This window comes from Halorubrum gandharaense, assembly GCF_054654575.1.
The window spans coordinates 1576490-1687653 of sequence record NZ_BAAIET010000001.1; the positions used below are offsets into that span (position 1 = coordinate 1576490).

The following is a 111164-nucleotide window of genomic DNA, read 5'->3' on the forward strand; positions in this document are numbered from 1 at the left end:
TCCGCGTGGACCTCCTGTTCGGCCTCCAGTTTGGCAACGTCGTGGAAGACGGCGGCGACGCGGACCACGTCCACGTCGGCGCCCTCATTGCGGGCGATCTCGGCGGCGAGATCGACCACGTTGAGGATGTGGTTGAAGCGGTACTCCGCGGAGTGCCAGGGGTACCACCGCATGCGGCCGCCGTCGTCCTCGCCTTCGACGCTGGCGGCGAGGTAGTCCTTGACGAACCCCTTCATCTCCGCGAACTCCTCGTCGCTCACGTCCCGTTCTTTAATCTCGACGCCCACGACCACCACCCCGACGCGAAATCTCATGCGAAAACTCGTCGTTCATTAGCGTAATCGAGGAGCGTTTCGCTCTTAGTCGTTACGACGGGGTATCTCACGGGAAAAACGCCGCCGTGTGCCCGAGTTTCTCCGTCGAAACCCGCCCGGTTCTCCCGGCGCACGCCGCCGGTGCGGAAACTCCTAAACCGTCGGGAAGGCTCCCTCCCTCCATGACCGAACAGCTTCACCTCGCGGACGACGACCGGTTGGCGTTCGAGGCGACCGTCGAGCGCGCGCTCGACGACCGGGTCGTGCTCGACCGCACCGCCTTCTACCCGACCGGTGGCGGCCAGCCACACGACACGGGAACGCTCGAACTGGCTGCCGACGCCGGCGCCGACCAGGCGGACGGCACCAACCGCGCCGCCCGCTGGCGCGTCACGACCGTCGAGAAGCGCGACACGGTGTACCACACGCTGGAACCGGTCGGCGACGCGCCCGCAACACCCCCCGAGGGAGCCGCGGTCTCCGGCAAGGTCGACGCCGAGCGCCGGCGGAACCACTCGCGGTACCACACCGCCCAGCACCTCCTCTCGGCGGTCCTTCTCGACCTGTTCGACGCCGAGACGACCGGCAACCAGCTGTACGCCGACCACGCGCACCTCGACGCCGCCTCCGACCGCTTTTCGGCCGACGACCTCGACCGGATCGAGCGCCGGCTCAACGAGCTGGTGGCCGAGGACCGCCCCGTCCGGAGTTACACGATGGCCCGCCCAAAGGCGGAGGCGACGCTCGACCCCGAGCGCACCCGGATCGAGCTCCTCCCCGACTCGATCACGGAGCTCCGGATCGTGGAGGTTGGGCCGGCTGTGGGGGCGGACGACGAAGACGCCGACGCCGAGCCCTTCGACCGCACCGCCTGCGCCGGCACACACGTCGACGCCACCGGCGAGATCGGCGAGGTGGTCGTGACGGGGCGCGAGACGAAAGGGAGCGCCGAGGAGCGCGTCAACTTCGTGCTCGCGGACCACGCGGCGGAGTGACGCCGGTGGATGCCGTCTACTGGCGGCCGCCATCGGCGCCACTGTGAGCACGGTACACGCCGCCAGAGCGCGTAGTAGCAGCGCGTCGCTTCGGCTGAGCGTGACTCCGGGCCACCGTCCGCGCACGCCGGCCGGGTGCCAGCGGTGCGCGGTTCCAGCGTGCCCCCGCCGTGACGGCGGCGACCGCCGGCCCTCCCGGCCGGAACCAGCGGGCTTTAGGCCCGCATCCCCGACACACAAACCGAACACACCATGAGCCACGAGGACTTCCCCACCGAGGACCCGGCGGTGGTGACCTGTGGACTGCCGTACGCCAACGGCGACCTCCACATCGGCCATCTCCGGACGTACGTCGGCGGCGACGTGTATCGACGCGCGCTCGAACTGCTGGGCCAGGAGACCGCGTTCGTCTCCGGATCGGACATGCACGGCACGCCGGTCGCCGTCAACGCCGAAAAGGAGGGCGTCTCCCCCGAGGAGTTCGCGCTGGGCTGGCACGAGGAGTACGAGGCGACGTTCCCCAAGTTCAACGTCGAGTTCGACAACTACGGCCACACCGACGACGAGACCAACACCGAGCTGACGCAGGAGCTCGTCCGCGACCTGGAGGACGCCGGCCACGTCTACGAAAAGGAGATCATGGTCGCGTACGACCCCGTCGACGACCAGTTCCTCCCCGACCGCTACGTCGAGGGCACCTGCCCGTACTGCGGCGAACACGCCCGCGGCGACGAGTGCGACGAGGGGTGCCAGCGCCACCTCGAACCCGGCGAGATCGAAGAGCCCGTCTCCGCGATCTCGGGGAACCCCGCGGAGTACCACGAGCGCACCCACAAGTTCTTCGAGGTCTCGGCGTTCGCCGACTACCTGACCGAGTTCCTCGACCGGCTGGAGGGCACCTCCAACGCCCAGAACCAGCCTCGTGAGTGGATCGAGCAGGGCCTGCAGGACTGGTGTATCACCCGCGACATGGACTGGGGGATCGACTATCCAGGGGACGAGACGACGGAGTCGTCTCGGGACGGCGGCGAAGCCGCCGATTCCGAGGACCTCGTCCTCTACGTCTGGGTCGACGCGCCGATCGAGTACATCGCCTCCACCAAGCAGTACTCCGATCGCGTCGGCGCCGACGCCTTCGACTGGGAGGCGGCGTGGGGCGCCGGCGAGCACGCCGGCACCGGCCCGGATGTGGGCGGCGAGGTCGTCCACGTGATCGGTCGCGACATCATCCAGCACCACACGATCTTCTGGCCCGCGATGCTCCGTGCCACCGACCACGTCGAGCCGCGCGCCGTGATGGCGTCCGGCTTCGTCACGCTCGGCGGCAAGGGCTTTTCGACCAGCCGCGACCGCGCGGTGTGGGCCGACGAGTACATCGACGAGGGGTTCCACCCGGATCTGCTGCGCTACTACCTCGCCACCAACGGCGGCTTTCAGCAGGACGTGGACTTCTCGTGGGAGAAGTTCCGCGAGCGCGTCAACAACGAGCTCGTGGGGACGGTCGGCAACTTCCTCTACCGCTCGCTGCTGTTCGCCCACCGCAACTACGAGGGCGCGCCCGATGTCGACGGTGTCAGCGAGGAGGTCGAGGCCCGCATCGACGGCGCCATCGCGGACGTCACCGACGCGGTCAACGACTACTCGGTCCGGGACCTCGGCGACGCGGTGACCCACCTCGCCGGCTTCGGCAACGAGTACATCCAGCGCAACGAGCCGTGGCGGCTGGTCGACGACGACCCCGAGCGCGCCGAGCAGGTGATCTACGACTGTACGGCCATCGCCAAGGCGATCGCCGTGCTGTTCGAGCCGATCGCACCCGAGAAGTGCGAGCGGATCTGGGCGCAGCTCGCCGAGGACGGCTCCGTGCACAACGCGACGGTCGCGGACGCGCAGGTGGCGCCGTCGGGCGCGTTCCCCGAGCCGACCGAGCTGTTCGAGAAGGTCGAGCCCGAGCGCGTCGAGGAGCTGAACGAGAAGCTGGAGGCCCGCGTCGCCGACGCGGAGGGTGACGAGGACGGTGCGGACGCGGACGACGCGGACGAGACGACGACCGACACTGACGACGATTCCGAGATGACCGACGACACCGATTCCGACGTCGAGTTCGAGCCCGTGACTGACGACCGCATCAGCTTCGAGGAGTTCCAGGACCTCGACGTGCGAGTCGGCCGCATCGAGGACGCCGAGGGGATCGACGGCGCCGACAAGCTCGTCGAGCTCACCGTCGACATCGGCGTGGAAACGCGCACCATCGTCGCGGGGCTCAAACAGCTCCACGACGTGGACGAGCTTCCCGGCACGAACGTGGTCGTGCTGGCGAACCTCGAAAAAGCCGAGCTGTTCGGCGTCGAGTCGAACGGGATGGTGCTGGCCGCCGGCGAGGAGGCCGACCTCCTGACGACCCACGGCGACGCGGAGCCCGGCGAGCGCGTCCGGTAGTCGGCGGCCGCCTACTCCACGGTGATCTCGCGGCCGTTGACGACCAGCACGCGGCCGTCGGGCGCCTCGAAGGCGGCCGTCTCGCAGTCACGGACCGTCGCCGGCCACCGCATCAGCTCCGAGATGCGCTGCCAGGCCGTCGTTGTCTCCGCCGATTCGAGCGCGCCGGCGACCGGGTCGCGGGCGCTCACGGGGAGCAGCGGGTGGGTCACCCGGTGATGGCCACACCCCTCACAGGCGAGTCGCATGAGCGCGCCGTGTGAGCGCCCGCACTCGGGGCAGACACCGTTGTCCGCCGGCGCATGGTCGGCGCACGGCTCGAGGTCGACGCGCACGTCGTCACAGCAGTGTGGGCAGAAGCCGTCGTACATCAGCTGGTCGAACTTCTCGGCGCGGGTGGTTCCCCGCTCGAACGCCTCGGCGATGTCGTCGGGGTCGACGCCCGCGGGCGGGTACGACATCGCGACGAGCGATCCATCGGGGATCGTCCCGTGGGTGATGCCGCCGGCGCAGGCGGGACAGTAGGCCACGAGCTTGTACTGGTCGTACACCACCTTCGGCGTCCCGCCACAGCGGTAGCACGCGCCGTCGACCTCGGCGGGTCCGGCCGTCGGATGCGAGGCGAGCAACCCGGTCCGGTTCAGCCGGACCACCTGAATGCCGGATTCGAGCAGCCGGTAGCCGTCCGCCGATTTGTCGAGAAACAGTCCGGTGAGCTTGTCGAGATGATAGCTGAACCGGCCGCTGTCCTCGACGCCGACCGCGGTGCGAAGATCGGTGTACGTCGCCGTCGACGCCAGCGGCCCGCTCTCGACCGTCAGGTCGTACAGCGAGTTGAGGATGGCGAGACGGGTCTCGTTGCCGAGAAACGCAAAGACGTCCGACGGCGTGGCCTCGTCAGTGGCATCCAACACACCGAACCACCATTCGCCGCGGTGCATTAAGCATTGATGTGGCGACATGAACGGCTCCTTTCGGTCGAGTTCGGGCCGCTCGTCCCCCGACCAGCCCTCACAGCGCCGACGCGAGGTCGTCGAGCGCGACGAGGTCGGTCGTGGCTGCCGCCGCGTCGCCGAGGAACTCCTTGAACCCCGAGCCGGTGGCGATACAGACCACGTCGTCGTCGGCGCCGAGGGTGTCGTGGTCCGTGAGTCGTCGGACGCCGGCGAGCGCGGTCGCCGAGGAGGCTTCCACGGTGAGCCCCGCATCGGCCGCGAGTCGGCGTTTGGCGTCGAGGATCGCCTCGTCGTCGACTGCCAGGGCACCGCCGCCCGTCTCGCGAGCCCCCCACAGCGCGCGCGTGCCGCTCGGCGGGTCCGGGTTGGCGATGGAGTAGGCGACGGTGTCGCCCTTCTCGACGCGCTCGACGGCGTCGAGCCCCCGTTCGTCGGCACGGGCGATCGGCGCACAGGCGGCGGCCTGCACGAGGAACAGCCGGGGCATCTCGTCGGGCGCAAGGAGGCCGGCGTCGGCCAGTTCCTGCAGTCCCTTATATGCGCCCGACGCGTGTCCGCCGGAGGAAACAGGGCAAACAACGGCGTCCGGAATCTCGCCGTCGTTGCGGAGACGGAACTCCGCCAGCGTCTCCAGGGCGGTCGTCTTCTGGCCGGCGACCCGACCGGGCGTGTCGGAGTTGATGAAGGGGACGCCCCGCTCGCGACCGACCGCGAGCGCCTCGTGGTAGAGTTGGCCGTAGTCGCCCTCGATCCGCAGGATCCGTGGGCCAAACCGGGAGATGTTGCGGAGTCGCTCCTCGGAGATGTCCGCGGGGACACAGACCACGCAGTCGAGTCCGGCGGCGGTCGCCGCCGCGGCTGTCGACATCGCCATGTTCCCGTGTGAGACCGTGCCGACGGCGTCCGCGCCCGCGGCCGCCGCGAGCGCGACGCCGACCACGCTCCCGCGGTCCTTGAACGACCCCGTCGGATTGCGCCCCTCGTCTTTCACGGTCACCCGGGCGCCGGCGTACTCGTCGAGCGCCGGCGTCCGAACGAGGGGCGTGCCGCCGGGTGCCGTGGCGAACCCGTCCGGCGGGCGTGACACGGGAAGCAGCTCCGGAAACGCCCACATTCGGTCGTCGAGGTCCGTCGGCCACGTCGTGGCGTCGAGCGCGTCGGCATCCGGCTCGAACCAGCGCGGCTCCCCACAGGAGCAGCGTGGTGCCGGCAGCTCCGCGGGTGAGGTGGGGTCGGCTGGAGGCGACACCGACGTGCCGCAGGCGTAACAGGTCAGCGTCTGCATGCGCCCCCGGACGCCCGGCGGCGACTAAGGGCTGCTGGTGGCGGCGAGGGCCGGACGGCGCTCGTCCCGCCTGCTGGACGCGCTCGTGCCGCCAGCCGGTCGTGCTACGACTCGAGTTCGACGCGCACGTAGTCCTCGGTGATCTCCTCGACCTGCTCAGGGGCGACGGCGAGCCCTTCCACGCCGGCGGGCGACATCGCCGCCTCCATGCTCGCGGCCACGCCCGTCTCCGCTTTCAGGCGAGCGTAGCCGTCCTCGATCCCGACGACGTCGCCGACGTGCTCGCCGTGCACGTCGACGACGGCCTTGCCGACCGCGTCCTGACTGAAGTGCTGCATACCCGTCGCTGCGCCCGCCGGCAAAAAGGAAGTTGTGGCCGGACCGCTCCCGAACGGGGATCCACACCCGACTGCGCGACCGAAGCGGCCGACCCACCGGCCGTAACAAATTAACTCGCTTCCGACTCCTTTCCTGCCCCTTTTTGTCCGCGGTGGTTCAAATCGGAGGCATGCGAAACGCCAAGATCGTCTGCACGCTGGGCCCGGCGTCGGACGACCGCGAAACCATCCACGCGCTCGCCGACGCGGGGATGTCGGTCGCCCGACTCAATGCCAGTCACGGGACCACGGAACACCGCGAGAAGGTGATCGAGCGCGTCCGCGCCGTCGACGGCGCGCTCGACGACCCGCTCGCCGTGATGGTCGACCTGAAGGGACCGGAGGTGCGGACGGCCGAGATCGACGAGCCGATCCACCTCGAAGCCGGCTCCGAGGTACTGTTCGTGAAGGGAGACGCCGCTACCCCCGCCGAGGTCGGGCTCACGCACTCGATCGGCGCCGCCGAGCCCGGCGACACGGTCCTGCTGGACGACGGCCGGATCGAGTGTCTCGTCGACCGCGTGCGCGAGGACGGAACCGTCGTCGCCGACGTGATGAGCGGCGGCGAGCTCGGCTCCCGCAAGGGCGTGAACCTGCCGGGCGTCGCCATCGACGTCGACCTGATCACGCCCGGCGACGAGGACGAGTTGGAGCTTGCCGCCCGCACGGGCGCGGACTTCGTCGCGGCCTCCTTCGTCCGGGACGCCGAGGACGTGTACCGGATCGCCGACCGGCTGGAGGAGTACGGCGGCGGCGACATCCCAGTGGTCGCCAAGATCGAACGCGCCGGCGCCGTCGAGAACCTCGACGGGATCGTCGAAGCCGCCGACGGCGTGATGGTCGCACGCGGCGACCTCGGCGTGGAGTGCCCGCTGGAGGACGTGCCCGTGGTGCAAAAGCGGATCATCCGCAAGTGCGTCAACGCGGGCGTTCCCGTCATCACGGCGACGGAGATGCTGGACTCCATGGTCCACTCCCGGCGCCCGACCCGCGCGGAGGCCTCGGACGTGGCAAACGCCGTCCTCGACGGCACGGACGCGGTGATGCTGTCGGGCGAGACCGCCATCGGCGACCATCCGGTCACGGTCGTGGAGACGATGGACCGCATCGTTCGCAAGCTGGAGGCGAGCGACGAGTACGCGGAGACGCGCGAACAGCGCGTGCCGACCGCGAACGACGACTCCCGGACGGAGGCGCTGGCGCGCTCCGCGCGATATCTGGCGCGTGACATCGACGCAGGTGCCGTCGTCGCCGTTTCGGAGTCCGGCTACACCGCCCGCAAGACGGCGATGTTCCGGCCGGGCGTTCCCGTAGTTGCCACGACGCCGAGCGACCGGATTCGCCGTCAGCTCGCGCTCACGTGGGGCGTTCGCCCGGTGTACACCGAGTACGCTCACCACATGGAGGACGTGCTCGACAACGCCGTCGACGCCGCGCTCGATGTCGGGGCGGCCGAGTCGGGAGACACCCTCGTCGTGCTCTCCGGGATGCTCACGGAGCTCGAGGGGACGAACACGACGAACACGCTGAAGGTCCACGTCGCCGCGGAGACGCTCGTCGCCGGCAAGGGCGTCGTCTCGGGACGCCGGGCCGCCCCGGTTCACCGCCTTCCCGACGGCGACCTCTCGGAGCTCCCCGACATCCCTGACGGGACGATCGTCGCGCTCTCCGAGGCGTTCGAGGGGGAGTTCTCCGGCGACCTCGACCGCATCGCGGGCATCGTCGACGCCCGGCCCGGCATGACGGGATATCCCGCCGTCGTCGCCCGCGAACTCGGCGTCCCGATGGTGTCGGGCGCGACGCTCCCCGACGCCGTCGCCGACGGCACCGTCGTCACCGTCGACGGCGAGCGCGGCGTCGTCTACGAGGGCGACGTGACCAAGGCGGCGCGTCAGCGATAGCCGGCAGGGTGGGTGGCCCGACGAGCGGGGTCCACCGTGCTGGCACGCAGCGACGAACCCCGCCAGCCATTTAGCGCCGACCCTCCTTGCTTCATCCATGAGTGGACGCGACGCGGACGACGAGCTCCCGGATGACGGCTCCACTGACGGCCCCACCGACGGCCCCACCGACGGCGCGAGGACGGTCGCCGGCGGCGACGGCGCGACCCCGGACGGCGACGGCGAAAGCGAATGGCGCTTTTCAGTGGACGATGTCGGTCCGGACGGCGTCACCGAGGACACCGCGACGCCCGAGGCGGAGCCGATCGAGCCGGGGTCGATCGAACTCGAGCACGCCGCGCTCGTCGTGCTCGGCGTGGCGATCACGGTCGCCGTGCTCCTGTTCGGCTTCTGATTCGCGGGGGCGGCGGACCACACCTTATTGGCCCCCGCCCCTAACGTGCGGCTATGGACGTGCTCCAGTTGGGCTGGATCGCCGACCCGCAGACGCTCGCGCTGGTGCTGTTGACGGCCGGGCTGCTGCTCTCGATGGCGGAGGCGCTGGCTCCGGGAGCGAACTTCATCGTCGTCGGCATCGCGCTGATCGGCGCCGGGCTCGGTGGACTTCTGTTGTCGGCGTTCGGCGTGCCCTTCGCGGCGCTGACGATCATCATGGCGCTGTTCACGCTCGTGTTCGGCGCCCTCGCCTTCTACGGCTACCACGAGTTCGACCTCTACGGCGGCAAGGGCCAACAACAGACCAGCGACAGTGACTCGCTGAAGGGCAAAACCGGCACCGTCACGGAGACGGTGACGACACAGGGCGGGGAGGTAAAACTCTCCGGCGGCGGGTTCAACCCCTACTACTCCGCCCGCTCGATGGAGGGCGAGATCGACGTCGGCGAGGAGGTGATGGTCGTCGACCCCGGCGGCGGCAACGTCGTAACCGTCGAGTCGATGGGCTACGTGGAAGACGACATCGACCGCGAGCTCGCCGCCGACCGCGCACGCACGGAGCGCGAAGAACGGGACGAGGCGTCGACGGTGGACGACGGCACGGAGGTCGCCGACGAAAACGAGACGGAACCGGAGACCGAACGGGTGGAGTGACTGACCGCCGGCGACCGCCCACTACGCCGCGATCCGACCGGTCAACAGCCGGACGAGATAGCCGACCAGGAAGCCGACGCCGCCGACCACGACGGCGACGACGCCGATCCCGATCGCCGAGGCGACCACGGTCGCGAACACGCCCTCGTCAGCCGTCTCGAACCACGTCCGGCTGTGGCCCATCGCCGCGCCGAAAAGCGGGGCGAACGCGAGCAGCCAACAGCGCACGAGCCCCTCGTTGCGGTAGGCGTACGCGGCCGTAACGGCGATCAGGGCGGCAGTCCCACCGATGTAGACGACCGTTCGCGAGAAGCCGTAGAACACCCGTAGCTCCTCGAGCCGGTCGGCCATGCCGAAGGCGACGGCCGTGATGACGAACAGCACTCCGGCGAGCATCCCCGCGCGCGTCGCGCTCGTCCCGCGTCGGCCGAACAACGCCCTGTCAAGGGGGTCGTCACTCGGCGTCGGAACTGGGTCACCGGTCACGCTCGGGCCGTGTGGCGTCCCACACAAAAGCGTTCGGCCCCGACGACGATGGAGGGGCACTGCGCTCGTACCGTCGGCTCACCGCCGCCGTCGAGAGCACCCTCCCTGCGGCCCCCGGCGTCGACTCTCACTCCGGCTGGCCGACGACACGAAGCGAGTCCGACGTGGACGCCACGCCTCGCCGGCGGCTTCCCGGTTCCGCACCTTTTTACCCGCCGACGGTGGAGAGACCACCAATGCACAACCCGTGGGACGACTGGGACCACGTGCTGAAGGTCGACCCCGACAAGGAGCTGTACGGGGACGACACCTTCGAGGACGTCTGCCGCACCGGAACCGACGCCATCGAGATCGGCGGCACCCTCGACGTCACCGCGGACAAGATGAGCCGCGTCGTCGAGGCGGCCGCCGAGTACGACGTACCCCTCTACCAGGAGCCGTCGAACCCCGGCGTCGTCATCGACTCGCCACACCTCGACGGCTACCTCATCCCGACCGTGTTCAACGCCGGCGACCCCTTCTGGGTCACCGGCGCCCACAAGGAGTGGGTCCGCATCGACGACCTCGACTGGCGGCGCACCCACACCGAGGCGTACATCGTGCTCAACCCCGAGGCGTCCGTCGCCCAGCTCACCGAGGCCGACTGCGACCTCGCCGCCGACGACGTGGCCGCCTACGCGAAGGTCGCCGAGCGCATGTTCGGTCAGGAGATCGTCTACGTCGAGTACTCGGGCACCTTTGGCGACACCGAGACGGTTGCCGCCGCCCGCGACGCCCTCGACGACGCCTGCCTCTTTTACGGCGGCGGCGTCCGCGACTACGACGCCGCCTACGAGATGGGGAAACACAGCGACGTGGTCGTCGTCGGCGACCTCCTCCACGACGACGGCGTCGACGCCGTCCGCGAAACCGTCGAGGGCGTGAAGGACGCCCACGCGGAGTGAAGGAGGGGGAGCGGCCCCTTTTGAGTGGTGCGTGTGGATGGCGGGTTCGACCGTGAGGAGCGCGGCGGCCGGCGCGTTACGGGGGCTTTGAGAGGGTGTCGAGTGTGGAGGTGGCGCTTATAAGCGGGGTCCCCGTGGAGTGGAGCGTTCGAGCCCGCCGCCGAGCCCGCCGGCGATCAGCCCGCCGCCGAGCTCGTTGGCGTGGCACGGACCTATCACTCGAAGGGGTTTGAACTGTCAAACTCATCGGTGCTGTGATCGCCCACCACCACATCCGATCGGGAAGGTTCCTCGTCTGCCCCAACTAGCCTCCGATAGAAGACGACGGAGAAGACGATAAAGAACGTCGTGAACAGCGCGGTTCCAACGATCGATACGCCGGAGCCGAGCAATGCCGGGACAAGGTCCGGCATGGGGGCTGGCTCGCCGGGAGCCGGCGCGGCCGGGAACGCAAACATGATCACGAGCGCGAATAGCCCGCCGAACAGGCCGCCGAACACGAGCGAAAGAATCCCGTAGCCGACGACCGGTTTAATATTGTGTCGCACGACGTGGACGCTTCGTGAGAGTCCATCAACCGGGCCGTTCCCCTCGATGACGATCGCGTGAGCGTAGAAGTGTACGGCGAACAGTGCGATCATGAACGCGAAGCCGAGCAACGCGATGACACCGACGACACCGAGCGTAAGCGGAAGTCCACCACCGGCTGCACCAACGGCGATGATGGCGGCGAACACTCCGATCGAGATGGCAAATCCGAATCCAAACGTCACGGCCGTGATGAACAAGTATGCGACCAATACGGAGACGTAGAACTCTTTGGCGTGATTCCAGAACCGCCCGAGCGAGGTCGGGGTTCCGGAAGCGGCGTCGTTCGCCATTCCGATCGTCCCAGCGTAGAAGACGGGGGTCACGAAGATGAACAACCCCATCACAAGGAATGATCCAACCATCGAGATCATTGGATCGAGCGTCTCTAAGAACAGCTGGGGCGTCTGGAGGACGGCGAAGATCGCCATCGGAACGAACAGTATCGGTTGCTCACGGAGGAGTTTTGGTGCATCTCGGAGGGACTTGATGAGGGCCATGGTGACTGTAGTTCCGAGAATTAGTTATAAAGCGGCGGAATGTTCCAACTCTGAGAATCGGCTCTGTTAGAAACCCGTCTTCAAATACGATATCGGATGAACGACTGTAGACAGAGAGTGAGAACGTGAACTACCCCACCCTACTCGCTCACGGCTGACGCCGTTCGCTCCTTGAGGGTGGGGCATTCTCGCCTCAATTCTGGTAACAGGGTGTGTCCCAAACTAGGATTGAAAAGCGACTTCCACAACGTTTCGGCATTACGTATTTCACTCTTCTGTAGGAAATCGTTGATACAGCCTCCTGCCGCAGGCGCCACGCAGTAGCCGGCCGTCAGAACCGCTGAAGCGTACGGTCTTGCTCCGGCCAGCTCACGACAGCATCGCAAGACAGCTCCCCATCAACAATGTGTCACACAAGAACGCTCTGTGTGGACCGTAGCTGAGTCAAAACGCAGCAAAGAAGCAGAGCTGAAGCACTCACGAAGGGGGCCGATCACAACCGGGCGCCCTCAGAAGGGCCGGCAGACACGACCTCACTCCACGTCGATCCGGTGTCCCCCCTCCTCGTCGCCGTGCTCCTTGGGGAGCGTCACGTGGAGCACGCCGTTGTGGTACGTCGCGGACGCCGCCGCCTCGATGACGGCCGCGGGAGGTTGATGGTCCGCGCGACGGACTCGTGGCGGCGCTCGCGTCGGAGGTACCGGCGGTCGCCGTCACTCTCGCCGACACCCTCGCCGTCGCTCGCCTCGTGTTCGTGCTCGCGGGTCGCCGCGATGGTGAGCACGCCGTCGCGGGCGCGCACCTCGATGTCGTCGCGCTCGTACCCCAGGAGGTCGACCACCACGACGAACTCGTCGTCGTAGTCGGCCACGTCCACGTCGGCGCCGCGGAAGTCGCGGCCCCACGTTCGGTCGCCCACGCCCCACGTTCGGTCGCCGGCGAAGGGGGTGCGGCCGAAGAACTGCTCTATCTCGTCGAAGGGGTTCGAACGATTCATGATCACCTCCTGACAGGCACCGTGAGAGCTTAAGCAGCACTGAAAATCGGTGTAGCGTATCACACAGGGGCCGAGCGCTGGGCCCCGATCCCCCTCAGTTCACGTCGATGCTGTGGCCGTCCGACTTCTCGGGCGACTGCTTCGGGAGCGTCACCGTCAGGACGCCGTTGTCGTATTCCGCCGTGGTCGCCTCCGCGTCGACGGGTGCGGGGAGCGGAATACGTCGGGAGACGGCGCGCTGCCGGCGCTCGCGGCGGTGGTAGTGGGGCTCCTCGCCCTCCTCACCCGCTTCCTCCTCCTCGACCGTCTCGGTGTGGGACGCCGCGATGGTGAGCGCGTCCTCGCGGAGCTCGACGTCGATCTCGTCGCGCTCGAAGCCGGGGAGGTCCGCGGTGACGACGAGCTCGTCGTCCGTCTCGGCGACATCGACGTTCACGTCGTTCGAGACGGCGGGCTCGATGTCGGAGCCGAACTCCTCGAACTCCCGGCCCATGCGCTCGAACAGCTCCTCGATCTCACGGAAGGGGTCGCGTCGTGGCATACAGGCGAGTAGTGGGCGGCGACGACCTTCAAGATTGAGGCCGACCGGTGGAGAAGGCGCCGGTCGCGCCGCTCACTCCAGGACGTGCTGGGTGTCGTAGGAGCCGAGCACCTTCACCCACCCCTTCTCGGCGATCGTCTCGATGTCGTCGACGGCGTCCTGGAGGGGCTGCTCGAAGAGGCCGGCGTCGACGTCGAAGTGGAACAGGTAGTCGCCGAGCCGCTCGCCGCTCGGGCGCGACTCGATCCGCGAGAGGTTGAGGTTGCGGTCGGCGAACGCCTCCAGCAGCTCGAGGAGGAGTCCGGGGTAGTTGTCGTTCGGATAGACGACGAGCGTCGTCTTACCGCCGGCATCGGATCTGGCGGACACGGGTGCGACGACGAGAAAGCGCGTGGCGTTGGAGGTGCGGTCCTGGATGTCCTCGGCGAGGATCGTCAGGTCGTCGCCGGCGTTGTCGGGATGGCCGATGCCGGCCACCCGGGCATCCTCACGGGCGCGCTCGACGCCGCGCGCGGTGGAGGCGACCGCCTCCATGCCGGCGTCGGGGTAGTTGGCCTCCAGCCAGTTGCGACACTGCGCGAGCGCCTGCGAGTGGCTGGCGACGACGTCGAACGACTCCGACTGCGCGAGCAGCGCGTGGCGGATCGGGGTGACGACCTCGGCAGTCACCGACACGTCGTAGTCGGCGAGCGCGTCGAGACTCTCCGTCACGGAGCCCTCGATGCTGTTCTCGATGGGGACCACGCCGCGCTCGAACTCGCCGCTCGCGACGGCGTCGACGATGGCGGTGACCGACTCACGGAACGACACTTCGGCGGCGACGGCCCGGGCGGCGCGGTGCGAGTAGGTGCCGGCGGGACCAAGCGTGACGGCGTTCATCGCACTCCAGTTTCACACGGGCGGGCAAAAGAGTGGCGAGCGTGGCGAGGCTCGCGTTACAGCAGCCCGCGGTCGGCCTGCCGGCGCTGCAGCCACACGAACGAGCCGGTGTCGAACGCGAACGCCACCGTCTCGCCGTCCAACCAGCCCGCGACCGGCCTGCCGGACACCTCGTCGTCGAGGTCGCGACGCCAGCGCTCGCCGGCGCCGTCCCCCTCGTCACCATCGTCCCCCTCGCCCCCCGCGTCTGCCCCGACTGCGACGGCGTCGTTCCTGTCGATGCCGTACGCCTGCGACTCGTCAACCACCACGGGCGGATCGGCCGACACGCCCGCCGACGCCCGCCACAGCGGCTCACCCGAGACGGCGTCGACCACGTGGATCGACCCGCGCTCAACGGCCGCAACCCGGCCGTCGGTCACCGTTGGGGCCGGACCGCTGGCATCGAGGCCGACGGTCCATTCCACAGCACCCGTTCCCGCATCCAGCGCAATGAGGCCGTCTTCGGAGCGGACGAACAGGCGGTCGCCCGCCGGCGTGACCTGGGGTGACGACACGTCGTCGACCGCCCATCGACGACCACCGTCGGGCGCGACCGAGACGACCTGCGAGGAGGTAACGGCGACGACTCCCGTTCCATCCGGAACGGCATTCTGACCGAGCAGAGCGGTCACCGATTCGCCGCCCTCCATCTCGACGACCCACGCGACTGAACCGTCCCGAACCGCCGCAATGCCACCGTCGACGGCGACATACGCCCCCGCAGCATCGGCGGCTATCGGGACGACCTCCTCCGCCGCTTCTTCCTCGTCGGGGAGCGTACTGCCGTCAAGCGTCGATTCGTCGAGCGTCACGCTCCACGCCGGCGTTCCTTCGAACTCCTCTCGCGGCGGGCTCGTTCGGTTCGCGTCCGGCGTGGCCGTCTCCAGCCGACCGGCTTCGGTGAGCGCGTGAACGCGGTCGCCGTCCATGGTTGCGGCCACTCCCCGCGAACGGCCCTCGTGCTCGTGGCTCCACCGAAGCTCACCGTCCCGGCCGATCACGTTGACGACCGTCTCGTCGTCACCGAGCATCCCGCCGGCGTGGACAGCTCGGATCAGATACGCTCCCGGAGTCGCCGTCACCACGTCGCTCACGGGACCGAACGGAGAGCGCCCGGCCTGGGTCGTCCGCCGTACGTCCCCGCCGCCGGGGGCGTATCCGCAGCCGGCGACCGTCGAGACGGCGCCGGTCACGACACCGGCGAGCAACTGACGGCGCTTCACTCGATCTCACCCGCGAGCTCGCGGAGCCGTTCGATCCGGTCGTCGGTGGGCGGGTGTGTTGCGGGGAACACGTCCGTCGAGACGAGCTCCGCGTCGGTGAACGCGCGTCCCTCCAGCGGAGCGACGTACAGCGCCTCCGCCCCGCCGTCGAGCTTTCGGAGGTCGCGATCGGGCACCTCGCTCATTCCGTCGTCCATCGTCCGCAACGCGCTCGCGAGTGCGGTCGGATCGCCGGTGAGCGCGGCGGCTCCGCGGTCGGCGGCGTGCTCACGGTAGCGCGAGAGCACGCGGTGGATCAGCACGCTCGCCGCCCAGAACATCGCGGAGACGGCGAGCGTGACCACGGCGACGACGACCAGCACCACGATCGCCTTGGCGGCGCCGTCGCCGCGGTTGCCACCGCCGCTTCCGCCGCTGCCGAGCGCGCGCGCCATCCCGTACAGCACGTAGGCGGCCGCGACCGCGAGGTAGTAGGTGACCGTCGGCAGCAGCCATGCCACCGTCATCACGGTGGCGTCGTCGTTTTTGAGGTGGGCAATCTCGTGGGCGAGCACGGCGTCCAGCTCGCGGTCGTCGAGTTCGTCGAGCAGTCCGGTCGTGACGACGACTGCCGAGGTCGACCCGCGCGGGCCGTCGACCGCCATCGCGTTCGGCGTCTCGTTTTGCGTCACGGCGACCGTCGGCTTCGGCAGGTCCGCCTGCCGGGCCAGCCGGTCGACGCGCGCGTGAAGGTCCGGGTGCGTCTCGGGGGTCACCCGGTTCGCGCCGATGCTCGCGAGCACCGTTCGGGGGCCGAACCACGCCTGTACGGCGAGCCCGCCGCCGACCACGAGGACGGCGAGCCAGGGCTCGACGTAAACGCGGCCATGGTACGGCCCCGATCCCTGCCACTCCAGTAGGGGGATGAAGACGGTGTTCGTCAGGTAGACGAACGTGTAGAGGAACACGAACGGGAGGGCGACGACCAGCCCGACCGCGAGCAGCGTGCGCCGCCGGAGGCCGGGGTGATCGGGCAGTTCGGAGGGCATCGACCCGCCGTACGAGGCGGGGGAAGAAAGGTGCTACGCGACCGGCGTGCGTTCCACGGCCGTCTCTACGCGACCGGCGTGCGCTCGACGACCGTTCCGTCGGCCGTCGGGTACTGCTCGACGATCTCGCCCTCGTCGAGGTCGCCGTCCTCGACCATCTCCTCCAACAGCCACCACGCCACCTCGACGTGGCTCGACTTGGCGGTGTAGAACTCCTCGGGGACGCCGAGCGCCTCGAAGCGTTCGGGGTCGGCGTACGTCTTGCCGTACACTAAGGTGCCGTCGTCGGTCACCTCGTCGAACTCCCGTTGGAGGTTGTTCGCCATCCGCTTGAGGCGGTTGCGGTGTTGGGCGGCGTCCTTGAACACCGAGGTGCAGAAGTACACCTTCTCGTGGGAGGCCATCTCCTCGAGGATCTCCGATTTCGACCCGTCGACGGCTGACATGTGACCCTCCTGCAGCTCGAAGCCCTCCTCCTGCATCCGGCGGTAGTTGCCGTCGCTCATCTCGAACTCGTTGACGTTACAGAACTCGGCGGCGCCCTCGTCGAGGAAGTCGAGGAACTCCGTCTCCGCGCGAATGCCCGGAATCTCGAAGGCGGGCGTGAGGCCCTCCTCGCGGGCGATGTACAGGATCTCCTCCCACTCGGTACCGTGCATGTCGCCCCAGAGTTCGAGGGGCGGGTGAAAGCGGATCTCGTCGAGGCCGGCCTCCGAGAGCCGGCGCATGTTCTCGCGCCCGCCGGGAATTCCCGTATACAGGTGGGTGTGGTGGTCCTCGCCGAACTCGTCTTTGAGCAGTTCGAGGTAGCGGCACGTCTTCTCCAACGCCTCCTGGGGCTCGCCGCCCGTGATCGACGTGCCGAGCGCGTCCATGCGGTTGGCCTCCTCGATCACGTCGTCGTCGGACTCCACCTTTCGCTCGTTGGCGTACACGTCCGTGACGTTCTTGCGGTTCTCTCCGAGGGGACAGTAGAAGCAGTCCCGCTGGTCACAGTAGCCGTAGACGAACAGCACCATCTTCCCGCCTTTGGCGCACTGTTCACAGCCCTTGGAGATCATCTACCCTCCTCTACCGTCTCGGGCCTCAAAAACCGTCCGAACCGGTCGTCGGGGCGTCAGCGGTTCGCACGCGACCCTCAAGGTCACCGAGCGCGTCCGACCGTCCATGCAGAATGCGGACGACTTCCGACCGGATGCCACTGACTCCCGCCCCGCCGCCGGACCGGGTGACGCCACCGACCACCCCACCACCCGCCGGCGCTTCCTCGCGGCGACAGGAGCGACGGCGCTCGCCGGCTCGCTCGCGGGCTGTGCGGAGCTCGACTTCGTGAGAGGGAGCAGCGCGATGGAGTACACCGCCGAGCACGGTACGGTCGCCGACGCCGCCCTCTCCGAGACGGGCTACGAGCTTCACGAACTGGACGAGGAGGTCGTGACGGAGACATTCACGTTCGCCGGCCGCAACCGGGACGTGTCGGTCACCACGGCCATCGCGGAGTACGACCGCGGCGTGGACCTGTCGTTCGTCGACCAGCGCCTGCAGGCGGCCGTCTTCTCGGTCGTCTCCACGCCGTCGGTCTCCGTCCTCGGCCGACCGTTCAACCCGGTTGCGGAGATGGACACGGACGAGCTCGCGGAGCGCATGCAGGACTCCTACGAGAACGTGCGGAATCTGGAGCGCGACGGCGAGACGACCGTGGAGGTGCTCGGAGAGCCCGTGGAAGTTGCCCGGTTCGTGGGCGAGGCGACGCTGGTGAACGGGAGCGTCTCGGTCGACATCGTGCTCCACGTCTCGGAGCCGACCGCGGCCGGCGACGACCTCGTGGTCTGTGTCGGCGCGTATCCCGCCGCGATCGACGACGAAGCGGCGGTTCGGACGCTTCTTGAGGGCGTCGAGCATCCCGGGGTCTGAGGCGGAGTGACGTAGTCATAGCAGATAGAAATACCCCAACAAGATGACTGAAAGAACTACTATTGGAGATAGCCATATGAGGTTCTCATTAGAAGGGAGAGAATCATATGCGCCGTGGGTGAAAATGTCTCTCGCTGTTAAAATGATCATCGCTAAACCAATAACGGTGAAGAATATTGAAAGTAGATCCGTCATTCCCTCTGTCACATACCCGTAGACAAAGTACATTATAATAGAAACACCCAATCCTATTGTTGATCCATGGTAGAGTAATGGTTTAATCATGGCTATAAAATACAATACTAAGTGACAATAAATATTGCTACATCAGGTATTCGGACCGGCCCTGTCTCGGGGCTTCAGCTCCGCTCGCCGCGCCTCGCGGCCTTTTTTGGTGGAGATTTTTCAAGGAGGGTCGGCAGGGCCGCCTCCGGCGGCCCGCCCGCCGACCCGACGCAGAAAAAGGTCCAGCCGAAAGCCTTTGTAAGGCGGTCGCGTACCGTGGTTCGATGCTGCTCGTCCTCTGTGTCGACCTCGACGACGACCTCGGCCGCAAGACTGGCGCCACGACGCCGGTGATCGGCCGCGAGGCCGTCAAGGAGGCCGCCGTCGCGCTCGCGACGGTCGACCCGGAGGACTCCGACACCAACGTCCTCTTTCAGGGGATCAACACCTACGACGAACTGGCGGCGCAGGGAGAGGCGGTGGAGGTCGCCGCCGTCACCGGCGTCGAGGGGTCGGACGTGAAGGCGAACCGCGCGGTTGGCGAGGAGATCGACCGCGTGCTCGCGGAGCTGTCGACCGGGGAGGAGGTGCGGGCGATCGTGATCACGGACGGCGCCCAAGACGAGTCCGTCCTTCCCGTGATCCGGTCGCGGATGCCGATCGACGGCGCGCGCCGGGTGGTCGTCCGGCAGGCACAGGACCTGGAGTCGATGTACTACACGATCAAGCAGGTGCTGGCGGACCCCGAGACCCGGGGGACGATCCTCGTCCCGCTCGGCATCCTCCTGCTCATCTACCCGATGGTGGTCGTCGCCAACCTCTTCGACGTGGCGGGCGCGGCCGTCCTCGGGATCCTCTCGGGCATGCTGGGGCTCTACTCGCTGTTCCGCGGACTCGGATTGGAGGAGACCGTGGACAGCGGGGCCGCCGCCGCCCGAAATCTGCTGTACGCCGGCCGGGTGACGCTCATCACCTACGTCGTCGCGCTCGCGCTGATCGTCGTCGGCGGGTTTCAGGGCGTGGAGACGGTCGACGCCGTCCGGGAGGTGCACGACGCCGCGATTCCCGTGGCGACCGCGCTGGCGGCATTCGTCCACGGCTTCGTCCAGTGGCTCGCAGTCGCCGGCGTCACCTCCAGTCTCGGCCAGATCACCGACGAGTATCTCGCCGGGCGGTTCCAGTGGCGCTACCTCAACGCGCCCTTTTACGTGGTCGCCATCGCGGTCGTCCTCTACGGCGTTTCCGGATTCTTCCTCCCGGAAGCGCCCGGTGTGACCCCGCTCGACCTCCCCGACTTGGCGCTGGCGCTCGCGGCCGGGACGCTGCTCGGCGTGTTGAGCACGCTGGCGTTCGCCATCGCGGAGTCGCAGGTGCCGACGGCGGAACCGGCTTGACCCTGAAACGAGCCCGAACGGCTCGACCACGACGGACCCCCGATGAACGATGTCAGGAGTGCGTGTAGTACGTGAGCGGATGGGGCGTTTATAAGGGAGACGTTGGTGGATTTGGTTTCTCTTTATAAGTCGTGTTTGAGTGGTGAGTCGTCGATAGCTTGCCGGTGAGGACCGCCGGCAAAGCCCCAGCCGGCTCCGGTCGAGGGGCTCGTTGCGCTCCTCACTCGCTCCGCTCGTTGCGGTGCTTACGTCGCCCGTCTTCCCGGAGCCGGCTGCCCCTTTGAGTCCCACCCCGCACCGCACCCGCACAGCACCTCACGCCTCCCCAGCCTCGTCGTCGCCTGCGGCGACGACTCCCTCGCGCGTCGGCTCGCGCCCAGCAGGCGCTCGCCGGGCGCGCCACCGCACCGCGCGTCTGTTTATAAGCGGGGCGTCACTCCTACTCTCGGTCGTTTATATACCACCTTGCCGGTTCCAAGTTGCAACACCCACTCCCGATCTCACTCGTCGAGCGTTTCGGAGCAGAACGCGAGTTTCGTGACTCGTTTCGGACACGAAAACTGGCCGCCAACGAGCGTCAGGCGTCGCGGTCGGCCAGCAGCTCCGAGGCCGTCACCAGCGACTCCAGCGCCACGTCGTGCTCCGCCAGCAGCTCCGCGGCACCCTCCTCGCGGTCGACGACGACGAGGACGCGGTTCACGACGGCGCCCGCCTCCCGGAGCGCCTCGACGGCGTCGACGGCGGACTGGCCCGTGGTCGCGATGTCCTCGAGTACGACGACCTCCTCGCCGTCCTCCAGCCGGCCCTCGATGCGGTTGCCCGTGCCGTACTCCTTGGCCTGCTTGCGAGCGATGACGTAGGGGCGGCCGAGCCGCTCGGCGGTGACGGCGACCAGCGGGACGGCGCCGAGCGCGACTCCTGCCAGTTTGGCGTCGGTGTCGGCGAGCCGGTCGGCGAAGGCGTCGGCGATGAGCCCGAGACAGTCCGGGTCCGTCTCGAAGAGGTACTTGTCGACGTAGTAGTCGCTCGTGCCGCCGTGTGAGAGCTCGAACTCGCCGTACTGGACCGCGTCCGCCGCCCGGAGCGCGGCGATAAGGCCGGTCGTGTCGGTCATACTTGAGAGGGATGGCGGGCGGCTAATAAGCGGGTCGGAACGGGAACGGTTCGACCGGAAACGGACACTCCGGACGACGCCGGCGTGTTACTCTCCGGCTTCTCGCACGCCGGCTGCACACTCCCGGAGCAGCCCGTCGAGGTTCTCGGGGAGCGTCGGGTGGTACGCCCGGTCGGGGATCTCCCGTACGTCGAGTTCCATCTCGACGGCCATCTGCATCGTCTTCGCGAAGGTGTCGGCGTGGTAGTGGAGCCCCTGCCAGCCGAGCACCGTGCCGTCGTCGGCGTCGACGACGAGCCGCGCCAGCCCGTGGGGGACGTTCTTCGATTTGAACACGCCGTCGGAGTCGGCCGTCCGGGTAGCGACCACGGTGGCGTGGCCCGCCTCGGTCGCCGAGCGCGGCGTGTGGCCCACCCGCGCGAACGGGTAGACGCCGGCGCCCGAGAAGACGACGTGGTGGTGGACGTTGGTGTACGGCTCGACGGCGTCCCCGCGGGCGTGGTTCAGGATGTTGTCGGCCGTCTGGTACCCCTGCTCTTTCGCGACGTGGAGGATCGGCTCCCGACCGTTCACGTCGCCGACGACGAACGTGCGCTCGTCGTTCGGCGGGCGCATCGTCGCGTCGATCCACCCAGGATCCGGCTCGAGGCGGGTGTTCTCCAGTTCGAGCGGGTCGAGGTTCGGCGTTCGGCCGGTGAACTGGAACACCGCCTCGGCCTCGACGGCCGAGCCGTCGTCGAGGTGGAGGCGCACGCCGTCGGCGGTCTCCTCGACCGACTCCTCGTACACCTCCGTGCGAATGTCGATGTCGAACTCCTCGCGGTAGATGTCGAGCAGCTCGTCACCGAACTCGGGGTCGGCCTCGTCCAGCGGGCGCTCGTCGTGTTCGATGACGGTGAGCTCCTCGACGCCGGCCTCCGCGAGGTACGGCGTCATCTCCATGCCGACGTAGCCGAACCCCATCACGACGCCGGAGTCCGGCAGCTCCGTGGCGTGGAGCACGTCCTCGCTGGTGTACACGCGGTCGTCCGCGAGCTCGGCGTAGCCCGGGATCTCGGGCGTGTTCGGCACCGACCCGGTGGCTATGACGACGTAGTCCGCCTCGATCGTCTCGCCGTCGACCTCGACGACGTGGTCGTCGACGAAGCGCGCGGGCTCGTGGATGAACGTCACGTCATCGTCCTCGGCAAGGTCGTGGACCGCCTCGCGGCGGTAGCCGGCCCACTCGCGCGTCCGGTCGTTCTTCTCACCGACGACCTGCTCAAGGTCGAGCTCGTGCGGCTCGCCCGTGAGCCGGCCGTCGTCGCGCCCCTCGAACCGGTGGGCGGCCGCCGACAGCAGCTCCTTCGACGGCATACACCCCTCCAGAATACAGAGCCCGCCGCCCGGGTCGCCGTTGTCCACGAGCGTCAGGTGGTCGATGCGCTTTCCGACGTGGGGAGCCAGCCGCTCGGCGACCGCGGCGCCGGCGCTGCCGTAGGCTCCGATGACGACGACGTGCATATCGGAACGGAGACGCCCCGCCTACTAAGGGTTGCTCACGCCGGCAGGGAGAACGGACGAACGCGGCGGGAGAAAAACGGGTAGCGCCCTACCGCCGGCGCGTCCGCGCGGCCGCAAGCGTCGCGACGACGAGCGCGACCAGGCCGGCGACGATGCCGAAGCCGGGCACCTCAAGCAGACTCGACGTGCGGTCGAACTCGATGACCTCACGCTCGGAGCCCTCCATCGCGACGACGAACGCCGTGTCCGCCGCGGAGACGGTCGGGTCGTCGACGACGTAGGCGGGCTCCTCGCCCGCCGCGTCGATCAGGTCACCGTAGGAGTCGACTTCTTCGGCGGGCACGTCGCTCACCCGAACCTCGGTTTGGTCGGGGTCGTCGATCACGTCGGCGGCCGGTTCGACGACCACGGCACCGCCATCGTCGACGCCCGTGACGGCGACCTCGAGGTAGCCGTCGTCCGCCTGCGGCGCCTCAACGTCGACGTCGTCGCGGTACTCGATCACGTCGACGGCGAGTTCGCCCTCCCGCTCGTGGATGTACGCCTCGCCGGCGGCGATCCCCTGCGAGATCAGCCGCTCGCTGGCCTCGTCCTCGGCGTCACGGACGGGACCGTGCGAGCGGAAGACGAGCCGGTCACCCTCCGCGAGGTCGGCGACGACCTCGCCGTCGTCGTTCACGCCGACTTCGCCGTCGCTCTGGCCGGCGATCACGAAGCTGCCGGTCTGCTCGCCGGCCTGCACCAGCGCGAGGTCGCCCTCGGTGGTGACGCCGGTGATCTCGTTCACCTCGACCTGGACGTGCGTGCGCTCCTCGGCGGCGTGGACCACGAGATGGCCGCGCTCGTTGTCGTAGGTGTACGCCTCCGCGCCGTCGTCGGTCGCGAGGTCGATCCGCGACTCGGCGTGGTTCGTCACCTCCATCGGAGAGCGGTCGACGTCGATCTCGCTCACGTCATCGACGGGTTCGCCGGCGGCGACCGACACACTGGGGAACAGGGTCTCATCCTGTACCGTGTAGTCGGCGATCCCGTCGTCGACGACCTCGAAGCTCGCGTACGTTCCCTCGTACGTGCCGTCGTCGTGTGGCGCGGCGCCGACCGCGATCGCGGGCACCGCGAGCCCGACGGCGACGACGAACACCGCAAGCAAGAGTGTGTGATTCCGCATCGTCGAACCAACGGAGCGGGCGTAAAAGGGGTTTGGGGCCGGGGGGGTGTGGCGTCGGTCGGCGACCGGAAGTGACGGAGCTTACCGGTCGATGTCGTCCGCGCCGTCGATCGTCGCCTCGACCTCCGCAGGTGTGACGACGGCGAGGTCGCCGTCGATCGTCCGTTTGAGCGCGGCGGTCGCCGACGCCCACTCTAGGGCCTCGGCCGGATCGCCGCCGGCGAGCCGTTTCGCGAGGAAGCCAGCGACGAAGGCATCACCCGTGCCGATCGCGTCGTGGGTATCCGCCTCGAAGACGCCCTGCTCGTACACCTCGTCGTCGCGCAGCGCGACCGCCCCCTCCTCGCCACGGGTAACGATCACCGACTCGAAGTCGAACTCGGCGGCGAGCCCGTGGGCGATCTCCACGGCCTCACCCTCGCGACCGAGCACCTCGCGAGCGTCCCGTCGTGGGATGAACAGCACGTCGATGTACGCGAACAGGTCCTCGAAGGCCGCCCGTGCGGTCTCCGGGTCCCACAGCTTCGCGCGGTAGTTGAGGTCGAACGACCGGGTGACGCCCGCGGCGCCCGCGGCGTGGAGCAGGTCGCGGGTCGTCTCGGCGGCCGCCTCAGAGAGCGCCGGCGTGATGCCGGTGGTGTGGAACCGCTCGGCCTCCTCGAAGACGCCAGTCGGCAGCTCCTCCGAGGAGACCGTCGTGATCGCGGCGTTGTCGCGGTCGTAGAGCACGTTCGTGCCGCGCGGATCGCCGCCCTGTTCGAGGTAGTAGGTGCCGAGCCGGGTGTCGTCGGGGTCCGCCCACGAGACGCCCGTCCGGACGCCGTGGCTCCGGAGTTCGCCGACGACCCGCCGGCCGAGCGGGGAGTCCGGGAGCTTCGAGAGCCAGACGGCGTCCGCGCCGAGCCGCGCCGCGCCGACCGCGACGTTGCTCTCCGCGCCGCCCGCCTGCGCGTCGAGCGAGCGCGCCGTCTCCAGCCGCTCGCCCCGCGGCGGGGAGAGCCGGAGCATCGTCTCGCCGAACGTCACGAGGTCCGTCACGGGAGCCACCCCGCAGTGTCCGTGGTCTGCATACATCCCTCCTCACCCGGACGATACAAAAGAGGGGGAGGTTGACGGGCGGAGGCGTCACGTGAACGGAGATAACGGGGGAATCGCGGCATCCGCCGGCGAGGGACGCCGCTCCGTACGAAGGCGGTTAGACGCGTGCCGGATCGGCTTCGGCCTCGACGTCGAAGCCGGCGTCGGCGAACCACTCGAACGTCGCCTCGATGAACCACGGCAGGTCGTCGGGGACGCGGGCGGTGATGAGGTGGTCGTCGACGACGGTCGGCTCGTCGAGGAACGTCGCGCCGGCGTTCTCCACGTCGACCGCGAGGGTCTCGTAGGCTGCGATCTCGCGGTCCTCGATGACGTCCGCGCTGATCAGCAGCTGCGGGCCGTGGCAGATGGCGGCGATCGGCTGTTCGCGCTCGTCGAACGCCGAGACGATCTCGGTCGCCGCCGGCGCCTCGGTCCGGAGCCGCTCCGGCGCGTCGCCGCCGGGGATCACGAGCAGGTCGAACTCCTCGGCGAACCACTCGGGATCCTGCTCATCCAGCGACCGGTCGGCCTCGGCGGTGTAGCCATGCTTGCCCTCGACCGTGCGACCCTCGGGAGTCGCGACCGAGACCTCGAAGCCCGCCTCCTGCAGGCGGTAGTACGGATAGTTGAACTCACTGTCCTCGTATCCGTCGGTGGTGATGATGAGCCCCTTCATGGCTCGGGAGAGAGTATGGAGGCGATTCGTAAAGAAACTTATTCTACTTGTCATTTAGCCACTTGTTGAAACCAAAAGATGTCACTGACGGATATGAGAGTCGATCACAAACCCCTCCTTCGCCGGCGTGTCCCCCACCCCCGCAGAGACGCTGCTACTCGGCGCGCCGGCCGGCGTGACCGGGGTAGTCGCGCTCGAAGCGGTCCTCGATGTCGGCGCGGTCGAACGCGATGACGACGGGGCGGCCGTGCGGGCAGGCGTAGGGGTTCTCGCAGTCGTCGAGCGCCGCCAGCAGGTCGACGACGCTCCCCTCGGTGAGCGAGGTGTTCCCCGTCACGGAGGGGTAGCAGGCGAGGTCGGCCAGTAGCTCGTCGACCACGTCCTCGACCGGCTCGCTCCCGTCGGCGGCGTCGCCGACGAACGCCGAGAGCACGTCCCGGAGGAGTTCGGGGTCAAGCGCGGCGTCAAACACTGCGGGAACCGCCTTCACCACCACCTCGCGCTCGCCCGCGCGCTCCGCGCGAAACCCGAGCTCGCGGAGGTCGTCGACGAACGCCTCGAACAGCGCCGCTTCGCGAGCGGTCAGCTCGACGGTGACGGGAGAAGCGAGCGCCTGCGCGTCGGCGCCGTCGGCGAACGTCCGCTTGAGGCGCTCGTAGTTGACGCGCTCGTCGGCGGCGTGCTGGTCGACCAACACCAGCCCGTCGGGTGCCTCCGCGACGACGTACGTGTCGTGAAGCTGGCCCAGCACCCGAAGCGAGGGCAGCGAGTCGAACGCGCGCTCGGCGTCCGTCGCGTCGCCGCCGAGCGTTCGCTGGCTGGTTGCGGTCGGGGCCCGGGTGGACGGCACGGAGTCCGAGGGTGATCCGGTCGACGGCTCCTCGGTGGGCGACGCGTCGGCCGACGACGAACCAGCGGACGCCGAACCGGTGGACGACCGATCCGCGGCCGGCTGGGAATCCGCCGAGAACGTGCCCGCCGGCTCCTCGGCAGTCACATCGTCCTCGCCACTCTCGCCCTCGTCGCTCCCGTACTCGCTGCGCTCGGCCTCCTCATCATCTGTGGGGGCGAATCCCGATTCCGGAAGCGCGTCGGCCGGGGAGTCGGATTCCGCGTCGTCGGGCTCCGCTCCGCTGTCCGCGTCGGCGGCGTCCACGTCCGACTGCCACTCCCGCGGGGAGGGGCGTTCGGTGCCGGTTCGGGCAGTCGAGTGGCCGGGGAGCTCGCCGTCGTCGTCCTCGCCCGATCCCGACCCCGACTCCTCGGCATTCCCGAATCGGGGAGAATCCGCCGCTGCGCCATCACCCGCATCGCCGCCGAGCCCGCCGACCGTCCACGCGTCCTCGTCGTCGGGGTCCAGCTCCGCGGCGGTGGTCGTGGCAGGCTCTCCGTCGTCCGAATCCCCACCGTCCGATCCCCCGCCGTCCGACCCTCCACCCGCATCCCGGTTCCCGACCCCGGCGCGCTCGTGGGCGGTACCGGCGCCGCCGACCGCCTCGCCGTCGGGTGCCTCGGGGGACACTGCCGTCTCGTCCGGGGCGGAGCGACCGCGGGGCGCCGTCGACCGGATCAGGCCGTGGTCGAGCAGCGCGGCCTCCACGGCGTCCTCGACGGTGGACTTGACCGCGCGCTCCTCGTCGAAGCGCACCTCCAGCTTCCGCGGGTGGACGTTTACGTCCACGCTGCCCGCGGGCACCTCGACGAACAGCACCGCGAAGGGGTAGCGGTCGGGCGCGAGCTGGCCGCCGTAGGCGTCGATGACGGCCTCGCGCAGGACGCTCGCCGTCACGTACCGCTCGTTGACGTACGTCGCGAGGTAGTCGCGACTCGCCCGGGTGGTCTCCGGATGCGAGACGACGCCGTGAACGCGCTCGACGGGGCTGGCCGGGTCCGTCGACCCCCAGGACACGTCGACCATCGACTCCGCGACTTCCCGGCCGTAGACGGCGAGCACCGCCGAGCGCAGGTCGCCGTTCCCCTCGGTGGCGAACGTCTCGCGCCCGTTGTGCTCCAGCGACACCGCCACGTCCGGGTTCGCGAGCGCGTAGCTGGTGACGACCGTGTTCACGTGGTCGAACTCCGTCGTCTCCCGTTTGAGGAACTTCTTGCGTGCGGGGGTGTTGAAAAAGAGGTCGTCGACCTCGACGGTCGTCCCTTCCGGGCAGCCGGCCGGTCGGACTTCCCCCACATCGCCACCGTCGACGGTGATCTCCGCGCCGGCCTCCGCACCCGGCGGGCGCGAGCGAACGGTGAGTCGCGACACCGCGCCGACCGTGTACAGCGCCTCGCCGCGGAAGCCGAGGGTGCCGACGCCCGCGTCGAGGTCCTCGATCGAGCCGATCTTCGAGGTGGCGTGCTCCGCGACCGCCGCCTCCAGCTGCTCCGGCGGGATCCCGACGCCGTCATCACGCACGCGGATCCCCTCGGTGCCGCCGGCGTCGACCGAGACGGAGACGCGCTCGGCGCCCGCGTCGAGGCTGTTCTCGACCAGCTCCTTGACGACCGACGCCGGCCGCTCGACGACCTCTCCGGCCGCGATCCGCTGTATCGTGCGCTCGTCCAGCCGTTCGATCTCCGGCGTCTCCATTGCTGTGAGACGGTGGGCGGAGCGCGCACTTGAACCCGTTGGCGCGGGCGAGCGTCGGTGGACTGTCGGTGAACAGTCGGTCGCTGGGAATTGCTTGTTGGTCGATGTCGGGAGTAGGTGTTGCAGTTCGCCGCTGGCGAGGTAGTATATAAACAGTCGAGAGAGGGGGTGACGCATGCCTTATAAACAGACGTGCGGTGCGGTGGCGCGCCCGGCGAGCGCCCAGCGGGCGCTCGTCGGCGCGCGAGGGAGTCGTCGCCGCAGGCGACGACGAGGTTGGGGAGGCGTGAGGCGCGGTGTTGTGCTGTGCGGGGCGGGACTCAAAGGGGCAGCCAGCTCCGGGAAGACGGCCGACGTAAGCACTCAAAAGGCCGGGTGGTGCCGAGAGGCCTTTTGAGCGCGCAGCGAGGGTCCCGCGAGCCTGCGAGCGGGACGACGGAAGTCGCAGCCCGCGAGCAATGCGAGAGCGACCGGAGGGAGCTCTCGATAGCGAACGGCGAAGCCGTGAGCAGCGAGCCGGACCGCCTTCCGGAACCCTCGACCGGAGCTGGCTGGGGCTTTGCCGGCGGTCCTCACCAGCGTCGCCCCAGCGACTCACCGGCCAAACACTGCTTATAAACGACCGACAACCCCATCGACATCCCACTTATAAACGCCGCACCCACTCACCTGACACACCTACTCCCGGCATCGATCAGCAAGCACTCTGTGTAGGCCGAGTCTGGGTCGGGACCTGTCACCTGATACGGCGTTCAACAGCGCCAAAGCCCTCAAAAGGGCTTCAGAAAAGGCTCAAAAGGCCGTGAAAACGGGCAGCAAAAACCGTCGGCCGCCGGCCCCCTCCCGCCGGCGGAGTGCCGCGGTCGTGACCGCCGGCGGAGTGCCGCGGTCGTGACCGCCGGCGAGCGCCGGCGAGCGCCGAGTACCGAGTTCCGGCGTCGGTCGGCGGAACGCCCCCGGCCTCAGCCGAGGACGTACCGGAGCGCGGGGAAGCGCTCGATGAGCGCCTCGCCGCCGACCTGGAGCCGCTCGATGTAGGCGTCCACGCCGAGGACGCGCCCGGCGCCGAACGCCGCGAGCGTGGCGAACACGACCGCGTAGACGATGGTCGAGTCGAACGCCGCCAGCACGTCACCCTCCCAGCCGCCGAGGTAGAACATCGTCATCTGGGCGGCGCCGCCGAGCGCGGCCAGCCGGACGAACGCCCCGGCGATGAGCGCGACGCCGATCAGCACCTGCGTGACCGGGACGACGGCGTTGACGACCTCCATCAGCGCCGCGCTCCCGGCCATCGCGCCGTAGATGCCCGAGACGGGACTCGCGGCGTCGACGTTCGCGAGGTAGCCCGCCGCGTCGAACGCCTCGCCCGAGACGAACGCGAACTTGCCGAGCCCCGCGAACAGCATCATCCCGCCCATCATCGCCCGGAGCGCGACGATGAACAGCCCCGAAAGCGTGTGGGCTTCACCTTCCAGCGTGATACCGCCGAACGTTCCGCCGAACCGGTTTGGAGTCGTTGTGGACATTGGGTTTCCCTCCAGTTGCACGTATGCGGTGAACGGTGGTATAAGGGGGCGCAGGTTCCACATTACGGAGAATTCGACCCCGGATCGTCTGGATAGTTCAGTCCTTTAAATGGAGGGTGACGGGCGCCGACCCCCTGCTACTCGAACCGGATCTCGAATCGGGCGCCGCCCGCATCACCCGCCGTGACATCGACCTGCCACCCGTGCGCCTCCGCGATCTCGCGGACGATCGAGAGTCCGAATCCCGTTCCGTTCGCCGTGGTGGAGACGCCGGTGTCGAACACCCGCCCCCGGTCCGCTTCGGGAATTCCGCGGCCGTCGTCCTCGACGTAGAACCCCTCGACCGCGGGGCAGTCGCCGATCACGACGGCGATGGAGGGGTCGGCTCCAGCGGCCGTGTCAGGGACGCCGTGTTCCACGGCGTTCCGAAACAGGTTCTCGAACAGCTGGCGGAGTCGACCCGGGTCGGCCTCCACCGACCGGTCGGTGTGGACGCGGAGCGTCGCGCCGTCGGTCTCGACGTGCTCCCAGGCGCTCTCGGCCACCGCACGGAGCGCGACCGGTTCGACGTCGTCGATCGTCTCGCCGGCGAGCGAGAGCGACAGGAGGTCGTCGATCAGCGACTCCATGCGGTCGTGTGCACGCTCGACGGCTTCGAGGTGGGCACCGTCCCCGTCCGCCCGAGCGAGTTCGAGCCGCCCGCGGGCGACCCCGAGCGGGTTTCGGAGGTCGTGACTCACCACATCGGCGAACCGCTCCAGCCGCTGGTTCCGGTCGGCGAGCTCGTCCCGCTGCTGGCGGAGCTCGCGCTCGCGCTCGGCGGCGTCGAGGGCGGTCTCGACGGCGGTCGCGAGGATCCCGGCCAGCGACACCTCCGTCTCGTCGAACGCACCCGGTTCCGTGCCGCCGACGGAGATGGTGCCGTGGTCGCCAAGCGGGAGGATCAGCAGGCTTCGCAGCGGCGTGCCGGCGTCGACGGCGTCGTCCTGTCCGTGAATGTCGTCGTACACGCGGGTCTCTCCGGCCTCGTAGGCCCGCCAGTTGAGGCTGTTCCCCGACGGCATGAACGGCGACCGCTCGGGGAGCAGATCGTCGACGGGGCCGCTCTCCGCCACCGGAACCAGTCCGCCGACGTCCGGATCGTACAGCCGCACCAGCACGATGGAGAAGCCGAGGATCTCCTCCGCGGCCGCGACGGCGCGCTCGGCGACCGACGAGGGAGTTCGCTCCACCAGAAGGTCCCGGGTCGCCCGGTGGAGACGCTCCAGTCGACGCTCGCGCTCTAGCCGCTCCCGGTCCCGCTCGATTCGGTCGAGTGCGGCGGTGAGCGTCCGGGTCAGAATATCCGCCAGCGCGTCGTCCGTGTCGGTGAAGGCGTGCGCCGCCGGCGCGGAGATGATGAAGACGCCGTGCTCCCCGACGGGATGGACGATGACGCTTCCGGCGGGCGTCTCCTCGGTGATCTCGTCGCTCGCCGCCACGTCGTCGAGCCGGATCCGGTCGCCCGTCTCGAACACGTCCCAGACGAGCGCCGCGCGCGACCCCGGCGGCGCGCCGCGCTCGTAGCTCGGCGGCTCGTCGAACGCCTCGCCGACGGAGTCCGCGACGGCACCAGGTGCGATCCGGTCCTCATCCTCCTGTACCAGATGGAGCCCAGTCAGCGGCGCCCCGATCGCCTCGTCCGCGGCCGCCACCGCGATCTCCGCGGTTTCTTGCACGGTCCGCGTCAGCATCAGATCCCTGGAGTACTCCCGGAGGCGGTCGAGCTTCCGGTCACGGGTCACCCGCTCGGTCACGTCCTGGAACTTCGAGAACACGGCGACGGTCTCGCCGTCCTCGGTCAGCGCGCGATTGTGCCACTCACAGACGATACGCTCGCCGTCGTCCCGCCGGACGGCGTTGACCAGCTGCGTCGCGTCCTCCGCGTCGAGCAGCGCCTCGACGGTGTCCTCAACCCGGGGACGTTCGTCCGCCGGGACGAGCTCCGTCCACGACTTCCCACGAAGCTCGTCCTCCGTGTAGCCGAGGATTCGCTCGGCTCGGTCGTTCATCCGCACAACCCGGAACGAGTCGTCCCACTCGATCGCGCCGAGCGGCGACCGCTCGAAAAACAGCAAAAGCCGGTCGCGCTGCCGGGCAAGCTCGCGGCGGGACCGGTGGCTCTCGACGGCCTTCTCGATCCGGTTCGCGAGGAGCGCGTACTTGTCCGCGCCGCCCCCCTTCCGGAGGTAGTCCGTGACGCCGCTGGAGACGGCGTCGCCGGCGACCTCCTCGGACCCTCGCCCGGTGAACAGGATGAACGGGAGGTCGCCGTGTCGCTCCCGAACGACCTCGAGAAACGCGATCCCGTCCATCCCCGGCATCTCGTGGTCCGAGACGACGCAGTCGACCGGCTCGTCCGCGAGGACGTCGAGCCCGTCGGCGGCGCTCGACGCCGCGACGACCGACATCGACGGCTCCTCGCGCTCGAGGAACGCCGATACGAGCGTCGTGACCTCGGGGTCGTCGTCCACGTGGAGCACTCGGACGGGTTCGTTCATGTGGATGGGTATCAACCAGCAGGCAAAACGGTTTGGGTCGGGGATTTTCCGTCAAAAGTGACCGAAAGACGGGCGCGCGGGGAGTCGCTGGCGGGTGCGAGGGGAGTTGGCGGATGCGGAGGAAGTTTCGTGGGTCCGGTTACAACTCGTACAGCGCGCCGTACTTCTCCTCGACGTAGGCGGTGAACGCGTCCGCCGAGAAGTCGTCGCCCGTCGCGCGCTTCACCAGCTCGTTCGTCTCGTACCGGGAGCCGTGCCGGTGGACGTTCTCGGCGAGCCAGTCGTGGAGCGGGTCGAAGTCGCCGTCGGCGATATGGCCGTCGAGGTCGTCGATCTCCGCGTCGGCGGCCTCGTAGAGCTGGGCGGCCATCACGGAGCCGAGCGAGTAGGTGGGGAAGTAGCCGAAGTTGCCGTGGCTCCAGTGGATGTCCTGCAGACAGCCCTCGCTGTCCGTCTCCGGGCGGATGCCGAGATACTCCTCGTACTTGTCGTTCCACGTCTCGGGCACGTCCTCGACGTCGAGCTCGCCGCGCACGAGGTCGCGCTCGATCTCGAATCGAACGATGATGTGAAGATGGTAGGTGAGCTCGTCGGCCTCCACGCGGATCAGGTTGTCCTCGTACACCTGGTTGACAGCCTCGTAGGCGTCCTCGACGGTCGCCGCCTCGGTGCTCGGGAAGTGCTCCTGAAACGTCGGGAGGAACAGCTCCCAGAACGGCCGGCTGCGCCCGACGTGGTTCTCCCACAGCCGCGACTGCGACTCGTGGACCGAGAGGTCACGCGATTCTCCGAGGGGCGTCCCCCACTCCTCCTGCGGGAGCCCGAGGTTGTACTGTGCGTGCCCGTACTCGTGGATGGTGGAGCCGACGGCGCCGAGCGGGTCGGACTCGTCGAACCGGGTGGTCACCCGACAGTCGAACTGGTTGCCGGCGGTGAACGGGTGTGAGGAAACGTCGAGCCGGCCGCGGTCGAAGTCGTAGTCGAGCAGTTCGAGAATCTCTCGGGAGAGCTCCTCCTGCTGGTCTTCGGGGAACGTTCCCTCGAAGGTGTCGACGGCGAGCTCCTCGTCCGACTCGCGGATCGCGTCGATCATGGGGACGAGCGTCTCGCGGAGCTCCTCGAGGATCGCCTCGGCGCGCTCGATGGAGAGGCACGGCTCGTACTCCTCGAAGAGCACCTCGTAGGGGTCGCGGTCGGGGTCGATCCGCTCGGCGTACTCCCGCTTGAGCTCGACGTGTTTCTCCAGATACGGCGCGAACGTCTCGAAGTCGTCCTCGGCTTTCGCCTCCTCCCAGGCGCCGAGCGCCTCCGTGCTCGTCTCGGAGATCTCCTCGACCAGCTCGACGGGGACGGCGTCGGCGCGCTCGTACTCCCGACGGATCTCGCGGACGACGGCGGCCTGCTCGTCCGTGAGATCCGCGTCGGCGAGTTCGTCGAGCAGATCGCCGGTCTCCGCGTCGGTGACCATGTCGTGTTTGATCGACGACAGCGTCGAGAGCTGTTTCGAGCGGGCGGGAGTGCCGCCCTCGGGCATCATCACCTGCTGGTCCCAGCCCAATACGCCCGCGGCGCTACCGACGGTGTTCCAGCGGCGCGCGCGGTCGAGGAGGGCCTCGTACGCGTCCGGCGCGTCCGTTTCGGCGTCTTCCGTGGCTTCCGTTGCCATATCGCACCTGACGCCGCCCGCCTTAAGAAGCCGCCGACCGCGGACGGCGACCGCCGGCGACCGCGCTGGTCGTCGCTCGGGCGACGGACGAACGCGCCCCGAACGCGAGCTATTTCAGCCCGGCGCGGGTACCCCCGTTCAAGATGACCGACGACGACTTCATCGACCTTCGCTCGGACACCGTCACCCAACCCTCGGACGCGATGCGCGACGCCGCGGCGAGCGCCGAGGTGGGCGACGACGTGTACGGCGACGACCCGACCGTCAACGAGCTCGAACGCCGCGCCGCCGAGGCGGTCGGCAAGGAAGCTGCCCTCTACGTCCCCTCCGGCACGATGGGGAACCTGCTCGCGGTCCGCACCCACACCGAGCCCGGCAACGAGCTGCTGCTCGAACGGGAGGCACACATCTACCGCTGGGAGCTCGGCGGCGCCGCCCAGCTCGCGGGCGTCCAGACCCGCACGGTCGACGCCGGCGAGTCCTGCTGTCCGACGCCCGAGCAGGTCCGTGAGGGGCTGGTTGGAGAGGACCTTCACCGACCCGGAACCGGCCTGCTGGCGCTGGAGAACACCCACAACTACCGCGGCGGCGTCGCGGTGCCCAAATCGCGGATCGACGCGGCCGCCGAGGCGGCCCACGAGGCCGGCGTGCCGGTCCACATCGACGGCGCCCGCCTCTTTAATGCGAGCGTCGCGCTCGACACGCCCGCACCCGACCTCGTCGAGCATGCCGACAGCGTGATGTTCTGTCTCTCGAAGGGGCTCGGCGCCCCCGTCGGCTCGATGCTCGCCGGCTCGGAATCGTTCATCGAGTCGGCCCGTCGATCCCGCAAACTGCTGGGCGGGGGGATGCGCCAGGCCGGGATGATCGCCGCCCCCGGCCTCCTCGCGCTGGAGAACGTCGACCGCCTCGCCGACGACCACGCCAACGCCGCGCGCCTCGCCGCGGGGCTCGACGCGCTCGCGGGCGCCAGCGCGCCGGCGCCCGACACGAACATCGTCGTCGTCGACACCGAGGACGCCGGCGTGCCGGCCGGCGACCTCGTGGACGCCTGTGCGGACGCGAACGTCGGCGCCGTCGAGTTCGCGGAGTACACGACCCGCTTTACGACCCACCTCGGCGTGAGCGAGGCGGACGTGGAGACGGCACTCGACCGGATCACGGACGTGCTGGACGAGCCGCGCTAAGGAGTTGGCGGGCCGGCGAGTTGTCGGGTCGTCGAGTTACCGTTTTTCGGCTCCGTTGAAATCCTCAGCAGGTGACAAGTTCCGACCCGGTTGCGGTCTATACAGGGGACATACGTATTGTTCCGTACTCCAGAAAAATCAGATTCTGAGCAACTTCCATTATGCTACACCTATTTACATTAGCAAGTGAACTGCTGGTCAATGCCCTCCAAGATCGAAGACGTTGTCTTCAGTGAACCCGCTGGCGGACTGAACGCGTTCGTAATGTTTGCTGGTTCACTCGCTATGCTGAGTATCTACGTCTACTTCGACATTATACACGATGGCTCCTCCATCAGTTCGCTCATTATGGCGGTCGCATTTGCTCTGTCTGGATTCGCTGAGTCCCTTCCGACAGAACGAAAACGGATGGCAGGAGGATTGCGTCTTACCGCGATTCTCCTGTTACTCGGTCTAATCAGCCTCACTATCTTCGCTCCTGAAGTAATTCTCGGCCCACGGTAGGGGAACTATGCTCAATACGCAAGTCTCATCGACCAGTCGTTCCAAGCAAAAAACACATCTGAAGAATGAGGTTTAAATAGACCCCGTTTTCCGGATTACCGTATCGCCGTTTATCCGTCAGTCTGGAACTCGAATCGGGCGCCGCCGGATTCGCCGGCCATCGCCCGGACACCCCACCCGTGGGCGTCCGCGATATGGCGGCTGATCGCGAGCCCGAGTCCCGTCCCGTCCTCGCTGGTGGTGTAGCCGCTCTCGAACACCCGCTCGGCGTCCTCCCCGGAGAATCCCGCGCCGTCGTCCTCGACGTAGAACCCGGCCGAGCCGTCCGACCGGAACTCCGTGGCGCCGACGGTGACGGTCAGCGGCTCGGGGGTGGCGTCCCGACTCCCCGGCGGCATCGTGTCGCCGTCGCCGGACTCCGTCCGGTTGCTCGTGGAGCCGTGCTCCACGCTGTCGCCGGGCTTCGCCCGGCTGCTCGTCGAACCGTGCTCCACCGAGTTCCGAAAGAGGTTCTCCAGCAGCTCGCGCAGCCGGTTGGGGTCGGCCTCCAGCGTCCGGTCGTGCTCGACGCGGAGCTCGGCGCCCCCCGTGTCGACGCTCGCCCACGCCTCGCGGGCGAGGTCCGCCAGCGAGACGGTCTCCGTGTCCCCCACGACGCGACCCTCCCGGGCCAGCGCGAGCAGGTCGGAGACCAGCTCGTCCATCCGGTCGAGCGCGGCGTCGACGCGGTCGAGGTGTTCGAAGTCCTCCGTTTCGCGGGCGAGGTTGGCGTACCCCTTCGCGACGGACAGGGGGTTCCGGAGGTCGTGGGAGACGATGGAGGAGAACTCGTCGAGCTGCTCGTTCTGCCGGCGGAGCGCCGCCTCCCGCTCGCGCCGTTCCGTCACGTCGGTGTAGATGGCGTACCCCGAGAGGTTCTCCGCCTCCAGCTGGAGCGGAATCACGTGGAGGATGAAGTGGCGGTTGCCGTCGGCCGTGCGGCGGGTTACCTCCCGGCGGACGTTCTCGCCCGCCTGGAGCTTGCGGTTGAGCTCGTCGGCCTCCTCGATCGCCGCCTCGGCGGGCGGGACGATGTAGTCGTCGACGGACTCGCCGACGACCGTCTCGGCGTCGTAGCCGAACACCGTCTCGAACGCGGAGTTCACCCGGCGGACGATGGGGTCGCCGTCGACGTAGTCGTACTCGACGGCGGCGTCCGGGACGTTCTCGAACAGCGCGACCAGCCGGCCGTGTTCCGTCCGGAGTTCCTCGTCGGCACGGAGACGGGCGAGCGTCTCCTCCAGATGGGAGGCGAGCAGTTCGGCCAGTTCGAGGTCGGCGTCGGCGAACGCGTCCGCGTCGGTCGCAACCGCCTGAAACACGGCGTCGCTGCCGACCGGGACGGCGATCGACGCCGAATACTGGTCGTGGTCGAGGTCGGTCAACAGATGGGAGTCGCCGCTGGCCACCGTCTTGCCGGCGACACCCGCTCCCATCCGGACCCGGTTGCAGTCGTCGAGCGTCAACCCCGAGGAGCTGGCGACCGGCTCCACCCACTCCCCGTCGACGACGCCGATGGTGCAGTGGTGAAACGAGAACACCTCCTCGGCGATGCCGATGGCGGTGTGGTACGCCTCCTCCGCCGAGTGCGCGCTCGCCAGCCGCGCGGCGCCCGCGTGGAGCCGCTCGATGCGGGCCGGGTCGGTACGAGGCTCGTCCCGAGTCGGTTCCGACGAACGGCTGTGAAGCCAGCGGATCTGCGCGCCGACCGCACCGGGTTCCGTGGCGACGGCGTCGACGACGGGTGCGGTGGCGACCGGGCCGGCAGGGTCGTCGACCAGTGCGACGACCGGAACGCCGGCGTCGCTGGTTGCGACGCGGTCGACGCCGGCGAGGTCGACGACCACGAGCGCGGCAGCGTCGCCCACGTCCGTTTCCTCGTCGTGTGGGTCGACGAGCATCGCGTGATCGACGTTGAGTACGGTGGCTGGATCCGCCGTGTCGACCATCGAGAACAGCCCGTCGGCCGATCCGCCGGCGGACGCGAGTACGACGGCTGTTCGGTCCGAGTGCACGTTCCCCACGAGTTGGATGTTAGTGGCGGACGGCGAACATAACGATTTCGGTGCGGGAATCAACGGTGGGAGTCGGTCGACGTCCGCGGGAGTGGATCCCGAGAGGACGCCGGCACCTCGCCGACGCACGACGCGCAACCGCCCCGCACGACGCTGGCGCGAACGTGCGAGGACGGCCCGGAACCCTTTTAGACGAATACGGACCACAACGTGGTAATGAGCGATCTCGAAGCGGAGTACCGCCTCGACTACTTTGAGGAGGAGGGGTTCGTCCGGAAGGAGTGCCCCGACTGCGGCGTGCACTTCTGGACGCGCGACGCCGACCGCGAACTGTGTGGCGAGCCGCCGTGTGCGGACTACAGCTTCATCGACGACCCCGGCTTCCCGGAGTCGTACTCCCTCACGGAGATGCGCGAGGAGTTCCTCTCCTTCTTCGAGGAGCACGGCCACACCCGGATCGACCCGTACCCGGTCGCCGCCAACCGCTGGCGCGACGACGTGCTGTTGACGCAGGCGTCGATCTACGACTTCCAGCCGCTCGTCACCTCCGGGGAGACGCCCCCGCCGGCGAACCCTCTCACCATCTCACAGCCCTGCATCCGAATGCAGGACATCGACAACGTCGGCAAGACGGGCCGACACACGATGGCGTTCGAGATGATGGCCCACCACGCGTTCAACACGCGTGAGGACGCCGAGAAGGAGTACGCTTACGAGGGCGAGGTGTACTGGAAGGACGAGACGGTCGAGTACTGCGACAAGCTGTTCGAGAGTCTCGGCGCCGACCTCTCGGAGATCACCTACATCGAGGACCCGTGGGTCGGCGGCGGCAACGCCGGTCCCGCCATCGAGGTCATCTACAAGGGCGCCGAGCTCGCCACGCTCGTCTTCATGTGCATGGAGCAGGACCCCGACGGCGAGTACGAGATGAAGGACGGCAACACGTACTCGTTCATGGACACGTACATCGTCGACACCGGCTACGGGCTGGAGCGATGGACGTGGATGAGCCAGGGGACCGCCACGGTGTACGAGGCGGTGTATCCCGAGGCCATCGACTTCCTAAAGGAAAACGCCGGCATCGAGCACACCGAGGAGGAACGGGAGCTGATCCACCGCGCCGCCAAGCTCTCCGGCCGACTCGACATCGACGACGTGGACGACGTGGAGGCCGCCCGCGGCGACATCGCCGAGAAGCTCGGCGTCGACGTCGAGGAGCTCCGCGAGCTGGTGGAGCCGCTGGAGAGCATCTACGCGGTCGCCGACCACTCGCGCACGCTGGCGTACATGTTCGGCGACGGGATCGTCCCCTCGAACGTCGGCACGGGCTACCTCGCGCGGATGGTGCTCCGCCGCACCAAGCGGCTGGTCGACGACGTGGGGATCGACGCGCCGCTCGACGAGCTCGTCGACATGCAGGCCGAGCGGCTCGGCTACGAGAACCGCGACACGATCCGCGAGATCGTCCGCGTCGAGGAGCGAAAGTACCGCAAGACGCTGGAGCGTGGCCGTCGCAAGGTCGAACAGCTCGCTGACGAGTACGCCGGCACCGACGAGCCGATCCCCGTCGAGACGCTCATCGAGCTGTACGAGTCCCACGGCATCCAGCCGGACATGGTCGAGGAGATCGCCGCCGACCGCGGCGCGACCGTCGACGTCCCCGACGACTTCTACGCGCTCGTCGCGCAGGAACACGAGGAGGGCGGCGAGGACACCGCCGACGTTGTCGACGAGCGGCTCGACGACCTTCCGGAGACGGAGAAGCTCTACTACGACGACCAGGACCGAACGGAGTTCGAGGCCGTCGTCCTCGACGTGCTTGACCGCGGAGAGGCGGGGGAAACGGAGGACGGAACGAAAGGGATGTACGACGTGGTGCTCGACCAGACGATGTTCTACCCCGAGGGTGGGGGCCAGCCCGCCGACCGCGGTCAGCTCACCGCGGGCGAGACGACCGTCGAGGTGACCGACGTGCGGGAGGTCGACGGCGTCGTGCTCCACCGAACCGACGCGGACCCCGGCAAAGGCGAGTTCGTGCGCGGGCAGGTCGACGGCGAGCGCCGCAATCGGCTGATGGCCCACCACACCGCCACGCACCTGATCGGCCACGCGGCCCGCGAGGTGCTCGGCGACCACGTTCGGCAGGCCGGCGCCCAGAAGGGGCTCGACTCCTCCCGGCTCGACGTGCGCCACTTCGAGCGGATCACCCGCGAGGAGGTCAAGGAGATCGAACGCGTCGCCAACGAGCTCGTGCGCGACAACGTCGCCGTTCGTCAGGAGTGGCCCCACCGCCACGAGGCCGAGGCCGAACACGGCTTCGACCTCTATCAGGGCGGCGTGCCGCCGGGCACCAACGTCCGGCTCATTCACGTCGGTGACGCCGACGTGCAGGCGTGTGCCGGCACCCACGTCGAGCGCACCGGCGACATCGGCGCGATCAAGGTGCTGAAGACGGAGCCCGTTCAGGACGGCGTCGAGCGGATCGTCTTCGCCGCCGGTGACGCCGCCGTCGAGTCCACCCAGCGCACGGAGGACGCGCTGTACGACGCCGCCGACGTGCTCGACGTGGACCCGCAGGACGTGCCCGACACCGCCGAGCGCTTCTTCGAGGAGTGGAAGGCGCGAGGCAAGGAGATCGAGGATCTGACCGAACAGCTAGCCGAGGCCCGCGCGTCCGGCGGCGCCGACGCCGAGGAGGTCGACCTCGACGGCATCACCGTCGTCGTCCAGCGGCTCGACGGCGACGCCGACCAGCTCCGCGCGACCGCCAACGCCCACGTCGAGGACGGGAAGGTCGCCGTCATCGGCAGCGGCGCCGGCGACTCCGCCAGCTTCGTCGTCGGCGTCCCCGACGACGTCGGGATCAACGCCGGCCAGGTCGTCTCCGAGCTCGCCGCCCGCGTCGGCGGCGGGGGCGGCGGCCCCCCGGACTTCGCACAGGGCGGCGGCCCGAACGCCGACGCGCTCGACGAGACGCTGGAGGACGCCGTCGACGTGCTGCGACAGGTGCAGGACGTATAAGCGGGGGTTAGAGGCTTTTAAGCGAGTTGAGCGGTGAGCGCGACGGCGAACGCCTTCGACGTCTCCGGCGACTCCTTATAAGCGATTGAGTGAATCGGAGCGACGACGACCACGGAGAACGGCTTCAAAGTCCCTGCCGGCACCTTATAAGTGGTTGGCATCGTTGCGGGAGTGAGCACGACGGCGAACACCTCCCAAAGCCCCAGCCGGCGACGACTCGGGGGTTCCGGAAGACGGTCCGGCTCGCTGCGCTCGCCGGCTGCGACTTCCGTCGTCCCGCTCGCGCTGCTCGCGGGACACTCGCTGCGCGCTTCGCTCACTGCGTTCGCTGCAGTGCTTACTTCGTCCACCGTCGCCCTCGCCGGCTGCCCCTTTGAGTCCCACCCCGCACAGCACCGCATCCGCCCTCACGCCTCCCCAGCCTCGGCCGGCGGCGGCCGCGGGACCGCACCGCCGCGGCCGCCGCCGACCTCCCTCGCGCGCCGGCTTGCGCCCGCTGGGCGCTCGCCGGGCGCGCCACCGCATCGTAGTCTCTTATAAGCGGTCAGCGCTGCCGCTACGCAACTGATAAACGAGAGAAGTCGGGGTGCGGCTTACTTGCCGCGACGGCGGTCGCCGCCGATCGAGGGGCGGGTCTTCTCCGTGCCCTTGCCGCGCTTGCGCTGACCGCGGCCCTTGGTGCCGGCCGAGGTGAGCCCACGGAACGCGCGACCCTTGTGGTCGTCCGAGCAGATCCAGTTGAGGTCGTCGTCGTTCTCGATGGCGGGGTGGTTGGGGTCCACGAGAATGACCTCGTGCCACTTCTGGGAGCCGTCCTCACCGACCCAGTAGGAGTTGAGCACGCGCAGGTTGCGGTACTTCCGCGAGGCGCGCTCCTCCGCGATGCGCTGGATCGACTTGCGGCGCGAGAGCCGGTTGACACCCTGCCGCTTCGACCGGCGACCGGCCTTGTGTCGCTGCTTGCGCGAGCCACCCTTGCGGACGCTCACGCGGGCAACGATGACGCCCTGCTTCGCCTTGTAGCCCAGCTCGCGGGCCTTGTCGAGACGGGTGGGGCGCTCGATGCGCTCGATGGCGCCCTCGTTGCGCCAGTCCTGTTTTCGCTGCCACTGCAGCTCCGCGAGCTTCCCCTCGTCGGGGGACCGCCATGCCTCCTTGATGTGCGAGTAGAAACTTCGTGCCATGGGTTGTGTCCACGGACGTTTGCGATTCAGCCGACGAGCGGCCACATTTCGTCTCGTCCCGGGGCGACCGACGCCGACCCGGCGGCGAGTGCCCGCTGGACGTCCGTACCAGCGAGTTACCCGATTTTCACGGCGGTCGCCCTTAAACGGCTCGTTCCAGCGAGCGCGTGCGAACTGGTCGCAATCGGCATCTCACCACCCTACGCCCACGTCGCGGCGTCGATGATCTCCGCGATCGCGTGGTTCTCGGGCGAACAGCAGATCTCGCCGAGGCGGTCGATGTCGATCCGACCGTCGCTCACGCGGGCGAGCCCGCGCGCCTTCGAGACGGTGTCGCCGTACGACATCGGCTTCTCGGGCTCGCCAAGGGGCGCCTCCACGAACCGCTCGGAGCGCTCGCCGGCGACCTCGACGACGACGCGAGCGGTCCACTCGTCGGGGAACCGCGCTTGCACCGACTCGTCGGTACCCACGTCGACGGCGTCCATGACGCTCTGAAACGCAGGATCCTCGAACAGCGGCGGCGCGTCCAGCCGGCCGGCGCCCCGGAGGAACGGCTCCGCGCCGGCCTCGCCTTCGGTCAACGCGAGCGCGGCGGCGAACGGCCCGGAGAACTGGCAGTCGACGAAGTTCTCGGGGCGACGCTTCGCCGCGATCGGGTCGCCGGTGAGCCGGACGCCGGCCGCGGGGATCCGCACGTCGACGGCGTCGATCTCGTCCGAGTCAAAGGTGTCGCCGTGGTCTTCGACGATATCGAGCAACCCGTCGATCGCGGCGTGGAGGTAGCGACAGCAGGGATACGGCTTGAGTCCGGTCGCCGCGACGGCGTCCGCCTCTAACCGGTCGAGCGCGTCGAAGTTCGGGTCGTCGGTGTAGCTCGCGAGGAAGCCGTACTCGCCCTCGATCGGATCAGCAGCGCCGCGGAAGCCGGCGGCCGCGAGCGCGGTCGCCTCCACTGCCCGGCGAGCGGCGAGCCCGGGGTGGAGCCGCTTGTTCCACGCGCCGTTCTCCAGAAACTGGAGGCTGCCGGCCGCCTGCGAGCCGTTGATCCCGAACGCGTCGACCAGCTCCGCGACGGTGAGTCCGCGGACGACGGCCGCCGCCGCGGTCGCCCCGAACGTGCCGCAGGTGGCGGTGATGTGGAACCCGCGGCCGTAGTGGGCGTCCGGGTTGACGAGCATCCCCATCGTGCAGGCCACGTCGTAGCCGGCCGCGACCGCGTCGAGGAACTCGCCGGTCGAGGCGCCCGTCGACTCCGCGACGGCGAGGGCCGCGGGGATCACGGGCGCCGCGGGATGCAGCGAGGAGGCGAGATGGGTGTCGTCGAAGTCCAGACTGTGTGCGAGCGTCCCGTTCGCGAGCGCGGCGTCCGCCGGCGCGAGCCGCTCGCCGGTCGGGATCACGGTGGCGAGGCCGTCGTCGTCCGCTCCCTCATCGGCAACGGACGAGGCTTCCGTCGTTCCCGCCGCTCCCGCAAGCTCACGAACGCCGCCGAGCACCGCCGGCGTGGACTCGGCACCCCCGGCACCGCCCACGGCGACGGCGAGAAAGTCGAGCAGGTGTTGTGGTAGCTCCGGGCGCTCTCCCGTGGTACAGAGCGCGTGTTCCGCGAGGCGACGAGTGGTCTCTCCCATACCCGCCCTGTCACGGGCACACAAATCAGTGTTGGCGTCGCGGCGAGGTTGGGGTGTGGTCTGCGGGAGGCGGGTGATGGGTGGTGCTCGGACGCGGCGCAGGGCGCTCGCCGAGCGCCTGTTCGGCGTCTCGGAGGGGATTTAAGTAATCCTTGAAGAATACCCGTGTATGCCCAAGATAAGCGTGGAGATCCCCGGCGAGCTGCTGGCGGACCTCGACGAGCACGTCGGCGACGACGGCAAGTACGTCAACCGCAGCGACGCCGTGCGCGCGTCGATCCGGAAAAACCTCGACATCCTCGACGAGATCGACGAGCGTCACGGTCGGCTGGAGGACGACGGGACGGACGGCACGGATGAGTGAAGCGGCCTCAAAGGGCGGAGACGCCGGAGGTACCGCACCCGCTGCGCTCGGTCCCGACGACCCGCTCGCGCGCGCCGAGATCGCCCGAATCGGGCTGGCCGCGCTGTTCGTCACGGCGCTGGTGACCGCGCAGTTGGTCGCCGCGAAGCTGCTGGCGCTCCCGCTGCCGTTCGAGCTGCCGGCGGTCGGCGCCGCCCTCATCCTCCCCGGCGGGGCCGTCGCCTACGCCGTCACGTTCCTCGCGTCCGACTGCTACGCGGAGCTGTTCGGCAAGCGAGCCGCGCAGGTGATGGTGAACGTGGCGTTCGCGATGAACTTCGTGATGCTCGGGCTGCTCGCCTCGGCGCTGTGGGCGCCCGGCGCCGACCCCGAGTTCGCCGACACGTTCGCCGCCGCGCTCTCGCCGACCGCCAACATCGTGGCCGGGAGCCTGCTGGCGTACCTGCTGAGCCAGAACTTCGACGTGGTGGCGTTTCACCGAATTCGCGAGTACACCGACGGAAAGCGGCTGTGGCTCCGGAACGTCGTCTCGACGAGTGTGAGCCAGGCGCTCGACACCATCGTCTTCGTCGGCGTCGCATTCGCGGTCGCGCCCACGGTGTTCGGGATCGGCTTCGCGCTCCCGGCCGGGGAGATCCTCGCGCTGATCGTCGGCCAGTATCTCCTGAAGCTGCTGATCGCCGTGGTCGACACACCCGTCGTCTACCTGATCGTCGGATGGGTGCGGAACGACTGAAAAAGAGGCGGGAGCGGAGGACGTCACCGGCGCACTTTTAAACGGCGCTACCCGTCGTCGCTGTCGCCGCCGCGTTCGCCGTCGTTTTCGTCCTCGTCGTCGACCAGCTCCGCGAAGCCGAACTTCGGCTTGAGGTCGTCGACGACGACCTCGACGGTGTCGCCGGCCTCGGCGCCGGGGACGAACAGCGAGTAGCCCTCCAGATACGCGATGCCGTCGCCCTCGTCACCCTCGTGTTCGATCTCGACGGTGAGGCGGTCGCCCTCCTCGACGGGCGCCGTGATGCGCCCTTTCCCGACGAGGAACACCTCGCTGGAGGCGTCGCGGGAGGCCTCCGGCGACATCGCCCGCACGTACTCGAAGTGCTCGCTCACCTCCTCACGGAAGTCGTGGAGGTCCTCGCCCTGGAACACCTTCACGACGAAGTGGCCGCCGGGCGCGAGGAACTCCTCGGCGACCTCGAACGCCTGCCGCGCGAGGTGGACCGACCGCGCGTGGTCCAGCGAGTACTCGCCCGTCATGTTCGGCGCCATGTCCGAGACGACCACGTCGGCCTTCTCGTCGCCCATTGCCTTTCCGAGGTAGTGCTGGGTGCGCTCGTCGGTCATGTCGCCGCGGAGCGTCTCCACGTCGTGGTCGTCGAGGTCGTCGATCCGCTGGAGGTCGACGCCGATGACGGTGCCCTGCTCGCCGACCTCCTCGGCGGCGACCTGCAGCCACCCGCCGGGAGCGGCTCCGAGGTCGACGACCGTGTCGCCGCGCTCGAACAGCTCCTCCGCCTCATCGATCTGCTGCAGCTTATAGGACGCACGGCTCCGGTAGCCCTGCTGTTTCGCCCGATTGTAGAACTCGTCTTTCCCACCCATTTGGCTGTCGTAGACGCTCCGGCCGTTTATCGGCGTCGCTCGCCGTCGGCCGAGCGGCTGTGAACGCCCCACAGGCGGTCGTCGTCGGCTGCCCCACCATCACCGTCCGGCATCTCCTCGTGAATCTCGAACCCGAGGCCCTCGTAGAACCCCCGGAGGTCCGCGTCGAACTCCGCCGTCACATGGTCGGTTTCGGGGTCAGCCGCCGCCCCGCGGACGGCGGCGGTCACGAGCGCCGACCCGATGCCGCGAGCGCGACGGGCGCGTCTCACCGCGACCGCGTCGATGTGCAGTCGGGGGGGATCGTCGTCGGGTCGCGTTGCGACGAGCGCGCCTGCGACCGCGTCCGGGCGTTCCTCGCGCGTCGCACGCGCGACGAACAGGGTTCCGGCCGCGATCCGGGCTCCGAGGTCCACGCTTCCGAGTTCGAGCATCGCGGCGTCGAGGATGCGGCGAACGTCCAGTTCGTCGTCCGGTGTTGCGGGCTCGACGACCACGCCTGCGGGCGGGTCGGCGGAGGGAAGGGGGTCGTCGCTCACGCGAACTTGTCGAGCTCCGCAAGCAGGTCGTCGACGCTCGGGCGGTCGTCGAGGGTGTCGCCGGCGTGGCGCCACAGCGTCTCGGGCGGACCCCGCAAGTCGACCAGCACCGCCATCGGGTGCCGGCCGAGCAGGTCCACCCGCCGACCGAGCGGGCCGAAGCTGGTCGGCTGGTCGAAGCGCTCGGCGAGCGCGCCGTCGGCGTCCGCCACGACGGGATGCGGGCTCCGCCGGTCGGCGGCCCACCGGTGGGCGCGCTCGCGGGTTTCGGGGAGCACGGAGACGACCATCGCGTTCCGCGCCTCGAACGCCTCGAACCGCTCGGCGACCGCGTCCGCCTGATTCCGGCAGTTGCCACAGAGGTAGTCGCGGTGGAACAGCAGCACGGCGAGGTCGGCGTCGAGCTCCGAGAGAGTCAGCGGGTCGGGGCCGGGCCCCCCGTTCGGCAGGGTGAAGTCGGGGTCGGCGGGCGGCGGCGAGTCCGCCCCCCTCACCGGCCACCACCCTTTATCAGGCGAAGCAGGGTGACGCGCTCGGCGTCCACCTCGCGGTCGCCGGGCACGGGCGAGCCGTCGACCAGCACCGACGCCTCCTGCGGGTGAAAGCCCGCCTCCCGAACCAGCTCCGCGTACGTCGCGTCGTCGGCGACCGAACACGACAGCTCCTCGCCGCCGACCACCTCGACCGTCACGTCCATGCCCGCGATACGGCACTCGGCCGGGTTAATCGCTCGGTCCGCCCGCGGAAGAAGGCGAGCGGGTGAGCGTGGGATCGGGAGCCGACCACCACGACCATCCACCGTGGCGCGCGCGAGAAACGCGCGCGAGGGAGGCGGGAGCGCGCCGGCGAGCGGTGCGGTTCCGCCGGCGTGCTCTCCGCCGAGGCTGGGGAGGACTGAGGCTGCGGTTGCGGGGCTGTGCGGGGTGGGTGGGACTCAAAGGGGCAGCGGCGGGGCCGACTGGCAGGAGGCCCCGAAAGCGAGCGGCGTAGCCGCGAGCCAGCTCCGGGACGACGGGCGACGCAAGCACTCAAAAGGCCGGGCGGTGCTGAAAGGCCTTTTATGCGCGCAGCGAGGGTCCCGCGAGCAGCGAGCCGGACCGTCTTCCGGAACCCTCGACCGGAGCCGGCTGGGGCGTTGGAGGTGTTCGCCGTCGTGCTCACCGCACCAACCGCTTATCAGGAGCCGGCTGGGACGTTGCCGGTCGTGGTCTCCGCGCTCGCCGTCGCATTCTCCACGCCAACCATTTAAAAGGAGCCGACGGCGCCGTCGCGTTCGTCGTACACGCCGCAATCTGCCCAGTACTACGCGTACGCCTCGTACTCCTCGCCGAACAGCACGAAGTAGCCGACTCCCACCATCCCGACCGCGGAGGCGAGCCCGAACGCGAGCGTCGGGCTCCCGGCCACGGAGAGGTCCGTCGCCGGCACCGAGAAGCCGCCGTAGATGAGGCCGCCGAGCGCCGCGCTCGGGATCACGACCGTGTTCCGAACGAGGTAGTACGACCCCGACACCCGGCCGCCCGTATCGCGCTCGGCGGGGCCGACGATCAGCGCCTTATGCGCGGGTAACCCCGCAAAACGGAGCCCGGAGAACGCGAACAGGAGCCCGACCACGAGCGCGTCCGCGGGCGCGTTGATCAACAACACGGGGAAGATCGCGTAGACGAGAAAGCCGAGTCCGACGACGGGTTTGAGCCCGACGGACTCCGCGAGCCGCGCGGCCGGCGGCATCGAGACCAGCGCGACGAGCATCTCGATCGCCAGCAACACGCCGAAGAACACCGCCGGCGAGAGGGTGATGGGACCAACCTCCAGCCCCACGCCGAGGAACTGGACGACGACGATCACGAAGAAGACGTACACCATCCCGTTGGCGAACCGCACGAGGGTGTCGGCGATAAGCAGCGGCCGAAGCTCGGGCGGGAGCGACCGGAGGTCGTCGACGACCTCCTGGGCGCCCTCGAACTGCTTGCCGAGCGTGTCCTCGCTGGCGTCGTAGAGGACGTGCTGGGCGACGGTGGCGACGACGCCGGCGAGCAGCCCGACCGCGAGCACGTACTGGAACCCGACCGTGAAGTCGACGAAGACGTACAGCATGCCGGCGGCGATGAGGGGGCCGAGCAGGAACGCCGAGCGCCGGAACACCTCCGTGCTCGCGAACCCGCGCGCGAGCCGGTGTGGCGGGACGGACTGCTTGACGATGGCGTACGTCGCGCCGAGGCCGAACGACTTCCACGCCTGCGCGAGAAAGAGGCCGACGAAGATCCAGATCCAGGGTTCGAGCACGACGCCCGCCACCGTGATCGTCCCGAGGTTCGGCGCGACCAGCCAGACGGCGAACCCGAGCGAGGAGAGGAGCCCGAACAGCGTGAGCGCGTAGCGCGACCCGATCCGGTCGGAGAGCCGTCCGCCGGGGTACGGGTAGACGGCGCCGATCACGTTGCCCACGGTGCCGAACATGCCGATCACGAAGGCGCTCGCGCCGAGCGCGGACAGATACTCCGGGATGTACCGGTTCGTCATCTGAAAGCCCAGACTGAACGCGAACATCGAGAGCGACAACACCAGCACGTCCCGCTCCAACGAGAGGAACTGGCGGAACGGGTCCAGGAAGTCGACGCCGTCGTCCGCGGCCGGCTCGCCGTCGTTCATGTGCGGATCCTCCGTCGAAACCCCCTTCAACGCACCGGTCATCGAAGGAGCGAGCGACGCGCTGGAAACGGATCGGCATGGGTCACGGTATCGGAACGGTGCGGGTGGGTAGTGAGTTCTTTACTGTGTGTTTTCATATTAGAACATCCACAATACCACAACGGTAATACAATTCTTGTTTAATATTGTCGGCCTATTCTAGGAATATGGAGGAAAGCGTTGCACACTACGTTGCAGAGCACCCCAAAATGGCTGGCGTCCTGTTCACCACGCTGCTGCTGTTGTCGCAGTCAGCGCCCGTCGCGGCGAACGCGATGAAGTCGTGTCCTGGACCGTGAAGTTCTAACGACGCGATAGTTCCTTCAGCGGGACCAGTTCATCACTCCACGTGAGCGTTCCATCGTGAAAAACGGGGAGCAGTTCCGACTGGAGCCATCCCTCCAGCTGTTTGGATGTCACGTCCGATAGCTGTACTTCCGCTGGGACAGTATAGTTCGTCGCATGGCCCGCAATCGCCGGCGCAGTGAGAGTACCGACGCCGTACGGACCGTTCGGATAGCTGTTGATAGCTAGCGACCACGACCCGTCAGTTTCCGACCGGATGCTGGCGACGACCGCCACGCCACTCCGACTCTGACAGATCGTGGTTGCGCCGTCTCCGACGACGATATACTGGTGACCGGTTATCAGCTCCTGCTTGGCGACGTGGAGGGCGATCCGTAAGTTGAAGCCGCCGTTCATCAGTCGAGCGATGATCCGCCCCAACCGGGTCGCCGGCGTGTTCGCAACGTCGGAGAGCGTGACGATCCCGCCACGGGCGCCGAGCGAGACCAGCGACTCTCCCTGCCGATACGACTGGCAGGCATTGAGTAGGAACGCGCTGATTCCCACGTCGAGGCGCTCGCTCGTGAGGTCGAGGAACCCGTCCAGACACTGCATCCCGCGCTCGTCAACGTGGCCGATGTAGTGGAGAAAGTCCACGTCTTCACGGAGCGCACCTCGCATCTCCTCGCGTGTGAGGTCGTGGCGAACAGCAATGTCGAACTGCACCATGTCACGGAGCCCGTAGAGCTCGGCGACGTCACCCTCCTCGCGCATCTGCTCGTCGTTACACACCACGAGCACGGAGATCCGCGACTGGCCGACCGCGTCCGCCCGCAACCGCCGATGATACGCCTCCAGCGTCGTCTTGTTGGCGCCGAGGGGGACACCGTCGCCGACCCAGGCGTGTTCGGTGGTGCTGACGGGGTCCGGCTCGATGAAGTCAGCGTCGTCCGGGGTGAACCCCGTCGACCGACCGCTTCCGGTAGTTCGTGTCCCCGACTCCGCAGGACCGCGGGCGACGAGACCGTCAGCCGCCGGCGCCCGGAAGAACTCCGAGACGTGGTCCGGATCGGACTCGGGTCCGGACTCGGGATCGGGCGTCCCACCTCGCCGATCCGGCGAGCGGATCAACGAGAGTTCGCCGGCAACGAACGGGAGCAGCTCCAGATTCCCCGGATCCGGACGGATGTCGGTCGTGAGGGTCCACTGTGGCAGTTCCGGTTCGATGCGCTCGAACGGAACGTCGAGGTATTCGCCGAGGCGCTCGGCGAGCGGGAGGTTGTAGAGCCGCTCCCAGTCGAGGTCGAGCCCGGTTGTCTCCCGCTCGTGAAGGGTGACCGGGTAGAATCCTTCCGTCCGGGTGATACAGTCGAGGTAGAACGACTGGCGGAGCACGTTCGCCGTCGTCGCCTCGAAATCGGGGCCGAGCGGGTACTCCCACCCGTCCCCCTCGATCCGCGGGTGCTCGCCGGACACCACCTCCGCGGCAAAGTAGTAGGCGAGCGAGACGACCGGGTAGAGGTACTCGAACGCCGGCGGGATCACGATCCGGATGCCGCTGTCGAGCGGCTCGACGCGGTCGGGAACCGAGAACGTCTCACCGGGCTCGATCAGCGGCGGATGGCCGCGGAGGGTGGGAAACGAGCGCTCCGGACTGGTCGTCGACAGCGAGGAGCCGAGCAGGGAGACGGCGTCCATCACCGACGCGGGATCGGTCGGCGTCGTGATCGTGCCGGCGGGCACCTGATGAAGCGACCGAAACCCGAGCGCCACCTCGGTACACCCGTCGAATTCGACGATCGTGGAGCCGCCGGTCGTCCGGACGGAGAACCCCGCCTCGAAGGAGAGGTACAGCTTGGTGGGCGCGGGATCGACGCCGACGTGGTAGTCGCCGGCTCGTAACGCGAAGTCGTCACCGCGCATGCGCATCTCCCCGTCCGCGCCGTGGACGGTGAGCACGGCGTCTCTGGGTATCTCGATCCACCTTGCCGCAACGGTGACGCTGGCATCGACCGGGAAGTAGTGGTCCGTCAGCGGGGCGGGCTCCGGATCGACGGACCGGTCGGTGTACACCTCGAACTGCGCGTTTTCGATGTGGTCGGTGACGACGAGCCCGGCGTCGTCACGGAGCGGAGCGATGTCGATGCTCATTGTGGAAAGCGGTGCGTCTCGTGTGCCCGGAAGCATCCGTCTCGGCGCCCGGCGGCGACCGGCGGCACCAATCCCGACGCCCGCACCGCGTTCGTCGATGAAATGGTTCGCCGATCGCCCCGATAAAGCTTGTGTCGCCGGGGGTGACGGTCCCGACCGAATCGATAAAGGGACCACCCGACGAATCACCGCCAATGATCACGCTGGGAACGGCGGCCGCGGCGCCGGGCGAGACGGACACCGGGCGCCTCGAAGTCGGGGAGACGCGGGACGGCAGTCCCGTGAAGCTCCCCGTGGCCGTCGTCAACGGAGCGGCCGACGGGAAGACGCTGTACGTGCAGGCGGTGAGCGACGGCGACGAGCTCAACGGGCTCGGCGTCGTCAACCGGGTGTATCCCCGGCTCGACCCGGCGGAGCTGTCGGGAACGGTGATCTTCGTCGGCATCGTCAACTACTTCGCGTATCAGGTGGCCGAACACCGGAACCCGATCGACGACCGGAAGATGAACCGGGGGTACCCTGGCGACGCGAGCGGGACGACGAGCGAGCGGATCGCGAACGCGACGTTCGACGTTGCGAGCGACGCGGACCTCATTCTCGACCTCCACCAGGGCTCCACGAGTCGGATGATCAACGAGACGCGAGTGCGGTGCGGCTCCCGGCACCGTCTCCACGGCGACTGCCTTCGGCTGGCGAAGGTGTTCGATTGTGGGCACGTCCTCGACGTGAAGGGGCCCGACGGCCAGCTCGCTCGCGCGGGCCCGGACGAGGGGGTTCCCACGATAGACCCGGAGCTCGGCGGCTGCGTCGGCTGGGACGAGGAGTCGATCCAGTACGGCGTCGAGGGAACGTTCAACGTGCTTCGCCACTACGGCTTCCTCGACGGAAAGGTGGAGCTGACCGAACAGACCCGCGCCCGCGGGTTCGACCAGCACGGGGCGCCCGCCGGCGGGCTCGTCCGATTCGAGCGGGAGCTCGGCGAGCGCGTCGAGACCGGCGACGTGCTATTCCGCGTCGAGAGCGTCTTCGGCGAGATGAAGGGCCGCGTCACGGCCGACTCCGACGGGATCTTCTGGCGCTCCCGCCGGCTTCCGCAGGTCGCTGAGGGCGAGTACGTCTGCTCCGTCGCCACTGACGTGGACAGCTATTGATGGGCGACGCTGACGGCCACGACGACGCCCGCCTGCTCCGCTGTCCCGACTGCAACGAGACGTTCCGCGACCGCTGGCGCTGCACCTGCGGTGCTCCGTTGCGGTTCGCGGAACCCCCGATTCCGGACGGGCCGGCGCCCGACCCCGCGGCGTTCGACGCCCGCGACGGACTGTGGGCGTTCGACGACTTCCTCCCCGTCGGCGACGACCCCGCCGACCGGGTGACGCTCGGCGAGGGACTGACGCCGCTCGTGGATGCCCCCGACTGGAACGCTGCGTTCAAACTGGAGTACGTCTTCCCCACCGGCTCGTTCAAGGACCGTGGTGCGACGACGACGCTCACCCGTGCCCGCGATCTCGGCGTCGAGCGCGTCGTCGAGGACTCCTCGGGCAACGCCGGCGCCGCGATCGCGACCTACGCCGCCCGTGCGGGGATCGACGCCGAGATCTACGTCCCCGCCAATGTCAAGGAGTCGAAGCTGGCGGCGATCCGTCGCGCCGGCGCGGAGCCGGTCCGCATCGAGGGGAGTCGACAGGACGTGACTGACGCGTGTGTTGACGCGCTCAATGATGCCGTACCGAATCAGGACGCCCCCGACGGCCACTCGTCGGACCAAGACGCCCCCGACGGCCACTCGTCGGACCAAGACGCCCCCGACGGCCACTCGTCGGACCAAGACGCCCCCGACGGCCACTCGTCGGGGGCGTGGTACGCCAGCCACGCTTGGAACCCCGCCTTCTTCGAGGGGACGGCGACGTTCGCCTACGAGGTCGCACTCCAGCGCGACTGGGAAGCGCCCGACGCGGTGGTCACCCCGCTCGGCCACGGCACGCTGTTTTTGGGCGCGTACTGGGGATTCCAGCGGCTCAAGCAAGCGGGCTGGATCGACGAGCTCCCCCGACTGTACGGGGCACAGGCGGCCGGCGTCGCGCCCGTCGTCCGCGAACTTCACGGACCCGACGCGGCCGATCCCACAGGACGGGTCAACGACGCTGCGGACGGCATCCAGATCGCGGAGCCGGTGCAGATCGACGCGATCCTGGAGGCGGTTCGGGAGACCGGCGGCGACGCGCTCGCCGTCACCGAGGCCGACGCGGAGCAGGAGCTCGACCGCCTCCATGCCGCCGGCTTCTACACCGAGCCGACCTGTGCGGTGGCGCCCGCGGCGCTCCGCGAGCTCCGCGATCGCGGAGCGATCGACCCGGACGAGGACGTGGTGGTGCCGTTGACGGGTAGCGGGTTGAAGACGTAAGGCGGGTCACCGCTCCGGGTGGGTTGGTGCGTCGAACCCGCCCCTGATAAGCGGTTTCGCCACGTGCCGGCGGGCGCTCGGCGGCACCTCGTACCATCCCTCCGAAAGCTCGCGCTCGATCGGACGGTCGACCTTGCCGGGCGCATCCGTGCCACAGTCGCGACACCGGTAGCCCTGGTCGCGGCCGGCCGACTCCATCGACCGGCCACAGTCGGGACAGGACGGGACGGCGGGCTCCGTGCGGACGAGGTCGTGGACCGCGAACTTCTCCAGTTTGAGCGTTCGATCGCCGTCGTCGCGCACCTCGAACTCTCCACAGACCGTGAGTCGGTCACCCGGACGAAGGGCGCGAACGCGGTCGCGGAATCGGCCGGTGGGCTTGAACGCGACGCCGGTGAGGGACGCGCCGCCATCGGCGTCCGCCGAGTTGGGTTCGTCGGGCGCCGCCAGCCCGACCACGACGTGGCCGCCCTCGCGCGTTTCGGGCGCGCGTGCGACGATCGCAGCCACGCGGTAGCCTGCGCCGTCGCGGAGGTCGCCGATCCGCCCGGGTTCGAGGTGGGCGTCGGTCCCCTGATTGGTGAGGAACGTCGCCGCGCGGTCGACGGGCTCGCTTTCGATGTCGGCCGCAACTCGCCGGCAGGCGTCGGGGTCGTCGCCGCGGATCCCGTGGAGGATCGGGCCGGGGGCGTTCGGGACGCAGACGACGGCGCCAGTCCCCCGGTCGACCGTGTCCCACACGCGGGGATAGCCGGCGTCCGCGGCGTCGAAGACGGTGTCCGCGTCCACCTCACGGGGCGTGCCGCAGCGGTCGAACTCGCGGTAGGAGATGTGCTCGACCGTCCAGTCGTCGAAGGCGGCCGGGGCGCCGACGGCGGCGAGCGCGCCGATACGACCACGGCCCTCGACGTCGGCGGTTGCATCCTCGGGATCCCCACCCGTTCCGAATCCGGCGTGCCGGAATCCGCACTCGTCGGCGAGGGCGGTCGCGTCGTCCAGCGAGAGTCGCTCGCGCATCGCCCGCCGGGCGAAGTCGGCGACTGGCTCGGGGATCGGTGAGGTGGCAGGAGTGAAGGGGTCGCCGCCGGCGTCGCAGTCGGCGACGACGACGCCCGGCGAGGTTCGGGGGTCGTCGACGACGGCGTACTCGCGAATCAGGTCGGCGGCCGTCTCGAAGGCAACCTCTGGGTCGCAGTCGACGTGGAGGGCGACGCTCGCGTTGCCGCGCGTTTTGTGCTTCACGGCCGGGTTGAGCCGGACGAGGATCCGCCGGCGCACGCGGGCGTCGGCCGCGGCTTCGAGCCGCTCGGCGAGCAGTGTCGCGACGTAGGTGGTACAGAGCCCGCCCGTGCGCGAGTCGGTGTCGTCGACGGCGACGATGGTCACGCCCGACGTTACCGGTGCGTGCGGAAGCCGGTTTCGGCGCACAACAGGTATATAACTGTATCCCCGGCGATTCGGCGAGAAACCGCAGGCGGGCGGAGGCATCCGTCCGCACCCCGCCGGCACAACGTATATATGCGGCGAACGGCTTATTATTCGGTATGTCCCGGACTGCGCTGATCGAGAACGTCACCGCGATGCTGGAGGACGCGGGGTTCCTCGTCAGCGACCGGTGTGCGGTCCGGCCCAAGAGCTTCGACGTGGCGGCACGGCGAGGCGAGGACCTGGTGCTGTTGAAGATCCTCGGTAACGTCGACGCGCTCGACGCCGAGACGGGTGCCGAGATGCGCCGGCTCGGCGAGTATCTCGACGCCACGCCGATGGTCGTCGGCCTCCGCACGCGCGACGAGGACCTGAAGCCCAACGTCACCTACTTCAGACACGGCGTCCCCGTCATCAACCCCGACACCGCGATGGACCTGTTCGTCGAGGGGATGCCCCCGCTGATCTACGCGGCGCCCGGCGGACTGTACGTCAGCCTCGACGGCGACCTGCTGGCCGACGAGCGCGAGGAGCGCGGCTGGTCGCTCGGCCGACTCGCCACCGAGCTCGGCGTCTCGCGACGCACCGTCTCGAAGTACGAGGACGGGATGAACGCCTCCATCGAGGTCGCCATCCAGCTTGAGGAGCTGTTCGACCAGCCGTTCTCCAGCCCGGTGAACGTGATGGGCGGCGCCGAGGGGGTGCGCGACGCCGAGCCCACCCCGGATGCGCCCGACGCCGACCCCGACGACGAGCACGTGCTCCACGTGCTCACCAACGCCGGCTTCACCGTCCACCCGACGGCGCGCGCCCCGTTTAAGGCCGTCTCGGAGGACGACGACGGTCCCGATATGCGCGTGCTCACCGGCCACTCCGCGTTCACCCGCGCCGCCGAGAAACGCGCGCGGATCATGTCGTCGATCGGCGAGGTCGCGCACACCCGGTCGGTGTACTTCACGAAGGAGACGGAGAAACGGGAATCCGTCGACGGCACCGCGCTCGTTTCCTGTGAGGAGCTGGCCGACATCACGGACCCGGACACGATCCGGGACCTGATCCGCGACCGCGCCGAGGAGCCGAGCGAGGCGTAGCGCCGTCGCTTCGGAGACGATCGACGGAAAAACGAGGCCCCCCGCGAGCGCGGCGAACCCACCGCCGCCACTGCGAACACCGTCCAAAGTGGTCCCGTCACGAGGGACCACGATCGATGATCGATGTTCGTCCGCAGCCAATGCACACGGCGCAGACCGGAGGGTCGGCGCCGTAGGCGGCGAATGTTTCTAGTGGTATTTAATTTCACACGATCCGGAACGGACGGGGAGATCGTGGTCGGCGAGATGACCCGCACCGACGGCAGCCGGGCGCTTAGGCGTCGCCGTACGTCTCTTCGAGGTACGCGACGATGTCGTCGCTCTCGGACATCCCCTCGACGCCGTGCTCCTCGTCGACGAGGACGGGAACGCCGGTCTGTCCGGAGACCTCCTCGACCTCGGTGCGCTCGGCGTGCGAGCGGGGGACCATGATCGACTCGTACTCCAGCCCGAGCTCGGCGAGCGTGTCGGTGACCTTCGCACAGTACGGGCAGCCCTCCAGTTCGTAGAGCGTCAGGTTCGTCATCGCCAGCACATAGGCCCTCGTTCCATAAAGAAGCCGCCGGTCGATGCACGCCGCGCGCACGGCCGTGGATGCGGTCGCCGGGCGCGAGACCCGCCACAGGAGCGCCCTACCGGTTCGTCGTGCCGACCCGCGCGTCGCCGCCGTCGGGACGGGTGCCGAGCGGCGGCCGGGTGTGGTCGCGGGGGATCCGGTCCGCCCGATAGTCGTGGACGTCCTCGTGACAGTCCGAACACAGCGTGAGCAGGTTCGAGAGGTCGTTAGTGCCGCCGTTCGAGCGCGGCACGACGTGATGGACCTCCAGCGTGCGCGCGGCGGTTCCCTGCACGGACTTACCGGGCGGCCGCCGGCGGGTTCGGCCGTCGCGCGCCCGCCACACGGTCGCGCCGTCCGGGCGGGAGACGAGCCCGGCGGAACACAGCGCACAGCGGAACTTGTCGCGGAGGCGCACCCGGGCGCGTACCTCCCAGTCGGGCTGGCGGGTGCGGTGGCGGTTCGGGCCGGACGCGGAGAGCTTCGAAAACAGCTCGGAGACGGTCAACTGTGGGGGATCCGGAAGCTCCCGGCACTTCCAGGCGCGCACCGACTCCCACCGTTCCATGCGTGGACGTGGCGACGGAGAAGGAAAAGCGGCGTGTCGTGGGTGGCGTCCGCGGCGGCGTCCGGGGCGCCATCCGCGATGGGGGCGTTACAGCACGAAGCCGCCGGTCTGCAGCACGTAGTAGGCGACGAGCAGGACCGCGAGCACCCACTGGCCGGGGTGCACGTCGTCGTTCTCGCCCATCGCAGCCTTGATGATCGGGAACGCGACGATGCCGGCCGCGAGTCCGTCGGCGATGGAGTAGGCCAGCGGCATCACCAGAATGGTGAGCGCGGCCGAAATCGTCCACGCCGGATGGCTCCAGTCGATGTCCGAGACGCCCTGGAACATCATCACGCCGACGACGACGAGCGCGAGGAAGGAGGCGTAGTCGGGGAGGAGCGGGACGAGCGCGACGAACGGGATCGCGAGGAGGAAACAGCCGGCGACGACCAGCGCCGTCAGCCCGGTGCGACCGCCCTCCTCGATGCCGGTCGACGACTCGATGTACGTCGTCACCGTCGAGGTGCCGACCATCGCGCCGAAGGTGGTGCCGACCGCGTCGGCCATCAGCGGCTTGTCCATCTCGGGGAGTTCCCCCTCCTCGTCAAGGAAGTCGCCGAACTGGGAGACGCCGATGAGCGTCCCGGCGGTGTCGAAGAAGTCGACGAAGAAGAACGTGAACACGACGAACGTGAACGTGAGCGGGTCGATGTCCGAGAGGCCGCCGATGAACGCTCCCGCAAGCGGCGTGAAGTCGAACTGAACGGTGGTGACGAGCGTCATCAGCCCGCCGACGAGACCCTGCTCGGCGAACGTCGAGTAGAGTCCCTCGTCGACGACGTTTCCGGGGGCGGTGAGGCCGGCGACCGCGGCCAGCCAGCCGGCGGTCGCCGTCGTGAGGATGCCGATGACGATCGAGCCGGTGACGCCGCGCGCCCAGAGGATCAGCGTGAACAGCACGCCGAGCACGCCCAGCAGGGCGCCCGGCGTCGCGGCCACGTCACCAAGCTCGACGAGGGTTCCCTCGTAGGCGACGATCACCTGCATCTCCTGGAGACCGATGAACAGCAGGAACGCGCCGATACCCGCGCCGACCGCGTACTTCACCGGCTTCGGGAACAGGTTGATGATGTACTCACGAGCGCCGACCGCGGTGAGGAGCATAAAGAGGACCCCCTCCACGAAGACGGCCGCGAGCGCCGTCTGCCACGGGATGCCAAGCGCGATCACGACGGTGAACGCGAAGAAGGCGTTGAGCCCCATCCCGGGCGCCAACCCGAACGGTCGGTTGGCGTACAGCGCCATCACCACCGTCGCAACCGCCGACGCGAGGATCGTCGCGATCGCGATCATCTGGAACACCTGCGTCTGGCTGTAGTCCTCGAGGACGATCGCTTCCGACAGGATCGCCGGGTTCACCACGATGATGTACGCCATCGCGAGGAACGTCGTTACGCCGGCGATCGCTTCCGTCCGCAGGTCGGAGCCGTGCTCGTCGAGGCGGAACCGGTCTGTGAATCCCATTGAACGAGTGTGCATACTTCCGGATCAGATTATAAATGTTGCTGTCCGGAACTAGCAGATACACACAAATGTGAGTATTCACACCGGTCGAAACTCCTTGTCTCCCGCAAAAAGGGGCTCGAACGTGCGTATGTGCGCCGGGAACTACTCGAACGTCTCCAGCGCGCCGACGGGCGCGTCGGTGATCTCGCGGGCGCGGGCCATCCCCTCGTCGCCGACGGCGATCAGCGTGAACACGCCGGTGATGTCCGCGTCGGCCTGCAGGGCGATGTCGAGCAGCAACTCCTGAGTCTCGCCCGATCGGATGAGGTCGTCGACGACGAGCACGGTGTCGCCCTCGTCGATGGCGCGGGCGGGGAGGTAGTAGGTGAGCTCGATGCCGGAGGCGAGCCGCTGGCGGGACTCGATGAACTCCTCGACGGCGGTCTCCTTGGACTTCTTGGCGTACGCGAGCCGGGCGTCGAAGAACGAGGCCATCGCCGCGCCCAGGGTGATGCCGTCGGTCGCCGCCGTCAACACCACGTCCGGCGACTCGAAGTCGAACGTCTCGGCCGCGACGGGGGCGACGAGGTCGAGGAACGACTGGTCGAAGACGACGCCGGAGTTGTCGACGTACCCCTCGTCGTCGAACTCCACGCGAGCGACGAGCTCGTCGGCGAGCGCGTCGCGACCGACGCCCTCGACGACCTCGCTGGCGCGCTCGGTCCCGGGCAGCACGTGGCCGTTGACGTAGCGGTTGAGGTCGCCGGCGGGAAGCCCGGTCACCTCCGAGAGCTCGTCGTACGTTCGGGTCTCCTTCAACATTCGCAGGACGGCGACCGCCTGTAGCTGGAGGGCGGCCTTCTCGGCTCGGTTCATACCGATGTTCGCCCTTACACAACTATGAATACATCGAAACCGGACGTGGCGAGTGGTACGCACGACCATGGTTCGCCACGCGTCCCTCACGGAGGGCCGGCCGAGCGCCGGGCGTCGGGCGCCGGCTACTCGGCGGGCACCGGCTCGAAGAACGGGCCGAGGTCGGTGAGCGTGAGCTCGACGACATCCCGGTCATCGAGCGGGCGGAGGCGGATGGTGAGCCCGCCGGCCTCGACGGCGGCCTCGCGGAGCCCCTCGGCCTCGCCGGTGACGAGGAACGTGGGCACACACACCGCGAACTCCCGGTCGGAGTCCTCGGCGACGACGAGCCGGAAGTCCACGCCACCCTCGCCGGCGGCGTACACGCGGAACGTGTCGATCTCGACCGCGTCCATCCGCTCGCGGAGCTCGTCGAACTCCGACCCCGGGAGCAACACGCCGATCCGGGCGGCGTCCGACACGGGATTCACGTTGCCGGGATGGAGCGCCAGCGCGTCCCAGCCCCGATCGCGGTACTCCTCGACCGTCGCGTCCGTGTCCGACAGGACGTCTTGCCAGCGCTCGTCCAGCGTGTGGTCGCTCATACACCCACTCGGGCGTCCCCGCCTTGTTAAACGTTCGCTCGCGGTTTTGCGGCATTCGCGGCGCTCGCGACCGACGGCTGAGAGACCGGGGCGGTCGACCGCGACCGGCCCTGAAACGGCACCGCGTTTCCGTTCACCGCTCGCGCACGACGACGAACTCCGCGAGGTCCCGGAGGTAGTCGACGGCCGCCTCGCCGGAGGGTTCCGCCTCCTCCAGCGCGGCGAGTGCGAGCTCCGACTGCTCGCGTGCGCGCGCGTCGACTTCTTCCGGCGACAGCGACGTCACCTGTACGACGGAGGGGCGGTCCATCTCGGCGTCCTGGCCGGTGGGCTTGCCGAGGTCGTCGGCGTCGGCCGTGGCGTCCAACACGTCGTCGCGCATCTGGAAGGCGACGCCGACGCGCTCGGCGTACTCGCCGAACAGCTCGACCGCCTCCGGCTCCGCGCCGCCCGCGACCGCGCCGAGCTCGGCGGCCGCCCGGAACAGCGCGCCCGTCTTGCGGCGGGCCAGCTCCATGTACTCCGCCTCGGTGGTCGGGCGCGCGGCGAGCTCCGTCGCCTCGCCCTCGCCGAGTTCGACCATCGCCTCGGCGACGATGCGCATGGCGCGCTCGTCCGAGGAGAACAGCGCGAACGCCTCGCCGAGCAGCCCGTCGCTGGTGATCAGCGCGGGGCCGTAGCCGAATTCCGCCCACGCGGAGGGCGTTCCCCGGCGCACGTCCGACCGGTCGATGATGTCGTCGACGACGAGCGAGGCGTTGTGGACGAACTCGATGCCCGCCCCGAAGTCGACGGCGTCCTCGGGGTCGCCGCCGAACGCCTCACACGCCAGCAGCGTCACGGCGGGCCGCACGCGCTTGCCGCCCGCGAGCACGACGTGTTCCAGCTCCGCGGACAGCTCGTCGGGCTCCACGTCGTCGATGACCGTCTCAAGCCGGTCGTCGACGAGCGCGACCCGGCGCTCCAGATACTCCATTAGCTTATAAAACGGGCCGGTGGCGCAAAGGCCTGACGGAATGAGCGAGACCGAACGAAGTGAGGTCTCGATGAGCGAGCGGCGCAGCCGCGAGCAGCGAGGGCGACCGGAGAGAGACCCCGGATAGCCGAGCGGTGGAACCGCGAGGCTGCGGGGGCGGGGCTGACCGTAGCGAGGGCGACCGAAGGGAGCCCTCGATGAGCGAACGGCGAAGCCGTGCAGGGAAGCCCCGGATTACGACCGGAGGGAGGCCCCGAGAAGCGAGCGGCGAAGCCGCGAGCACCCTTATAAGCGCGCCGCCGAGCGAGCCACCGTCCGTCGAGCCCGCCGGCGCGCACCCCGCGGAGACGCTGCTACTCGACGATCAGCCCGGAATCTCGGCGGGGGCTTATAAGCGGACGGCGCTCGCAGCGGGGCGTTTCCGCTTATAAGCGACCGCGAGAGATCTCACCCGGACGGCAACAAGACCCTTTATCCCTCGCGTTGAACAGCCGATAATGCGCCCGCGGATCGTCTACGACGACGAGTGTGGCTTCTGTATGTGGTTCGTCTCGCTGGCGACGCGACTCGGCGAGTTCGACACCGTCGGCTTCTCCGAGCTCTCGGAGTACCAGAAAGCCCGATTGCCGGACGACTACGAGCGCTCGATGCACCTGCTGACGGATACCGCCGAGTACAGCGGCGGCGCCGCCGCCGAGCAGGTGATCGCTCGGCTCTCGACGCCGACGTGGTGGCTGTTCGCCGCGCTCCGGGAGGTTCCGGGGTACGCCCGGTTCCGCGACTGGCTCTACCGGTTCATCGCGAATCGGCGGCCGATCTGGGGACAGTACGCTTCGCGGGAGTCGGTGGAGTAGTTCAACAGGGCCTGCAACCGCGCTACCCGGCTCACGCCGTCGGGGGCTCGTCGAGCGCTGCCGACGCGTCCCGGAGCGCGGAGCGCGCCGGCGCGCGGTCGCGAACGGGGGCCTCGCCGAGATAGTCGACCAGCGCGTCGTGGACCATCGCGAGCTCCTCGCGGTCGAGGTCGGCGTCGCTCTCGATGGCGCGTACCGCCCGGAGCTGCGGGGGCGTCTCGTCGCCGTCGTCGACCGCCGCCTCGCCGGCGGCCAACAGGGCGACGTGGGCGACCCACGCCTCCTCGCGCGTGGGGTCGAACGTCGGCCGGTCCTCGGATGGAGGGGTCATCGGTCGTTCGTACGCAGGCAGGCTCTTAAAGGTGTGTGTTGGTGTGACACACCCCCGGTATCGACAGTCGTGGAAGATTCCGGCGGGGACGCCGGCGAGCGCGGGGGCGGGGGTCGACCGACGCTGCCCTACTCGAACGCGGCGATGCCGGTGAGGTCCTGGCCCAGAATCAGCGTGTGGATGTCGTGAGTGCCCTCGTAGGTGTACACCGTCTCCATGTTCGCCATGTGGCGCATCGGCGAGTAGTCCGTGGTGATCCCGTTACCGCCGAGGATCTCGCGGGCGACCCGGCTCTGGTCGCGGGCCATCCGCACGTTGTTGCGCTTCCCCATCGAGATGTGCCCGGGCGTGAGGTCGCCGCGCTCCTTCAGCTCGGCCATCCGGTAGGCGAGCAGCTGGCTCGTCGTGATCTGCGTCGCCATCTCCGCGAGCTTCTGCTGTTGGAGCTGGAACCGGGCGATCGGCCCGCCGAACTGGTCGCGGTCGAGCGCGTACTGCCGGGCCTGCTCGAAGGCGTCGCGCGCGGCGCCGACCGCGCCCCAGGCGATGCCGTAGCGCGCCTGCGAGAGACACGACAGCGGCCCCTTCATGCCGCGGACGCCGGGGAGGACGTTCTCCTCGGGAATACGGACGTTCTGGAGGCCGATCTCGCCGGTGATCGACGCGCGCAGCGAGATCTTGTCGTCGATCTTGTTCGTCGTCACGCCGTCGCGGTCGGTCTCCACGAGGAACCCGCGGACGGTGTCGTCGTCCGAACGGTCCTTCGCCCAGACGACGGCCACGTCAGCGATGGGGGAGTTGGTGATCCACGTCTTCGAGCCGTTGAGGACGTACTCGTCGCCCTCCCTCTCGGCGTGGGTCTCCATCGCGGAGGGGTTCGAGCCGTGTTCGGGCTCCGTCAGGCCGAAACAGCCGACGGCCTCACCCATTCCGAGGTCGGGCAGCCACTTCTCCTTCTGTTCGTCGCTGCCGAACGCGTGGATCGGGTACATCACGAGCGCGCCCTGCACGCTCGCCATCGAGCGGAGTCCGGAGTCGCCGGCCTCCAACTCCTGCATCAGAATGCCGTAGGCCGTCTCGGAGACGCCCGGGAGGCCGTAGCCTTCGAGGTTGGGCGCGTAGAAGCCGAGCTCGCCCATCTCGGGGATCAGCTCCGTCGGGAACGTCCCGTTCTCGAAGTGCTCCGCGATGTCCGGCCGGAACTGCTCGTCGACGAACCGCCGGGCGGTGTCGCGGATCAGCGTCTCCTCCTCGGTGAGGTCCCCTTCGAGACCCACGTAGTCGAGCATACCCGAGCGTGGGGGGCGTTCTCGCAAAAGGGGTTCGGGTCAGTCGCCGGCGCCGGGTGAGTCGTCCCCAGCCTCGCTGGACTCCGTGGCGTCGCCGACGCCCGCATCCTCCCCGAACCGCGCGTCGTAGACCGCCCGGGCTTTCGGCACGATCCCTTGGCGGAACGAGAGGAACAGCACGACGAGGAGCGCGCCGAGCGCGGCAGTTCGCCACTGGCCCACCTCGCCGAGCAGCTCGTCGATGAAGACGACGGCGCCGGCGCCAACGACCGGGCCGAGCAGCGTCCGCGACCCGCCCAACACCAACATGACGAGCACGAGCACGTCGACCGCCTGGAAGGCGAACGTCGAGGGGAGCACGTACCCCTCCGCCTGCGCGTACAGCGGCCCGACCGTCCCGACCAGCGCGGCCGCGAGGAATCCGGCGAGCACCTTGGTGCGGACCGCGTCGATGCCGGCGGCCTCCGCGGCGACCGGGTCCTGTCGCACTGCCTCGAACGCGGCTCCCCACCGGGAGGCACGGAGCCAGCTGTATCCCACGAGCGCGGCGAGTAGCACGCCGACGAGCACGTACGCAAACGCCACCCGCTCGCCGAGACCGACCATCTCGGCGACCGGCGCCACCGAGAGCCCGTCGAACGGGAAGCCGGTGGAGCCACCGGTGATCTCACGGGCGCCGACGAAGAACTCCATCGCCGCCAGCTGGAGCGACAGCGTGAGGATCGCCAGGACGATGACGGTCATCCCCCGGCGCGCCGCGACGTAGCTGACGATGGCGCCGATCGTGCCGGCGACGAGCGCGCCGACGGGAAGCGTGGCCCACGCGGAGATCCCGACCGACTGGGCGAGCAGCGCGGTCGTGTACGTCCCCACGCCCGCGAGCGCGCCGAGGAACAGGAATAGCTGGTCGGTGTGGGCGAACGCCACGTTGAGCGCGACGGTGAACGCTGCGAACACCACGAACAGGGTGAAGATCCGGAGCTGGTAGGTGGCGCCGCCGGCGGTCACGAGCAGGGGAAGCGGCAACAGCACTGCTGCCACGGCGGCGATCCGCTTGGCGTCGCTTGCGGGAATCATGAGATCTCCTCCGGTCGGAGAATCAGGACGGCGACGGCGACCCCGAACAGCAGGACGTTGGCGAGGTATGCGCCGACGACGTAGTTGGCGAACGTGATCACGATCCCGAGCCCGAGGCCGGCGAGGACGGTCCCTCGCAGGTCGCGCACGCCGCCGACGATGGCGACGATGATCGCGAAGACGGTGAGCTCGAAGCCGGCGTCGACGGTCACGTCGGAGCTGGCCGCCCGCAGGAGCCCCGCAACCCCCGCCAGCAGCACGCTCACCACGAAGACGAGCGTTCGGATGCGCCGGGGGTTGACCCCACATAACAGCGCCCCCGTCTCGTCGTGGACCACGGTCCGGGTGGCGGTGCCGAGCCGGGTTCGGTTGAGGAAGCCGAACAGCCCGGCGAGCAGCGGAACGGCGACGGCGAACGTCAGCAGCGTCGACCCGCGGATCCCGACGCCGGCGAGGCTCACACCGGGGACGCCGTGTGACAGCGAGTAGGTGAGCGGGGCGTAGATGTACAACACGCCGTCGACGGCGATGGCGAGCCCGAGCGTGACGAAGATGCCGAGCACGACCCGCTCTTCGCCCTCCGACCGGTAGACGCTGGAGAGGAGGGTCCGATCGACGACGAGCCCGAAGGCGACGGCGACGAGGAGGCCGGCGAGTGCGCCCACCGCAACGCTGCCCACGGCGCCCGCGACGCCGACCGCGACGACGACCGCGACGACCGCGAACGTGCCGAGCGCGAGGTTGAGCACGTTCCCGAGCCCGAACACGAGCGTGATGGCGGCGCCGAGCAGGGCGAACGAGAGGCCGCGGGCCACCCCGTCGATCGCGAGTTCGACGCCGGTTGTCGCCACCATCGGTTTGCAGTCGACTCTTTCCGCCGACGGATATGTCTCCTTCGGTACGCCACCATCAGTGCCCACGTTTGTACATCCATGTTCGGAGATGTGCTTCAACGAAAGGAATTTACTCACCGAGCGGGAACTGGGGGTATGCTCGAAGTCGACGGGATCACGCGAACGTACGGCGGCCTGACCGCCGTCGACGACGTCGGGTTCACCGTCGACGCCGGGGAGATCGTCGGCGTTATCGGTCCGAACGGCGCCGGCAAGACCACGCTGTTCGATGCGGTCACTGGCGTCGATACGCCCGACGAGGGGTCGGTCCGGCTCCGCGGCGAGGAGCTGGTCGGCGCCCGCCCTAGTGCGGCCTGCCGCGCCGGCGTCGCCCGAACGTTCCAGTCGGTGCGGACGTTCGACGAGTCGACCGTCCGCGAGAACGTCGTCGCCGGTGCGCTGTTCGGCGGCCAGCGCCGCGACCGCGCGGACGCCGAGGCCGCCGCCGCGGACGCGCTCGACCTCGTCGGACTCGGAGACGACGCCGACCGCCACGCCAGCGACCTCCCCATCGCCGCACGCAAGCGAGTTGAGCTGGCCCGCGCGCTCGCCACCGACCCGGAAGCCCTCCTGCTCGACGAGATCGGCAGCGGCCTCACCCCCGTCGAGATCGACGACCTCACCGACACGATCCGCCGGATCCGCGACGAGCGGGAGATCGCCGTCGTCTGGATCGAACACGTCACCGACGCGCTGTTCCGCGGCGCCGACCGCGTGCTCGTGTTGAACGACGGCGCGCTGATCGCCTCGGGAACGCCCGCGGAGATCCGCGAGAACGACCGTGTCGCCGAGGCGTACCTCGGGGGCGGGGCGGACGTGGAGACGGACTCCGACGCGGAGACGGACGGAGTCGGTGAAGTCGCCGACGGAACCCCGGATCCGGCCGCGACCGACGGCGGGACGGCGGCCTCGCCCACGCAAACGGAGGCGACGGAGCGGTGACGCAGGTCGCCGTCGAGGGCGTCGACGTCGCCTACGACGACCTGCAGGTGCTGTGGGACGTGTCGATGGAGGTCCGCGACGAGGACGACGTGGTCGCGCTGGTGGGGCCGAACGGCGCCGGCAAGTCGACGCTGCTCAAGGCGATCTCGGGGCTGGTGCCGGTTGCCGACGGTCGGATAGAGGTGCTCGGCGCCGACGTGGCGACGCTCACGCCGGACGAGGTGGTGAAACGCGGCTTCGTGCAGGTGCCCGAGGCTCGCCACCTGTTCGACGGCATGACCGTCCGCGAGAACCTGCGGATGGGCGCGTACACCCGAGATGACGACGCGCTCGACACGCTGGAGACGGTGTACGACCTCTTTCCGGTGCTCGCCGAGCGCGTCGACCAGGACGCCGGCACCCTGTCGGGCGGCGAACAGCAGATGCTCGCCATCGGACGGGCGCTGATGGCGGACCCCGAGGTGCTCGCGGTCGACGAGCTCTCCGTCGGGCTCGCGCCACAACTCGCCCGCCGCACCTTCGACGCGGTCGCGGACCTGAGCGACGAGATGACCGTCCTCCTCGTCGAACAGCACGTCGACGAGGCGCTCGCGCTCGCCGACCGCGGCTACGTGCTGGAGAACGGCCGGATCGCCGCCGAGGGCACCGGCGAGGAACTGCTCGCGAGCGACCGCGTGAAGCGCGCCTACCTCGGGTGAGGCGTTACGGGCCGGGTCAGAGACCGAGTCGTCGCCGCAGCTCCTCGAACAGGCCGGGGCCGTCGTCGCCGGGGTGCTCCTCGGGGTCGGGAACGACCCGGTCGTGCGGGTACACGCGGAGCCGCGAGGTACCATCACCGTTTTCGACCGTGATCAGCGAGTCCTCCTTTAAGTTGCCGAGCGCCGCCTCGACGGCGTCGATGTCGGCGTCGACGGCCGCCCGGAGCTCCAGCACCGTCATCCCCTCCTCGCCGCGGTCGACGAGCGCGTCGAGTAGTGCGACCTCCACGTCCGGGCGGTCGCGGAACTCGGGCTTCGCTGCCATGACCGGCACAACGCCCGGATGGGGTTTACGTCTACCGGCGAGCGCGGCTGTGGACGGGGCGACCTCCACCCGAAGTCGAGGGGTAGTGGGTGCTGGTGGCACGCCCCGGCACGGCCTGCCGCGCCGGGGAAGAGTCCGGGTGGACAGTCGTTCGCTTATAAGTGTGGGACGGCGACGGGGCGGCCGGCGAGCCCCCACGACGACGTTTATAAGCGACTGACGAGGAGAGTGGGCCGGTGAAGACGACGGCGAACTCCTCCAAAGCCCCGCCCCGCACCTTATAAGCGGCTGATAGCGTGTGCACGACGGCAAACTCCCCCAAATCCCCGCCTCGCTCCGGTCGAGGGCCTCCGTGCGCTCCTCACTCGCTTCACTCGTTGCGGTGCTACGGTCGGCCGTCTTCCCGGAGCGAGGCGCCCCTTTGAGTCCCGCCCCGCACAGCACCGCACCCGCACCTCACGCCTCCCCAGCCTCGGCAGACGGCCGCCGGCGGGGAACCGCTCCGCCGGCGCCCGCTGCCTCCCTCGCGTGCCGGCGAGCGCCCTATTAAGGGCGCTCGCCGGGCGCGCCACAGCGATGTGGGCAGTCCCACTTGGAGCACCTTCTCCCACCTCTCTCACCCACGTATCGCCCTCGCGTCACCCCCTCCGGCGTGGGGTATATACGCGTCTATCACCTTTCTGCCTGTGTGACTGACCGGACGATCCGCGCCCGTGACCGGCCGGTGTTCGGCGTCGACGTGCAGAGCGGCGACGTTCGTGGGGCCGACCCCACCTACGCGCTCGTCGTGCTCGACCCCGTCGACGACGACGACCCGGATGCGCCCGACGCCGACGGTCCCCTCGCGCGGGTCACGCGCGACGCCGTTTCCCTCCGCAAGCTCCGCCGGCTGATCGACGAGCGCGAGCCACGCTTCATCGCCACCGACAACGCCTACGAGCTGGCCCCCGACAAGAACGCGCTCGTCGGCCTCCTCCGGAGCCTCCCCGACGGCACGCGACTCGTGCAGGTGACCGGCGCCGAGCGCCCCGAACCCCTCTCGCGGGTCGCCTCCCGACACGGCATCCCGTACGGCAAGAAGCCGATGCAGGAGGCGGAGGCCGCCGCCCGGCTCGCCGCCGCCAACGTCGGCCACGAGGTGACCGCCTTCACCGACGAGACCACGGTGAAGGTCTCTCGTGGCCGCTCGACCGGCAAGGGCGGCTGGAGCCAGGACCGCTACACCCGCCGGATCCACGGCAACGTGAAAAAGCGGAGCCGACAGGTGGAGTCGAAGCTTCGCTCGGAGAACCTCGACTACGAGAAGGAGGTGACCGAGAAGTACGGCGGCTACTCCTCGGCCGTATTCACGGTCGAGGCGCGCCCCGAAGACATCCCCGTCTCAAACTCCCGCGCGGGCGACGTGCGCGTCGAGGTCGAACGCGAGCGGCGCGACGGCGTGGAGTACGAGCCCCTCGTAAAACGGCGCGACCGCGTCATCGTCGGCATCGACCCCGGGACGACGACGGCGGTCGCGATTGTCGGCCTCGACGGCACCGTCCATGCCCGCTTCTCCTCGCGGACGGCGGACACCGCCGACGTGACCGAGTGGATCATCGAGCAGGGGAGACCGATCATCGTCGCCGCCGACGTGGAGCCGATGCCCGAAACGGTCGAGAAGTTCCGGCGGTCGTTCGACGCCGCCGCCTGGCGGCCGACCACCGACCTCCCAGTGGACGAGAAGCTCCACCGCACCCGGGAACACCCCTACGAGAACGACCACGAGCGCGACGCGCTCGCCGCCGCGCTGTTCGCCTACGACGACCACGAAGAGCAGTTCGAGCGGATCGCCGCCAAGACGCCGCCCCGGCTGGACCGCGAGGCAGTGATCGCGCGCGTCGTTGCCGGCGACCAGTCCGTGGAGACCGCCGTCGCGGCCCTCCGCGACGACGACGGCGGGGACGACGCTGACGAGGACTCCGAGGAGAACCCCACGGAACCCGAACTCACGGAGGAAGAAGCCGAGATCCGCCGACTCCGCGAGCGCGTCGAGCGGCTGGAGGGCCACACCGAGAGTCTGGAGAACGACCTCGACGAGCGCGACGAGCGGATCGCGGAGCTGGAGGACGAGCTGGAGGAGGCCAAACGCGAGGAGCGGATCGAGGCGCGCACCCGCCGGATCGTCTCCCGTATCGAGCGTGAGCGCGACCGGATCGAACGCGAGCGCGACGACGCCGAGGAGCGCGTCGCCGAACTGGAGCGCAAGGTGGAGACGCTCAAGGAGCTGTGGAAGCTCGACCACTCCAACTTCGCGGACGTGGCCGCCGAGCGCGAGCTCGTCTCCGTGAAGGTGGTCGAGCAGTTCACGCTCGACGCGGTCGACCGCGCCGACGAGGAGTACGGGCTCGTCGCCGGCGACGTGGTGTACCTCCGGGACGCCTCCGGCGCCGGCCGACGCACCGCCGAGCGCCTCGCCGGAACCGACCCCCGCGTCGTGATCCGGGACGGCAACCTCTCGCAGGTGGCCGACCAGGTGCTGTTCGACCACGACATCCCGGTCGTGCCGGCCGACGACGTGCCCGTCCGCGAGGTCGACGAGCTCGCGGTCGCCGGTGAGGGCGACCTCGAGGCCGCCATCGAGGCGTGGGAGGAGCGCGCCGCGGACCGGCGGAAGGCCGAGCAGGCCGAACAGCTCGACCGGATCATCTCCGAGCACCGCGCGGGCACGAAGCTCCCCGAAAGCGAGGAGTAGGGGGCCGGCTAGGTCGCCTCAAAGACACCTTATAAGTGACCCTGCACCAACCATTGTCTCGTTGATCGACTTCGCCTACTCCGTCGTCGCCTGGACGATGGTCGCGATCTTTCTGGTTGCGACCGTGTTCTGGTTGGTCGAGGTGCTGATCGTCGGGCGCGCCCGCGACCACCCACAGGAGTACGGCCTCGACGAAATTCAGGTTCGAGTGATGACGATCGATGCGGAGCCGATCGTCCAAGGGACCGTCGACTCCCTCCCCGAGAGGCTCACCGACGTCCACGTGATCGCCGAGCGGCCCATCGAAGTGGACGACGCAACGGTCCACGTCGTTCCGGAGTCGTTCTCGTGTACGGCAAAACGAAAGGGACGCGCAGCCGAGTGGGCGAGACGGAACGTTCCGACTCCCGAAAGCGAGTTCGTGCTCTATCTCGACGAGGACACGCTCGTACCCGAGCTGCCGCCGTTTCCGGACGCGGACATCGTCCAGTTGATGGAGCGACCCGTCCGGACCGACTCGTGGCTCTGCTACTTCGCGGAGATCTTCCGAATGGGGTTTCAGATCGAACAGCGGACGTTTCCCCGATTCCGATTTCCGCTGTACGCGTGGGGCGGGGGGTTCGCCGTCCGGGCGTCGCTGGAGGACGAGATCGGCTGGGACGTGGACACGGTCACCGAGGACACGAACTTCATCTGGCGGGCGTTCGCGAGCGACGACCGAAAGATGGCGGTGCTCCCGGTGAAGCTGCTGAACCAGGCCCCCCCGACGATCATGGAGATGATCCACCAGCGCCGGCGCTGGATCTCCGGCGCCGCACGAGACTCCAACCTGCTTCCCATCCGCTACCGGCTGCTGTCGCTGTTCCGCAACGCGGCGTGGGCGCTCGTCGCGCTCTCGCCGGTGCTGCTGCTCCCGTACGTCTCCCCGCTGTCGATGACGCTGTGGCCGGCCGGCTACCAGTACGTGATCCTGTTTCAGCTGGTCGGCCTGTTCAGTTGGGGGTTCATCGGCTACTGGTACTACGCCGAGCGGTTCCGCGTGCTCGTTGCACTGTTCGTGACGCTTCCGGTGGTCGCCCTGCTCCACGCCGTCGGCGCACTGTGGGCGGTGATCAGCCCGACGACGACCTTCCGCGTCACCCAGAAGGTCCCGCCGACCGAGATTCACGACGAGGTCGTCGAGGAGCTTCACCTTGAGGAGCACCACCACGACCACGCGCCACGACCACACGAGAACGCCGATCAGGCGGCGGACACCGACGGCGAGGGCCGCGAGGAGAGCGCCGGCGACCCCGACGCGTCGGCCAACGCCAGTCGAGACTGACCCCCGGCCGGACGCGGGCGGTGGGGCGCGACCGTCGGCGTCGTGAACGCCGACGTCTCGCTCCCGGCATGAGCCGGCACCCAGTATGAGACGCCACCACGGACTTCCAGAAGTCATATGTCCGGGAGTCGCACAACGGAAGGTATGGATGCCCACGAGCTGATCACCCGGAACGCGGCCGAGGTGGTCACCGAGGAGGAGATCGAGGCACTGGCCGACGACCCCGACGGCAAGCGGGCGTACGTCGGCTACGAGCCCTCGGGCGTGCTCCACATCGGGCACATGCTCACCGCGAACAAGCTCATCGACCTCCAGAAGGCCGGCTTCGAGGTCACCGTTCTGCTGGCGGACGTACACGCGTACCTCAACGACAAGGGGTCGTTCGAGGAGATCCGCCGCACCGCCGAGCGCATGCGCGACCAGTTCATCGCCTACGGGCTCGACGAGTCGAACACGCAGTTCGTGCTCGGCTCCGATTTCCAGCTCGACGACGACTACACGCTGGACCTCCACGCGCTGGAGCTGGAGACGACGCTCGCGCGCGCCGAGCGCGCCATGGCCGAGATCAAGTCCGGCGACTCCGTGAAGGTCTCCCAGGCCGTCTACCCGCTGATGCAGGCGCTCGACATCCCGTACCTCGGCGTCGACCTCGCCGTCGGCGGGATGGAACAGCGGAAGGTCCACATGCTCGCACGCGACGTGCTCCCGAGCATCGACCGCAAGCCCCCGACGAGCCTCCATACGCCGCTCATCGCCGACCTCGCCTCCGGGCAGGGGAAGATGTCGTCGTCCGGCGGCGTCACCATCTCGATGGAGGACTCCCGCGAGGAGATCGAAGAGAAGGTGAACAAGGCGTACTGTCCGCCCACCGCGGACCCCGAGCCCGACGACGACGGGAACTCGCGTGAGAACCCCGTCCTCCAGATCTTCGAGTACCACGTGTTCCCCCGCTTCGACGAAGTCGTCGTCGAGCGCCCCGAGGAGTACGGCGGCGACCTCGACTACGAGCGCTACGACGCGCTCGAAGCCGACCTCGAATCCGGCGATCTCCACCCCGCGGACGCGAAGGGCGCGCTCGCGGAGTACCTCGACCGCCTCGTCGCCCCCGGACGCGAGCAGCTGGTCGACGAACAGGAGTAGGCGACGCGCCGCCCCCAACTACGGACCGTCAACCACGAACCGTCGACCGCGGACCAACCGGCTTTTTTGTGAACCCGACACGTGAGCCGTGCATGGCCTCCCTCGCCCCGTTTGCCGGCCTCGTCGTCGCGCCGGCTGCTGCCCTCCTCGTGTACGCCGACGCCCGCCGTCGCGACATCGACCGCCCGAGGCGCTCGCGTCTCGCCGGGATCGTCGGCCTCGTTGCGTTCGTCGGGTTCTGGGTACCGTACGCTTTCCCGACGGAGGTCGACCGACTGTACCGGTCGCTTGTCGTCCCCGATCCCTTCATCTACAGGTCGCCCTACGAGCGACAGCTCTCCCACGTGATCGTCGGTGCACTTTCGACCGCGGTCGCCGTTGTCGCCGCGCTCGGCGTCTCACGGTGGGGTGAGGCGTGAAATCTGGTTCGGGAAAAGGAGCTCTGTTGAAGTCCTTTGTAGGTGAGATGTTCTGACCCGACTCCGGTCTATACTGGGTCCTCGATGAGTGAGATCGGGAGTAGGTGTAGCACGTGAGCGGGTTTGACATTTATAAGTGGGGCGTGGGTGGGGTTTTGAATCTTTTATAAGCGGTTGCTGAGGTGAGCACGGCGACGAATACCTCCAAAGCCCCAGCCGGCTCCGGTCGAGGGGCTCGCTGCGCGCTCAAAAGGCCTCTCCGCACGGCCCGGCCTTTTGAGTGCTTACGTCGCCCATCTTCCCGGAGCCGGCTGCCCCTTTGAGTCCCACCCAACCGCTCCGCAACCGCACCTCACGCCTCCCCAGCCTCGTCGTCGCCTGCGGCGACGACTCCCTCGCGCGCCGACGAGCGCCCAGGGGGCGCTCGCCGGGCGCGCCACCGCACCGCATATCCGTTTATAAGTAACCGCCGTTGGCGCTCCTCTCCGTTTATATACCAGGTCGCCGGCGGCGAATTGCAACACCCACTCCCGATATCGCTCAACAAGCAGTTCTCATCGACCGGCCGTTTCAGGCGGGAATACAGCTGAAGAATAGGATTTCAACAGAGCCGAAAAGCGGACCGGCAGCCTAGTTCCCGGTCCAGCGCAGTATCGCCAGCGTCCCCTCATAGAGGACGATCATCGTCAGCGTGACGATGATGGGCGCCATCCCGGTCGGGTCGGGGCTGAAGATGAACGCGATCCCGAGGAACGCTCCCCAGAAGATCAGCCGCTTCTGCTCGAGCCACCGGCGGGTGACGAGGTTCATCATGATCGCGAGCATGATGAACAGCGGGATCTGGAAGACGATCGCCATGAACGCCAACATCACCACGATCAGGTTGAACGTCTCCGCGAGCCCGAACGCGACCGTCGCCGCGTCCTCGGTGTAGGTGGTGAAGTACGAGAAGATCGCCGGGAGCACGAGGAAGTGCGCGAACGCGACCCCGACGGAGCCGAGCACAAGGCTGGTCGGGACGGCCGCGAGGTAGTAGCGCCGCTCGTTGGAGTAGAGCCCCGGCTTCATGAACCGGTAGGTCTGGTAGACGAACGCCGGGAGCCCGACGACCACGCCGGCGATACCGGCGACCTTCAGCCGGGTTAAGGGGAGCTCCAGCGGCCCGTACAGCCGCGGCCGATTCACGTCGGAGCCGGGCTCCGCGCCGGGAATGTGGTAGTTCCAGAAGTACTCGATGAGCGCCGTCGATTCGGTGACGGCGATCAGCGTCGCCAGGCCACCGAACAGGAAGACGATCGCCAGCCGGCGCATCATCTCCTCGATGTGCTCGGCCAGCGGCATCTCCTCGTCCGTGTCGGGACCCTCTATACCGTCGAAGGTCTCCTCGTTTTCCCCGTCGTCCGCGCCGTCATCTTCGTCCTCGTCCGCATCTTCGCCGTCGTCCGCGCCGTCATCTTCGCCGTCGTCCGCGCCTTCGTCGTCTGCAGCTTCCTCCTCGTCCGCGTCCACATCCTCGCCGTCCTCTTCGCCGGCATCCGAGTCCTCTCCACCGTCGTCGTCCGCCTCCGGCGACGGCTCCGAATCTGCGGCGTCCGCAGACTCCTCGGTCTCTCCGTCCTCGTCACTCTCGCCACTCTCGGACCCGTCCACGTCGTCGGAGGGACCGCGCGCGCCGTCCGCGCCGCTGTCCTCGCCGTCGAGGTCGATCGTGGCCGTCGAATCCGACGGCTCCTCGTCCGCGTCGTTTCCGCCCTGATCGCCGTCTCCGGGGTTCTCGGGGTTCTCGCCGTCGTCGACCGCGTCGTCCGTCGGCAGGTCCGGGCTCCGCGCCGGCTCCTCGTCGCCGTCCGACGGCTCCTCGCGCGACCGGTCGGAGTCCTCCATTCACTTCATCCCAGCCGCCCGGTGATTATAGGCCTTTTCGGATGCGACCGGGTTCTCGCGGCGGGCGCGGTCGAAAAGGTTGATAACGACGACGGACTTCCCCCACCACATGGCGAGTGCCCTCGACGAGGATACCCAGCGATCGCTCGCGGAGGGACGCGAGTCGGTGAAGGCCGTCCTGCGGTCGATCCAGAAGGACCTCCAGAAGGTCTTCATCGCGTTCGTGCTGGGCTTTTTAGGCACGTTCTGGGCACTCCGGATGTACATCTGGGACTTCCTGTGGGAGATCACGCAGGCCAACATGTCCGACCCCGTCCGGGCGGAGGCCGACGTCATCGCCCAGACGCCGTTTGAGGTGATCCTCCTACAGGCGAAGATCGGGCTCATCGTGGGCGGGATCGTCGCCATCCCGCCGCTGGTCTACTTCATGCGCCACGAGCTTCGCGACCGCGGGATGTGGCCCCAGTCGCCGATCCCCCGCTGGAAGCTGGCGCTCATCGGTCTCCTCGCGGTCGTGCTGTTCGGCGTCGGGCTCGCGTACGGCGTGTTCGCCTTCTTCCCGCTGATGTTCTCGTTCCTGGCGAGCTTCGGCCTCGAAGCCGGGCTCCAGCCCACCTACTCCATCGTGATGTGGACCGAGTTCATCGTCTTCCTCTCGCTCTCCTTCGGTCTCGCGGGCCAGATGCCGCTGCTCGTGACGGGGCTGTCGTACGCGGAGATCGTCCAGTACGAGACGTTCCGTGACAAGTGGAAGTACGCGGTCGTCGCCATCTTCGTGTTCGGCGCGCTGTTCTCGCCGCCGGACCCGTTCACGCAGCTGATGTGGGCGTTCCCGCTCATCCTGCTGTACGGCTTCTCGCTGTACCTCGCGAAGCTCGTCGTCACCGCAAAGCGGAGCTCCGACCGGATCTCCGTGCTCGGCTCGATGCGCACCCACTGGAACGTCGTGCTCGGCGCGGGCGTGTTCGGGGCCGGCGTCACCTACGTCTTCTACGAGTACGGCGGCCGCGGAGCCGTCAACGACCTGCTGCGCTGGGTGGGCAGCGACTGGCGCTTCTTCGCGCCCGGCGAGGCCGCCGCGCTCGACCCGACGACCGCGCTCGCGCTGTACGCCGCCGCGTGGGGGCTCGCGTTCGTGCTCGTCGCGACGCTGTGGGCCGTCTACGCCGACCTCGACACGACGAGCGCCGGCTACCAGTACGGCGACCCCGAGGCGCTCGACGTGGGCGAACTCGACGCGGCCGGCGTGCGCGCCGCGCCCGACGAGCCGTTCGTCGGGATGAGCGAGGAGGAGTCGCTGTCGCTCGCCAGCGCCGCCATGGAGGACGACGACCCGGAGAAGGCGCAGGCGATCCTCGACCGCTTCGACGACGTGGAGGCGGAGCGCGAGGAAGCGGAGGCCGAGGGGGAGGCCGGAGCCGAAGCCGAGGCGGCGTCCGGCGGCGTCACCGACGCGGTGCAGGACCGCACCTCCCGAGCGAGTTCGACGTTCCTCGACGAGCTCACGGACGAGGACGCCGAGGACGACATCGGCGGCTACTACAAGGACATTCGCTTCATTTTCGATTCGCTCCGCTCGCGGTCGTTCAAGATCCTCGCCGTCTTCGGCACGGTGATGGCCGGCGTGTTCACCTGGCTGTACCTCGGCGGGCTCGGGACCGTCCAGCGCGACCTCGAGTCTCGCGTGCCGGCGGCGGTCGACGGCGGGATCAACCTGATCACGCTCCACCCGGTCGAGGCGCTGGTCTTCATGGTGAAGTTCTCCGTGCTGATGGGGATCCTCGCCGTCTTCCCCGTCGTGCTCTACTACGCGTGGCCCGCGCTGCGCGAGCGCGGCTTCGTCGCCGGCCGACTCCGGCAGGTGTACCTCTGGACCGGCGCGCTCGTCGCCGGTATGGTCGGCGGCTTCGCGCTGGGCTACGGCTACATCGCGCCGGGGATCATCGGCTGGCTGGTCACCGACGCGACCAACGCCAACATGATCATCACCTACCAGGTGAGCGACTACCTCTGGCTGGTGATCTTCACCACCGTCGGGATCGGGTTCCTCGCGAACATCCCCATCGGGATGGTGCTGTTGAACAACTCCGGGGCCCCCTACCAGGCGTTCCGAAGCCGCTGGCGGGAGGTCACGGTCGGGATCATGCTCGCCGCCGCGGTGTTCACCCCCGCCGACGTGATCACCATGTTCCTCGTCACGATCCCGCTGATGGCGGCGTACGGCGTCGGCCTCGGACTGCTGTTCCTCGTCACGTTCGGCGGCCGACGGAACCTCTCGCCGCCGTCGGAGATCATGATGCGGTGAGGAGTCGGCGAGCCCGCCGGCGCTCGCGGGTCCGTCGGCGGTTGCCGGCACGCTGCTCCCGTCCCGACCCACTTCGACAACCGAGGGCGGCGGAACTGAACCGCCGAGGGACACAAAGGAGACCCTGACGCCTCGCCGCGGACGTTTTCACTTTCGCTTTCGGGCGCGGGTTTAAAGGGTGTGGGAGAGACGTATCGGGTATGAGCCAGACCAGTTTCGACGACGAGGACCTGTTCGGGGAGGCGGCCGAGGAGATGCGCGCGGACGTCGAGGAGCATCTCGCGGCCGCGCGGGCGGAGCTGCCGGCGCCCGACGACGTGTGGGAGACCGACGCCGACAACGTGCTCGGCGTGCTCAACGGCCTCAAGTCGGGGCTCGACGCCGGTGACGCCGTCGAACACGTTCGCTCCGCGAAGAAGGCGTACGTGATGGGGACACGCGCCGACGCCTTCGAGGACGCCGACGACCTCGAAGCCGACATCGAGGAGCTGGAGGCCCTCGTCGCCGACATCGAGGACGCCGCAGAGGAGGTCGCCTCGCTGACGGGGACGATCCCCGCACTCCGCGGCGCACTCCAGGAGGCGGCCGCAGACGACGAGGACGGCGAGGACGAGGAGTAGCCCCCGACGACCGGACACACAGCCGCTACCGCGTCACTTCTCGAGGTTCCTGTCGACGACCGCCCGCGAGAGCCGCACGAGCGCGTCGCTCGCGAGCTCCAGCAGCTCCACGCCGCGGGCGGCATCACCCTCGGCCGGGTCGCCGACCACGCCGTTGGCCGTGAACTCGTCGGAGTCGTGTGCCAGGTTGACGCCGGCAACCCACTCGCCCCAGCGGTCGGCCGCACCCTCTCGGGCGGCGGCGATCCGGTCTTCCCGCACCAGCTCCGGGTTCGTCGCGCGGAGGAGCGCGGTCTCCAGGGGTCCGGCGTGGCCCATCTCGCTCGTGTGCTCGCCGACGGCGTCGAACCAGGTGAACGCCACCGCGTAGCCGTCGTGGTCGAGGTCACGGGAGAACCGCCGCGCGACCTCCGCGAGCGCGTCGATGTTCCCGCCGTGCCCGTTGGCGAAGACGACGCGGTCGACGCCGTGTGCCGGCAGCGACGCGGCCGCCTCATGGACGTACGCGCGGAAGGTGTCCGGGCTCACCCACATCGTGCCCTCGAAGGCGCGGTGTTCCTCGGCGACACCCACGGGAACGGGCGGTGTGACGAGCACCTCGCCGCGGTCGGCGTCGCTCGGGTCGTCAGTGCCGCTCGATCCGGCGGTCCCGCTCGATCCGTCGGCGTACGCCGCCGCGGCCGCCTCCGCGACCGCGACCGCGTTCAGCGTGTCCGTGCCGAGCGGGGCGTGGGGGCCGTGCTGTTCGGTGCTGCCGACAGGGACGACGGCGAGGTCCACGTCGGCGTCGCGCACGTCGGTCCAGGTGGCGTCCGCGAGTCGCATACGCCGACTCCGCGGGCCGCCGCCGTATAACCCGCGGTCGCGACGGCGAGCAGCAGCGACGGCGAGTGGCGGCGAGTGATGACGGGCGAGGGCGGATGACGGCGGGCAACGGCGAGTGGCGGCGGGTGACGGCGCGCGACGCCGAGGGTGTGTCACTCGGCCCCGACCATTTAACCTCCCCCCGACGGATGGGCCCGTATGACCGACGCGAGCGAGGGGACGCGCGTGAAGGGGGTGGAGTTCGGGGCGCTCAAGGGAGCGCTCCTCGAACAGGAGTATCCGGTGACGGCCGCCGAGCTCGTCGAGCAGTACGGCGCCTTCGAGCTGGAACACCCGACCGGCCCGGAGCGGCTGGAGGACGTGTTGCACCGCGTCGACCACGCCAAGTTCCGTGAGCCGTGGGAGGTTCGGGACGCCGTCCTCGAAGGCGTCGACCACGATCCCGCCGAGCCGAAGGCGGACGGTGACGTGGACGGAGGGGAAGCGGCCGGGGACGACGGCGAATCGTCCGACACCGGCGACTGGACGCGCACGTAGCCTGCGGAAACACGACCTGCGGAAACGCGGCAGAGGGAGGAGAGACGCGCCGCGACGGCCCGGACGACTCAGTCGTCGTCGGCGTCGCCGTCGGCGTCAGCGTCGTCGATCAGCTGGGCGGTGCGCTCCTGTGCGCGGTCGATGAACTCCTGTGGAAGCTCGTCGATCTCGCCCGCCTGCACGCCCCAGAGGTGGGCGTACAGCCCGTCGTTCTCCAGCAGTGCCTCGTGGCTGCCGCGCTCGACGATCTTGCCGTCCTCCAACACGAGGATCGTGTCCGCGTCCTTGATCGTCGAGAGACGGTGAGCGATGGCGAACGTCGTCCGGTCCTCGGTGAGCCGGTCGAGCGAGCGCTGGATCAGCATTTCCGTCTCCGTGTCCACGTCGGAGGTCGCCTCGTCGAGGATGAGCAGGTCCGGATCCTTCAGGATCGCCCGCGCGATGGTGACGCGCTGGCGCTGTCCCCCCGAGAGCTTCACGCCGCGCTCGCCGACCATCGTGTCGTAACCGTTCGGGAGGTTCTCGATGAACTCGTGGGCCTCGGCGGCCTCGGCGGCCTCGCGGACCTCCTCGTCGGTGGCGTCGAACGCGCCGTAGGTGATGTTCTCACGCACCGTGCCGTAGAAGAGGAACGTCGTCTGGCCGACGTAGCCGACGGCGCGGCGCAGTGACGGAAGCGTCACGTTCTGGATGTTCTGTCCGTCGATCCGGATCTCCCCCTCGTCGGGGTCGTACAGCCGGAGCAGGAGCTTGAGGACCGTCGACTTGCCGGCGCCGGTCGGCCCCACCAGCGCGAGGGTGTCGCCGCCGTCGACGGTGAAGTCGACGTCCTCGATGATCGTCTCGTCCTCGTCGTAGCCGAAGGTGACGTCGTCGTAGACGACCTCGCCGTCATCGACGACGAGCTCCTCGGCGCCGTCGTCCTCCGCGAGCAGGTTCGTCTCGTCCATCAGCCCGAACGTCCGCGCGGAGGACGCGCGGGCGCGCTGGTACATGTTGATGATCTGCCCGAACTGCGCCATGGGCCACACGAACTGCTGGGTGTAGAGGATGAACGTGACGAACGTCCCCGCGGTGAGGGTGCCGGTGAGCGGGCCGGGCGCCGTGCCGGTGAACACCCAGTACCCGCCGACGAAGAAGGTGAGCACGAAGCCGAAGCCGGAGAGCAGCTGGAGCCCGGGGAAGAACTTGATCCGGATGTCGATCGCCTCCCAGTTCACGTCGTAGTACTTCCGGGAGACGTCGTCGACGCGCTCGGACTCGTACGCCTCGGTGTTGGCGGACTTGATCACCTGAATGCCGCCGAGGTTGTTCTCCAGCCGGGAGTTCACCTTCCCGACCGACGAGCGCACCTTGGCGTACTTCGGCTGGATGAGCTTCACGAACAGGTAGGTGAAGCCGGCGATCAGCGGAACCGGAAGCAGCGACACCAGCGCGAGCTGCGGATTGAGATACAGCAGGAGCCCGGCGATCCCGAAGATCATCACAGCGAGCCGGAAAAAGGAGTTGAGTCCGTCGTTGAGGAACCGTTCGAGCTGGTTCACGTCGTTCGAGAGGATCGACATCAGCTCGCCGGTCTGTTTGTCCGAGAAGAACTCCATGTTGAGTCGCTGCATCTGGTCGTAGGTGTCCGTCCGAACCTCGTGTTGGATGTCCTGTGCGAACGCGTTGAACCCCCAGTTGCGCAGCCAGTGGAAGATCGCGCCGAACACGAACGAGCCGGCGATGATCGCGACCACGAGGAAGAACTGGTTTGCCGGCTCCGCCGGGAGCCACGCGTCGGGGACGAGCGGGAGCGCGAACGCCGTCGTGCGCGGCGGGAACAGGGCGTCGATGGCGATACCGAGGAGGAGCGGGGGAAGGAGGTCGAGGAGACGAGCGAAGATGCTGCCGACGATGCCGACGGTCACCGAGAACCAGTTCGGCTTCCCGTAGACGGCGAACAGGCGCCGCATCGGGTTGTCGACGTTGTCCCGCTGTTCCTCGAACGGGTCGTCTTTGTCCCAGTCGATGCTGCTCATTGCGCCGTGGTTCCAAGCAGCGAGGGATATAGGTTTGCTTCAAACCGCAAGGCTGCGGCACGCCTTGCCGACGCCGCCTCAGATCGCGTCGCGCTCGACGGCCGGATCGACGCCGGCGGCCGCCAGATCGCCGCGAACGCGCTCGCGGAGCGGGCCCGGAACGCTCGCGCGCGGAACGGGCGCGGCGGTTCCCGGGGCATCATCGTCCTCGCTCGGCACGGTCCAGTAGACGACTCGCTCCGACTCGGCGTAGAACTCGACGGCGAACCGGTCGCCGCCGCCGGCGTAGTGGACCCGTGCGGCCGCACCCTCAGCTCGCCAGCCGTCCCGTTCGACCAGCGCGGCGATGGCGTCGTGCATGGGCGAAGTTGCACGGGAGCACTGATAAGGGCGTGGCGAGCGGGACGGCGGGCGCACGGCGCCTGCGAGCGCATCGCCCGAGGTGCGCTCGGCGAGCGCTCATCGAGGGCGGCAGTCGTGCGCGAAACACCCGGGCTGATCGCCGAGTAGCAGCGTCCATGCGGCATCGCGCGGCGCTAGCCCGAACCTCCTCACGGTGTCCCGTGGCTGCAGGTCGAGAGCCGGCGCGTCACCGAGTGGCGGTGGCGACGAACTCGCGACCATGCACGTCGTCGTGAACGATCTCGACATCGCGCGGCGCGTCGCCGTCGAAGGTCGCCTCCACCCGGTAGCCGCGGTCGGTGAGCACCTGGGCACACGCCTCGTCGTCGTCCGCCTGATACTCGGGGGCCACGACCAGTTGGAGCACCTCGCCGTCGTAGCCGGCCGACGCGACTTCGGGGTAGTGGCAGGCGGTCTCGCCGGTGACACAACCCCGAACGACGACCTGCCCGGCGGCACGGTCGAACGTCACGGACGCCGATCCCGAGTTCGCACACGGTGCGAGGTCGATCCGAACCTGACGCAGGTCCGGCGTCGGATCGCCGGTGGGGGCGTCGCCGTTGGCTGGCCGATCCGGGTCGGTCGTGGGCGCGCGGACGCAGCCGGCGGCGACCGTGGCCGCCGCTGCGCTGCAGAGTCCGAGCAGTTGGCGGCGGTCCATCGTGTCACTGAAAAAGAGCCGTAGGCGGATGGACCTTCCGCCCGTGGGCGGGCGGCGTTCCAAGTGCTACGCGACGCTCCGGACGAGCTCCAACAGGTCGTCCTCGTACTGCTCCGGATCGAGTTCGAGGTCGACCTCGATGGAGACGGAGACGGCCGAGGAGAGCGCCTCGTCGAGGTCGGCCGCGAAGTTCTCGGCGGGGAACGCGCCGCCGGCGACGAGCACCGACTCCTCGGCGTGCCACACCGCGAGCCGGCCCGCGACCGGGATGCCGTCCTCGTCGATCGCCAGCTCCTCGTCGTCCGTCACCGGGACGCTGATCGGCTCGAACGGGAGGACGCCCTCCATGTCCGTCCGGCGCGCGCTCTCGCCGGAGTCGACCGTGAGCTCCCCCTCGTCGACGGTTTCGACGCCCTCGACGCCGTTGGCCTCCATCTGGGCTGTCAGCTGGTCGCGGGCGTTCGCCTCCACCTCGTCGATCACCTGCTCGCGGCCGACGCCGCCCGGCAGGTTTGTGAGGTCGGGGTCGAACGTCACCCGGCTGGCGAAGAAGGTGACCGGCCCCTCCGTCACCTCGCCGAGCGTCTTCTCCGCGAGGTCCTCACGCAGCGGCGCGTTCTCGTAGATCTCGGTGGTCGCCGTCGCCGTGATCTCCTGGCCGGCGACCGACTCGCTGAACGCCGCCGCCTGCTCCTCGTCGACGAGCTCCCAGTCATTGGCCGCCAGCAGGTCGTCCGGCACGTCCGGCGGGCTCGGCGACGCGCTCGCCACACAGCCCGCCAGCCCGAGGAGCCCGGCGCCCGCAGCCGTCCCGACGAAGTTCCGCCTGTGCATGCCCGACACTCGCCGTTTCAGGGGTTTGAACGTGACGCCGCGGCGATCAGGCTGGATCCCCGATATCGGGCCCGCGGGCGACGCGTTTTACCCGATCGGCGCCCTTCCGCCGGCATGGAGTTCCGATTCGAGCTGGCGCTGTGTGCCACCCTCGAATCGCCCGCGCGTGTCGTCTCGCGCCAGCTCGGCGCGGGCATCGAGCGCCCCGGCGGCCGGATCGTCGACGTCTGTCTGTTAGAGCCCGGCCCGATGTTCGCGGAGCGGACGGCGATCACCCCCGAGCGTCTGCCGGCTCCCGTCGTCGAGGCGGCGGTCGCCGGCCGGCTGGGGCCCGGACGAGCGACCCCGGTTCGGCAGTCGCTCGACTGCTCGCCGTCGCACGCCCGGGACGTGGCCGAAGCCGCCGCGGACGCCGGCTTCCTCGAACTGGAGCGACGCGAGGGGCAGCTCGCGGCGCGAACGACGACGCGCTACCCGACCGAGTGGGTCGGCGAGCTCGTGGCGGTCGAAAACAAGCCGGACCTCGGGACGCCCGGCGACCTAAAGGCGCAGCTCCGGTATGACGCCGCGCTCGGCCTCTTCGACCGGGTCGTCCTCGCGACCGCCTCCTACGTCACCCGCGCGCATCTCAACCGGATCCCCGATGCGGTCGGCGTCTGGCGCTTCGATCCCGACACCGGCGAGCGCAAGGTGGTCCGCGAGCCGACGCCGCTCGCCCCCGACGCGCCTGGCGTCGAGATCCGCGCGGAACACCCGCTCCGGACGGACGTGTCGCTGGTCTCGCCCACAGCCAAGGCCCGCAAGCGCCGGCGGATCGCCGAGCGCGTCTACGGGAAGGGGTGGCGACCCGACCCGCCGGCGTGTGCACACGCGACGCTCACTGAGGACGGTCGACCCCGGTGTGCCCACTTCGACCGGATCGTCAACCCCGGACGGGAGTGCGGGCCGACGTGTGCGGCGTACGAGCCCGGCGGACGGGTCGGGGATGTCGGAGACGACGGCCCCAGCGACACCCTCGCGACGCTCCGCGACGAGCGCTCGGCGTGGGTGGCGTCGCCGGAAGGCCCCGCCCCACGGCGACAATCGGGGCTCGACCGGTTCGGATGAGCGGAGGCTGTTGCGATCCAGTTTGAAAGCCAGCCTCGACTTTGACCAGTTCAGACTCCTCGATGAGTGATATCGGGAGTAGGTGTATTACGTGAGCGGATGTGGCGTTTATAAGTGGGATGTGTTGTGGTAGTGGATGGTTTATAAGTGGTGAACGGAGTGAGATCGCCGGTGAGGACCGCCTGCAAAGCCCTAGCCGGCTCCGGTCGAGGGGCTCGCTGCGCGCTCAAAAGGCCTCGCGGTGCTCGACCTTTTGAGTGCTTACGTCGCCCGTCTTCCCGGAGCCGGCTGCCCCTTTGAGTCCCACCCCGCACCGCCCAGCACCGCACCTCACGCCTCCCCAGCCTCGTCGTCGCCGCCGCGGCCCGCCGGCGCGAGGCGCCGGCGACGCCACCGCACCGCATACCGCTTATAAGGAAGGCGTCACACGGCTCTCGCTCGTTTATATACTGCATCGCCGGCGGCGATCTGCAACACCTACTCCCGACCTCGATCAGCAAGCACTCTCCAGAAACCGACTGAGGTGCGCGGTTTCGCATCCGAACAAGCGGCTTTCAATGGAGCCAGAGAACCGGTCGTCGACTACCGGCCGAACCGTCGCTGCCGGTCCTGGAAGTCGATGAGGGCGCGGAGGTAGTCCCGCTTTCGGAAGTCCCGCCAGTTCACGTCGGTGAAGTAGAGCTCCGCGTAGACGGACTGCCAGATGGCGAAGTCGGAGAGGCGCTCGGCGCCCGTCTTCACCACGAGGTCGGGGTCCGCCGGAAAGACGAGCCGCTCGGCGATCCGCTCCTCGTCGACGTCGTCGGGGTCGAGCTCGCCGGTCGCGGCGTCGGCGGCGATGGAGCGGACCGCCTCCGCGAACTCGGCTTTCCCGCCGAGGCCGATGCCGACCCGGATGGGCGCGTCGGCGCGCTCGGTGTCGTCGGGGCCACGGACGGCAATGGGGGCGGGGGCGTCGAGGTCGCGAAATCGGCGGGCGAGCGTCGGCACCACGGACTCGTCGAGCACCGACACGGAGACGGTGGCCCGGTCCGCGCCGTACTCGAACGCCCACTCCAGAAACGCCGAGAGCGTGTCGAACGCCCCCGCTTCCAGCAGGTCGCGTTCGGTGATCGCGAGCGCGACATGGGCGGGGGGGTCGCCGGGGTGGCGACGATGGCGAACGGCGAGATACGCGTCGTACAGTCCCACATCGCCGGCTCCGCGTGCCGGAGGGAAAAAGTCGCGGGTGCCGGGGCGTCGCCGGGTTTGCCGCGCGTCGTCGCCGGCGTCGACGCCATCGCGGCCGGTGTCGGGACCGTTAAGTGGTCGTCGTGGGTACGCCGGAACGTGACTCGGAGGCTCAGACGGGCGAGCGTGTTCGCCGCCGTCGCCGCGCTCGCCGTGCTGGCGCCGGTGCTCGGCGACGCAGCCGCCGTCCCGTTCCTCGCCGTTGCCGGAGTCGCCCTCGTCGGAATTCGCGAGGGCGAGCTGTTCGAGACGTTGGCGCTCCCCGGTGATAGGGAGGACCGCCGACTCTACGGGCTCGCGGCGTTCGCGCTCGCCGGCGCCGGCCTCGCCGTCTTCGCCTCCATCCCCCGGGAACCGCTTCCGTACGGTGCGTTCGCCGCCGCGATGCTCGCAGTCGGCGTGGGTCGGCTCGGTCACGCCGCCGTCGCCGAGCGCAGCGACGACCCGTTCCCGCGGATCGCCGGCTACCTCACCGCCGGGTTCCTCGCGGCCGTCCTTGGACAGATTCTCGTGGCGCTCTCGACCGGCGTGAGCGACCTTCTCGCCATCCTTCCGCGCATCCTCTTTCTCGCCGCCGTCGCCGTGCTCACCGCCGGACTGGTTCGGTCGCTGGTGTACGACCGGGACGCACACATCACGGCAGTCGTCGTCGCATTCGTCGCGTGGGCACTCGGCCTGCTGGTGCCCGCCGTGAGCGTCACCGGCATCGCCGTCGCGCTCGCGGTCACGCTCGGGCTCGGCGGGGTGTCCTACGCGCTCGGCGCAGCCTCGGTCCCGGGGATGCTCACCGGCGTCCTGCTGTCGCTTTTGACCATCGTACTCGGCGGCGTTGGCTGGTTCCTCCCGCTCATCGCCTTCTACTCCGTCGGCGCGCTGGCGACCAAATACCGCTTCTCCGAGAAGATCGACCGCGGCGTCGCCCAGGAGAACGAGGGCGCTCGCGGCACCGGCAACGTGCTCGCCAACTCCGCAGTCGGACTCGCCGCGTTGATCGGCTTCGCCGGCACGCCCCACTTTGGGGATGCTGCACCGCCGGCGCTCGCGCCGGCCACCCTCGAACTCCTGTTCGCGCTGGCGTTCGCGGGCGCGTTCGCCACCGCGCTCGCGGACACCCTCTCCTCGGAGATCGGCGGCCTCTACGACAACCCCCGGCTGATCACGACGCTGAAGCCAGTCCCGCCGGGCACCGATGGTGCCGTGACCTGGCAGGGCGAGGTGGCCGGGCTCGCCGGCGCGCTCATCATCGCCGTCCTCGCCGCGCTCGGGATGCCGCTCGGCGCCGCCGGCGACCCGCTCGTCGGCGGTGCGCTGGTCGCGCTCGGCGGCGTGGTGGGGATGACGGCCGACAGCCTGCTCGGCGCGCTGATCGAGGGAGACCGGATCGGCAACCAGGCCGTCAACTGCCTCGCCACGCTCGTCGGCGCGCTGGCGGCCGTCGGCGCCGGGGTCGTGGTCGCATAGATGGCGGACGAGGACTCCCCGTCCGACGAGCGCACGCCGGACTCCAGAGTTCGATCGGCTCGACCTGCCGACGGCGACCGGATACGCGAGCTGCAGTCGCACCTTCGACAGTCGAGCCCGGAGCTGTTGGAGTACGGGCTCTCGGTCGGCACGGTCCTCGTCAGCATCGCCGGCGGGAGCGCCGGCGGGCGCGTCGTCGGCTACCTGCTGCCGGTCGACGCGCCGAGCCGACCGGGAACCCACATCGCGGAGATGGTCGTCGATCCCGCGTTCCGCCGGGAGGGCCGCGGCCGGGGATTACTGTGCACCGCCATCGAGACGTACGGTGCCGACGGTCCCGTCACCCTCCAGACGCACCCCGACAACGAGGCGGCGCTGGCGCTGTACGACGAGCTGGGCTTCGAGGTAGTCGAACGGCGAGAAGACGAGTATCCGGACGGCGACGCGCTGGTTCTGCGACTGGCATGAGGCTCAGGCCTCGACGCGGAGGTCGCCGGCCGTGCGGACCCGCGTCCCCACCGGCTGTTTCACGAACTCGCCGGTCGACCGTCCGAGCAGGTCGGTGACGCCTCGTTGGGCAGCGACGTCGAGCAGGCGCTGGGAGATCTCGCCGTCGACGACGACCGTGTGGGGGGAGTCGTCGGCCGACTCAACGAGGTCGAAGGCGTCGGCCGCATCGCTCTCCGCGAGCACGCCGCCGTCGGCGTCGAGCAGCCTCACCTGTCCGGTGCCGGCGTCGATGACCTCCTGGACGTGCTCCGTCAGCGAGCGTGGCTTGTCAGTGGCGTCGGCTTCGTCGGCGTCGGCTTCGTCGGCCACGGATCTGACGGCGTCCGCACTCGACTCAGCTTCGGCGGCATCCGCACTCGACTCGGGTTCGATGTCACCGGGCTTGGACTCGGGAGATTCGACGGTGTCAGATTCGGCGTCGGCCGCCTCGTCCGTGTCGGCGTCATCAACGCTCCCCTCGTCGTCTTCCGTTTCCAATCGCCCGTCACTGGGTGGCGCCGTTCCGTTCGTCTCTGCGGAGGTGGCGCCCGTCGCCGAGGTGTCGGCCGTGGTCGCACCGGTCGCCCCGTCGGCCGCCTCCCGGAGATTCGGCTCGTCGGCGAGCGCACTGTACGGGACCTTCCCGCGGAGCGCCTCGAAGACGCGACCGCGGTCGAGGTCCTCCACGGAGTCGCCCGCGGGCGCGAACGCGACGTAGTCCACGTCGCCCACCTGCGCCAGCTCGCGGAGGATCAGCTCGCCGCCGCGGTCGCCGTCGAGGAAGGCGGTGACGGTACGCTCGGCGGTGAGTTCGGCGACGGCGTCGGGGACGTTCGTCCCCTCGACGGCGACCGCGTTCTTGATGCCGCATTCGAGGAGGGTGAGCACGTCCGCGCGCCCCTCCACGACGATGACGGCGTCGGAGTCGCCGACGCGGGGGCCGGCGGGGAGCCCCTCGTAGTCGACGATCCCCTCGACGCGGGCGGCGTCGCGCACCTCCTCCAGAATCTCGTCGCTGGCGAGCGTCGTCTCCTCGAAGCCGTCCGCGAGGAGCTCCTTGGCGCGCTCGACGATCTCTCTGCGTTTCGCGGCGCGCACGTCCTCGATGCTCGTCACCTCGACGGAGGCGTGACAGGGGCCGATGCGGTCGATGGTCTCGAGCGAGGCGGCGAGGATGGCGGTCTCGACCTTGTCGAGACTCGACGCCACCGTCACCTCCCCGAACGACTGTCCGTTCTCGGACTCGACGGCGACGTCGATCCGGCCGACTTTCGAGGACTCCTGGAGGTCCCGCAAGTCGAGTTCGTCGCCGAGCAGTCCCTCGGTTTGGCCGAAGACGGCGCCGACCACGTCGCTCCGTTCGACGACGCCGTCCGCGGCGAGGGTCGCGTGAACCAGGTATTTGGCAGTGTCGTTCATGGCAGTGATGGGAATGGTGAATCGGGCGGTGACCCGCCCGGGCCCTTATATACGAGCGTTCGGCGGAAATAGCTACCGTCCGCCGGTTCGACTCCCGACCGCCACCGATCAGGTGTTGTGAAGAATAATAGTCTTCATACAACAGCTCCGAACAACATCGGTACTCTTTAGGCCTCGGTGGAGCAGTTTTGTCCAATGAGTCGGCAAGGCTTGGACTGGCTGTGGATCCCGACGTTCGCAGTGTTGGTAGCGTTCGCGGTGCCGTGGCCGCTGTGGGGCGTGGACCTCGTGGTCGCCGGGCTCCCGGTGTGGATCTGGTGGCACGTCGGCTGGCTGGTGTTGTGTAGCCTCCTGTTCCACCGGTTCGCGACGAGCGGGGCGTGGGAGCGCGGGATGGGACGCCGCAGGGACGAGGATGGCGGCGACGACGCCGGCGCCGGCGCCGGGGCGACGGACGGCGGCGCGCCCGTGGACGCGAACGCCGACGGTCCCGGAGGTGAGTCAACGTGAGCCTCTCGCTCCAGCTCGGCATCGTCGTCGGCTACCTGCTCGTGGCGCTCGCCATCGGGCTGCTCGCCTATCGGGTGGCGGAGGCGACCGCCGAGGATTACTACCTCGCGAGCCGGTCGATCGGGACGGTCGTCCTGCTGTTTACGACCTTCGCAACCCTGCTATCGGCGTTCACCTTCTTCGGCGGCCCCAACCTGGCGTATGAGGCCGGCCCCGAGTGGCTGATCGTGATGGGCGCGCTCGACGGCGTGCTGTTTGCGGTGCTCTGGTACGTGATCGGCTACAAGCAGTGGCTGATCGGTAACCGGAACGGCTACCTCACGCTCGGCGAGATGCTCGGCGACCGGTTCGGCTCGCCCGGCCTCCGGGCGCTCGTCGCCGGCGTCAGCCTGATCTGGCTGTTCCCGTACGTGATGCTCCAGCAGATGGGCGCCGGCGAGGCGGTCGCCGGCCTCACGGGCGGTGCGGTCCCCTACTGGGCCGGCGCGGCGCTGATCACCGCGTTCATGATCCTCTACGTCGTGCTCGCGGGGATGCGTGGCGTCGCCTGGACCGACACCGTCCAGGGGCTGTTCATGCTCTCGATCGTCTGGATCGCGGCCGTCTGGGTGCTCTCGCAGGTCGGCGGGCTCGGCGGTGCGACGGCGTCGATGCTCGATGCTCGCCCCGAGTTCGGGAGCTTCGGCGGCGGCGTCTACACGCCCGGGTTCATCATCTCCTCCGCGATCACCATCGCGTTCGGCGTGACGATGTTCCCGCAGATCAACCAGCGCTTCTTCGTCGCCAAGCGCGGCGAGGTGCTCAAGAAGTCGTTCGCGCTGTGGCCCGTGCTCGTGCTCCTGCTGTTCCTCCCCGCGTTCATGCTCGGCGCGTGGGCGGTCGGAATGCCCGTCGACGTGCCCGAGGGCGCCAACGTGCTGCCGGTGGTGCTCAACGAGTACACGCCGATGTGGTTCGCGGCGCTGGTGATCGCCGGCGCGATGGCGGCGATGATGTCGTCGTCCGACTCGATGCTGCTGTCCGGGTCGTCGTACTTCACGCGGGACGTGTACCGGCCGTTCGTCAACCCCGATGCCTCCGAGCGCCGCGAGGCATGGCTCGGCCGGATCGGCGTCGCCGCCTTCGCCACCGGCGCGTTCCTCGCGAGCCTGCTCCGTCCGGGCACGCTGATCGAGGTGGGCGACACCGCCTTCTCAGGATTCGCCTTGCTCGCGCTCCCCGTCATCTGCGCGCTCTACTGGGACGGGATCACCCGCGACGGGATGGTCACCGGCGTGCTCGTCCCGCAGGTGGCGTACCTGACGGTCGTGCTCTCGTCCGTCCTCCCGGTCGTGCCGACCCTTCCACGATCCGTCCTCGGCGGCTGGGACGTGGCGCTCGGGCTGATGGTCCTCTCGGCGGCGCTCACCCTCGGCGTCTCGTGGCTCACGACGCCGACGGCGGACGACGACCCCTCGCGGTTCGCGGTCGCCGGCGACTGAGCGGGGCGGAGTGGGGAGGAGCGGGGCGGAGTGGGGCGGAGTGGGGCGGGGCGAGGCGGAGTGGGGCGGGCGTCGACGAAGCGGATCCGGCCGTCGGGAGCGAAAGGTCAAAGCGGGCGCATCCCCCAGTACGGGTATGAACGAGCCCGGAACCGAGGGCGTGCTGCTCGACCAGGAGACGCTCCACGAACGGCTCGACGACGCACCGGACTGGCTGCAGGAGCACTACCGCACCTTCCGGGAGTCGATGCTCGGCGAGCGCGACGGCGAGCCGTTCCCCTGCTACTTCGGCATCGAGGTCGAACGCGAGGGTGACCTCCTGTATGCGGCCTGCGAGTCGACGACCGACCCGGCCGCGCTGCTCCGACTCCGTGACGTGCTGCTGGAGTATCTCGACACCTACGAGGACCACGCCGACCGGGTGCCGCTGGCCGTCTTCTTCAAACCCCCGGACGGGGAGGCGACGGAGGCCGACTATCACGAGTCGCTCTGGCACGTGCTGGAGTTCCTCCACGTCCACGACCCGGAGCCGTGGCCGGACGACATTCCCACGGACCCGGACGACCCCTACTGGGAGTACTCCTTCGGCGGGGAGCCGCTGTTCCCGACCTCGCGGGCGCCCTTCTACGACGAGCGCATGAGCCGCTACTCGCCGGTCGGACTGGAGATCACGTTCCAGCCCCGGGCGGTGTTCGACGGGCTCACCGCCGACACGGAGGCCGGCGAACACGCCCGGGAGATGATCCGCGACCGGATGGAGGCGTACGACGGCGTCTGTCCGCACGCCGACCTCGGCGACTGGGGCGTCGAGGGCGACCGCGAGTGGAAGCAGTACCTGTTCCGGGAGGACCCCGAGCAGAGCCCGGACGAGTGCCCGTTGGCTCCCTCCACGGAGCATCCGCGCGCGCCGCCGGAGCTGCTCGAACCCGGCGCATGGCGACGGTTCGCGGATGGTGGCGCCGTGGGAGACGGCTCCGACTCGGGCGACGCACGCGCGGACGGCGGTCGCTCGACGGGAGACGGCGCATGACCGACGGCGACTCACCCGAAGACGACGCTCCCGACGGAGACACTCTCTCGGACGCCGACCTCCTCGCGGACGCCGTCCTCCTGCTGATCGACTTTCAGGTCGGCTTCGACGACCCCGCGTGGGGCGAGCGCAACAACCCCGACGCGGAAGCCCACGCCGCCGCTCTCCTCGACGCGTGGCGAACGGCCGACCGTCCGGTGGCACACGTCCGGCACGCCTCCACGGAGTCGGACTCCCCGCTTCGTCCGGATGGACCCGGCTTCGCGTGGAAGCCCGAGACGGCTCCCGTCGACGGCGAGGCCACCTTCCAGAAGCAGGTCAACGGGGCGTTTCTGGGGACCGGTCTCGACGACTGGCTCCGCGAGAACGGCTACGACCACCTCGTTGTCTGCGGGCTCACCACCGACCACTGCGTCTCCACGACGACGCGGATGGCCGAGAACCGCGGCTACGACGTGACGCTGGTCGCGGACGCGACCGCCGCGCACGCCCGCGAGACGCACGACGGCGAGCGGATCGACCCGGAGACCTCCCACCGCGTCGCGCTCGCACACCTCAACGGGGAGTTCGCGACGGTCGTCGAGCACGACGAGCTGCTCGGGTAGGGGGCCCAAGGTCACCACCCGAAGACACTTTTCCCGACCCCGTGAACACGACGGCGTGTTCCACGGCACCCCCGACTGCCCGGAGTGCGGCAGCCGGTTTCTCACCTTCCGGGTTCGGATCCCCTCGGGAAACGTCCCGGCGCCGGACATCCGCCTCTACCGCTGTTACCGGTGTTTTGCGAAGTACACGAAGGAGGACGCCGAGGAGGGAGCCGACGGCGGGACCGGCGATGACGCCGGCGCTAACACGGACGGCCACCCCGAGCACGGCGGCCCGCTGGCGGTCACGAACGTTGACCTGTCGCTCTCGGCGGCCGGGTCGAAACACGCCGTCGACCGGTTCGAGGTCGCCGTCCGCAACGACGGGGCCGACCCGATCCGCGTCTCGCGGGCGGCCCTCGCGTTCGACGACGGCGAGGAGGCGACCACGGCCGTCGACGACGTTGTGGTCGATCCCGGGGAAACGGTGGAGATCGCGCTCAACAGAAGTTGGGTCCACCCGGATCAGGAGACCGTGACGCTCCGGCTAACATCCGAGGGGAAAACCGTCGGCGCGACGCGGATCGACCTCGACGAGTATCGGTGAGGCAGGTCCGTTGAAGTCACCTTGAGGAGACAATTTCTGACCCGGATGTGGTCTATGCAGACTCCCCGGTGAGTGACCTCGGGAGTAGGTGTGTCAGGTGGGTGGATGAGAGTTCTATAAGTGGGACGGTGGTGGTGGTGTGGATCTTTTATGAGTGGCTTCTGGGGTGAGAACGACGGCGAACGCCTCCAAAGCCCCAGCCGGCGACGACTCGCGCGGCTTGCTGCGCTCCTCGTTCGCTACGCTCACTGCGGTGCTTGCTGCGCCGGGCTTCGTCCTCGCCGGCTGCCCCTTTGAGTCCCACCCGACCGCACAGCAACCGCACCTCACACCTCCCCAGCCTCGGCAGACGGCCGCCGACGGGAAACCGCTCCGCCGGCGGCCGCTGCCTCCCTCGCGCGCCGCCGAGCGCCCGCTGGGCGCTCGCCGGGCGCGCCACCGCACCGCATCTTTGTTTATAAGCAGCTGTCGAAACCACTCTCGGACGTTTATATACCAAACCACCAACGTGCCACGCCGGCGAGTTCGCTCGTTAGTCCCGGAAGTATGCCTCGTCTTCGAACGGCTCCTCCTCGCCCTCCACGGCGAGCACGTCGAGTGCGGTCACCTCGGCGCCAACGCCGAGCGCGCCGGCGAGACTCGGCTCGGTTCGGCCGTCGTCGCCGGAGATCAGCTCCTTGATGTAGAGGCCGCCGGCGCCGTGGACCTCCACGACGGCGTTGCGGGCGTCGACCAGCTCGCCGGTCACCTCGTACGCCTCGCGCTCGCGAGTGAGGTTCGCGCGACGGTGGTCGACGCGGTTCGGGGTGTACTGCTCGATGGTGGCGCCCGAGAGCGCGTCGACTGCTTCGGCGAGTTCCTCCTCAGTCACGTCCTCGTCGAACTCGACCTCCGCGCGGTAGCGCTTGGAGGCATCGTGCCCCTTCACGCGTGCGACCATGTCGTACGTCGCGAGGCGAAGCCCCTCGACTTCGACCGCGCCGTCGGCGAGCGCGTTGATGTCCGCCTGGAGCTGCTCAGTGTCGACGCGCCGGCGCGCCGGCTCCTCGACTTCGACCACGAACGGGCGGCCGGTGCCGAGCATTCGGGCGTCCACATCCTCGCGACCGGCGCCGTGGAAGACGGCCTCCGTGCCGTCCATCACGTCCTCGACGATGGGCGCGGTGTACCCCTCGACGCTGTCGTCGTAGAGGTAGCCGGAGCCGCCACAGTGGTCACACGGCTCGCGTCCCTGCCGGCCGGAGCCGTGACACTCGCGGCAGGGCCACTCCGTCTGCGGGATGTCCCGCTCCAGTTTGCGGTAGCGTCCGTAGACGAACGTGGAGTTCACCTTCGCGTCCAGCTCGTCCTCGGCGAGGTCGATGGTGAACTGGACGTGCGGGCGGTCGAAGGAGACCTCCGCACCCGTGAGCGTCCCGAACCGCTTGCCGACCTCGCGGTTGAACTCTGATTTGAACGGCTCGCCGGCGTCGTCGTCGAGGCCGGCCTCCTCCCGGAGCAGTCGCTCGTTCTCCTCGACCAACGGCGGCGGTCGGGTGCCGACGTTGTAGGTGGCGAACTCGACGCCCTCGACGGCGTCGGCGGCGCGCTCGGCCCACTCGTCGAAATCCGCGCAGTAGCCCTCACACACCCAGCAGTCGGCCGTGTCGGGTGCCTCGTAGTCGTCGTCCTCGCGGAGGGCGAGCGCGACGCGGAGCCCCTTGCCGCGCTCGTCGTTGCCAAGTCCGAAGCTCCGGTCGGCGACGAGACGACCGAGACAGGCGTCACAGACGGGGCCCGTCGCGGTCGCGGCGTCGGCGACCTCCAGTACGTTCATACCTGCACAAGCGGCGCACGCCGTAACTGTCTTACTAAAAAGGGGCCGCCGGCGAGCGCGTACGTCGTGACGACGCGGCGGTTCAGCGCGGCTCGCGGTCGTCGCGGCTACCGCGCGCGTCCCCGCGGGGATTGCCTCCAAGGTCGCCGACGTCCTCCACCCGCTCCTCCTCGACGGGGATCTGGTGGGCGGAGTCGGCGAAGCCGGCCGAGAGGATCCGGGTCATCCCCTCCTCGACGGACTCGCCCGTCTCCTCGATCCGCTCCGGCTCGACCTCGATGACGAACCCGGAGGTGATGTTCGGCGCGGTCGGCATGAACAGGACGATCTTGCCGTCGCGGGTCTTCTTTCCGGTTTTAAAGGCGGTCATCCGGATCCCGGCCCACGTCTCCAGATAGACGGGGCTCTGGAGCTCGTCGGTGCCGGAGAGGGCCGTCTCGGCGGCGAGCTTCGAGGCGTTGTACACGACCCGAAGGGCCGGAATGCGGTTGATCGCGTCGTCCATTCGCTCCTCGGCGAGACGCCCGAGCGTCGTGCGCATGAAGTAGCCGACGGCGAGCACGAGCGTCGTGAGGACGGCGACCGCGATCACCACGCGGGAGAGCGGCTCCAGCGGGGCGGGGATGAACTCGGGCTGGAGCGCCTCGATCAGCGGCAGCGAGGCGATGTGGCGGTAGATCCAGCGAAGAACGAGCGCGAGGACCAGCAACGGCGCCAACACGATGAGCCCGCTGGCGAAGTCGCGCTTCCACGTGGACATCTATCGAATACGTATGTGAGGGCGTGCCTTAAGAGGGCTTCTACGTGTCGCCAGCGGAGCCCGTTGGGGACGGTTTCGGGCCGTCGGACGCGGCTGCGGACCGCCGGTCCACGCGCCCGCCGGCGGGCTCACCGACCCAGCACGGCCCGCACCGCGAACAGCACGTTCTCCTTGCGCTCACGAACCCGGCGCCAGAAGTACGAGAGCCACTTGTCGCCGTAGGGGGCGTACTGCCACACTTCGACGCCCTGCGCGGCGAGGTCGCGCTGGGCGTCCTCGCGGACGCCCATCAGCATCTGAACCTCGTAGTCGGTGCCGAACTCGTCGCCAAGACGGGTCGCGAGCGACACCATCTCCGGGTCGTGGCTGCCGATCGCGACGCCGCGCTCGCGGTGCTCGAAGAGGAACTCGATGTCGGCGCGGTACGCCTCGTCGACGCGTGCCTTGTTCTTGTAGGCGATCTCGGGGTCCTCGTCGTAGGCGCCCTTCACGATCCGGATCTTGCCGGGGACATCGACGACGCGCTTGAGGTCCTCGCGGGTGCGCTTGAGGTTCGACTGGATGCACTGGCCGACCGCCCACGGGTAGTCCTCGGCGACCGCCTCGAACACGTCGAGGGTGGCGTCGGTGGTGTCGGCGTCCTCCATGTCACACCAGACGAACTGGTCGCGCTCGTGGGCATACGCCACGATCTCGCGGTAATGCTCCTGAAAGAGGTCCTCGGAAACGTCGATGCCGATCTGTGAGGGTTTCACCGAGACGCAGGCGTCAAGGTCGGTCCCGGCGATGTCGTCGATCAGGTCCTTATACGCGTCCACGTCGGCCCGCGCGTCGACGGGGTCGTCGTAGTGCTCGCCGAGCAGGTTGAGGATCATCCGCACGCCGTCCTCGTTGTACGTCCGAGCGTGGTCGAGCGCCTCGGCGGCGCTCTCGCCCGCGACGAACCGGCGCGCGATGGGCGGTATCATGGAGGCTGATAGTTGGCCGGACGCCTTTACCGTTGCCAATTTTTGCCACAACCCGGCAGCAACCGCGGACCGCCGGCCACCCGATCGGCAGCGACCGCGAACCGCCGGCGCTCGCACGGATTCGCGTGCGCCCCGGGGATCCGGTCCTTATTAAACCCTCTCGGGCGTTGGCCGGGTATGGTCGGTTCGCTCGTCGCGACGGCGTTTTGGGCGATGTTGCCCGCGTACGTACCGAACAACTTCGCGGTGCTCGCCGGCGGTGGTCGTCCCATCGACGGCGGCCGCGAGTGGAACGGCAGCCGCGTGCTCGGTGACGGGAAAACGTGGCGCGGCACCGCGGCCGGCACCGCCGCCGGCGTCGCACTCGCGCTGCTACTTAACGCGATCCACGACCCCGTCTCCGCCGCGCTCGGCGTCACGCTCCCGACGTTCCCGCTCCAGGCCGCACTCGGGCTGGCGCTCGGGGCGATGATGGGCGACATCGGCGCCTCCTTCATCAAACGGCGGTCGGGCCGCGAGCGCGGGGCGTCGTTCCCCGGGCTCGACCAGCTCGACTTCGTCGTCGGTGCGCTGCTGTTCGCGTTCGTCGCCGCGCCGAGCTGGGCGCTGGAGACGTTCACGCTGCCCGTGCTCGCCGTCATCCTCGTGATGACGCCGGTGTTACACGTGACGACGAACGTGATCGCCTACAAGCTCGGCCTGAAAAACGAGCCGTGGTGACGCGATGAGCGAGGACCACGACGCTGGCGGGGATACCGCCGGGACGCTCGACGGCGAATCCGCACCGCTCGATGACCAGCTGTGTGTGACCGACTGCGAGCGCTGTCCGGCGCTCGTCGAGTCGCGCAGCCGGATCGTCAACGGCGTCGGTCCGACCGACGCCGACCTGCTGTTCGTCGGCGAAGGCCCGGGCGCCACCGAGGACGAGCGCGGCGAGCCGTTCGTGGGCCGGTCGGGCGACGTGCTCGACGAGGCACTTCGGGACGCCGGGCTCGCGCGTCCCGACGTGCGGATCACCAACTGCGTCCGCTGCCGCCCGCCGGAGAACCGTGACCCGCGAAGCGAGGAGCTGGCGAACTGCCGCGGCTATCTCGAGACGGAGGTCGACCGCCTCGACCCCGAGCTCGTCGTCACGCTCGGGAAGGTTCCGAGCGAGCACCTCCTGAAGCGTGACGTGGCGATCACCGGCGAATCCGGCGACGTGGTCGACGCCCGGATCGGCGGCGCCGCCCGGCGCGTCCTCCTCTCGGTCCACCCCGCGGCGACGCTGTACGACCGGAGCCAGCGTGAGGGGTTCTTCGAGACGATCGCCCGCGCCGCCGAGCTCGCCGGCGCGACCGAGGGCGACGGCGGCCAGTCGCGACTCGGCGACTACTGAGTGGAGCGTGAAGCCATCAGACGGTCCGAGGGGGCCCCAACTACCCTCCATCAACCGTCGAACGCACGTCTCCGAGGTATCGGCACCGGCAAAGATCGTCAGGGTTAATGTTGATCTGGATACGGTGAAACACCACTCCTTGGAGTTTGTGAGGGGATTACAGGGGAGTTCTCGGTAGGGAACATAGAAAACCATTTATTATGTGAGGAGAAGTTTTCCCCATGTCCGACAACAGGTGGTCGGCGAACCGGCGTACGTTCATCAAAACAGCAGGAGCCACGGGAGCCGTGGCCCTCGCAGGGTGTACCGACGGTGACGAGGGGTCCAACGGCGAGACGGCGGGCGACGCCGACGACACCACCGAGGTTGAGTTCATCCTCAATCCGGCGGAGTCGAGCGTCGACATCGTCGAGCAGTACCAGCCGCTGTTCCAGTACATCGAGTCCGAGGTCGACGTCGACATCGAGCCGAACCGCGCCGCCGACTATTCGGCGACGCTCCAGTCGATCCGCAGCGGGAGCGGCGAGATCGCGGACATCTCCCCGTCCGCGGCGATCGCCGGCCGGGAAGCCACCGACATCATCGGGATGCGCATTCAGTTCGGTGCTGCCCAGTACTTCTCGCTGATCACGACGACGATGGACAGCGGGATCGAGTCCATCGACGACCTCGGCGGCGAGGAGGTCGCGTTCGGCGCGACGATGTCCGTCTCCGGCACGCTCGTGCCCCTCGCCTACCTGAGCCGCCAGGGCTACGACATCGGCGACGCACCACAGAGTGACGCCGAGGACTTCCAGGCGACCATCTCCGGCGACCACGACCGCGCCGCCGAACAGATGATCAACAACCCGGACGTCGGTGCTGCCGCCACGGGCGCGTTCACGACAGCCGACCGCATCAGCCAGGACCAGTTCGACGAAATGTCCGAGGAGTTCGGAGAGGTCTCCGCGGAGTACCCCGGCGCCGGCGAAGCGATCGGCGACGAACACGAGGAGCTCCGTCTGCTCGCAGTGTCGGACCCGATCCCCCGCGCACCGCTCATCTCGCGGTCCGACTGGGAGGACCCCGTCCGCGAAGAGATCGAGGACGTCATTCTCGACGTGACTGAGGAAGACCTTCAGCACGGCGACGACTACGACGGTGAGCCACTGTGGTTCACGGGTGTCGAGCCCGCCGAGTTCTCGGATTACGACCCGATTCAGGACACGATGGACGAACTCGGCCTCGAGTTCGCCGACCTCACGTAACGCATACTACCACTCTCCCTTTCAATTCTTATGAGCAGCATCAAAGTCGACAATCTCCGGAAAGAGTACGGGGAGACCGTCGCACTCGACGACGTCTCCTTCGAGATTCCCGACGGCGAGTTCGTCGTCGTGCTCGGCGTCTCCGGCTCCGGGAAGTCGACCCTACTTCGGTGTCTCAATGGTCTCACAACGCCAACCGACGGCGAGGTCTCCATCGACGGCACGCCCGTTACGAGCCCGCGGGACGACATCGCGATGATCTTCCAACAGCACAACATCATCGGTCAGATGAGCGCGTACTCCAACTCGCTGACGGGCTCGCTGAATCGTTCCGACTTCATCACCAGTCTACTGCAGTTGCAGGACCGCGAGGAGAAAATCCGTGCACTCGAGGCGCTCGAAACCGTCGGTCTCCTCGACGAGGCACAGCAGCGTGCCCGGCAGATGAGCGGAGGGCAACAGCAGCGGGTCGGCATCGCCCGGGCACTGGTGCAGAACCCCCAAGTGCTGCTCGCCGACGAGCCCGTCGCCAGTCTCGACCCCGGCAGCGCCCAACAGGTGATGGGCTACCTCCGGACCGCCGCACAGGAGCGTGGCCTCACGGCGATGATCAGCCTCCATCAGGTGAACCTCGCACGCAAGTTCGGCCAGCGTTTCATCGGGCTCCGACACGGTGAGAAGGTGTTCGACGGCTACCGCGAAGAGTTCACGATGGATGTCATCGACGAGATCTACGGCGGCATCGACACCGAAGGGATGTTCGCCGAGGACGAGGGCGACGACGTCGCCGGCGACTCCGAGGGCGTGACACGAACCGAGGGCGCGGAGGGTGCCGTCTGATGAGCGGCGACGACGCCACCACGATCGACGCCGACGACGCCGACGACGCCAACCGTATCGAGGAGCGGTTCGAGCGGATCAAGCACTCTCGCCGGATCCGCGCCGTTGGCGCCGTCGTGCTGCTGTTCGCGATCGGCTTCATGTTCGTGCAGGCACTCAGTGCCGTCAGCATCTTCGACGAGGGATACCAGTGGGGGTTCTTCGGCGAGTCACTGAGTGACTTCTTCCCGATCACGATGTACTTCGGGTTCCTCCCGTTCCTGGACTTCGGCGCCTACTGGACGTTCATCTCCGAGAACAGCCTGATCTTCGACGCCGGCGACGCGAGCACGCTGGTTACCGACCCGATCGGGTTCGTGTTCGACGGGTCGCTGGGGATCTTCTCGATCTTCGGCGAGGCGGGAGTCACGCTCGCGATGGGCTTTGCCGGCACCATTCTCGGCTTCCCGCTCGCGCTGCTTTTCGGCGTTCTGGGCTCCGAGCGCGTGACGCCGTTCCCGTTCAACTTCATCTTCCGCGGGACGATGTCCTCCATCCGCGCCATCCCGGCGCTGGTGTGGGCGCTCATCTTCGTTCCGTTGGCTGGTCTCGGACCGGCGACGGCGACGCTCGCCATCGCCACCGACACCATCGGAAATCTCGGCCGTCTGTTCACGGACGAGCTCGAAGAGATCGAGGAAGGACCCATCGAGGCGATGCGCACCACCGGCGCGAACAAGCCGCAGATCATCGTCTTCGGGATGCTCTCGCAGGTGACCACGCCCTTCATCGCGTGGACGCTGTACATCTTCGAGATCAACGTCCGGATCGCCGTCTCGCTGGGTATCATCGGCGCCGGCGGACTGGGACAGGTGCTGGACGTCCAGCAGGGACTGTTCCAGTTCACGAACATGATGGCGACGATCCTCGTCATTCTCGTTCTCATCATCTCCGTCGAGATGGTCAGCCAGCGGACCCGCGCACATCTCCGAGCGGATACGGAGTCGAAAGGCTTCATCGAGATGGTCCGCGGCTTCCCGCAGCGGATGGCCGAGTCGCTGTTCAAGTAAGCGCCATCCACGCACCGCGGCGTCGTTTTTTCCCGGCCGACCACCTGCCACAAGGGAAACCGACTTTTCGGTCCCCCTCCGAGAGGGTGTATGAGCACTTTCGAGCCGCCCGAGGAGACGCTGGCGGACATCGCCGTGGTCGACTACGGGCTCGGCAACCTGCGGTCGGTTACCCGCGGGCTGGAGCGCGCCGGCGCGAGCGTGGAGATCACCGACGACCCCGAGACGTTCGCCGCCGCGGACGGTGTCGTCCTCCCCGGCGTGGGCGCGTTCCGCGAGGGGATGGAGAACGCCGGCCCGCTCCGTGAGACGCTGGTCGAGCACGCCGAAGCCGGGCGCCCACTCTTCGGAATCTGTCTCGGAATGCAGATGCTGCTCACCACAAGCGAGGAGGCCGATCACGCCGGCGAGGGCGAGGTGACCGGGCTCGACCTGATCCCCGGCACCAACGTCCGTTTCGACGTGGACCGCAAGGTACCCCACATGGGGTGGAACGAGCTGGAGATCATCCGCGAGCACCCGGTCGTCGAGGGGGTCGACGGCGAGCACGCCTACTTCGTCCACTCCTACTACGCTGCGCCCGACGACCCCGAAGCCGTGGTGGCGACCGCCGACTACGGCGTCGACTTCCCCGCGGTCGTCGCCAACGAAGCCGGCAACGTGTTCGGCACGCAGTTCCACCCCGAAAAGAGCGGGGAGACGGGGCTGCGCATTCTGCGCAACTTCGTCGACTACTGCGCGGAGCGGTAAGCGCGGACGCTTTTTGTCGCGCGGACCGTACCCCACCCCATGCGCGCCACGCTGGAGACGCTCGCGGTCGTCCTGCTCGTCGGGCTCGTCCAGCTCCTGCTCGGGCTCGTGGGACTCGGCTACGCGTTCGCGCTCGCCGCGCCCCTCACGACGGCGCCGTGGACGCTCGCCACGAGCGTCTACGCGCACGGCTCCACCGGCCACCTGCTCGCGAACGCCGTCGGACTGCTTCTCGTCGGCCCGCTCGTCGAGCGCCACACCACACGCACCCGGTTTCACGCGTTCGTCCTCACGACCGGCGCACTCGCCGGCGCCGCCCAGGTGACCCTCGGAGGGCTGATCGGCCCCGCGCCCTCCGTCCTCGGTCTCTCGGGCGCCGTCTTCGCGCTCGGCGGCTACCTGCTCGCCGGCAACGTCGCCAGTGCCACGCTGTTCGACCGGCTGCGGCTCTCCGGCCGGGCGCAGCTCGCGCTGTTCGCCGCCGTCGCCGTCCTCCTCACGCTCGTCACCGCCGCGCCCGGCGTCGCGCTCATCGCGCACGCCGTCGGCGCCTTCCTCGGACTTGCCGCCGGGCGCCTCCGACTGCTCTCTGCCGGCGTGTGAGCGGGTACCGGGGAGGGTTCCGAAAGGTAAGGTACAAGTACGGACGGCGGTTTGAATGGAGTGAGGGCTCGTAGATCAGTGGCAGATCGCTTCCTTCGCAAGGAAGAGGCCCGGGGTTCAAATCCCCGCGAGTCCATCTAAATTTTACTCGATACCGCATGACTGCGGAGCGGCAAGTCCGTCCCTCTCGCGGAGCTTTAGCTCTTTAGTATATAACCCGAATCGCAACCTCGCTGAGAGGGTTCGACACCCGTCGTGGCGGACCGTGTCGTCGTCTCGTTTCGTCCGCAATGGTTCACGCGACAACCCCCGAACTGCCGGGGGATTCGACGACACCTAACCGGTTAGGCAGGGAACATAGGAGCGGCAGTACCGTAGCGTGGATACTGGGGCAGTTCCCAGTGACCTGTCAGAGGTACGCGGCCGTCACTCTCCTTGAGGTTCGAGAACACCGCTGGACCGGGCGCTCGGCGAGCGCCCGCCGAGCGCTTATACCGTGTAGTCCGCCTCCTCGGGATCGTCGACGACCTCCACGCCGCGGTTGTTGATCGCGTAGGGGTCGAGGTTGATCTCCTGCATGAACTGCTTGTAGAGGCGCTCGGCGGTCTCGCCGTCCTTCTGTTTGTCGGAGGCGTGGTCACACAGTTCGAGGATGTTCTCGGGCACGTCGTTCTCGTGGACGATCCAGTGGTTGATCGTGTCGGAAAGCCGGCGGATGGGCGAGGTGAAGTGCCCGTAGATGTCGAAGTTGAGCGCGTGGTGGCCGCCGAACGGGTCGTTCATGTACTTCGCGCGGGGCATCACCTTCAGCACCGCCCGCTGGATCTTGTTGAGCTGGCGGTCGGGTGCGGTTTCGAGCGCGGCGTTCACCGCCTTCCGGGGGTCGTCGCCCCACGCCTCACCGGGGATGGAGACGGAGTCGAGCTCCTGGATCTCCTTGAGCGCCTCGTTCCACTGGTCGGGCGTCGGCTGGGGGTGGACGCGGTACATCGCCTCGACGCCGCGGTCCCACATCAGGGTGTGCGTGACGGCCTTGTTCGCTTTGAGCATGCACTCCTCGATGATGGTGTGTGCGCGGTCGCGGCTCGGGTTCAACACGAGCGAGCCGTCCGCCTTGCGCTGTTCGTGCATGCGCTCGGCGAGCTCGTAGGCGAGCTCGTTCTCCTCGCCGAGCGGGAGCGAGGGGTCCTCCAGCCGCTCTTCACACTCGGAGTAGGTGAGCCGCTCGTCGGAGTTGATGACGGACTTGTAGATCTGGATGTCCTCGAACGAGAGCGTCTCCTCGTCGAGCTCCATCTCGACGGTGTGTGCCAGTCGGTCCTCGTTGGGGACGAGCGAGCAGACCGTCTCGGCGAGCACCGGCGGGAGCATGTGGATGGTGTACGCCGGCAGGTACACGGTGTTGGCGCGCTCGACGGCCTCCTCCCACATCTGGGTGTCGGGCGTGACGTAGTGGGTCACGTCGGCGATGTGGACCCACAGCCGGTAGGCGTCCTCCTCGCGCTCGATGGAGATCGCGTCGTCGAAGTCCTGTGCGTCGACGGGGTCGGTCGTCCAGGTGGTGAGATCACGGAGGTCCTTGCGGTCGTCGATCTCCTCTTGGATCTCCTCGGTGACGCCCTCGGTGCGGGCTTCGGCTTCGCGGAGGACGGCGGGCGGGAACTCGTCGCGGATCTCGAACTCCTCGAACAGCTCCTCGCGTTTTTCCGCGAGCTGGTCGGCTACCCCTTCGGTGATCGTCACGGGCCCTTGGTCCTCGGCGGATCCGGGCTTCGGCTCGGCATCGTCGCTCATACGCGCCATAAAACGGGGCGTTAGAAAGGCCTGTCGGGGGACGGGGCGGGCCGCCGTCCCCCCGACACCCCGTCGACACGCTACCGGTCGCGCTCCGACCGGCGCCCCTCGTCGGCGACGGCGTCAGCGTAGCGGGCGAGGAACTCCTCGCGCGAGAGGCCGTCGGACTCGAACGAGACGATGAGCGACTCCAGGCCGTCGCGGGGCTGGTGACAGAGCTCGTCGTCACAGTCGGTACAGAGGTATTCGAACTCCTTGTCCCGCCGGTCCCAGCGGTTACCCTCCTTGTCGTACTCGCGGGCGTCCTCGCGTAACACCGAGTCGCCACAGGCGATGCAGACGACGGTTCGTCGATCCCGGCTTCTCCGGGCGCGCCACATGGGCGTACACTGTCGCCCCCGGCACTTAGCGTTTGGTTCGCGACGGACGTGCGTCCGCCCAGCGTCGGACGACTTCGGACACGTTCGCACGCGCGCGCCGGCGTCCGCAGCGCGGCCCACACCCGCGCAGTGACCACACCCCGCAATCCGGAGCGGTCCCTTTATCGGCCGAGCCATCGACATGACGGGCATGCAGGTCAAATCCCGGCATCATCTCCGCAGCGACGAGATCAACGCGATCCGCGAGGCCGTCGCGGACGGACTCGGCGTCGACATCGACGGCGACACCTTCGAGCTGGTCGAGTTTGAGGGGTCGAGCCCGGATGTCGTCCTCGTCGACGGCGACCCGGTCGTGTTCTACCCCGAGGAGGAGGAGCCGTTTCTCACCGTCCGCGGGGCCAACGAGTTCGACCCCGAAACGGGCGTCGTCACCGTCGACGCCGGCGCGATCTCGTTCGTCTCCAGCGGCGCCGACGTGATGCGCCCCGGCATCGTCGAGGCCGACCGGTCGATCCGAAAGGACGACCTCGTCGTGATCGCCGAGGAGACCCACGGGAAGGTGCTCGCGGTCGGCCGCGCGATGGTCGATGGCGACGAGATGACCGGCGAGGAGGGGAAGGTCGTCGAGTCGATCCACCACGTCGGCGACGACCTCTACGAGTTTGCCGTCTGAAGCGGGTCGCCCCGCCTTTTAAGCGCCCGCCGGCCGTCGCCTTCGGTGATGACACGGCTTCGGGTACTGAGCTACAACGTTCGCTACGCCAACGAGGCCGACCACCACGACGTCTGGCCGTCGCGCCGCGACGGCGTCGCCTCCCTGGTCCGGTTTCACCGACCGGCCATCGTCGGGTTTCAGGAACCGCTGCCCGAGCAGCGACGCGACCTTCGCGAGCGACTCCCCACCTACGAGTTCGTCGGCCGCGGTCGTCGCGCCGACGGCGAGGGTGAGGGGTGCCCCATCGCCGTCCGCCGCGACCGTCTGACGATCCGGGATTCGGGAACGTTCTGGCTCTCGGAGACGCCCGACGAGCCGTCCGTGGGCTGGGACGCCTCGTATCCCCGCATTGCGACCTGGGCGCGCGTTGCGCCCCGCGATGAAGACGGGAACGGCAAAGGCGACGGGGACGAGGGCGACGCGTGGCTCGTCGTCAACGTCCACTTCGACCACGTCGGCACCCGGGCCCGCCGCGAGTCGGCCCGGCTGCTCCGCGAACGCGCCGCCGACCTCGCGGACGGCGACCCGGTCGTCGTCTGTGGCGACCTCAACGCGACGCCCGACAGTGAACCCCATCGAGAGCTCACCGACGGCGACCTGCAGGACGCCGCCACAACCGCCGACCTCCGCCACGGCCCGCAAACCAGCCTCACCGACTTCGAGACGCTGATCGACGGTCGGCGAATCGACCACGTGCTGGTCAGCCCACGGGTCGACGTCGACGCGTTCGCGACGCTCGCGGACCGCGACGACCGGGGACGCTATCCCTCCGACCATCTCCCGGTGCTCGCCAAGCTCCGGGTGTAGACGGCAGGGATCTGGAACTCGGGGGAACACCGCCGACGACCGACCGATTCTTGAGCGCGCACCACGGACGGGAACGTAATGGACGGACCCCTCTGGATCGACGAACACGCGCCCTCGCTCGCGGAGATCCGACAGGACGACGCCCGCGACCGGCTGGAGCGCGCCGTCGACGAGCCGATGAACCTCGTCGTGCAGGGGCCGCCGGGCGTCGGAAAGACGGCGGCGGTCCGCGCGCTCGCCCGCGAGTCGCACGCCGACCCCGACAACGACCTGATCGAGATCAACGTCGCGGACTTCTTCGACCGGAGCAAAAAGGAGATCCGCACGGATCCTCGATTCGAGGGGTTCCTGGAGGGGCGCAGCCGGATGGCGAAACGCGACATGATCAACCGCGTGCTCAAGGAGTCGGCGGCGTACGCGTCGATGTCGGGCGAGTACAAGACGCTCGTGCTGGACAACGCGGAGGCGATCCGCGAGGACTTCCAGCAGGCGCTCCGGCGCGTGATGGAGAAACACCACCGCACGACCCAGTTCGTCATCACGACCCGCCAGCCCTCCAAGCTGATCGCCCCCATCCGGTCGCGCTGTTTCCCGGTGCAGGTGCGCGCGCCGACGACCGACGAGACGATCGACGTGCTGGAGACGGTCTGCGAGCGCGAGGACGCCGACTACGACGACGACGGACTGGAGTTCGTCGCGAGCGCGGCGGGCGGCGACCTCCGCGAAGCGCTGTTGTCGGCACAGACCACCTACGTCGAGGGCGGCGAGATCACGATGTCGACCGCCTACGAGACGCTCGGCGAGGTGGGCGACGACGACGCGATCCGCGAGGCGCTGGCGTCGGCGTCCGCCGGCGACCTGAAGGAGGCCCGCAAGACCCTCGACGACCTCCTTGATGAGGGGTACGGCGGCGACGAGCTGTTGCGCGAGATGCTGCGGGTCGCCCGCTCCGGGTCGGAGTACGGCGGCGACGAGCTCGCCCGCTTCCACAAGCTCGCCGGCGACGCCGACCTCGACCTCGTCGACGGGCTCGACGCCCGGCTCCACCTGATGCACCTGCTGGCGTCGTGGGGCGCCGGCCGAACCGATCTCCGGGCACCCTTCCGGGAGTCCGCGGAGGCCTGAGATGTCGCCCCCGTCGCCCCCGCTCGGACGACTGCTTCCGTTTCCCGTCGTCGACGACGCCTGGCGACTCGCTCGCGTGCCGGGAATCCTCGGTGCCGCGCTCCTCCCGCTAGTTCCGGTCGTCGGGCTGGCGCTCGTCGGGGTCGCGCTCGGCATTCTCTGGTTCCATCGGAACCCGGACCGCGTCCCGCCGGATGACGGCGTGGTCTCACCCGCGGACGGCACCGTCTCGGTGGTCCGCGAGGAGGGGAACCGGCTCCGCGTGGGCGTCTTCATGAACGTCACCGACGTGCACGTCAACCGCGCGCCTCTGCCGGGGACGGTCCGGGAGGTTCGCCACCGTCCCGGGGCAAACCGTCCCGCCTTCTCGAAGGAGTCCGAACACAACGAGCAGCTGGTCGTCGACTGCGGGAAGTACGAGCTGCTGTTGATCGCCGGCTGGTTCGCCCGGCGCATCCACCCGCATGTGGAGCCCGGCGACCGGGTGGACCGCGGCGAGCGCGTCGCCCACGTCTCGTTCGGCTCGCGTGCCGACGTGGTGTTCCCTCCTGACGTGAGCCGCGAGGACCTGCTGGTCGCGGAGGGCGACGACGTGCGCGCCGGCGAGACGATGTTGGCGACCCGCGAGAAAACCACTGCTGGGGAGTAGAATTATACCCGGTCCGCCCCACTCGTTCCCATATGTCCGAGGAACCCGTACACGAGTCCAGTGAGCCGCGCAGCCGACAGGGAATCGCGACGTTCTTCCGCCGGCTGGCGCGGCGATTCCGCGCCGGCGAGCCCGTGCCGGCCGACGACGAGGCAACGGTCACCCTGGAGCCGTCGGCGGAGGCCGATCTCGACGTGGAGCTCACCGACGACGGCGAGAACGTGACCCTCTCGATGGACGTGACGCTGCCCGCATCCGAGGCGGCCGTCGACACCGAGGCGTCCGCCAGCAAGGCCACCTTCGAGGTGTACGAGGACGATGCCGGCGACTACCGCTGGCGGCTGGTCCACCGCAACGGCAACATCATCGCGGACGGCGCGGAGGGCTACTCCGAGAAGCGTGACGCCAAGAACGGGCTGGAGAGCGTCAAGCGCAACGCCCCCGGCGCCCACATTATCGACCTCTCGAAGGACGAGGAGGAGCCGGTCGAGGGCGGAAGCAACGCCGTCTTCGAGCTGTACGTCGACGACGCCGGCGACCCGCGCTGGCGGCTGGTTCACGACAACGGGAACATCATCGCTGACTCCGGCCAGGGCTACTCCTCCAAGCAGAAGGCGAAGCAAGGGCTCAACAGCGTGAAAGAGAACGTCCCGGGCGCCGAAGTCGTCGAGAGCGAGGAGTGAGCACGGAGTAAGCACGAGTGATCGAGGCCGGTCAGCGGCGACCCGCCTGCCCGTCTCCTCTTCGCGCCGCTTAACCCCGGGGCCTGCAACCGTCCGTTCATGACGAAGGCCTTGGAGGTCGACGGCCTCCGGAAGCGGTACGGCGACGTGCAGGCGCTCGACGGGGTGTCGCTGTCGGTGCCCGAGGGCTCCTTCTTCGGGCTGCTCGGGCCGAACGGGGCGGGCAAAACGACCTTTATCAACGTGCTCGTCGGACTCGCCCGCGCGTCCGGCGGCGAGGCCCGGGTGTTCGGCCACGATGTCGAGGACGACTATCGGCTCGCGCGTGACCGGATCGGGCTCGCCCCCCAGGAGTTCAACGTCGACCGCTTCTTCCCCATCCACGAGGTGTTAGAGCACAAGGCGGGCTATCACGGCGTCCCGCACGATGAGGCCGCCGCGCGCGCGGAGCGCGCCCTGAAGCAGGTCGGCATCTACGACAAGAAGGACACCCGCTTCGACTGGCTCTCCGGCGGGATGAAACGCCGGTTCATGCTGGCGCGGGCGCTGGTCACCGATCCGGACCTGCTCATTCTCGACGAGCCGTCCGCCGGGGTCGACGTCCAGCTCCGGCGCGACCTGTGGGACCTCGTCACCGAGCTCAACGAGCAGGGGACCACCGTGCTGCTCACCACCCACTACATCGAGGAGGCCGAGCGGCTCTGTGACGAGGTCGCCATCCTCGATGCGGGACGCGTCGTCACCGTCGCGACGCCCGAGGAGCTGATGGACCGCGGCGCCGACCGCGTCGTCGTCACGCTTCGGGAGCCGCCGGCGACGGACCGGTCCGTGTTCGACGCCGTGCCCGACGACGACCGCGTCGAGGAGGTGTCCCTCGACGGCGACCGGCTCGTCGTCACCGCACGGCAGGGCGGGCTCGTCGCGCCGGACATCGTCCGAAACCTCGACCGCGCCGGGCTGACGATCCTCGACATGGAGATCAGCCGGACCTCGCTGGAGGAAGTGTTCGTCGAGATGACCCGCCACGAGGCTGGCTCCGACGACGGGGTGGAGCAATGATCGGCGTCCCCAAAACCGTCGACCTCACCGGCTTTCTCACGCTGACGAAACGGGAGATACTCCGGTTCCTCCGTCGCCCCCGAAACACGTTCGCGCCGCCGTTCATCACGAACCTGCTGTACTTCTCCGTCTTCGGCGTGATCCTCGGTGAACGTGTCGGCACCATCACGGGCGTTCCGTACATCCTCTTCATCCTCCCCGGGCTGGTCGTGTTGGGCGCGGTGTCGAACGCCTTCGAGAACGCCTCCTTCTCCATCTTCCACGGAAGATGGAACGAGTACATCCACGAGGTGCTCACCTCCCCGCTGTCGTACACGGGGATGGTGCTGGCGTACATCCTCTCGGCGGCGATCCGTGGCCTGCTCGTCGGCGGCCTGATCGCCGTGCTCGGCTGGGGGATCATCACTGGACTCTACCAGCCGGTTCCGGTCGAGGAGCCGCTGGTCCTGCTGGCGTTTCTGGTCGTGATCACGCTGCTGTTTGCGGCGCTCGGCGTGATCGGCGGCCTGCTGGCCGAGGACTTCGACGACCTCACCGTGATGAACCAGTTCATTCTTCGGCCGCTCGTCTTCTTCGGCGCCGTCTTCTACTCGCTGGAGGACCTGACGCCGCTGCTCCGTGACATCTCCCTGCTGAATCCGATGGTGTACATGGTCAACGGCGTTCGCTACGGCTTCCTCGGCGTTGCGGAGGTCGACCCTTGGTTCTCGCTTGCGGTGCTGTCCGGCGCGGCCGCCGCGGCCGTCGCCGTCGACGTGGCGCTGTTCCGGCGCGGCTACGGGCTGACGGACTGACGGACTGACTGACTGACGGTGCCCGCCTGCGGTCCGAGCGGCGGCTGTTCGGGTCGACGGCTGTTCGGATCGGTCGCTATTCGGGTCGGTCTCCACCCGCCACGGACCGCACCGCTTATTCGCCGCCCGTTCGTCCGTTGGACCGAACACGATGGACGCGCTCCACGCCAAGTACCCCTTCTTCGAGGCCGCCCGCGGCGCCGTCGCCGAGGCGTCGGTGTCGCTGCCGGAGCTCGTCGCCGCCGAGGCGCCCGCCGTCGAGCGCGCCCGCGAACGGGTGGAGCGCGCCCTGATGGAGGGCACCGTCGAATCCGAACGCGGCGCCTTCGCCGCCGACTCCGAGTACGACGCCCAAGCGGAGCTGTTGTCCTACCCCATCGCCCGCATCCTGGTCTCGCTGCTTGACTCCGCGCCCGCCATCGAGAAGTACGCCGCCGCGGAGGCCGCGACCGCCGCCGAGCGCTTCCGCGAGGATTTCGAGACCGAGGCCGACGCGCTCCAGTCGGTGTCGGTCGCCGCCGTCGACCTCGACGACGTGCTCCGGGAGTTCGACCTC

Annotated in this window: 107 protein-coding genes, 1 tRNA gene and 1 pseudogene (2 of these 109 running past the window's edge); 52 read left to right on the plus strand and 57 right to left on the minus strand. The window is 68.8% G+C overall.

Going from position 1 to position 111164, the window contains the following annotated elements; genetic code table 11:
• A protein-coding gene (locus ACYQ07_RS07525) for an HD domain-containing protein (RefSeq protein ID WP_459880283.1) crosses the window boundary here: on the minus strand, nt 1-296 show its 5' end (the start). The gene continues 403 nt to the left of window position 1, outside the view; the window shows 296 of its 699 coding nt (coding positions 1-296); its start codon is at nt 294-296; its stop codon lies beyond the left edge, outside the window.
• A gap of 200 nt (nt 297-496) precedes the next feature.
• On the opposite strand from ACYQ07_RS07525, the gene ACYQ07_RS07530 reads away from it, so the two are divergent.
• Both ACYQ07_RS07530 and metG read left to right on the plus strand, forming a co-directional pair.
• Nucleotides 497-1309, plus strand: coding sequence for an alanyl-tRNA editing protein (locus ACYQ07_RS07530; protein WP_459879372.1), 813 nt, complete (start codon nt 497-499; stop codon nt 1307-1309).
• Between the two features lie 252 nt (nt 1310-1561).
• Nucleotides 1562-3748, plus strand: coding sequence for a methionine--tRNA ligase (gene metG / locus ACYQ07_RS07535; RefSeq protein ID WP_459879374.1), 2187 nt, complete (start codon nt 1562-1564; stop codon nt 3746-3748).
• Between the two features lie 11 nt (nt 3749-3759).
• Here metG and ACYQ07_RS07540 read toward each other — a convergent pair whose 3' ends face one another.
• The 3 genes from ACYQ07_RS07540 to ACYQ07_RS07550 all read right to left on the minus strand — a co-directional run bounded on the left by ACYQ07_RS07540 (nt 3760) and on the right by ACYQ07_RS07550 (nt 6327).
• Nucleotides 3760-4662 carry a DUF7351 domain-containing protein gene (locus ACYQ07_RS07540; protein ID WP_459879376.1) on the minus strand — a complete coding sequence of 301 codons (903 nt, stop codon included), beginning with the start codon at nt 4660-4662 and terminating at the stop codon, nt 3760-3762.
• Nucleotides 4663-4759: 97 nt separating this feature from the next.
• A complete protein-coding gene (locus tag ACYQ07_RS07545; protein WP_459879378.1) occupies nt 4760-5989 on the minus strand; it encodes a threonine synthase in 1230 nt (409 codons plus the stop codon).
• Between the two features lie 104 nt (nt 5990-6093).
• A complete protein-coding gene (locus ACYQ07_RS07550) occupies nt 6094-6327 on the minus strand; it encodes a hypothetical protein (RefSeq protein ID WP_459879380.1) in 234 nt (77 codons plus the stop codon).
• 170 nt (nt 6328-6497) lie between these two features.
• Here ACYQ07_RS07550 and pyk point away from each other — a divergent pair, with 170 nt between their 5' ends.
• From pyk to ACYQ07_RS07565, 3 genes are all read left to right on the plus strand, one after another.
• The gene (gene pyk / locus ACYQ07_RS07555; RefSeq protein WP_459879382.1) at nt 6498-8267 is read left to right on the plus strand and encodes a pyruvate kinase; all 1770 of its coding nucleotides are present in this window, start codon (nt 6498-6500) and stop codon (nt 8265-8267) included.
• Nucleotides 8268-8364: 97 nt separating this feature from the next.
• Nucleotides 8365-8661 (plus strand): DUF7312 domain-containing protein, encoded by a 297-nt coding sequence (locus ACYQ07_RS07560; RefSeq protein ID WP_459879384.1) that lies wholly within the window; start codon nt 8365-8367, stop codon nt 8659-8661.
• Between the two features lie 53 nt (nt 8662-8714).
• Entirely contained in the window at nt 8715-9356 is a 642-nt protein-coding gene (locus tag ACYQ07_RS07565; protein WP_459879386.1) for an NfeD family protein, read from the plus strand.
• Between the two features lie 21 nt (nt 9357-9377).
• Here the strand turns inward: ACYQ07_RS07565 and ACYQ07_RS07570 are convergent, their stop codons facing one another.
• Nucleotides 9378-9842 carry a DUF8071 domain-containing protein gene (locus ACYQ07_RS07570; RefSeq protein WP_459879388.1) on the minus strand — a complete coding sequence of 155 codons (465 nt, stop codon included), beginning with the start codon at nt 9840-9842 and terminating at the stop codon, nt 9378-9380.
• A 236-nt stretch (nt 9843-10078) separates the two neighbouring features.
• Here ACYQ07_RS07570 and ACYQ07_RS07575 point away from each other — a divergent pair, with 236 nt between their 5' ends.
• Nucleotides 10079-10786: a phosphoglycerol geranylgeranyltransferase gene (locus tag ACYQ07_RS07575; RefSeq protein ID WP_459879390.1), complete on the plus strand. Its 708-nt coding sequence runs from the start codon at nt 10079-10081 to the stop codon at nt 10784-10786.
• 215 nt (nt 10787-11001) lie between these two features.
• On the opposite strand, the gene ACYQ07_RS07580 is transcribed toward ACYQ07_RS07575, so the two are convergent.
• The 7 genes and pseudogenes from ACYQ07_RS07580 to ACYQ07_RS07610 form a co-directional block, all read right to left on the minus strand.
• Entirely contained in the window at nt 11002-11874 is an 873-nt protein-coding gene (locus ACYQ07_RS07580; RefSeq protein WP_459879392.1) for a DUF7847 domain-containing protein, read from the minus strand.
• Between the two features lie 533 nt (nt 11875-12407).
• A pseudogene (locus ACYQ07_RS07585) lies at nt 12408-12871 on the minus strand (Hsp20/alpha crystallin family protein).
• Between the two features lie 94 nt (nt 12872-12965).
• A complete protein-coding gene (hsp14, locus tag ACYQ07_RS07590; RefSeq protein WP_459879394.1) occupies nt 12966-13412 on the minus strand; it encodes an archaeal heat shock protein Hsp14 in 447 nt (148 codons plus the stop codon).
• Between the two features lie 72 nt (nt 13413-13484).
• Nucleotides 13485-14291, minus strand: coding sequence for a prephenate dehydratase (gene pheA / locus ACYQ07_RS07595; protein ID WP_459879396.1), 807 nt, complete (start codon nt 14289-14291; stop codon nt 13485-13487).
• Between the two features lie 56 nt (nt 14292-14347).
• A complete protein-coding gene (locus tag ACYQ07_RS07600; protein ID WP_459879398.1) occupies nt 14348-15556 on the minus strand; it encodes an outer membrane protein assembly factor BamB family protein in 1209 nt (402 codons plus the stop codon).
• The gene (locus ACYQ07_RS07605) at nt 15553-16584 is read right to left on the minus strand and encodes a M48 family metalloprotease (protein ID WP_459879400.1); all 1032 of its coding nucleotides are present in this window, start codon (nt 16582-16584) and stop codon (nt 15553-15555) included. The genes ACYQ07_RS07600 and ACYQ07_RS07605 overlap by 4 nt, the downstream gene beginning before the upstream one ends.
• 65 nt (nt 16585-16649) lie before the next feature.
• Complete coding sequence (locus ACYQ07_RS07610) at nt 16650-17645, minus strand: radical SAM protein (RefSeq protein ID WP_459879402.1); 996 nt, start codon at nt 17643-17645, stop codon at nt 16650-16652.
• A gap of 106 nt (nt 17646-17751) precedes the next feature.
• Between ACYQ07_RS07610 and ACYQ07_RS07615 the strand changes: the two genes are divergently transcribed.
• The gene (locus ACYQ07_RS07615; RefSeq protein WP_459879404.1) at nt 17752-18498 is read left to right on the plus strand and encodes a DUF6517 family protein; all 747 of its coding nucleotides are present in this window, start codon (nt 17752-17754) and stop codon (nt 18496-18498) included.
• A gap of 15 nt (nt 18499-18513) precedes the next feature.
• Here the strand turns inward: ACYQ07_RS07615 and ACYQ07_RS07620 are convergent, their stop codons facing one another.
• Nucleotides 18514-18783 (minus strand): hypothetical protein, encoded by a 270-nt coding sequence (locus ACYQ07_RS07620; protein WP_459879406.1) that lies wholly within the window; start codon nt 18781-18783, stop codon nt 18514-18516.
• 224 nt (nt 18784-19007) lie between these two features.
• Between ACYQ07_RS07620 and ACYQ07_RS07625 the strand changes: the two genes are divergently transcribed.
• Entirely contained in the window at nt 19008-20117 is a 1110-nt protein-coding gene (locus tag ACYQ07_RS07625) for a DUF373 family protein (RefSeq protein ID WP_459879409.1), read from the plus strand.
• A gap of 577 nt (nt 20118-20694) precedes the next feature.
• Here the strand turns inward: ACYQ07_RS07625 and pyrE are convergent.
• From pyrE to ACYQ07_RS07670, 9 genes are all read right to left on the minus strand, one after another.
• Nucleotides 20695-21231, minus strand: a complete 537-nt coding sequence (gene pyrE, locus ACYQ07_RS07630; protein ID WP_459879412.1) for an orotate phosphoribosyltransferase — start codon at nt 21229-21231, stop codon at nt 20695-20697.
• An 87-nt stretch (nt 21232-21318) separates the two neighbouring features.
• Nucleotides 21319-22734 carry a dihydrolipoyl dehydrogenase family protein gene (locus ACYQ07_RS07635; protein ID WP_459879415.1) on the minus strand — a complete coding sequence of 472 codons (1416 nt, stop codon included), beginning with the start codon at nt 22732-22734 and terminating at the stop codon, nt 21319-21321.
• Nucleotides 22735-22822: 88 nt separating this feature from the next.
• A complete protein-coding gene (locus ACYQ07_RS07640; RefSeq protein ID WP_459879418.1) occupies nt 22823-23902 on the minus strand; it encodes a hypothetical protein in 1080 nt (359 codons plus the stop codon).
• 81 nt (nt 23903-23983) lie between these two features.
• Nucleotides 23984-24949: a bifunctional 2-dehydro-3-deoxygluconokinase/2-dehydro-3-deoxygalactonokinase gene (kdgK1, locus tag ACYQ07_RS07645; RefSeq protein WP_459880286.1), complete on the minus strand. Its 966-nt coding sequence runs from the start codon at nt 24947-24949 to the stop codon at nt 23984-23986.
• 148 nt (nt 24950-25097) lie between these two features.
• A complete protein-coding gene (locus tag ACYQ07_RS07650; RefSeq protein ID WP_459879420.1) occupies nt 25098-25658 on the minus strand; it encodes a type 1 glutamine amidotransferase domain-containing protein in 561 nt (186 codons plus the stop codon).
• Nucleotides 25659-25812: 154 nt separating this feature from the next.
• A complete protein-coding gene (gene mutL, locus ACYQ07_RS07655) occupies nt 25813-28245 on the minus strand; it encodes a DNA mismatch repair endonuclease MutL (protein WP_459879423.1) in 2433 nt (810 codons plus the stop codon).
• A gap of 962 nt (nt 28246-29207) precedes the next feature.
• Nucleotides 29208-29771: a DoxX family protein gene (locus ACYQ07_RS07660; protein ID WP_459879427.1), complete on the minus strand. Its 564-nt coding sequence runs from the start codon at nt 29769-29771 to the stop codon at nt 29208-29210.
• 137 nt (nt 29772-29908) lie between these two features.
• Nucleotides 29909-32311, minus strand: a complete 2403-nt coding sequence (locus tag ACYQ07_RS07665) for a receiver/sensor box histidine kinase (protein WP_459879430.1) — start codon at nt 32309-32311, stop codon at nt 29909-29911.
• Nucleotides 32312-32450: 139 nt separating this feature from the next.
• Nucleotides 32451-33977, minus strand: a complete 1527-nt coding sequence (locus tag ACYQ07_RS07670; RefSeq protein ID WP_459879433.1) for a carboxypeptidase M32 — start codon at nt 33975-33977, stop codon at nt 32451-32453.
• A gap of 143 nt (nt 33978-34120) precedes the next feature.
• Between ACYQ07_RS07670 and ACYQ07_RS07675 the strand changes: the two genes are divergently transcribed.
• Nucleotides 34121-35164, plus strand: a complete 1044-nt coding sequence (locus ACYQ07_RS07675) for a threonine aldolase family protein (RefSeq protein ID WP_459879436.1) — start codon at nt 34121-34123, stop codon at nt 35162-35164.
• Between the two features lie 201 nt (nt 35165-35365).
• Nucleotides 35366-35668: a DUF8011 family protein gene (locus tag ACYQ07_RS07680; RefSeq protein ID WP_459879439.1), complete on the plus strand. Its 303-nt coding sequence runs from the start codon at nt 35366-35368 to the stop codon at nt 35666-35668.
• Nucleotides 35669-35778: 110 nt separating this feature from the next.
• Here the strand turns inward: ACYQ07_RS07680 and ACYQ07_RS07685 are convergent, their stop codons facing one another.
• On the minus strand, nt 35779-37722 hold the full coding sequence (locus tag ACYQ07_RS07685; protein ID WP_459879442.1) for an ATP-binding protein: 1944 nt from the start codon (nt 37720-37722) through the stop codon (nt 35779-35781).
• A 216-nt stretch (nt 37723-37938) separates the two neighbouring features.
• Here ACYQ07_RS07685 and alaS point away from each other — a divergent pair, with 216 nt between their 5' ends.
• Nucleotides 37939-40743, plus strand: coding sequence for an alanine--tRNA ligase (gene alaS / locus ACYQ07_RS07690; protein WP_459879445.1), 2805 nt, complete (start codon nt 37939-37941; stop codon nt 40741-40743).
• Nucleotides 40744-40760: 17 nt separating this feature from the next.
• Here alaS and ACYQ07_RS07695 read toward each other — a convergent pair whose 3' ends face one another.
• From ACYQ07_RS07695 to ACYQ07_RS07705, 3 genes are all read right to left on the minus strand, one after another.
• Nucleotides 40761-41093: a hypothetical protein gene (locus ACYQ07_RS07695; protein ID WP_459879448.1), complete on the minus strand. Its 333-nt coding sequence runs from the start codon at nt 41091-41093 to the stop codon at nt 40761-40763.
• A gap of 243 nt (nt 41094-41336) precedes the next feature.
• Entirely contained in the window at nt 41337-41927 is a 591-nt protein-coding gene (locus tag ACYQ07_RS07700; protein ID WP_459879450.1) for a 50S ribosomal protein L15e, read from the minus strand.
• 200 nt (nt 41928-42127) lie between these two features.
• Nucleotides 42128-43561: an MmgE/PrpD family protein gene (locus ACYQ07_RS07705; protein ID WP_459879453.1), complete on the minus strand. Its 1434-nt coding sequence runs from the start codon at nt 43559-43561 to the stop codon at nt 42128-42130.
• A 169-nt stretch (nt 43562-43730) separates the two neighbouring features.
• Between ACYQ07_RS07705 and ACYQ07_RS07710 the strand changes: the two genes are divergently transcribed.
• A complete protein-coding gene (locus ACYQ07_RS07710) occupies nt 43731-43925 on the plus strand; it encodes a ribbon-helix-helix domain-containing protein (RefSeq protein ID WP_459879455.1) in 195 nt (64 codons plus the stop codon).
• A complete protein-coding gene (locus tag ACYQ07_RS07715) occupies nt 43918-44661 on the plus strand; it encodes a queuosine precursor transporter (RefSeq protein WP_459879458.1) in 744 nt (247 codons plus the stop codon). The genes ACYQ07_RS07710 and ACYQ07_RS07715 overlap by 8 nt, the downstream gene beginning before the upstream one ends.
• Before the next feature lie 47 nt (nt 44662-44708).
• On the opposite strand, the gene ACYQ07_RS07720 is transcribed toward ACYQ07_RS07715, so the two are convergent.
• The 4 genes from ACYQ07_RS07720 to samp2 are packed head-to-tail and all read right to left on the minus strand — an operon-like array spanning nt 44709 to nt 46763.
• Complete coding sequence (locus tag ACYQ07_RS07720; RefSeq protein WP_459879461.1) at nt 44709-45527, minus strand: 23S rRNA (uridine(2552)-2'-O)-methyltransferase; 819 nt, start codon at nt 45525-45527, stop codon at nt 44709-44711.
• A 26-nt stretch (nt 45528-45553) separates the two neighbouring features.
• Nucleotides 45554-46066 (minus strand): GNAT family N-acetyltransferase, encoded by a 513-nt coding sequence (locus ACYQ07_RS07725; RefSeq protein WP_459879463.1) that lies wholly within the window; start codon nt 46064-46066, stop codon nt 45554-45556.
• The gene (locus ACYQ07_RS07730; protein WP_459879466.1) at nt 46063-46560 is read right to left on the minus strand and encodes a peroxiredoxin family protein; all 498 of its coding nucleotides are present in this window, start codon (nt 46558-46560) and stop codon (nt 46063-46065) included. Before ACYQ07_RS07730 ends, ACYQ07_RS07725 begins: the two co-directional genes overlap by 4 nt.
• Nucleotides 46557-46763: a ubiquitin-like small modifier protein SAMP2 gene (gene samp2 / locus ACYQ07_RS07735; protein ID WP_459879469.1), complete on the minus strand. Its 207-nt coding sequence runs from the start codon at nt 46761-46763 to the stop codon at nt 46557-46559. Before samp2 ends, ACYQ07_RS07730 begins: the two co-directional genes overlap by 4 nt.
• Nucleotides 46764-47126: 363 nt before the next feature.
• On the opposite strand from samp2, the gene ACYQ07_RS07740 reads away from it, so the two are divergent.
• Nucleotides 47127-47315: a hypothetical protein gene (locus ACYQ07_RS07740; RefSeq protein WP_459879471.1), complete on the plus strand. Its 189-nt coding sequence runs from the start codon at nt 47127-47129 to the stop codon at nt 47313-47315.
• A 53-nt stretch (nt 47316-47368) separates the two neighbouring features.
• On the opposite strand, the gene ACYQ07_RS07745 is transcribed toward ACYQ07_RS07740, so the two are convergent.
• The gene (locus ACYQ07_RS07745; protein WP_459879473.1) at nt 47369-48718 is read right to left on the minus strand and encodes an MFS transporter; all 1350 of its coding nucleotides are present in this window, start codon (nt 48716-48718) and stop codon (nt 47369-47371) included.
• A 206-nt stretch (nt 48719-48924) separates the two neighbouring features.
• Here ACYQ07_RS07745 and ACYQ07_RS07750 point away from each other — a divergent pair, with 206 nt between their 5' ends.
• Complete coding sequence (locus ACYQ07_RS07750) at nt 48925-49056, plus strand: DUF7503 family protein (RefSeq protein ID WP_459879476.1); 132 nt, start codon at nt 48925-48927, stop codon at nt 49054-49056.
• Between the two features lie 4 nt (nt 49057-49060).
• Here ACYQ07_RS07750 and ACYQ07_RS07755 read toward each other — a convergent pair whose 3' ends face one another.
• A complete protein-coding gene (locus ACYQ07_RS07755; RefSeq protein ID WP_459879479.1) occupies nt 49061-51193 on the minus strand; it encodes a CHAT domain-containing protein in 2133 nt (710 codons plus the stop codon).
• A gap of 194 nt (nt 51194-51387) precedes the next feature.
• On the opposite strand from ACYQ07_RS07755, the gene ACYQ07_RS07760 reads away from it, so the two are divergent.
• Both ACYQ07_RS07760 and ACYQ07_RS07765 read left to right on the plus strand, forming a co-directional pair.
• Entirely contained in the window at nt 51388-52344 is a 957-nt protein-coding gene (locus ACYQ07_RS07760) for a succinylglutamate desuccinylase/aspartoacylase family protein (protein ID WP_459879482.1), read from the plus strand.
• Nucleotides 52344-53597: a threonine synthase gene (locus ACYQ07_RS07765; protein ID WP_459879485.1), complete on the plus strand. Its 1254-nt coding sequence runs from the start codon at nt 52344-52346 to the stop codon at nt 53595-53597. Before ACYQ07_RS07760 ends, ACYQ07_RS07765 begins: the two co-directional genes overlap by 1 nt.
• Before the next feature lie 6 nt (nt 53598-53603).
• Here the strand turns inward: ACYQ07_RS07765 and ACYQ07_RS07770 are convergent, their stop codons facing one another.
• Nucleotides 53604-54983, minus strand: coding sequence for a TiaS agmantine-binding domain-containing protein (locus tag ACYQ07_RS07770; protein WP_459879488.1), 1380 nt, complete (start codon nt 54981-54983; stop codon nt 53604-53606).
• Between the two features lie 158 nt (nt 54984-55141).
• Between ACYQ07_RS07770 and ACYQ07_RS07775 the strand changes: the two genes are divergently transcribed.
• Nucleotides 55142-56113 carry a transcriptional regulator gene (locus ACYQ07_RS07775; protein ID WP_459879490.1) on the plus strand — a complete coding sequence of 324 codons (972 nt, stop codon included), beginning with the start codon at nt 55142-55144 and terminating at the stop codon, nt 56111-56113.
• Between the two features lie 274 nt (nt 56114-56387).
• On the opposite strand, the gene ACYQ07_RS07780 is transcribed toward ACYQ07_RS07775, so the two are convergent.
• The 6 genes from ACYQ07_RS07780 to ACYQ07_RS07805 form a co-directional block, all read right to left on the minus strand.
• Nucleotides 56388-56639, minus strand: coding sequence for a glutathione S-transferase N-terminal domain-containing protein (locus ACYQ07_RS07780; protein WP_459879492.1), 252 nt, complete (start codon nt 56637-56639; stop codon nt 56388-56390).
• A 106-nt stretch (nt 56640-56745) separates the two neighbouring features.
• Nucleotides 56746-57237, minus strand: coding sequence for an HNH endonuclease (locus tag ACYQ07_RS07785; RefSeq protein ID WP_459879495.1), 492 nt, complete (start codon nt 57235-57237; stop codon nt 56746-56748).
• A gap of 87 nt (nt 57238-57324) precedes the next feature.
• Nucleotides 57325-58743, minus strand: coding sequence for an NCS2 family permease (locus ACYQ07_RS07790; protein ID WP_459879498.1), 1419 nt, complete (start codon nt 58741-58743; stop codon nt 57325-57327).
• A 144-nt stretch (nt 58744-58887) separates the two neighbouring features.
• Complete coding sequence (locus tag ACYQ07_RS07795; RefSeq protein WP_459879501.1) at nt 58888-59601, minus strand: phosphoribosyltransferase family protein; 714 nt, start codon at nt 59599-59601, stop codon at nt 58888-58890.
• A 125-nt stretch (nt 59602-59726) separates the two neighbouring features.
• Nucleotides 59727-60185, minus strand: a complete 459-nt coding sequence (locus ACYQ07_RS07800; RefSeq protein WP_459879504.1) for a DUF7529 family protein — start codon at nt 60183-60185, stop codon at nt 59727-59729.
• A 133-nt stretch (nt 60186-60318) separates the two neighbouring features.
• On the minus strand, nt 60319-61161 hold the full coding sequence (locus ACYQ07_RS07805) for a polyprenyl synthetase family protein (RefSeq protein WP_459879506.1): 843 nt from the start codon (nt 61159-61161) through the stop codon (nt 60319-60321).
• A gap of 497 nt (nt 61162-61658) precedes the next feature.
• Here ACYQ07_RS07805 and ACYQ07_RS07810 point away from each other — a divergent pair, with 497 nt between their 5' ends.
• Nucleotides 61659-62015, plus strand: coding sequence for a thiol-disulfide oxidoreductase DCC family protein (locus ACYQ07_RS07810; protein WP_459879509.1), 357 nt, complete (start codon nt 61659-61661; stop codon nt 62013-62015).
• 31 nt (nt 62016-62046) lie between these two features.
• Here ACYQ07_RS07810 and ACYQ07_RS07815 read toward each other — a convergent pair whose 3' ends face one another.
• The 4 genes from ACYQ07_RS07815 to ACYQ07_RS07830 form a co-directional block, all read right to left on the minus strand.
• A complete protein-coding gene (locus ACYQ07_RS07815; RefSeq protein ID WP_459879511.1) occupies nt 62047-62346 on the minus strand; it encodes a DUF7853 family protein in 300 nt (99 codons plus the stop codon).
• A 128-nt stretch (nt 62347-62474) separates the two neighbouring features.
• Nucleotides 62475-63635 carry an acyl-CoA dehydrogenase family protein gene (locus ACYQ07_RS07820; RefSeq protein ID WP_459879514.1) on the minus strand — a complete coding sequence of 387 codons (1161 nt, stop codon included), beginning with the start codon at nt 63633-63635 and terminating at the stop codon, nt 62475-62477.
• Nucleotides 63636-63674: 39 nt separating this feature from the next.
• On the minus strand, nt 63675-64712 hold the full coding sequence (locus ACYQ07_RS07825) for a branched-chain amino acid ABC transporter permease (RefSeq protein ID WP_459879517.1): 1038 nt from the start codon (nt 64710-64712) through the stop codon (nt 63675-63677).
• On the minus strand, nt 64709-65566 hold the full coding sequence (locus ACYQ07_RS07830) for a branched-chain amino acid ABC transporter permease (RefSeq protein ID WP_459879520.1): 858 nt from the start codon (nt 65564-65566) through the stop codon (nt 64709-64711). The genes ACYQ07_RS07825 and ACYQ07_RS07830 overlap by 4 nt, the downstream gene beginning before the upstream one ends.
• Nucleotides 65567-65701: 135 nt before the next feature.
• Here ACYQ07_RS07830 and ACYQ07_RS07835 point away from each other — a divergent pair, with 135 nt between their 5' ends.
• Together ACYQ07_RS07835 and ACYQ07_RS07840 are read left to right on the plus strand one after the other, a co-directional pair.
• Entirely contained in the window at nt 65702-66547 is an 846-nt protein-coding gene (locus tag ACYQ07_RS07835) for an ABC transporter ATP-binding protein (protein WP_459879522.1), read from the plus strand.
• The gene (locus ACYQ07_RS07840) at nt 66544-67245 is read left to right on the plus strand and encodes an ABC transporter ATP-binding protein (protein WP_459879524.1); all 702 of its coding nucleotides are present in this window, start codon (nt 66544-66546) and stop codon (nt 67243-67245) included. Before ACYQ07_RS07835 ends, ACYQ07_RS07840 begins: the two co-directional genes overlap by 4 nt.
• A gap of 16 nt (nt 67246-67261) precedes the next feature.
• Here the strand turns inward: ACYQ07_RS07840 and ACYQ07_RS07845 are convergent, their stop codons facing one another.
• Nucleotides 67262-67570: a DUF6432 family protein gene (locus ACYQ07_RS07845; RefSeq protein ID WP_459879526.1), complete on the minus strand. Its 309-nt coding sequence runs from the start codon at nt 67568-67570 to the stop codon at nt 67262-67264.
• Between the two features lie 688 nt (nt 67571-68258).
• Between ACYQ07_RS07845 and ACYQ07_RS07850 the strand changes: the two genes are divergently transcribed.
• From ACYQ07_RS07850 to ACYQ07_RS07865, 4 genes are all read left to right on the plus strand, one after another.
• Complete coding sequence (locus tag ACYQ07_RS07850; RefSeq protein ID WP_459879529.1) at nt 68259-70301, plus strand: DUF460 domain-containing protein; 2043 nt, start codon at nt 68259-68261, stop codon at nt 70299-70301.
• 61 nt (nt 70302-70362) lie between these two features.
• Complete coding sequence (locus tag ACYQ07_RS07855; protein WP_459879532.1) at nt 70363-71625, plus strand: glycosyltransferase family 2 protein; 1263 nt, start codon at nt 70363-70365, stop codon at nt 71623-71625.
• A 144-nt stretch (nt 71626-71769) separates the two neighbouring features.
• The gene (locus ACYQ07_RS07860; protein WP_459879535.1) at nt 71770-72765 is read left to right on the plus strand and encodes a tyrosine--tRNA ligase; all 996 of its coding nucleotides are present in this window, start codon (nt 71770-71772) and stop codon (nt 72763-72765) included.
• A gap of 92 nt (nt 72766-72857) precedes the next feature.
• The gene (locus ACYQ07_RS07865; RefSeq protein ID WP_459879538.1) at nt 72858-73184 is read left to right on the plus strand and encodes a hypothetical protein; all 327 of its coding nucleotides are present in this window, start codon (nt 72858-72860) and stop codon (nt 73182-73184) included.
• A gap of 630 nt (nt 73185-73814) precedes the next feature.
• Here ACYQ07_RS07865 and tatC read toward each other — a convergent pair.
• Nucleotides 73815-75068, minus strand: coding sequence for a twin-arginine translocase subunit TatC (tatC, locus tag ACYQ07_RS07870; RefSeq protein WP_459879541.1), 1254 nt, complete (start codon nt 75066-75068; stop codon nt 73815-73817).
• Nucleotides 75069-75177: 109 nt separating this feature from the next.
• Here tatC and ACYQ07_RS07875 point away from each other — a divergent pair, with 109 nt between their 5' ends.
• Entirely contained in the window at nt 75178-77373 is a 2196-nt protein-coding gene (locus ACYQ07_RS07875; RefSeq protein ID WP_459879544.1) for a twin-arginine translocase subunit TatC, read from the plus strand.
• A gap of 200 nt (nt 77374-77573) precedes the next feature.
• A complete protein-coding gene (locus ACYQ07_RS07880) occupies nt 77574-77993 on the plus strand; it encodes a DUF5790 family protein (RefSeq protein WP_459879547.1) in 420 nt (139 codons plus the stop codon).
• Between the two features lie 33 nt (nt 77994-78026).
• On the opposite strand, the gene ACYQ07_RS07885 is transcribed toward ACYQ07_RS07880, so the two are convergent.
• Nucleotides 78027-78818 (minus strand): creatininase family protein, encoded by a 792-nt coding sequence (locus tag ACYQ07_RS07885; RefSeq protein WP_459879549.1) that lies wholly within the window; start codon nt 78816-78818, stop codon nt 78027-78029.
• 198 nt (nt 78819-79016) lie between these two features.
• On the opposite strand from ACYQ07_RS07885, the gene ACYQ07_RS07890 reads away from it, so the two are divergent.
• Nucleotides 79017-79355, plus strand: coding sequence for a DUF5789 family protein (locus ACYQ07_RS07890; protein ID WP_459879552.1), 339 nt, complete (start codon nt 79017-79019; stop codon nt 79353-79355).
• A 68-nt stretch (nt 79356-79423) separates the two neighbouring features.
• On the opposite strand, the gene ACYQ07_RS07895 is transcribed toward ACYQ07_RS07890, so the two are convergent.
• From ACYQ07_RS07895 to ACYQ07_RS07910, 4 genes are all read right to left on the minus strand, one after another.
• Nucleotides 79424-81376, minus strand: a complete 1953-nt coding sequence (locus ACYQ07_RS07895) for an ABC transporter ATP-binding protein (protein WP_459879555.1) — start codon at nt 81374-81376, stop codon at nt 79424-79426.
• 78 nt (nt 81377-81454) lie between these two features.
• A complete protein-coding gene (locus tag ACYQ07_RS07900; protein WP_459879557.1) occupies nt 81455-81736 on the minus strand; it encodes a DUF7538 family protein in 282 nt (93 codons plus the stop codon).
• A 229-nt stretch (nt 81737-81965) separates the two neighbouring features.
• On the minus strand, nt 81966-82439 hold the full coding sequence (locus ACYQ07_RS07905; protein ID WP_459879560.1) for a hypothetical protein: 474 nt from the start codon (nt 82437-82439) through the stop codon (nt 81966-81968).
• Nucleotides 82440-82505: 66 nt separating this feature from the next.
• On the minus strand, nt 82506-83273 hold the full coding sequence (locus ACYQ07_RS07910) for a DUF6517 family protein (protein WP_459879562.1): 768 nt from the start codon (nt 83271-83273) through the stop codon (nt 82506-82508).
• A gap of 114 nt (nt 83274-83387) precedes the next feature.
• Here ACYQ07_RS07910 and ACYQ07_RS07915 point away from each other — a divergent pair, with 114 nt between their 5' ends.
• Complete coding sequence (locus ACYQ07_RS07915; RefSeq protein ID WP_459879565.1) at nt 83388-84380, plus strand: DUF5787 family protein; 993 nt, start codon at nt 83388-83390, stop codon at nt 84378-84380.
• Nucleotides 84381-84962: 582 nt separating this feature from the next.
• Here the strand turns inward: ACYQ07_RS07915 and ACYQ07_RS07920 are convergent.
• Nucleotides 84963-85571: an undecaprenyl diphosphate synthase family protein gene (locus ACYQ07_RS07920; RefSeq protein WP_459879568.1), complete on the minus strand. Its 609-nt coding sequence runs from the start codon at nt 85569-85571 to the stop codon at nt 84963-84965.
• Between the two features lie 138 nt (nt 85572-85709).
• Between ACYQ07_RS07920 and ACYQ07_RS07925 the strand changes: the two genes are divergently transcribed.
• The gene (locus ACYQ07_RS07925) at nt 85710-87071 is read left to right on the plus strand and encodes a DUF92 domain-containing protein (protein ID WP_459879572.1); all 1362 of its coding nucleotides are present in this window, start codon (nt 85710-85712) and stop codon (nt 87069-87071) included.
• Nucleotides 87072-87539, plus strand: a complete 468-nt coding sequence (locus tag ACYQ07_RS07930) for a GNAT family N-acetyltransferase (RefSeq protein ID WP_459879575.1) — start codon at nt 87072-87074, stop codon at nt 87537-87539.
• 3 nt (nt 87540-87542) lie between these two features.
• Here the strand turns inward: ACYQ07_RS07930 and dnaG are convergent, their stop codons facing one another.
• The gene (gene dnaG, locus ACYQ07_RS07935; RefSeq protein ID WP_459879577.1) at nt 87543-88979 is read right to left on the minus strand and encodes a DNA primase DnaG; all 1437 of its coding nucleotides are present in this window, start codon (nt 88977-88979) and stop codon (nt 87543-87545) included.
• Between the two features lie 195 nt (nt 88980-89174).
• Between dnaG and ACYQ07_RS07940 the strand changes: the two genes are divergently transcribed.
• From ACYQ07_RS07940 to ACYQ07_RS07960, 5 genes are all read left to right on the plus strand, one after another.
• Nucleotides 89175-89489, plus strand: a complete 315-nt coding sequence (locus ACYQ07_RS07940) for a DUF3311 domain-containing protein (protein WP_459879580.1) — start codon at nt 89175-89177, stop codon at nt 89487-89489.
• Complete coding sequence (locus ACYQ07_RS07945) at nt 89486-90970, plus strand: sodium:solute symporter family protein (protein ID WP_459879583.1); 1485 nt, start codon at nt 89486-89488, stop codon at nt 90968-90970. Before ACYQ07_RS07940 ends, ACYQ07_RS07945 begins: the two co-directional genes overlap by 4 nt.
• Before the next feature lie 136 nt (nt 90971-91106).
• Nucleotides 91107-92000, plus strand: coding sequence for a YqcI/YcgG family protein (locus ACYQ07_RS07950; RefSeq protein WP_459879586.1), 894 nt, complete (start codon nt 91107-91109; stop codon nt 91998-92000).
• Nucleotides 91997-92605 (plus strand): cysteine hydrolase family protein, encoded by a 609-nt coding sequence (locus tag ACYQ07_RS07955; RefSeq protein ID WP_459879589.1) that lies wholly within the window; start codon nt 91997-91999, stop codon nt 92603-92605. The genes ACYQ07_RS07950 and ACYQ07_RS07955 overlap by 4 nt, the downstream gene beginning before the upstream one ends.
• 55 nt (nt 92606-92660) lie before the next feature.
• Nucleotides 92661-93191 carry a hypothetical protein gene (locus ACYQ07_RS07960; RefSeq protein ID WP_459879592.1) on the plus strand — a complete coding sequence of 177 codons (531 nt, stop codon included), beginning with the start codon at nt 92661-92663 and terminating at the stop codon, nt 93189-93191.
• A 532-nt stretch (nt 93192-93723) separates the two neighbouring features.
• On the opposite strand, the gene ACYQ07_RS07965 is transcribed toward ACYQ07_RS07960, so the two are convergent.
• The 3 genes from ACYQ07_RS07965 to ACYQ07_RS07975 form a co-directional block, all read right to left on the minus strand.
• Nucleotides 93724-95007, minus strand: a complete 1284-nt coding sequence (locus ACYQ07_RS07965; protein WP_459879595.1) for a tRNA pseudouridine(54/55) synthase Pus10 — start codon at nt 95005-95007, stop codon at nt 93724-93726.
• Nucleotides 95008-95089: 82 nt separating this feature from the next.
• Nucleotides 95090-95767, minus strand: coding sequence for a DUF502 domain-containing protein (locus tag ACYQ07_RS07970; protein WP_459879598.1), 678 nt, complete (start codon nt 95765-95767; stop codon nt 95090-95092).
• A 128-nt stretch (nt 95768-95895) separates the two neighbouring features.
• The gene (locus ACYQ07_RS07975; RefSeq protein ID WP_459879601.1) at nt 95896-96735 is read right to left on the minus strand and encodes a proline dehydrogenase family protein; all 840 of its coding nucleotides are present in this window, start codon (nt 96733-96735) and stop codon (nt 95896-95898) included.
• Nucleotides 96736-96912: 177 nt separating this feature from the next.
• Here ACYQ07_RS07975 and ACYQ07_RS07980 point away from each other — a divergent pair, with 177 nt between their 5' ends.
• The 8 genes from ACYQ07_RS07980 to ACYQ07_RS08015 all read left to right on the plus strand — a co-directional run bounded on the left by ACYQ07_RS07980 (nt 96913) and on the right by ACYQ07_RS08015 (nt 102738).
• Nucleotides 96913-97455 carry a CDP-2,3-bis-(O-geranylgeranyl)-sn-glycerol synthase gene (locus ACYQ07_RS07980; RefSeq protein ID WP_459879603.1) on the plus strand — a complete coding sequence of 181 codons (543 nt, stop codon included), beginning with the start codon at nt 96913-96915 and terminating at the stop codon, nt 97453-97455.
• Nucleotides 97456-97459: 4 nt separating this feature from the next.
• A complete protein-coding gene (locus ACYQ07_RS07985) occupies nt 97460-98113 on the plus strand; it encodes a uracil-DNA glycosylase (protein ID WP_459879605.1) in 654 nt (217 codons plus the stop codon).
• Nucleotides 98114-98400: 287 nt separating this feature from the next.
• Nucleotides 98401-99360 (plus strand): PhnD/SsuA/transferrin family substrate-binding protein, encoded by a 960-nt coding sequence (locus ACYQ07_RS07990; protein ID WP_459879607.1) that lies wholly within the window; start codon nt 98401-98403, stop codon nt 99358-99360.
• A 30-nt stretch (nt 99361-99390) separates the two neighbouring features.
• Nucleotides 99391-100200 carry a phosphonate ABC transporter ATP-binding protein gene (phnC, locus tag ACYQ07_RS07995; RefSeq protein ID WP_459879610.1) on the plus strand — a complete coding sequence of 270 codons (810 nt, stop codon included), beginning with the start codon at nt 99391-99393 and terminating at the stop codon, nt 100198-100200.
• Nucleotides 100200-101249 carry a phosphonate ABC transporter, permease protein PhnE gene (gene phnE, locus ACYQ07_RS08000; protein WP_459879613.1) on the plus strand — a complete coding sequence of 350 codons (1050 nt, stop codon included), beginning with the start codon at nt 100200-100202 and terminating at the stop codon, nt 101247-101249. Before phnC ends, phnE begins: the two co-directional genes overlap by 1 nt.
• A 90-nt stretch (nt 101250-101339) precedes the next feature.
• A complete protein-coding gene (gene hisH / locus ACYQ07_RS08005) occupies nt 101340-101999 on the plus strand; it encodes an imidazole glycerol phosphate synthase subunit HisH (RefSeq protein ID WP_459879616.1) in 660 nt (219 codons plus the stop codon).
• 39 nt (nt 102000-102038) lie between these two features.
• Complete coding sequence (locus ACYQ07_RS08010; RefSeq protein WP_459879619.1) at nt 102039-102602, plus strand: rhomboid family intramembrane serine protease; 564 nt, start codon at nt 102039-102041, stop codon at nt 102600-102602.
• Between the two features lie 64 nt (nt 102603-102666).
• Nucleotides 102667-102738: transfer RNA gene (locus ACYQ07_RS08015), tRNA-Ala, on the plus strand.
• Nucleotides 102739-103091: 353 nt separating this feature from the next.
• Here ACYQ07_RS08015 and ACYQ07_RS08020 read toward each other — a convergent pair.
• Together ACYQ07_RS08020 and ACYQ07_RS08025 are read right to left on the minus strand one after the other, a co-directional pair.
• Nucleotides 103092-104396 (minus strand): ribonuclease catalytic domain-containing protein, encoded by a 1305-nt coding sequence (locus ACYQ07_RS08020; protein ID WP_459879622.1) that lies wholly within the window; start codon nt 104394-104396, stop codon nt 103092-103094.
• Between the two features lie 80 nt (nt 104397-104476).
• Nucleotides 104477-104776, minus strand: a complete 300-nt coding sequence (locus tag ACYQ07_RS08025) for a DUF7562 family protein (protein WP_459879625.1) — start codon at nt 104774-104776, stop codon at nt 104477-104479.
• Nucleotides 104777-104966: 190 nt separating this feature from the next.
• Between ACYQ07_RS08025 and ACYQ07_RS08030 the strand changes: the two genes are divergently transcribed.
• From ACYQ07_RS08030 to ACYQ07_RS08065, 8 genes are all read left to right on the plus strand, one after another.
• Nucleotides 104967-105449: an RNA-binding protein gene (locus ACYQ07_RS08030; RefSeq protein ID WP_459879628.1), complete on the plus strand. Its 483-nt coding sequence runs from the start codon at nt 104967-104969 to the stop codon at nt 105447-105449.
• Nucleotides 105450-105497: 48 nt separating this feature from the next.
• Nucleotides 105498-106298 (plus strand): endonuclease/exonuclease/phosphatase family protein, encoded by an 801-nt coding sequence (locus tag ACYQ07_RS08035; protein WP_459879631.1) that lies wholly within the window; start codon nt 105498-105500, stop codon nt 106296-106298.
• 78 nt (nt 106299-106376) lie between these two features.
• On the plus strand, nt 106377-107423 hold the full coding sequence (locus ACYQ07_RS08040; protein ID WP_459879634.1) for an AAA family ATPase: 1047 nt from the start codon (nt 106377-106379) through the stop codon (nt 107421-107423).
• A 1-nt stretch (nt 107424) separates the two neighbouring features.
• Nucleotides 107425-108072, plus strand: coding sequence for a protein sorting system archaetidylserine decarboxylase (locus ACYQ07_RS08045; RefSeq protein ID WP_459879637.1), 648 nt, complete (start codon nt 107425-107427; stop codon nt 108070-108072).
• A 32-nt stretch (nt 108073-108104) separates the two neighbouring features.
• Nucleotides 108105-108755 (plus strand): HVO_2922 family protein, encoded by a 651-nt coding sequence (locus ACYQ07_RS08050; protein ID WP_459879639.1) that lies wholly within the window; start codon nt 108105-108107, stop codon nt 108753-108755.
• A 99-nt stretch (nt 108756-108854) separates the two neighbouring features.
• A complete protein-coding gene (locus tag ACYQ07_RS08055; RefSeq protein WP_459879642.1) occupies nt 108855-109814 on the plus strand; it encodes an ABC transporter ATP-binding protein in 960 nt (319 codons plus the stop codon).
• The gene (locus tag ACYQ07_RS08060) at nt 109811-110608 is read left to right on the plus strand and encodes an ABC transporter permease (protein WP_459879644.1); all 798 of its coding nucleotides are present in this window, start codon (nt 109811-109813) and stop codon (nt 110606-110608) included. Before ACYQ07_RS08055 ends, ACYQ07_RS08060 begins: the two co-directional genes overlap by 4 nt.
• A gap of 151 nt (nt 110609-110759) precedes the next feature.
• A protein-coding gene (locus ACYQ07_RS08065; protein ID WP_459879647.1) for a DNA primase crosses the window boundary here: on the plus strand, nt 110760-111164 show its 5' end (the start). Its footprint extends 789 nt past the window's final position; only the first 405 of its 1194 coding nucleotides appear in the window; the start codon lies at nt 110760-110762; the stop codon falls past the right edge of the window.

Bases quoted from the DNA above. Each gene is read 5' to 3' on its own strand.
- ACYQ07_RS07530 (WP_459879372.1), top strand. From the start codon at position 497: ATGACCGAACAGCTTCACCTCGCGGACGACGACCGGTTGGCGTTCGAG.
- metG (WP_459879374.1), top strand. From the start codon at position 1,562: ATGAGCCACGAGGACTTCCCCACCGAGGACCCGGCGGTGGTGACCTGT.
- ACYQ07_RS07545 (WP_459879378.1), bottom strand. From the start codon at position 5,989: ATGCAGACGCTGACCTGTTACGCCTGCGGCACGTCGGTGTCGCCTCCA.
- ACYQ07_RS07550 (WP_459879380.1), bottom strand. From the start codon at position 6,327: ATGCAGCACTTCAGTCAGGACGCGGTCGGCAAGGCCGTCGTCGACGTG.
- pyk (WP_459879382.1), top strand. From the start codon at position 6,498: ATGCGAAACGCCAAGATCGTCTGCACGCTGGGCCCGGCGTCGGACGAC.
- ACYQ07_RS07560 (WP_459879384.1), top strand. From the start codon at position 8,365: ATGAGTGGACGCGACGCGGACGACGAGCTCCCGGATGACGGCTCCACT.
- ACYQ07_RS07565 (WP_459879386.1), top strand. From the start codon at position 8,715: ATGGACGTGCTCCAGTTGGGCTGGATCGCCGACCCGCAGACGCTCGCG.
- ACYQ07_RS07575 (WP_459879390.1), top strand. From the start codon at position 10,079: ATGCACAACCCGTGGGACGACTGGGACCACGTGCTGAAGGTCGACCCC.
- ACYQ07_RS07580 (WP_459879392.1), bottom strand. From the start codon at position 11,874: ATGGCCCTCATCAAGTCCCTCCGAGATGCACCAAAACTCCTCCGTGAG.
- hsp14 (WP_459879394.1), bottom strand. From the start codon at position 13,412: ATGCCACGACGCGACCCCTTCCGTGAGATCGAGGAGCTGTTCGAGCGC.
- pheA (WP_459879396.1), bottom strand. From the start codon at position 14,291: ATGAACGCCGTCACGCTTGGTCCCGCCGGCACCTACTCGCACCGCGCC.
- ACYQ07_RS07605 (WP_459879400.1), bottom strand. From the start codon at position 16,584: ATGCCCTCCGAACTGCCCGATCACCCCGGCCTCCGGCGGCGCACGCTG.
- ACYQ07_RS07610 (WP_459879402.1), bottom strand. From the start codon at position 17,645: ATGATCTCCAAGGGCTGTGAACAGTGCGCCAAAGGCGGGAAGATGGTG.
- ACYQ07_RS07615 (WP_459879404.1), top strand. From the start codon at position 17,752: ATGCAGAATGCGGACGACTTCCGACCGGATGCCACTGACTCCCGCCCC.
- ACYQ07_RS07620 (WP_459879406.1), bottom strand. From the start codon at position 18,783: ATGATTAAACCATTACTCTACCATGGATCAACAATAGGATTGGGTGTT.
- ACYQ07_RS07625 (WP_459879409.1), top strand. From the start codon at position 19,008: ATGCTGCTCGTCCTCTGTGTCGACCTCGACGACGACCTCGGCCGCAAG.
- pyrE (WP_459879412.1), bottom strand. From the start codon at position 21,231: ATGACCGACACGACCGGCCTTATCGCCGCGCTCCGGGCGGCGGACGCG.
- ACYQ07_RS07635 (WP_459879415.1), bottom strand. From the start codon at position 22,734: ATGCACGTCGTCGTCATCGGAGCCTACGGCAGCGCCGGCGCCGCGGTC.
- ACYQ07_RS07640 (WP_459879418.1), bottom strand. From the start codon at position 23,902: ATGCGGAATCACACACTCTTGCTTGCGGTGTTCGTCGTCGCCGTCGGG.
- ACYQ07_RS07650 (WP_459879420.1), bottom strand. From the start codon at position 25,658: ATGAAGGGGCTCATCATCACCACCGACGGATACGAGGACAGTGAGTTC.
- mutL (WP_459879423.1), bottom strand. From the start codon at position 28,245: ATGGAGACGCCGGAGATCGAACGGCTGGACGAGCGCACGATACAGCGG.
- ACYQ07_RS07660 (WP_459879427.1), bottom strand. From the start codon at position 29,771: ATGTCCACAACGACTCCAAACCGGTTCGGCGGAACGTTCGGCGGTATC.
- ACYQ07_RS07665 (WP_459879430.1), bottom strand. From the start codon at position 32,311: ATGAACGAACCCGTCCGAGTGCTCCACGTGGACGACGACCCCGAGGTC.
- ACYQ07_RS07670 (WP_459879433.1), bottom strand. From the start codon at position 33,977: ATGGCAACGGAAGCCACGGAAGACGCCGAAACGGACGCGCCGGACGCG.
- ACYQ07_RS07675 (WP_459879436.1), top strand. From the start codon at position 34,121: ATGACCGACGACGACTTCATCGACCTTCGCTCGGACACCGTCACCCAA.
- ACYQ07_RS07680 (WP_459879439.1), top strand. From the start codon at position 35,366: ATGCCCTCCAAGATCGAAGACGTTGTCTTCAGTGAACCCGCTGGCGGA.
- alaS (WP_459879445.1), top strand. From the start codon at position 37,939: ATGAGCGATCTCGAAGCGGAGTACCGCCTCGACTACTTTGAGGAGGAG.
- ACYQ07_RS07700 (WP_459879450.1), bottom strand. From the start codon at position 41,927: ATGGCACGAAGTTTCTACTCGCACATCAAGGAGGCATGGCGGTCCCCC.
- ACYQ07_RS07705 (WP_459879453.1), bottom strand. From the start codon at position 43,561: ATGGGAGAGACCACTCGTCGCCTCGCGGAACACGCGCTCTGTACCACG.
- ACYQ07_RS07710 (WP_459879455.1), top strand. From the start codon at position 43,731: ATGCCCAAGATAAGCGTGGAGATCCCCGGCGAGCTGCTGGCGGACCTC.
- ACYQ07_RS07715 (WP_459879458.1), top strand. From the start codon at position 43,918: ATGAGTGAAGCGGCCTCAAAGGGCGGAGACGCCGGAGGTACCGCACCC.
- ACYQ07_RS07720 (WP_459879461.1), bottom strand. From the start codon at position 45,527: ATGGGTGGGAAAGACGAGTTCTACAATCGGGCGAAACAGCAGGGCTAC.
- samp2 (WP_459879469.1), bottom strand. From the start codon at position 46,763: ATGGACGTGACGGTCGAGGTGGTCGGCGGCGAGGAGCTGTCGTGTTCG.
- ACYQ07_RS07740 (WP_459879471.1), top strand. From the start codon at position 47,127: ATGCGCGCAGCGAGGGTCCCGCGAGCAGCGAGCCGGACCGTCTTCCGG.
- ACYQ07_RS07745 (WP_459879473.1), bottom strand. From the start codon at position 48,718: ATGAACGACGGCGAGCCGGCCGCGGACGACGGCGTCGACTTCCTGGAC.
- ACYQ07_RS07750 (WP_459879476.1), top strand. From the start codon at position 48,925: ATGGAGGAAAGCGTTGCACACTACGTTGCAGAGCACCCCAAAATGGCT.
- ACYQ07_RS07755 (WP_459879479.1), bottom strand. From the start codon at position 51,193: ATGAGCATCGACATCGCTCCGCTCCGTGACGACGCCGGGCTCGTCGTC.
- ACYQ07_RS07760 (WP_459879482.1), top strand. From the start codon at position 51,388: ATGATCACGCTGGGAACGGCGGCCGCGGCGCCGGGCGAGACGGACACC.
- ACYQ07_RS07765 (WP_459879485.1), top strand. From the start codon at position 52,344: ATGGGCGACGCTGACGGCCACGACGACGCCCGCCTGCTCCGCTGTCCC.
- ACYQ07_RS07775 (WP_459879490.1), top strand. From the start codon at position 55,142: ATGTCCCGGACTGCGCTGATCGAGAACGTCACCGCGATGCTGGAGGAC.
- ACYQ07_RS07780 (WP_459879492.1), bottom strand. From the start codon at position 56,639: ATGACGAACCTGACGCTCTACGAACTGGAGGGCTGCCCGTACTGTGCG.
- ACYQ07_RS07785 (WP_459879495.1), bottom strand. From the start codon at position 57,237: ATGGAACGGTGGGAGTCGGTGCGCGCCTGGAAGTGCCGGGAGCTTCCG.
- ACYQ07_RS07790 (WP_459879498.1), bottom strand. From the start codon at position 58,743: ATGGGATTCACAGACCGGTTCCGCCTCGACGAGCACGGCTCCGACCTG.
- ACYQ07_RS07795 (WP_459879501.1), bottom strand. From the start codon at position 59,601: ATGAACCGAGCCGAGAAGGCCGCCCTCCAGCTACAGGCGGTCGCCGTC.
- ACYQ07_RS07800 (WP_459879504.1), bottom strand. From the start codon at position 60,185: ATGAGCGACCACACGCTGGACGAGCGCTGGCAAGACGTCCTGTCGGAC.
- ACYQ07_RS07805 (WP_459879506.1), bottom strand. From the start codon at position 61,161: ATGGAGTATCTGGAGCGCCGGGTCGCGCTCGTCGACGACCGGCTTGAG.
- ACYQ07_RS07810 (WP_459879509.1), top strand. From the start codon at position 61,659: ATGCGCCCGCGGATCGTCTACGACGACGAGTGTGGCTTCTGTATGTGG.
- ACYQ07_RS07815 (WP_459879511.1), bottom strand. From the start codon at position 62,346: ATGACCCCTCCATCCGAGGACCGGCCGACGTTCGACCCCACGCGCGAG.
- ACYQ07_RS07820 (WP_459879514.1), bottom strand. From the start codon at position 63,635: ATGCTCGACTACGTGGGTCTCGAAGGGGACCTCACCGAGGAGGAGACG.
- ACYQ07_RS07825 (WP_459879517.1), bottom strand. From the start codon at position 64,712: ATGATTCCCGCAAGCGACGCCAAGCGGATCGCCGCCGTGGCAGCAGTG.
- ACYQ07_RS07830 (WP_459879520.1), bottom strand. From the start codon at position 65,566: ATGGTGGCGACAACCGGCGTCGAACTCGCGATCGACGGGGTGGCCCGC.
- ACYQ07_RS07835 (WP_459879522.1), top strand. From the start codon at position 65,702: ATGCTCGAAGTCGACGGGATCACGCGAACGTACGGCGGCCTGACCGCC.
- ACYQ07_RS07845 (WP_459879526.1), bottom strand. From the start codon at position 67,570: ATGGCAGCGAAGCCCGAGTTCCGCGACCGCCCGGACGTGGAGGTCGCA.
- ACYQ07_RS07860 (WP_459879535.1), top strand. From the start codon at position 71,770: ATGGATGCCCACGAGCTGATCACCCGGAACGCGGCCGAGGTGGTCACC.
- ACYQ07_RS07865 (WP_459879538.1), top strand. From the start codon at position 72,858: ATGGCCTCCCTCGCCCCGTTTGCCGGCCTCGTCGTCGCGCCGGCTGCT.
- tatC (WP_459879541.1), bottom strand. From the start codon at position 75,068: ATGGAGGACTCCGACCGGTCGCGCGAGGAGCCGTCGGACGGCGACGAG.
- ACYQ07_RS07875 (WP_459879544.1), top strand. From the start codon at position 75,178: ATGGCGAGTGCCCTCGACGAGGATACCCAGCGATCGCTCGCGGAGGGA.
- ACYQ07_RS07880 (WP_459879547.1), top strand. From the start codon at position 77,574: ATGAGCCAGACCAGTTTCGACGACGAGGACCTGTTCGGGGAGGCGGCC.
- ACYQ07_RS07885 (WP_459879549.1), bottom strand. From the start codon at position 78,818: ATGCGACTCGCGGACGCCACCTGGACCGACGTGCGCGACGCCGACGTG.
- ACYQ07_RS07890 (WP_459879552.1), top strand. From the start codon at position 79,017: ATGACCGACGCGAGCGAGGGGACGCGCGTGAAGGGGGTGGAGTTCGGG.
- ACYQ07_RS07895 (WP_459879555.1), bottom strand. From the start codon at position 81,376: ATGAGCAGCATCGACTGGGACAAAGACGACCCGTTCGAGGAACAGCGG.
- ACYQ07_RS07900 (WP_459879557.1), bottom strand. From the start codon at position 81,736: ATGCACGACGCCATCGCCGCGCTGGTCGAACGGGACGGCTGGCGAGCT.
- ACYQ07_RS07905 (WP_459879560.1), bottom strand. From the start codon at position 82,439: ATGGACCGCCGCCAACTGCTCGGACTCTGCAGCGCAGCGGCGGCCACG.
- ACYQ07_RS07910 (WP_459879562.1), bottom strand. From the start codon at position 83,273: ATGCACAGGCGGAACTTCGTCGGGACGGCTGCGGGCGCCGGGCTCCTC.
- ACYQ07_RS07915 (WP_459879565.1), top strand. From the start codon at position 83,388: ATGGAGTTCCGATTCGAGCTGGCGCTGTGTGCCACCCTCGAATCGCCC.
- ACYQ07_RS07930 (WP_459879575.1), top strand. From the start codon at position 87,072: ATGGCGGACGAGGACTCCCCGTCCGACGAGCGCACGCCGGACTCCAGA.
- dnaG (WP_459879577.1), bottom strand. From the start codon at position 88,979: ATGAACGACACTGCCAAATACCTGGTTCACGCGACCCTCGCCGCGGAC.
- ACYQ07_RS07940 (WP_459879580.1), top strand. From the start codon at position 89,175: ATGAGTCGGCAAGGCTTGGACTGGCTGTGGATCCCGACGTTCGCAGTG.
- ACYQ07_RS07950 (WP_459879586.1), top strand. From the start codon at position 91,107: ATGAACGAGCCCGGAACCGAGGGCGTGCTGCTCGACCAGGAGACGCTC.
- ACYQ07_RS07955 (WP_459879589.1), top strand. From the start codon at position 91,997: ATGACCGACGGCGACTCACCCGAAGACGACGCTCCCGACGGAGACACT.
- ACYQ07_RS07965 (WP_459879595.1), bottom strand. From the start codon at position 95,007: ATGAACGTACTGGAGGTCGCCGACGCCGCGACCGCGACGGGCCCCGTC.
- ACYQ07_RS07970 (WP_459879598.1), bottom strand. From the start codon at position 95,767: ATGTCCACGTGGAAGCGCGACTTCGCCAGCGGGCTCATCGTGTTGGCG.
- ACYQ07_RS07975 (WP_459879601.1), bottom strand. From the start codon at position 96,735: ATGATACCGCCCATCGCGCGCCGGTTCGTCGCGGGCGAGAGCGCCGCC.
- ACYQ07_RS07980 (WP_459879603.1), top strand. From the start codon at position 96,913: ATGGTCGGTTCGCTCGTCGCGACGGCGTTTTGGGCGATGTTGCCCGCG.
- ACYQ07_RS07985 (WP_459879605.1), top strand. From the start codon at position 97,460: ATGAGCGAGGACCACGACGCTGGCGGGGATACCGCCGGGACGCTCGAC.
- phnC (WP_459879610.1), top strand. From the start codon at position 99,391: ATGAGCAGCATCAAAGTCGACAATCTCCGGAAAGAGTACGGGGAGACC.
- phnE (WP_459879613.1), top strand. From the start codon at position 100,200: ATGAGCGGCGACGACGCCACCACGATCGACGCCGACGACGCCGACGAC.
- hisH (WP_459879616.1), top strand. From the start codon at position 101,340: ATGAGCACTTTCGAGCCGCCCGAGGAGACGCTGGCGGACATCGCCGTG.
- ACYQ07_RS08010 (WP_459879619.1), top strand. From the start codon at position 102,039: ATGCGCGCCACGCTGGAGACGCTCGCGGTCGTCCTGCTCGTCGGGCTC.
- ACYQ07_RS08020 (WP_459879622.1), bottom strand. From the start codon at position 104,396: ATGAGCGACGATGCCGAGCCGAAGCCCGGATCCGCCGAGGACCAAGGG.
- ACYQ07_RS08025 (WP_459879625.1), bottom strand. From the start codon at position 104,776: ATGTGGCGCGCCCGGAGAAGCCGGGATCGACGAACCGTCGTCTGCATC.
- ACYQ07_RS08030 (WP_459879628.1), top strand. From the start codon at position 104,967: ATGCAGGTCAAATCCCGGCATCATCTCCGCAGCGACGAGATCAACGCG.
- ACYQ07_RS08035 (WP_459879631.1), top strand. From the start codon at position 105,498: ATGACACGGCTTCGGGTACTGAGCTACAACGTTCGCTACGCCAACGAG.
- ACYQ07_RS08040 (WP_459879634.1), top strand. From the start codon at position 106,377: ATGGACGGACCCCTCTGGATCGACGAACACGCGCCCTCGCTCGCGGAG.
- ACYQ07_RS08045 (WP_459879637.1), top strand. From the start codon at position 107,425: ATGTCGCCCCCGTCGCCCCCGCTCGGACGACTGCTTCCGTTTCCCGTC.
- ACYQ07_RS08050 (WP_459879639.1), top strand. From the start codon at position 108,105: ATGTCCGAGGAACCCGTACACGAGTCCAGTGAGCCGCGCAGCCGACAG.
- ACYQ07_RS08055 (WP_459879642.1), top strand. From the start codon at position 108,855: ATGACGAAGGCCTTGGAGGTCGACGGCCTCCGGAAGCGGTACGGCGAC.
- ACYQ07_RS08060 (WP_459879644.1), top strand. From the start codon at position 109,811: ATGATCGGCGTCCCCAAAACCGTCGACCTCACCGGCTTTCTCACGCTG.